This is a genomic window from Sporosarcina sp. FSL W7-1283 (assembly GCF_038003105.1).
Lineage (GTDB): Bacteria > Bacillota > Bacilli > Bacillales_A > Planococcaceae > Sporosarcina > Sporosarcina newyorkensis.
Map to the genome: position 1 here is coordinate 3,264,851 of NZ_JBBOOL010000001.1, position 115,343 is coordinate 3,380,193.

The window sequence follows — 115,343 nt, forward strand, 5'->3', positions numbered from 1 at the left end:
CACTGTAGATTCATGCATCTCGATGCTGTCGGCTATGTCTTTTAACGTCATCGGCTGCAACGCCGCAAAACCTTCCTTAAAAAAAGATTCCTGTTTTTTCAGCATTTCCGTTACAATTCGAATAATCGTATGACGTCGCTGCTCGATACTCGACAATAGCCATTGTGCTTTTTTATGGTATTCGCTTAAATATGAAGAGAGCTCCGATTTTCCTTGCAAAGACGATACGTATTCTCGTTGCAAACCAATCTTCGGCAATCCTCGATCATTTAAATGGAATGACAGCTTTCCTTCTGTCTCTTCTACAACGATATCCGGTATCATAAATTCGGTAGTCACTAGTGAAAGTTCTGGACACGGCCGAGGATTCAATGTTAGGACATAGTCATGCAATTCATTTACCTGCAGTAAGGAAATCCCCATACTCTTCGCGATTTTCTCCCACTTTCGTTCCGCAATCAGCGTTAGATGATCACCAATAAAAGTCTCGACTAATTCGGGATTTGTATCACTTCTCCTAACCTGCAGCAATAGACATTCCTGTAAATTCCTTGCGCCAATACCCGGAGGTCCGATTTGTTGTAAAAGCTCGATTCCCAATTCTATGCGAGAAGGGTCCATAAATTGCATGTCTGTAGACAAGTACCCATTATCATCCAAGTTGTGAATGATAGCCTTTAACAATTGTCTTGTCTCACTATCTGGGAAACTCACATTCACTTGCTTGATCAGTTGATCACGTTTACTCTCTTCTTGCTGCTTTACCCAATCCTGTTGCTCTGCTCCATTTCCAGAACTCTTAGTAGAGATTCTTTCCTGAAAGGATTCATTTCTATCGGATTCTTTTAACTCAATCAGTGGATTTTCTAATTCTTGTTCTCTTATATATTGTTCTAAATCATAAGTGGATAATTGTAATAACTCAATGGCTTGTCGCAATTCTGTCGTCATACGCAAATGCAAATCCTGTTTTTGCTGTAAAACCATTTCCATAACCCATTCCTCCTTAAGATTTATCCACACAATAACTTCAAAGTTGAATGCGCTTTCATTTATCTGACTCTATCATAACATGTCGCTCAAACTTTTCGATAGAGAATTTCTCCTAGATTGTCTTATCTATCGCATCCAATCTACCTTGTATGCTATAGTCTAAATATTCGGTAGTCTTATATTTAGCATATAAACGGTTTGGAGGCTTGGATATGAATCCTTTACTTAAAAAAGCAATTCTTAAACCTTATGAATTTAATCTGTCAGCTAAAGCAGCCTGGAAACAGTATCAAGATCATGGAATACATTCAAATGATTCTATTCGTCACGAAATTTATGAATCCTGGGAGAATTCCAAGAGTCTTGGTGTAAATCCTCTTCAATCAAAAATACAAGAAGTTGTGACCCACCACGATTTAGGCAATCGCTTACAACAAAATGAACAATTATTGTCGTATGCAACCCCAAAAACCACACATATTTTAGAGTTATTAAATGAGTCACAAACTATGTTATCCATTACCGACCGCCAAGGAACTATTTTGTATTCCTGCGGAAACAGACAAACACTAAAGCGAGCTGAGGCGCTTAACATCTCGGATGGCGGTACATGGAGTGAGAAATCAGCCGGTACGAATGCCGTTGGAGTCACTTTGAAAACTAAACAATCCGCTCAAGTACTATTTTCCGAGCACTTCTGTGAAAAGAATCATGATTGGTATTGTGCGGCTACACCAATTATTGCTCCTTTTACAAAAGAGCTATTGGGAATCGTCAACATTGCAGGTTCTAATCCGAATCTCCATCCCCATACATTTAAGCTAATTATCGCAGAGACTCAAAATGTATCAAATTCAATTATGGGACAAGTATATGAAAGTGCAGTACGTGACAATCTATTTTTGAAAAATACGATAGAAGTGGCTGACGAGGCTATTTTGGTGGTGGATAGCGGAAAAAATATTATAGAAAGAAATATAATTGCGATGACCAATCCAATTATTTCTCAGGTTTCACAAATTCAATCCCTTATTGGATTGGAAGAACTTTTAATCCACACCATGAACGGACAGAATATCCTGAATGAAGAAGTGAAGATCAAACATTCAAAACAAATTTTTCGTTGCTCCATCCAGCCGCTTTCATTCCAAGATATATACTTAGGTGCCATTATCACTTTAAGGAAAACTAAATCCTTTTCAAAACATGAGCATAAACCTGCTTTAAAGAAAACTACAAATAAGAAATCTGACCCATTTCTAAATATAACTGGTTCATCTACTAGTTTTTCTTATGTCATAAAACAAGCAAAAAAGGCGGCTGCTATTGATGCGACAATTTTCCTTTCAGGAGAGACTGGTACAGGAAAGGAAGTATTCGCACAATCCATCCATCAAGCAAGCGAAAGAAGAGATCATCCTTTTATCGCAATCAATTGTGGAGCCATTCCAAAAGGATTACTAGAAAGTGAATTATCGGGATACGAAGCTGGTGCGTTCACCGGTGCCAGAGCAAAGGGAAGCCCAGGGAAATTTGAAATGGCACAGGGCGGCACCGTTTTCTTGGACGAAATTGGTGACATGCCCCTTGATCTTCAAGTTCATTTGCTACGCATTCTTGAGGAACGTGAAGTGACAAGGATCGGTAGTGCGAAGCCCATTCCAATTGATGTCCGTATCATCGCCGCCACGCACCGTGACTTATCACAATCTGTCACAGATGGCCTTTTTCGTGAAGACCTATTGTATCGTCTAAAAATTATTCAATTAACGTTACCTCCACTTCGGGAGAGAACATCAGATATCTCTGAATTATCTCATCGTTTCATCAATGAACTAAGCAATCAATTTGGAAAACAACATGTACAAATCACGGCAGAGACAGTACAATGTCTCATTGATTACCACTGGCCTGGCAATATCCGCGAATTAAGAAACGTGATTCAGCAAGCGTTATTTAATCTGGAAGGTGAAATGCTTACTCCTGCGCATCTACCTTTAGAACTAAATTCAAACTTAAAGCAAACTGACAAAGAGCAGTTACTCGAATCCTTACAAGCTGAAAATGGAGTAGTTACCCATGCTGCCAAACGTCTCGGTGTCTCACGCGCAACTATGTACCGACGAATGAAGCAATTTAATATTACCGCACGATAACCCGTCCTCTAATGGATCAACAGCCTCCTGTTGATCTGTTAGAGGTTTTTTGCTACAGTGAGGCACTTTTCTGTCTCACTGAGACACTCTGGATCCCTCCATTTAATCCGAATTTAGTTGATATATTGAATAAAACTCACAGTATCATAGTCTCTTAAAAATTTTCGTTTTTTCGGCATGCTTCTTGCAATATATAATAATGCATCATCAAAAGAGCTAATTTATTATTTCTTTAAAAGTTCATTTTATTTTCATGAAAGCAGGTGATAGAAAGTTATGGAAACATTTGATTTAGCTGTAATTGGGGCAGGTCCCGGCGGCTATGTCGCAGCAATTCGTGCGGCCCAATCGGGAAAAAAAATAGCTCTCATAGAAAAAGGTAAACTTGGCGGCACTTGTCTACACGTTGGCTGTATTCCTTCCAAAACTCTTTTGCAACATAGTGAAATGATACAAGTCATCCACAAGGCAAATGATTGGGGTATCCAGACAGGATCTATGTCGATTGATTTCCCCAAATTAATGGACCGGAAAAATCAAGTGATTGACACGTTAGCACAGGGAATTCAGTACTTAGTAAAAAAAAATCAAATTTCATTATTTCAAGGGATTGCTACAGTCACTACTGATCGAGTCGTTACAGTGAAGGATAAACACTTCAAAGCCCAAGATGTAATTTTAGCGACTGGAAGTAAACCATTTGTCCCGTCAATTCCCGGACTTGATCAAGTGGACTATTTAACAACAGACACTTTTTTCGAACTTCGGAAGTTACCCAGTACACTTGTAATCATTGGCGGTGGTGTCATTGCCATCGAGCTCGCCTTTGCCATGGCACCGCTTGGTACATCTGTCACTGTTATTGAAGTAGCAGACAAGATTTTATTGTCAGAGGACGAGGATGCAAGAAAAATTATCTTACAACGCTTGAATAGATTAGGTGTACTTGTTGTAACAAGCGCGGAGATCAAGAGCGTCACAAAAGACAGTGTAATAGTTAAAGATACAATCTATCCTTATGACCAACTGCTTGTTGCAACAGGTAGAACTCCTAACCTAGAAATAGCTAATCAACTAGATTTACAGCTTGCTGATTCGGATCGCTATATTGCAGTCAACGATCATTATGAGACGAGTACAAAACATATTTACGCGATTGGCGATATTGTAGAGGGTTATCAACTGGCACATGTAGCGAGCGCGGAAGGTTTGACGGCCGTTCAAGCAATCCTAGGAGAAGAAGTTTTACCACTGGACTCCTCTTCCATTCCACGATGTGTCTATACACATCCGGAAATTGCTTCATTCGGTCTTAGTGAACACGAAGCTTCAGAGAGTGGTTATCAAGTACGGACGACCCTCACTCCCCTATCTGGAAATGGAAAAGCACTTGCCATGGACGAGACAGAAGGCTTTGTCAAAATTATTGCCGACACAACATACGGAGAAATTCTTGGAGCAGTGATTGTTGCTCCGAATGCGACAGAGTTAATTCAGGAATTGTCAGCAGTTAAACATGCAGAAGGTACGATGTTTGAGCTGGCCAATTTTGTTCAGGCGCACCCTACTGTCTCAGAAGCAATCGGGGAAAGTGCTAACGCATTTTTCGGTCTAGCTATTCATAAATAGAATGTCATAAAGGAGGAATTTATTATGGATCAGCAAACAGCATTATGGATTTATCAAAAGATGAATGAAATTCGTTTTTTTGAGGAGGAAGTGCATCACATATTCGGAAAAGGTCTAATCCCTGGATTTGTTCACTTATACGCTGGAGAAGAAGCCGTCGCTACTGGCGTGATGGCACTACTGGATGACGAAGATTATATTACGAGTACACACCGCGGACACGGACATGCCATTGCAAAAGGCTGCGATATTAAAGGTATGATGGCTGAAATAATGGGCAAAAAAGATGGCTTGGGCGGCGGAAAAGGCGGTTCCATGCACGTTGCAGATATAGACCGGGGAATGCTCGGCGCCAACGGGATAGTTGGCGGTGGGTTCGGGTTAGCAGCAGGAGCCGCATTAACCATTAAAACGCTTGGGCAAAGTCATGTAGCAGTCTGTTTCTTCGGAGATGGGGCTTCCAATGAAGGGACATTCCACGAGGGGCTTAATTTAGCGTCAATCTTGGACTTACCAGTAATTTTTGTCTGTGAAAATAACCAATTCGGGGAAGGCACTCCTTTCCGTTATGCTTCAGCATCTGAAACCGTAGCGGAACGCGCACCTGCCTATAATATGCCTGGCGTTCGGGTAGACGGAATGGACGTGGAAGCCGTTTACGAGGCTACTGAGAAAGCTATTAAACGAGCTAAGGCCGGAGAAGGCCCTACTTTAATTGAATGTGATACGTACCGACATTTCGGACATTTTGAAGGAGATGAACAAAAATATAAAACCGACCAAGATCCAAACAGGGACCGTGATCCAATTACGGAATTCCGTGAAAAAGCTACCAAGAATAAATGGATGACTTCAGAACAAGCGGACGAAATTGAATCAAACGCGAAGAAGACAGTTGAGGATGCAGTAGCTTTTGCAGAAGCTAGTCCACTTCCAGATGAATCCACACTTTACACGGATATTTTTGCATAAGAAAAGGGGGAACTGACGATGACGGAAAGAAAAGTCACTTTTATGACAGCAATCAATGAAGCAATGGCGCAATCCATGCGTAAAGACGAATCTGTTATTCTAATTGGTACAGATGTAGCAGGCGGGGCAGAAGTTGATCATTTAGTCCAAGATGACGGAAGATATGACGATGCATTTGGTGGGGTGTTCGGTTTATCCAAAGGGCTTGTTACTGAATTTGGGAGAAGACGCGTCATTGACACACCGATTGCAGAACACGGCTACTTCAGCGCAGCTGTCGGCGCAGCAGCAACCGGCTTACGCCCAATCGCAGAATTGATGTTCAATGACTTTGTTGGTTTTGCACTAGATCCTATCTTGAACCAAGGAGCAAAAATGCGCTATATGTTTGGCGGAAAGGCAAAAATCCCACTTACCGTACGCACGGTCCATGGGGCAGGCGCAGGAGCTGCTGCTCAACACTCCCAAACATTGTATGGATTGTTCGGTGCAATTCCCGGTGTAAAAGTGGTCGTTCCTTCCAATCCTTATGACGCAAAAGGGCTCATGCTAGCAGCAATCGAAGACGATAACTTGGTCGTCTTTTCGGAGGACAAAATGCTTTATGGCATCAAAGGAGATGTGCCGGAAGACTATTATACAATTGAAATCGGCAAGGCGAATGTAGTACGTGAAGGAAGTGACCTGACAATTGTGGCGATAGGTAAAATGGTGCAGGTCGCTCAAGAAGTAGCAGAGCGACTGAATCCCGATGGTGTCGAGGTAGAAGTAATCGATTTACGAACGATTGCACCATGGGATCAGGAAACAGTTATTGAGTCTGTGAAAAAAACAGGCCGCCTAATTGTTATAGACGAATCCAACCCGCACAACAATACAGCGACAGACATCGCATCTGTTGTAGCAGATAAGGCATTCGACTATCTAGACGGTCCAATTAAAACAGTTTGTGCACCAAATACACCTGTTCCATTTGCCGCTAATCTGGAAAAAGCATATATACCAGATGCCAATAAGGTATTGCATGTAGCTGATGAAATCATTGAAGACTTAAAGAAATCTCATACAATGTAGGAGGTGAAATAAATGAGCGAAACAATTGTAATGCCGAAACTAGGTATGACTATGACAGAAGGCACCATTACTGAATGGTATAAAGAAATAGGTGACACAGTTGAAAAAGGTGAACCTGTTTTAATGATTAGCTCTGAAAAACTAAATCAAGATGTAGAAGCTCCAAACACCGGTATTCTATTGGAGAAGTTCGGTGACGTGGAAGATGAACTGAAAGTGGGAGACGCCCTTGCGATTATTGGCGAAGAAGGAGAAAAGCCTTCCTCAGCTGATAAAAAGGATACTAACCCTGTCAGTGTAGATGTAATGAATTTCGAAAAACCGCATTCACCATCAGACATACCTGCACAGCAAGGAGTAACAAAACATCAACAGTCAGATCGGATCTTCATTACCCCGTTAGCGAGACGAATGGCTGTCGACAATGATATCGATATCCAATCTGTGACAGGCTCTGGCGGCAAAGGGCGTATAACAAAGCGCGATATCGATAAAGTGTTGGCAAGTAGTGATAGACAGACTGAACCTGCACATGAGCTCGCTGCCAAACAAGCCGCAGCAACCGTTTCAGCACCAACTGCTTCTGTCGGCGAAGGGCTCTCTCCCATGCGAAAAGCGATTGCGAGAAATATGCGTGAAAGTTTGGCACAAACAGCCCAACTCACTTTACATCGCAAAGCAGGTATCGATCAGCTAATTGAATTCCAACAGACATTGCGCAATGAACTGAACGCCAATAATTCCGAAGTGAAATTAAGTTTGACTGTTTTATTAGCTCGAGCTGCTATCTTGGCTTTACAAGAGCTAAAGGCCATGAACTCCACATATTTTGATGGACAGTTAGTAGAATTTGATGAAGTACACTTAGGCATCGCGACTTCCCTAGATAACGGTTTACTAGTGCCTGTCATTAAAAATGCACATCAAAAGACCATTGGATCACTCGCGAACGCGTTAAAAGATGTAACTGAAAGAGCCCGAATCGGTGAAGCGGATCAAGCTCTTCTTTCTGGTTCCACATTCACTATCACCAATTTAGGTGCAAGTGGTATCGAATATTTCACACCAATACTGAATCCAACCGAAACAGGAATTTTGGGAATTGGGGCTCTGCAAGAAGAGTTGATTTTAAGTGAAGACGGAACAGTAAAAGCCATCAAAAAGATTCCACTTAGCATTACGTTTGACCATCAAATCATTGATGGAGCTAAAGCTGCCGAGTTCTTATCCATTTTAGTAAAATATATTGAAACACCTTATTTACTAGTACTGTAATACGCAAAAGTTGCAAGGAAAGGCATTCTTCCTTGCAACTTTGCTCTGTTTAACACACGAAGAAAAGGTAGTTTGTGTATCGGTCGCACTATAATAAAACACCACTAAGTCCACGTTTGCTATTCTACGGCAGCTCCTTAATTTTTCGTTATGTATTATGCATTCTCGTATTTCAAATGGGTCTACCATACCGACACTTAACACGTATTTACGATAAGCTTCATAATATACCATACCGAATTTTATAAAAAGGAGGAGTTTCAGTGCATCGTTTCCCTTACTTCCATTCACCTTATTATCCTGTCTGGCCATTCTCCACTCAAGCACAAGCCGTCAATGACACTAGCGGCTACCCACCTGTCGATACGAAAAAATTTCAATCCTCAGCTCAGGAATTCCATCTACTCATGAAACAGGCAACTTTATTAGTCGGTAAGATCGAACAATCGCCCCAATTCTCACGGGAACTTATGCAGGCCGCACAACAATCCAATCAGAATAAAGTAAACCAGCTGATTGCATCCATTGATGAAACGGCTATCGTTGAAACCCACTACACCCCAGAAGGTATTCAACTGAAATATCGGGACCAAAACGGAACATGCTGTGTGTTGACGATTAAAATTGGTTGGTGAAGTAACTGTTGTTTTTTGGACTGCATGATGTAAGCCATTGCAGTCCATCCCCTACTTATAGAAGTGAAGGTTTTCTAGCGTATCAGGTTTAATACATATCCAAATTAACATGTTATGATTAAACATAGACATTTCTAGAAAGCAGAGGTCCTTCAAAGTTTATGAAAACCATCATGAAACGTGTAATACTATATATAATCGGCTTATTTTTATTATCGTTAGGCGTTAGTTTCTCCATTCAGGCAAATCTCGGCGTTTCCCCTGTGTCTTCGCTGGCTTATGCTTTGTCGCTGACAGCCGGCCTATCCATTGGTATCACTACCATCCTCGCGAACATTTTATTCGTCGCACTCCAGGTAATTTTAAAGAAACGAATTGAATTACGTGAATTGTTCTTACAGCTATTAGTCGCACTTTTATTCGGATTTTTTATGGATGCGACACTACTCCTTGTTCAGCTGTTTCCTAACCCTGAAATTCTTCTGACAAGATTTGCTTTTCTAGTGATCAGTCTATTCATCATTTCAGCAGGTCTAGTAGCCTATTTCACGGCCAAACTTCCGTTGATGCCTTATGATGCTTTGACATATGTAATTAGTGAGCGATTCGATTTAAAATTCAGCAAAGCAAAAATTACGAGTGACTTGCTTAACGTAGGGATCGCAGGTGCAGTTTGTTTAGTCTTTATTCAATCACTCGGCTCAATTGGTATCGGAACAATTCTTGCTGCGTACTATATCGGAAAAATTCTTGGTTTTATGATGCCGCGTTTTAAACAGCCGTTACATAAGTGGATCTATCGAGGTGTAAAAGAGGTAAATCACGAAGACGGGGTCCCAATGAAGCCCATAAAATCAAAATTGTGATGTAGTGAAAGTCAGCCGGTTGCGAACGGCTGACTTTTTTGCAAAGTATTTCTATTTAGATAAATCATTTATTTCTTATAAAGCAGCCTAAACTTTTCGCAAACCACCGGCATTTTATATGTGAACTCTTTATCAAGACTTTCAAATTCTTTGCTAAAGAAAGTTTCATGAACGTCACGCCAGTAGCTTAACGAACGATCACCTTCGCCTTCCAAATAAGCGTGTTCTACCGTTACTTCGTCAAAAGGAACAACTTCCACTTCTGTCGTTTCCACTATCGCTACCGCTTCCCCATCACCATCGAGAATAATATTGTGTAGGCCCACTTGCGGTAACGGCTCGTTTTCTAATTCATAAATTGTGTAATTGGAGGCTGTCGCTGTTTTCTTTCCTTCTATAACCAGATTGGCTAGTTCATCTGCCATTTCTTTTGAATCGCCGAAAGCCCATGCTTCGTAACTTTCAGGTGCATGCGGGTTACCCTTTATATACTCTTCCCACATACGATTGGTCGAATTCTTGCTCTTATATTCTTTCCACGCGGTGATTCCTCCTTCCAATACGACAACGGTATAAGCTCGTTCGGAGAGTATGTTCGCGCACTTCGTAGCGGAATTCCCCGTTGTGCACGTGATGGTCAATTCTTTATTCATCGGTAACATAGGAATGAGTCGATCATTCTCGTCTACCAACTTGAATATCTCTGTTTTTGGCACATTCAAATCCTCTACGCTAGACCCTTCAATATGAAAGTCATTGTATTTGTCTTCAGCTCGTACATCTACAAGCACAATCTCTTCGTTAGAATTCATTTTCATAAATAAATCTTCCGGTGTTATCGTCTTAATAGTCAATTTGCTCTCCTCCTCAGTTATGCCCCTCAGCTGTTTCTCTAGTTATTTATTTCTCAATCTGTCGCTTCCAATGTGACTGCAACAATCTCCGGTCGATTGAAAACCCTTAATGGAATAATACTATTCCCAAGTCCTCTGCTCACCACCATGACCGTATGATCCAATGTATATTTACCAGCTGTATACTTCGGTAAAAACCCTTGATTCGGTGCTACTAGACCGCCAATAAACGGCATTCTGAACTGTCCCCCATGCGCATGACCGGCAAAAACTATATCAAATTCATGCTCTGCGTAGAGCGAAAACATTTCGGGCCTATGCGATAAAAGGATAGTAGTATTTTCTTTTTCAAGCCCTTCGGTCGATCTCAAAATGTCCTCCTCTGATGTATCTCTTTCTGATCGGCTTTCATTTTCGTACGCCGGATCATCAATCCCAACAAGATGTATCTCTTCATTACCTTTAACCAAGGTAACATGTGTGTTTCTCATGACTTGTACTCCTATATCATGTAAAGAACTCTCCAGTGAACTGAACGTTCCCGACCACCATTCATGATTTCCCGAGACAAAATAAACAGGCGCAATTTGAACCAATTCCTCCATCAAAATAAGGCTAGCTTTGTCGCCCTTTTTCTTTGAATCGATCAAATCGCCCGTAAATACAATGATGTCTGGTTCCAAGCCGCTGACTTTACGCACCAAAGCACGCTGTTCTTCCCCAAAACTCTTATTATGCAAATCAGACAACTGCACAATTTTGAATTGATCAAAGCCAGCTGGGATGTTTGTCGAACGAATTGTAGTGCGAGTAATATCGATTGCATTATTTTGAAAATAAATGAAAGATCCCAATGCTGCAAGAGTCACTACTACATATAAAAACTTCTTCGACATCCGGTTCATCACTTCCTATCCGGCAACTCTAACTGTTCTTCACTAAAAATCATCATATAATCTACCGAGATATTACTGACACTATAGCTATCGCCATTTACTGAACTCTCTGGATATGCTTCGTTCCCTGACTGATCCTTTGCAATCCAACTGAAATGTATCTCTTGTGTTGGTGAGAAATTCTCAAAGAACAACTCAGGCTGATGTTTTGCTTTAGTTTTTAAAAAAGAATCCAAAATCTGCACTCCATCTTCAGGCAACGGCATCACGCCATATGAACTGTCCTTGAGAGAGGTGACCCACTCCATTTGCACCCTTGGATAATATGTTTCTTCTTCTACTACTTCTTCTGAGATTCGCTGTCCTCTCTCCCGAATCATATATAATTGGAGAGTACTTAGTTGATCCGCAGGAGATATATTCCATACAAAATGATAAGAAGATGGATCTTGCTGGTCAACCTTCCACACTCTAGGTTCGCCGTTCATATCAATATGTGCCACCTGCCATTTACGGTTCTTCCAAATCCAATAGCTCAGACCGTATTCTTGGCGTTCAGAAATGAAAGGGACCACTGTATGACGTTCATCTGCATGAATTATATCTTGAATCACGTCAACAGCCGCTTCGGGAAACATCTCATGAATTTCATTCATCAATTGCGCATCAGTTGGAAAAGAGACTGGTTCCGATAAATAAAACCAACCAGCTAAGCCAATTACCACACCAAGGAGCACGATACCGGTCAAAATCCACGATTGTTTCTTCATTGGCTCCCTCCCTCATCTATCAGCGATGCATCTGTGCGAAAATATAGCTGCCGATCTGAAGTCGTCACTAAAATTCCTTTACCGTCCTCTTCGACATAGATCATAGAATGCAAACCACTTCCCCATTTTGATCCAGTGCCTGTCAGCTGATAAGGGAAACGTTCATTCCGTTCAGCAGGTTCTGTTTCCAAATAGTATTCCGTATACCACTCATCATTAAAAACCCTATCCTTTTTCATAGTGTCCAGTTGGTCAAAATATTTTTCTGTCTGAAATACCTGATGATCTTTTGCGGCAGGATGAATAGAGATAAGTTCTGGGTTTTCCACCTGAGAAAGATAGGTCGATAACTGGTCTTTCGGATAAAACCATTGTTGGAAAGGAACGGATAGCAGAGCAAATGCTAGGAAAATATAATTTGACCAAAAGCCAAGCCAGACAAACGATCGATAACGCTCCCATCGGTTTTCCTTACTTTTCAAAATGAAATAGAGAAACCATACTCCAAGCGGTAAAATCGCCAATCTTAGCAGCAGATCAAACCAATATACATTAATAGAGAAAGAAAACAGACCTACAATTATGGTGACCAGGACTTTCCATAATTTTAGTTTGACTTTCTGCTTCGTATAGAGTTTGAAAGCAATATACCCCAATGCTATCCAAGATAGTAGAGTGAATATGATAGGAATCAGATTAAAGTCAAATAAAACTTCGATGGCGGACACCCCTTCTCCCTTAACGGAAATCAGAAAACAACATCTAATTTAATTATAGACTGTGTGTCTATTAGTTGCATCTTCTTAACAGAAAAATAAAAAACAAGTGATGAGCACCAATTGGTCTCATCACTTGTTTTATTAGTCGATCTTTAAATCGTTCCTTAAAAATGTCTCGTAAATTCAAACATAGTATAGTAACTTTCAATAATTTATACCCTCTTAAACGATATTACTTCCAAGACACTTGTGAAGGATGACATTCAAACCAACCAAGCCACTCGGATAACGCGCAGCCCGCTTCGAATCCAACTTCCCCGCTTTGCCACTTACTTCCTAAGGAAGTTGAACCTATAGTCTGACTGGTAGATGCTGCCTCCGCAGTATTTATAGAAGGGTTAGCACCAATAGCTAAAACACCCGCCATTAGTAACGCTGCTGCAAATCGACCTGTTTTTTTCAACTCTATCAATCCCTTTCGTAGATCTATATGATTTATTAATGAAGCTTTTAACAAACCACACATAACTATTCCCAGTAAAAAGAATAGTTAAACATTTTAGCTATATAAAATTAACTGCGATGAGTAATGCATTTTTTTCTCTGTTAATTTGGAAGGCGGAAATATTTTTCTACACAAGAAGATGTGTTTATGAGCCGCGATGGCGAAGTTATAAGCGCAAATCGAAGTCGTATGAGCGCGCCACCTCGTTGAGTGACGAAAACCGCAAGCCACTCATCTATGAGCAACTTGCGGTTTTGCATTATAATCCAGGTAAAATCCCGCTTAGTAAATTTAATAAATATACCATGCCAAGTGCGGAAAGACCTGCGATAAATCCACCAATCGACCATGCTTGAATTGTTTGAGGAATCGTCAAACGACCAAATTTATTGACGACCCAGAAACCAGAATCATTCGGCAAGGACAAGCCGATCGCTCCCGCACAAATTGCAAGTCCAAGCAAAATTGGAGAGACGCCGAGTTCTCCGGCCATCGGTCCGAGAATGGATGAAGTCGTGACGAGCGCGACAGTTGCTGATCCGAGCGAAGCACGTAAAATTTGTGAAAAGATGAATGCCAGGATGAGAACCGGAATACTCCAACCTTGCATCGTCTCAATCAAATAATCTCCTATGCCGCTTTGATTAATTACTGCACCGAAAGCGCCACCAGCTCCCGTGACAAGGATGATCATTCCTGCAGAATTGATTGCTTCATCATACAATGTTTTATAGGGCACATGTATATACGGTTTCAGCACGATCAATCCGACAATCACACTGATTAACAATGCAACGTTTTTGTCGCCAATGAAACCTAGAATTTGTGATGCAGTCCCTTCTTCCAACCATAAATCCGTGACTGTATTCAGGAGTATCAGTATAATCGGCAAGCCAAGCATAAAGAACGATAAACCTGTAGAGATTTCTTTACGACCTTCAACTTTATCAGGAACGGCAATATCATCCTCAAGTTCTTCCGGCATGGTCTTAATTCGTTTGCCAATAAATGAACCGTAAAAATAGCCGCCGATCATCGCTGCTGGGATTGCGCAAATGATTCCATAAAGAATAAACAATCCTAAGTCTGCGCCCGTATTTTCCGCCACAACGAGCGGTCCAGGTGTTGGCGCAATCATACTGTGCGAAACGATCAATCCGACACCGAGGGAAGTTACGAATGTCACAATCGAAATTCCTGTACGTCTGGATAAACTTTTCACCAGTCCACTCAAAATGACGAAAGCTGCATCGAAGAAGACAGGAATCGAAACGGCAATTCCTGTTAAAGAAAGCCCGGCTGCTGACCGCTTGATCCCAAACACTCGCAGCACAGCTTCCGCAATTTTTTCAATTGCACCTGATACACCTAAGAACTGGCCAAAAATTACCCCAAGACCGATTAAAATTCCGACTCCAGTTAGCGTGTTACCAAACCCCGTCGTAATGAGGCCCGGAATATCTGCCAACGGAAATCCAAGTACAAGTGCTGTAACAAAGGCTACAACAATCAACGTTACGAACGGCTCAATATTCATTTTTAATATCATAAAGAATAATGCTGCCAATGACAGCAGAAAAATGACAATGAGCATATTACCTTCTACCATGTCATCACCTCAATCCTTATTCACTAATTTCTCTACAACTGTGCGCAGTGTATCGACTTCACCGACGTTGCCAGGGAAGATGACATACGGAATGCTTGGAAAACGACTCTCTTCCCCTGTTTTCCATACAGGAATACCGGGCGCGATTTGTCCAGCCACTTCTGCTTTTTTCACGGCTAGCCCCTTTGTTCCCACATCACTTGACGTAATGCCGCCCTTTGCAATGACAAATGCTGGCTGTGGATTGCAGTGTGCAACAAACTGTGTGACTGCGGAGGAAATCTTCACAGATAAAGCCAACTCCTCTTCCTGCCGCCCTTCACCTAAATCGATTCGACTACGAGATGTATACACACAAACCGTCGTGCCTTCTCCAATTTTCTCATTGATCCTCTCCTGAATCTGTACAATTTCTTTTTCAAATTGTTCTTTATCCACGACGAGGTGACAATCAAATTCGATAAACTCAATCGAATCCAAAGCTTTCAAAGCGTTTAGTTGATCTGTCGTTTTCCGCACATGCGAACCGACTACAATCAAACCGCCCGTTGCTGAATTTTTTTGAATCAAGTCCACTTTGGTCAAATATGGTTTTGAAGAAATATCACCGATGACTTTTGTAAAGGAAGCTGCCGTACGGAATAGAAAATGTTTTCCTTGCTGGATAACACGCATCAACGCTATCGTAAACACTTTTAAATCCTCTTCCGATACCGCATTGACAATCATCTTTTGGAAACTTTCCAGACGATGCAATTTAGACTCAATCGAACCAAAATCAAGTGCGCGCAGCTCGTCAAGTGAAATCGACAATACCGAGTCAGCAGGGAATTGATTCTCTGTTTTCTCCGCAATATATTCCTTCAGATCGCTCTTTGTAAATCCAAACATCCGGTCCTTTGCAAATTCTGTTTCTCCTGCCGGTATATAGTTCCCGTTTTGCTTTACATAATGCACATCATCTATCGTTTCTCTGCCGCCTTCTTTGAAAAACGGTATAACGATTTCCCCATCGACTTTATACGCATCTTGCTTTTCAATCACATTTCTCAAAACTTCGGTTTCAAGAGGGTAGTGCCCACGCAATGTGGAATCACCCCTACTGATGATTATAAAGTCTTGTCCTGTTTCTTTCGCAGCGATGGCTATTCTTTCCGCAATTTGCGTATGAACTCTCGTCGTTTCATCCACAGAGAATGCTCGGGAATTGGTCAAAAGGAATACTAGCTGACGTGATTCCTCAAACATGGAACGGATAGTTTCGGCAGACCAGTCGGTATATACCGGAATGCCATGAACCGTTTGTACACCAGTCGGATCATCATCTAGCACAATAATTTTCTGCTGAAACGTTGGACGTTCTGTTTTCCAAAGAGTTTCCAAATCCAGTCCGTACACAGGAAGGTGTTTAATACGCTGTTGCACTTTATTTACCTCCCTTTGGCACTTCAAAATTCGCTAATTTCTCATAGTATTGAATCAAACCCACATGATCGTCTGCTGCTTTGCCATCTATTTTCAATGCATGGAACATTTCTAAGACATCCGTAGACAGTGGCATTGGTACACCAATATCATGTCCTGCCTGAACAACATTCGTCAGATCTTTCATATTAATGTCGATACGCCCGCCTGCTACGAAGTTCCGCTCCAAGACTAAAGGGATTTTCGCGTCTAAAACAGTACTTCCTGCCAATCCGCCTCGGATGGCTTGGTACATTTTTTCGATATCCACTCCGGATTTCGATGCCAGAACTACTGCCTCAGACATCGCAGCAATCGTGACATTAACCAAAATTTGATTGGCAAGTTTGGTAGTCGATCCACTGCCGTGACCTCCTACATGCGTAACATCTGCTGCCATAGCTTGGAGTACGGGAAGGGCTTCATTTAAAGCTTGCTCTTCGCCACCTATCATGATGGACAGGGTTCCATCAATTGCTTTCGGCTCTCCGCCACTCACTGGTGCGTCCATAAACCGGACATTCACTTTTTTTAATTCCTCTGCACAAAGGATCGAATCTGCCGGCGATACAGAACTCATATCGATTACGATCGATCCAGGCTTAAGATGATTTACAATTCCATTTTCACCGAATAAAACGTTTTGGACGATAAAAGCATTCGGCAGCATTGTGATGACAATATCGCTTCCTTCAGCTGCCATCTCAGGTGAAACCGCTTCCATGGCCCCCGCATTTGCTACAACTTTTCTGGCATCTTCATTCAAATCAAATGCCTTCACTTCAAATCCTGCTTTTATAATATTAAAGACCATAGGACGCCCCATGATACCAAGCCCAATAAAACCAATCTTCATCTTATGTTGCCTCCTCTTTATTTGACAATTAGCGATTTCATTATACAATAAGTTTTCTGACTTGTATACATTATTTAACTCAATGAATACAGTTACCTAATTTGATAGATTCTCTTGTATACTGTTTAGTAACGAACGGAGGAGAAGTACAATGGAAATCACTTCACGTAGCGCGCAACTAATCGCATATGAAACAATCCGGGAAAAGATTATAAATGGAGCTTTTCCTGGCGGGATGAAATTAGTAGAAGTCCAACTGGCTGAAGAAATCGGAGTGAGCCGGACACCCATTCGAGAAGCGATCCGTCGTTTAGAACAGGAAGGTTTAATTAAGCGAAAAAAAGTGATCAAGCCAAGCGAAAAAGACTTGCGTCATATGTTCCAGATGCGTACATTAATTGAAAGTCATGCTGCAAAAATGGCTGCCACGTATATGTCTGAAAAACGCATTGTTCAATTGCGGTCAAGCATCCATTTGGCACAAAGGAGCAATACAGAAGGCACGGTGAAAGCTAATAAAGAATTCCACGATCTAATTGTTCAGGAATGCAGAAATCCGATTATGATTGAAACGGTCGATAAAATGCAATCGATTATTTACCTATTTAGCAAAACTGTAGTAGTGCATGAACGCCCATTATTACTTGAAGAGCATATGAAAATTTGCGATGCAATTGAGCAGCGCAAACCTGAATTAGCGAGCAGTTTAATGGAAGAGCATTTGAAAGCCGATCTGGAGTTTACACTTAACATCGTGGAGTGAATTGCATTTCGTTCAACGTCATTTATAACAAAAAAAGATAGGTATCCTCTACTGAAATTGATTAGAGAACATCCTATCTGATAATAGTGTGGACAGCTGTGCAGCATTTTATACGTCCTCACTAAAAAGCTCAGTCAACATTTATTGTTGACTGAGCTTCGTTATACTTTTACTTGTACAGGATCATGCCAAGGGTAGTTATTCGTCAAAACAGTTGCTAAGTCTTTACTTTGTTGCTTTCTCATTTTACGAATTTCAGCTCTTTGCGGCGCTGTCTCATGCAAGTATTTTTCCTCTTCTGTCTCTGGGATGACTTGTGGAACGGCCAATGGTTTTTTATCCTCATCCAATGCAACGAAGGTTAATAGAGAGGTAGCAGCTATTTTACAATCACCACTTGCCAAGTCTTCTGCGATGACCTTCACAAAAATCTCCATCGATGATTTCCCTGTCCACGTCACATAGGATTCAAAACAAACGGAATCTGAAGGACGAATCGGATGCAGAAAATCCACGGAATCCATGGAAGCCGTTACGCAGTCGGCCCTACTATGCCGAGCTGCTGAAATCGATGCGATTTGATCAATATCACTCATTAAACGACCACCGAACAATGTATTATGATTGTTGACATCATTGGGAAAGATTCTGCTCGTTCGAACGACTCTTGATTCCCGGCACTGCTTTTCACGTTTCATTCCAAATGAAGCCTCCCCTTGAAATACGCCAACCTATTAAATCTAAATTAGAATACATTCATAAACATTTTTATATTTGTGTATCAAATAAATATACCTAATGTTCACAAAATTGTCAAGGTTGATTTGTGAATCTACTTGCATCCACAGTTGTTCGTATCGGAGCTTTATCTTATTTCTGAATTCCCTGTAACAACGGAACGTCTTTTTCTTCTAACAGACCGACTTCAAGTAATCCCTTCAAAATTCCGTCTTCCGAACAAGATGCTGTCACGTGGTCTGCCACTTCTTTAAGCTCTGGAATCGCATTCTCCATCGCAATGCCTGTGCCGACTGTCTCGATCATTTGCATATCATTCAGTCCATCGCCAAATGCGTAGCTGTTCTCGATTGGAATATTCAAATGTTCCAGCATTTTTTGAATCCCGATCGCTTTAGACGCACCATTTGGGAGCATATCCACCGAGCATTCATCCCATCGAACAAAAGAATAATCATTAAATAGTTGCATATACTGCTCAGTTTCTTCAGGCTCGCAATAGATCTGAACTTGGTTGATGTGGGAATGCGAACAAATTTCCTTATCTACTGGAGGGTACGGGATTTTTAATCGAGTCGTACCTGCAGTGATCAGTGGATGTTCAGACGCATTCGTGACAAAATTATCAAATGTAGAGTATGTCAGTCCATGTCCTTTTTCATTGGCAAGCTCCGTCAACTTCTGCATATCTTCGCGCTTCATCGGGTTAGAAAAGATTTCTTTTCCACCAAACACAACATGCTGCCCATTCATCGATACATATGAATCAAATGAAAGCTCATCTAGCAGCCATTCGAACATCAACGGCGCTCTCCCCGTACAAATGACCGTGTGTATCCCTTTATTCTGCAAAGCTTTCAACGCTACCTTTGTTGAGTCTAAAATCGTTTTATCATGACTCATCAAAGTTCCATCTAAATCAAAAAACACAATTTTATTATTCACTTGCACTTGTCTCCTTTCTTATACAGGCCGAACAGTAATTTCATTCACATTGACGTACTCAGGTTGTTTCACTGCATAAACGACTGCTTTGGCAATATCTTCTGCTTCTAATTTTTTTCTATCCGTCATACTAGAGCTTAGACGGGTATCGACCATGCCCGGGGAAATATTCGTCACACGTACTCCTGTCCGTGCAAGTTCTTTTTCAAGCCCTGTTGAAATTGCTCTCACTGCAAATTTCGTAGCACTATATACAGTACTTTTCTTCGTCGCTTCAAAGCCCGAAACGGATGCAATATTGATAATATGGCCACTTGACCGCTCTACCATGCCTGGCAAAACAGAGTCAATTCCATACAGCACACCCTTAATATTGACATCAATCATACGCTCCCATTGCTCTACTTCTCTGTCACGTACGGTAGCAGATAGCATCTGACCAGCATTATTGACATAAATATCTATGGAACCAAATGCTTCGTTCGCACGCTTTGCCAGTTCCTTTACCTCTGATTCATTCGCGATGTCTGTCGGAACGGCCAGTGCCTGACCTTGATTCGTACTATTTATCTCTTTCGCCACAGCTTTCAATTGCTCCTCGCGACGTGCAGCTAATACTACATTCGCTCCTTCTTTTGCCAACTCTTTGGCGATTGCAGCACCAATCCCTCCACTCGCTCCTGTAACGATTGCTGTTTTACCTGCTAATGAATGGATATCTTTTGCCATTTAGACTCTCTCCCTTCGCCATGCTACAATTAGTCTAACAATTTGCTGGTAGATATGCTTTGAAGTTGCTTGCCAACTGATTATAAATTTTAGAATAGGGAGTGAATTTATGCTGAATACACAATTTATGAAAGCGATGCGGTTAAAACGGGACATTGTTCCCTCGTTTAACTCATATCCTTTTGATTTACCAAGTATTCGGACGCTGGATGAACTGGATTTTCATCGGAACGTGACATTTTTTGTCGGAGAGAATGGCATGGGAAAATCAACGTTACTAGAAGCAGCGGCTGTAGCTGCAGGGTTTAACCCTGAAGGCGGATCTTTAAACTTCAACTTTTCCACCTATGATTCACATTCTGTATTAGAGGAATATATAACATTGATTAAAGGCGTAATCCGTCCAACTGATGGTTTTTTTCTGCGTGCCGAAACGTTTTATAACCTCGCAACAACGATTGAAGAATTGGATAACGCACCAGGAAACAGCCCTCGGATTATAGATGGCTACGGAGGCGTATCTTTGCATGAACAATCTCACGGCGAATCTTTTTGGTCTACGTTCATTCATCGCTTCAGAGGAAATGGTATTTACTTATTGGACGAGCCGGAAGCTGCACTTTCACCGTTGCGACAACTTTCCATGCTAAGTCGAATTCATGACTTGGTCGGAGAAGGCTCCCAATTCATCATCGCCACACACTCACCTATCCTGTTATCCTACCCCGATGCAAAAATTGTAGAATTCACTGATGAAGGTGCTCAGGAAACGACTCTTGAAGAAACTAGCCATTATCGAATCATGAAGCAGTTCTTTGATGATAAAGACCGTATGTTGCATCATTTGCTAAAATGACAGTTACCGTATGAAATATGTAAAACAAGCGATTATTTCCGGGGAAATAATCGCTTGTTGTCTTTATTCTTTATCTCGGTCTGCCTTTACTTGCTCTCTTGCCTCTTTCTTTATTTCCTCAACTTGTTTTTCAGCTTCTTTTGCTGCATCATTTGCCACTTCAGATGGTTTTTTATTGTTTTCATCTTGATTACCGGGTTGATCCGCATAACTTTTCGTCATTATCTGCACTCCCATTCCTATTTTGAATTTATTATTCCCCTATCGGCCGGAATCAAACCTTATATCAGTTATGTCCCGACATAATTGTTTCCGATTTTTGGGGATTTGTTCGACAAGCTCTCCTAAAAATCTCACATAAAATGACAGCGAGTTTCGTGCTACAATAAAGGTAGAAAATAAGAAAGGCGGATTAGTCTTGTCTAAAAAAATGTTGACCTATTTGATCATGCTCGCAGTTGGCTTTACATTTCTAATTTTAGCGATCATTCTCGATCTTCCTGAAAAGGTAAAGTGGCTATTTTTAGGTATTGCGGTCGTCTTGAATGTAACAAGTGCGATTGCTGCAATGAAAATTGGCTTAAGAGAAATGAAACCTACTAAATAATGCGCTGGATATAATCTTTTCAATTATAAAGGCGTCCTGTTCATCGCATACGAATGCAACGAACAAGACGCCCCTATTAGTTTCCGCAACTCGGCTCTATTGCTAGATAACAAGCCGTTTCTCTACGTAAGATTTCACAGCATCCGCTGAATACAAATCTCGTTTGGGTAATATGTACGCGCTGACCGTACTCGTGTAAATATAAAAGTAATTCGCATCTTCTATGATGCTCTTAACACCTGCCCACTGGACATTCGTTTCACCTGTAGATGTAGTATCCGTCATTCCTGATTTATTCATCTTCATAAAATGCTTACCGACAAGGCCCTCATTCTTCCCCTCTTTCAACATTTTCCGAACTTGCCTTGTGATGTGAAAGTAAAAATACTTCGGATATACGATCACCCAGGCAATAGCCGTTACCGTAAATGTAGCAAATAGCGGTCCCCGTGCCATATCTGTAAATACGGATAAAAAATAGGCGAAGAGTAGAAAAATCAAAGGCGATATGTAGCGTTGCCACTGCAATGAATTTTTTCCCACTTTAGAATTCTTAACGTGATATAAATTAAAAGCAACGACATCTTCTTCTGTTAACTCATACTGAATCTCCATTTGTTCCTCCTGCCAAGTGTGCTGTACAATTCAACAGCGAACAACTTTTCCCTTCAACATCAATGATAGTCAGTGACGTATTGTCGATCGTTACCGCATATCGGTCATCCTCAAGCAAAGTGACAATCATCCGTTTAATAAAACTTCCGTGACTTACAACGAGAATTCGTTTATCCGGGTTCATATGAATCTGCTCTTCTACAAACTCCATACCTCTAGCAACTACACTATCCGCAGTTTCGAACTGCATATTCAGTTCACGCCAATCGGGACCCCATTTCCGCACACGTTCTTGTTCTGTCGTACCTTCGATTAGACCACTGCTTCTTTCTCGCACACGGTCATCTTCCACCACTTTCACATTCGGCATACGAGCAGCGAGAATCTCTGCTGTATGTTTTGCACGATTCATAGGACTCGTGACAATAACATCCCAGTGTTCTCCTTCAAGTCGAGTCGCCAATTTTTCAGCGGCCTGGACACCTTCATCATTCAACGGAATATTCGAGCTCCCCTGAACACGGCCTTCCTTATTCCAAGCTGTCTGTCCATGACGTACAAATCCAATAATCGTCAATGCAATCTCCCCCAACACATCGTCATACATTCGCCTTAAAAGCAGGCGTTCGCTTGATCCATAGATAATTCAGTACAACACCGAGGAACAATACAAATGCGCCAAAGTAAAAAGGATAATCCACATTAACATCAAATAATGCACCACCAATAATAGGTCCAAATACATTACCGATGCTGGTAAACATCGAATTCATCCCACCGACAAAGCCTTGCTCATTCCCGGCAATTTTTGATAAATACGAGGTTGCAGCCGGACGAATCAAATCAAATCCTACAAAAATGATAATCGTCACAAGCAACACCATAAAATAACCCCTAACGAATGTAGCTAAAAACACGAGCAATGCCGAAAAAACAAGACAGAAGAAAATCAGCCGTTTTTCCCCTATCATCCTGGAAAGCTTATCGAACAGCAATACTTGTGCAAGTGCCCCTACGATACCACTGCCCGTAATAATAATCGCTATATCTGTTGGTGTAAAACCAAATTTATGATCGACAAACAAACTGAAAATCGATTCAAATGAAGCCAGTCCAAATGACAAAATAAAGATAATTACAAACACGATAAAGTACTGGCGCGCAAATATCCGCTTCAATCCTGGCTTGCTTTCATCTTCCGCCACAGCTTCTTGATAACGAGCAGGCTCACGCAGCATGATCAATGAAAATACAGCCGCGAACAATGCAAGACCTCCTGCGAAAAAGAAAGGAACCCGAGTACCGAATCCTGCCAAAAAACCACCTATTCCAGGTCCGATGATAAAACCTGTAGAGATGGCAGCAGACATAAAACCTAACGCCTTTGACCGTGTTTCCATCGTCGTGATATCCGCGATGAAGGCTGTAACTGCCGGCATAATAAACGCGGCACTCACTCCACCTAAAATCCGTGATATGAATAATACCGGCAAAGTTTGTCCGATCCCAAATAAAAATTCAGATGCACTAAAAATGACCAAGCCGATGACAATCATCTTTTTTCTTCCGACTGTATCAACCCATCTTCCTGAAAAAGGCGACACGAGCAACTGTGCCATCGCAAAAATGGCGACCATGTATCCGACCCCTGTACCCGATATATGCAGTTCATTCATCAATGTCGGCATAACAGGTATTACGAGACCAATCCCTAAAAAAGCAATTAGCAAATTGGACAACAACAGTATTAATGTAATGGATTCCTTCTTCATGTTCTCTCACCCGCAATCAGTCTAAGTTGATATTTCTTCATCATAGCAAGCCGTGAGGAAACTTACAAGAAGAAGAGAAGTGCATTCCCAATTATCCCCCAACTCAGTTTGCACACCTTGACTGACGAGAGATTGTAAAAGTACACATTATTATCGAAACAAAAAAAGCGGAGTCCGATTTCAAAGGACACCGCGTATTTTCAAGGCAACTCTAACGATTCTTCCAGCTCACTGCAAGACCCAGTCCAATCGCCGTACATCCCGTAAGGACAGCGATGGGCATTGACCTCATGAAATAAGCGTCGAATGTATAGCTGTCTAAAGATATTACTGCAAATGAAATGAGCAGGATGAGAAAAGCAACTAGCAAAATCCATTGGACAATTTGCTGAAATTCGAATTTCATATTCTTCATCCTTTCATTACGCTTACTCTCTACTCTTCTTCCAATCTTCATTAAGCATACTATAGACAATTATATCATGATAATGATCATAGAGAAATTCAGCATCACGAAGAACTCCTTCTTCAATAAATCCAAGACGTTCGGGGATTGCCCTACTCTTTTCATTTCCCGTACCGCATCTGATTTCCACGCGGTGCAATACGTACTCGTCAAATGCATAGTCCAGCAACGACCTGACGACCTCTGTCATGATGCCGTTCCCTTGATAAGGTTCTGCCAGCCAATAGCCGATACTCGTCTGTTTATTAGCTTGGTTCACCGAATGAAACCCTGCCATCCCAGCCAGATTTCCGTTAAAGAGAATGCCAGCCTGAAAGCCATCCTCCGCAGCAAATTGTTCCAGCCATGCTGAAATAATTGGGCCGTACTGTTCAGGTTCTATCATGGAATCTACCCATGGCAGCCATTGACGTAAGTTCCCTCTGGAATCGTCCACGAGATCATATAGCTCATTCGCATCTCGTTGCCCTAGCAATTTCAATGAAATTTGATCCGTCACTTTAAGCATAAACATATTATATCTCTCCATTCATCTGTATTGAACTCACGGCAGGATTGTGAAGGCTCCTATGTAACTTGTATGGTTCTAATGGTACGTTTGAATAAAAAGAAAGTCAATATGGATTATTTCGAAGAGTCGGACACCAATCCAAAATGCAAGTCACCTGTCGTTTCATGCAAGACACCTATATTGCATTGTTCCGTCTCTAATGAAATGGTACGATTCATCCAAGATGATAACGAAGGGGTGGTAACCATACGGCTAAAAATAAATGAATCACACGAATTTAGAGATGTTGAAATTATGATTAATTGCCCCGAAGTTGATGAGCGTCTTTCCCGCTTGATTCAACAGATTAATCAAATGATGTTCTCGATTCATGGCAAAAAGGATGGCAATACGTACCCAATAATTTCAGATGAACTGCTTTATATCGAGTCAGTAAATGATACGACTTTCCTATACACCGACCGTGAGGCCTTTGAAAGTGACAAAAAATTATATGAGTTCGAGGAACAGCTAGTAAATACCCGTTTCTTAAGAATCAGCAAAAACTTTATCGTGAATACTTCCAAGATTGAAAACGTGAAAGCTCTCATAAATGGACGGTTTGAGGCCTCCTTATCGAACGGTGAAAAAGTGATTGTCAATCGTCATTATGTAAAATCATTTCGAAAACATTTTCTAGGGTGAGGTGAATAACTTGAATCGTACAATTATCTATATTAGTGCTACCTGCTTTGCATTTACTTTTAGCTCTATATTTTATTACCTATTTCGGATGTTCAATATTTTCCCGCCATTAACTGAAAGGATGACCGCCTATCTATTTATAATCTCCACCATGATCACCTTGTTAATTTTCATATCCCATCAATTACCGGTAGAGCAGCCCTGGCTTATTCATTTAATTGAACTAGGCTGCGTCATAGTCGTTCTACTTATAGCAGGTGCTGCATTTAAGGTGTACCCTTTTCACTCGTTCTATATTGTACCGGTTACCGTATGCGGTCTATTAGCATATGCCTTCGTCAACACCATGATTTATATGAATAATAAGGGAGCCGAGCGAGAGATCAATAAAGTGATTTCGAATACGAGGAGTGATGCAAATGCTTAAAATTATAGAAGTTAACGGGTTACAAAAATCTTATGGTTCTGTCCATGCTGTCCAAGATATTAGTTTCTATGTAGAGAAAGGAAGTCTCTTTTCATTTTTAGGAACAAACGGTGCAGGTAAATCCACTACCATTTCAATAATTTTAACACTCTTGCAACATGATACAGGAGATGTGAAAGTAAATGGCTTAACAGTTGGGAAAGATGATGAATCAATACGCAAAGAGATTGGTGTTGTTTTTCAAGACAGTTTATTGGATTCACTTCTGACAGTGCGAGAGAATTTAGACCTTCGAGCTCGATTTTACAGAATGTCAAAATACGAAAGAGGAGCAGCTATTGGAAGAGTAGCGGAGATTGTTGATATAACTGCTATTTTGGAACGCCGGTACGGTAAATTATCTGGCGGACAAAAAAGAAGAGTGGATATTGCCAGAGCCCTTCTCCATCAGCCAAAGATCTTATTGCTCGATGAACCTACTACCGGTCTGGACCCCCAGAATCGAAAACAGATTTGGAATACGATCTTACAACTGCAACGCGATACAGGAATGACAGTTTTTTTAACGACTCATTATATTGAAGAAGCCGCTAATTCTGATTTTGTTGTTGTAATGAAAGAAGGAAGGATTATCGCGAGAGGAACGCCAAATCAACTGAAAACTGACTATTCTGCTGATAGACTGGTTATCACAGCAGCAAACCATTCGCAGTTTCGCAATCAACTACAGGCAGATCAACTGGAATTTCGTGAAGAAAATGCCTCATACATTCTGAACTTGCAAAGAACGACCGATGCAATTCCACTTTTAGCAAAGTACCAAGATGACATTACTTCCTTTGAAGTAATGAAATCAAGTCTAGACGATGTATTCATCCAAATTCATAACGGAAAGGATGGGTCGTCTGATGCTGGCATTTGCTAGACGTAACTTACTAGTTTATTTCCGCGATAAGGCTGCATTGTTTTTTTCACTGCTTGCCGTTTTCATCCTGATTGCTCTGTATGTATTCTTTCTTGGCGATTTAATGGCAGAAGGTTTGCCCGATTTCCCGGCTAAAAGTTGGCTTCTCACATCATGGATTCTGGCCGGAATTTTAGCAGTAACTTCAGTGACCACGACGCTAGGCGCGTTTGGTGTTATGGTGGAGGATCGCTCGACACACACTTACTTAGACTTTTACGCTTCTCCGATCAAACGGTCCTCTCTATTTGCCGGCTATGTCATGAGTTCCATCTTCATTGGTTTCCTTATGTGTTTGGTCGTACTCTTTACAGCAAATGTTGTTCTATTTTTCTCAGGTGGAGAATTATTAGCTTTCACTCAGCTTCTAAAAATCATCGGGGTCAGCCTATTATCCGTATTGGCGAGCGGTTCTATGATTTTACTTCTAGTTTCTTTCTTTACAACATCCAATGCGTTTGCCGCTGCAAGTACGGTAATCGGGACATTACTTGGATTTCTGGCTGGAATTTATATACCTATTGGAAATTTGCCTGCTTACTTGCAAACCATCATAAAATTTTTTCCTACTTCCCATTCAGCGGCCTTATTTCGTCAATTGCTAATGGACCGGCCGATTCAGGAAGCCTTCTCAAACGCACCGATCGCAGTCATAGAAGACTTTCAATTGAATATGGGCGTTTTTTTCGAAATAAATGGAAGTTCTAGTTCACTCTTATTCAGTGTACTTTATTTACTGGGAACGGCATTCGTATTCTCCTTTCTATTCCTGACCGTCATGAGGTGGAAAAGAACCTAGCCCTTTTACTATCGTTATAATCATCTTCATAAATTCTTCATAAAAACCTTTACCTTTTCTTCAGGTTGATCATGCATAATTGAAGTCAGTTACTTTACTGAATAGGACGGGGTACATGTGAAAAAATTACTGTTGGTCTTCATTTTAATAGGTGGAATTTATTTCACCTTTTCGAAATGGGACGACCATCAACTAGTGCAGGAAAATTGGAGTGTGTCCGCTAAAGCAATGATTTTGCTGGACGCAGAGACAGATAAGGTCTTATATAAGAATAATAGTTCCGAACCTTTACCTATTGCCAGCATGACGAAGCTTATGACGCAATACATTGTCTTAAATTCAATAAAAAGTGGTGCACTGTCTTGGGATACTGTATATCAACCGAGCGCATCTGTACTGAATATGAATGCATTAACGAGTGCATCTAAAATCGGTATGACGGCTGATCAGACCTATACTGTCCGTGAGCTATTCACAGCGATGAGTGTCATTTCCGCGAACGATGCCGCCATCGCATTAGCCGAGCTGGTGGGCGGAACAGAAGATCAATTTGTATCTATTATGAATAAGCAAGCTAACGCCTTGAAACTAAAAAACACGTCTTTTTATAATTCATCTGGACTAGACGGCAGCTATTTAGGCCGCAGTGAAGACGAAACCAATTTAGCGTCTGCTTATGATGTGGCATTGCTAGCGCAAAAATTGATTAAGAAACATCCGGAAATATTAGAGTTTACCAAGATGCAAAGCTTTACCTCAAAACAAAATGTAAAAATGTGGAACACGAACTTACTGCTGTTTGGTATGCCACTTCAAATGGCAGGAATAGATGGTTTGAAGACGGGTTATACCGACGCTGCTGGTTCTTGTTTTGCAGGCACTGGTGTGTTTAATGGAAAGCGTGTCATTTCCGTAGTGATAGGTGTGGAGGATGTAGATGGTGACAGCTCAGAACCCCGGTTCACCTTGACTCGTGAGCTGATTGAACGTTTTACAAACTAACTAATTCAAAAATAAAGCAGACCTTTCAACTCAGGTCTGCTTTATCTTTATTCATCTCGAATATCCAACCCCATCATCGCTGCAAACTGTACGGCTTGCCGGACAGAAACGATGCATCCTTCCAAGTCTTTCATCGACACGGTCATACTTTCGAATTCTGAGCTTCTCAGTTCCACTCCTTTTAAAGAGGTTTCATCAAAACTTGCACTGTCAAGATTACACATTGAAAACTTCGTTTGCTTCAGTTTGCAGTCGAAAAAATCCGCGTCTTTAAGTTGGCACTGTTCAAAAAGCACGCGTTCCCACTTCGCATGGACGAACGCAGAGAGATTACCGATACATTGCTCGAATGAAACGTCAGTAAAGCGAGCATCCGCAAAGTTTACGCCAAGCATCTTGCAATTGTGGAAACTGGCACGGTGGATACTGACCCCTCTTAAATCCGCATTGGAAAAGTCACAGTTCTCAAATCGTACATCGGTAATGAATAAATCCGGTAAGGACGCATGTTGAAAACTTGAGTTTTTAACGAGCATATTTGTTAATTGAGCTCGTTCCACCATCTCTCCATCAAACCTCGAATCAAGTACGACGCAATTTTGAAGGTAAGGATCCTCTTCTAGCCATACATCTTGAAACGTTGCCGGAGTTAATTGTTCCGACACTTTCGGTTGGTTAAGTTTCATTTGAATTCCACCTCTCCTTGAGAGCCCTAAGAAGCATTGCCCTCTATGAAATGGTACCATAAAAAAAAGGAGTGAAGTATATGAAGATCAATGACCAAGCACGCGAGGAATTATGGACGCAAGTCGGCCATTTAACAGATGAAGACATTAATCGAAAACCTTCAGATAACGAGTGGTCCATAAAACAAGTGCTTGAACATCTTTATCTTATGGAAAGCGGCGTCATCAAAACTATACAAGCACAGCTTACCTCAGGCGAGCAAAAGGACGTAGCCGACAAACCGATTGAGCTGACAGTCAATCGATCGACGAAAGTACAAGCTCCAGAATTTGCAACTCCTACAGAAGAATCCGCAACACTGGAAGAATTAAAAGCCAAACTCAACGCAACTCACTCGACCTTACGGGAATTTGCTGAGAGTACATCTGATGCGCAATTAGAGGAAAAATCCTACCCTCACCCTGTATTCGGTGAGATGAATCTAAAACAATGGATTCCGTTCATCGGCTATCACGAATTGCGTCATATTGATCAAATTAAAGAAGTAAAACAAAAATTAGGGTTATAAATAAAACGGAGCGGCAGATCAAATACCATCTGCCGCTCCGTTTTTCATTGGAGGGGATTGGGATTGGGTTTCGTTCGGTCTAACGATGGTTTGGTGCGGGCCGACGCGGCTTTGGTTCGCTTCGACATGACTTTGGTGCGCTCATGCGTATCCTACACCTCACTTAATAAAAAAAGTCCTCTAGCGATGTTTCGCCAGAGGACTTGCTAATCATTATTCACATTCGTGCAGCTTGCATTTCCTTAAATTCCTTCTCCGAACACAACACAAAATGTTCAGGAGCAATTTCGCGGAATTCTACCTTTTCATCCGGGCCATACTGATGATCTTTCGGATTATAAGGATGGCGTACACGAGAACGCTCATAGATTGGGTCAGGAAGAGGAATCGCAGACAGTAATGATTTCGTATAAGCGTGCATCGGATTGCGATACAACTCATCTGCTGGCGCCATTTCCACTAACTTACCGAAATACATGACGCCAATTCGATCTGAAATGTATTTAACCATCGACAAATCATGGGCAATAAACAAATACGTCAAGCCTTTTTCTTCCTGAAGTTCCTTCAGCAAGTTGACTACTTGCGCTTGAATGGACACATCTAGAGCAGAGATGGGCTCATCGGCAATGATGAATTCCGGATCCACTGCCAGTGCACGTGCAATCCCGATCCGTTGCCGTTGCCCCCCCGAGAATTCATGGGGATAGCGTTCGGCGTGTTCCCGATTCAATCCGACCGTTTCCAGAAGTTCGATAACTCGTTCTTTACGTTCTTTTTTTGATTTCACTAAACCGTGTATATCCAAACCTTCTGCAATGATATCCAATACTTTCATCCGTGGATTCAATGATGCGTATGGATCTTGGAAAATCATCTGCATTTTTCGGTTTAATGTTTGGTTTTCAGACTGACTTTTTGGCGCATGAACATCCAGGCCATCATAAAGCACTTGACCTGCAGTTGCATCGTACAACCGTATCATCGTACGGCCTGTTGTCGATTTACCACAGCCTGACTCTCCTACCAGCCCGAAAGTTTCCCCGCGTTTGATAGAGAAACTAATATCATCGATCGCCCGGACTTCGGATGACTTGCCCACATTGAAATATTGCTTTAAATTTTTCACTTCAATTAAATGCTCCGCCATTATGCGTTCCCCCCTGTCTGTTCGACATAGTATCGGCTACCCGGGAAAGTTTTCATCCGCTCGATAATGACAGCTGGCGGTTCCACTTCAGGTGCTTGCGGATGTAAAAGCCATGTTGCCGCGTAATGCGTGTCACTCACTTTAAAAAATGGCGGCTGGCGTTCCATGTCAATCTTCATTGCATACTCGCTACGCAACGCGAAAGCATCCCCTTTTGGAGGATTTAATAAATCTGGAGGGGTACCTGGAATGGCATAAAGCTTTTGATCCGCCAAATCCATGGATGGCATTGAACTGAGCAATCCCCATGTGTATGGATGCTGTGGATTATAGAATATTTCATCTACGGTTCCGATCTCCACAATCTTTCCTCCGTACATGACTGCCACCCGATCTGCCACGTTCGCCACAACACCTAAATCATGGGTAATGAAAATGATGGATGTATCGATTTTCTTCTGGATTTCTTTCATCAGTTCTAGAATTTGTGCTTGAATCGTAACATCCAGAGCTGTCGTTGGTTCATCGGCAATTAATATCTTCGGGTTACAGGCGAGCGCAATCGCAATGACGATACGCTGACGCTGCCCTCCTGAAAATTGGTGTGGATACATTTTATAGCGACTTTCAGCATTCGGAATCCCAACAAGGTTCAATAAATTAATGGTTTGCTCCAATGCTTTAGATTTACTCAATTTCTGGTGCTTCAATATAGGCTCCATGATTTGCTTTCCGATCGTCATCGTTGGATTCAACGATGTCATCGGGTCTTGGAAAATCATCGAGATATCTTTCCCGCGAATCTTTTGCATCGTTTTTTCTGAAACCTTGGTCAAATCTTTTCCTTCAAACAAGATTTCCCCATTTTTATATTCAGCACTCGACTGAGGTAGCAAACGCATAATAGACTTTGTCGTGACAGATTTTCCCGATCCCGACTCGCCCACTATCGCAAGCGTCTCCCCTTTAATCAAATCAAAATTCACGCCCCGGATTGCTTTCACTTCACCTGCAAATGTATGGAAGGAAAGCTCGAGGTCTTTCACTTGTAGAATCTTAGTCAACTTGCTCTCCTCCTCTTAATCTTTCATCTTCGGATCTAGTGCATCACGCAATCCGTCACCAATCAAGTTAAAGGCAATCATTAAAATACTGATGACAAGTGCTGGGAATAATAACATATACGGTTGGTGTTCCATCACTTTATAGCCATCATTGATCAACGTACCTAATGAAGCATCTGGCGCCTGAAGACCGATCCCAATGAAACTTAGGAAAGCTTCAAAGAAAATTGCATTCGGAATCGTGAACATTGTATTGATGATGATGATCCCTAGCATATTCGGTAACAGGTGCTTCGTAATAATCTTACCGTCTTTTGAACCTAGTGTTCGTGATGCGAGTACGAATTCCTGTGATTTATATTTCAAGGTTTGAGCTCGTACAATACGAGACATCCCAATCCATCCGGTTATGGAAATCGCGATAATAATCGCCATAATCCCCGGATCCATAATCATAATCATTAAAATGACAACGACTAGAGTAGGTATACCAATCAATATCTCGACAATCCGCTGCATAATATCATCCGTCCGACCGCCGTAGTATCCGGAGATCCCACCATATGCTACACCAATCACCATATCAATGGCTGCTGCAACAAATGCGATGAACAAGGATACTTGAGTACCTAACCAGAGACGTGTAAACAAATCACGGCCAAGTCCATCGGTGCCAAACCAATAATATTCATCGACTTTCTTCATCTCATACAAATCAACCTTTTTTCCAGCTAAATTCCCGACGCCATCGAAAATACCCATTTTTTCAATACCAGGTATCTTAGGAGGTAAATTGGCGTGCCGCAAGTTTTGCGCATCCCCGGCATGTCCATTCAAATGCGGGCCAATCAGCGCCAAAATGAGGAACAGTAAAAGCACTACTACACTGACGACCGCCGCTTTATTTTTCCGAAGACGCAGCCAGGCATCTTGCCAAAAGCTTAAACTCGGTTTTTCTATACGTTCTGCTTGATCACTATCGATTGTAATCCGTTCAAATTCTTCTTGAGGCAGTTGTTCGTGTTCGAATTCATTGCGCATTATCCCTTACCTCCAGACAAGCGGATACGAGGGTCAATGACACCATATAAAATATCCACGATAAAAATGATAAAGATGAGGAATGCTGAGAATAGCAAAGTCGTACCCATGATTGTGGCATGGTCATTTACCATGATGGAGGATACAAATTGTTCTCCGATTCCCGGAATTGCAAAAATTTGTTCTACGACAAGCGAACCGGTAACCAATCCTGCAGCCAATGGTCCAAGAACCGTAATCAAAGGGATCAGCGCATTACGGAATGCATGCTTAAATGCAATCTCGAAACCATTTGCTCCTTTTGCTTTGGCCAATGTAATATAGTCCGAACTTAACACTTCAATCATCTCAGTCCGAATGAAACGCGCGGATAGGGCAAGAGGCCCCATAGCGAGTGCAAGCGATGGCAGGACACTTGATTTCCAACCGTCATTCCACAGACCGACCGGTAATAGATGCCATTGAGAAGCAATCCAATACTGCAACAAAGACGCGAAAACAAATGATGGAATGGAGATACCGAGTATCGCAAAAAAGGTGCTTCCGTAATCCCAAAATGTATTTTGCTTCAATGCAGCAAGCATACCTAACAGGATTCCGACGAGAGTCCCAAAGACCATCGCTTGCGCTCCCAAGATTAATGAAGGTTTGATTCGTGATGCCAATAAATCATTGACACTTTTTCCTTTAAACGCAAAAGAAGTTCCCAAATCACCTTTCGCTAGATTTTTCATATAAATTGCGTATTGTACAGGCTTCGGCTTATCGATCCCATATTTTTTTTCAACTATTGCTCTTTGTGTTTCGTTCAACTTACTATACGAAGCAATCGGGGAACCTGGTAATGATTGCATCAGGAAAAAAGAGACTGTCGCAATCAAAAACAGGGTAATGAACATATATACAATGCGCTTTCCAATATATTTAACCACTTTACGTTACACCTCCAGGGTTTGATACAATATAGGCAACAAAATATTCGGTGTATTCGCAATAAAAAGTGCCTTAGAAATTTTGAAATTATTTGACCTTACTAAAAAGAGAGTATATGGTATAAAAATTCTCCCATATACTCTCCCCTATGAAATTAACACAACTTATTTCTTGCCTGAAACATAAGCCCATTTATAGCTATAATCCGCTCCAAATGGATGTCTTACTACACCTTTATAGTATGGCTTTTGTAAAATAACCAAACTCCGTTGGTAAATTGGAGCAATGGCTGCGTCATCTTCAAGTAAGATTTTCTCAGCTTTTGCGAACGCTTCATAACGTTCAGCCGGCTTCACTGCCAATTCGCCTTTTGTATCCTCAATCAACTTATCGTATTCAGGGTTCGAATAAGACATTAAGTTGTTTGGTCCGTCAGTTACAAAAAGATCTAGGAACGAAATCGGGTCTTGGAAATCAGGGCCCCATCCAGATACTTGGATGTCGTAATCTTGGTTCGTATCCAAATCTAGACGTACAGAGAAAGGAACTTCTTTCAATGAAATCGAAAGACCTTCTAGGTTACCTTCCAATTGAGACTTGAAGTACTCATCCATTTTCTTAGAAAGCTCAGTGTCTCCACCTAGGATTTCTAATTTAAGAGAATCCACGCCTAGCTCTTCCAATCCTTTTTTCCAGTGTTCTTGTGCTTCTTCCACATTATATACCAAGTGGTCTCCGCTCAAATCACGGAAATCTTTTTCATTTTCATCAAATGCAAAATCAGTAGGTACTAAGAAGTTTGCAGGTGTTGAACCATCAGCTATAACTATATCCGCCATGTCATTTTTTTCAAAAGCTTTCGCAATGGCTTTACGGATATTTTCGTTCGCAAGTGGCGTTTTTTCTCCACCACGTTCTTGGTTAAACTTGAAGTAGAAAACAGAAGTTTCAGGTTCGATTACCGCTTCTTTATCATCACGGTATTGCATAGCCAAATCACCGGTAACTCTAGCCCAATCCAACTTGTTATCTTGATAAAGCTTAACTGCAGTAGCAGAATCTTTTACAACGTTTACATGAATTTCATCAAGCTTTACGTTTTCTGCATCCCAATAGTGTTCGTTTTTCTTGTACGTCCAGCTATCGCCCGTTCCATCCCAATCAGTTAAAATGAATGGACCGTTATATAGGAGACCGTCTGAATTTGTTGCATAAGCATCGCCTTTAGACGTTACGAATTCTTCTTTTTGTGGATAAAAAGTTCCAAAAGACATAAGGGATAAGAAATAAGGTACCGGACGTTCAAGTGTTACTTCAAACGTCTTTTCGTCTATAGCTTTTACCCCCAGCTCAGACACTTCCATCTTTTCTTCAGAGATTTCTGTCGCATTTTTGATTACGCCAGACATCATGAATGGTCCGTAAGGTGAACCAGTCGCAGGATCGATCGCACGCTGCCATGCAAATACGAAGTCTTCTGCTGTAACAGGAGTGTCATCTGACCATTTCGCATCGCGAAGCTTGAATGTGTAAGTTAATCCATCTTCACTTACCTCCGCCTCTTCAGCAGCCATTGCCGGTTCCGCAATGTTTTCTTGGTTCAAACGGTATAGACCTTCATTGACGTTGTTCAACACATTGAAGCCTACTTGGTCTTCAACGATCGCAGAATCAACAGAAGGAATCGCATTTCGTTCCTCCAAGTATAATACTTGTTCAGCATCCGGCTCTCCGTCTTCTTCTGCTGGATTTTCAGTTGCCTGATCATCCTCCTTGTCCTTATCTGCCGCAGGCTTGTCTTCTTCTTTCGAACCGCCGCATGCAGCTAGGAACATACTGAGCACTAACGTCAGCGCCATAAGTAAAAGCCACTTTTTACTCTTCAAATCATTGACCTCCCCTTTGAAATAGTTTGAAGAACTAGCTTATTCATTATACAAGAAAAATTTATAGATGTAAACGCTATCAACTAAATTTTCTTAATTTTAATAGTACTGCATGTTGTCTGTACACTTCCAGTCCTGCTTCTAGTATGATAGATGGTAGTCATTAATTCTATTATGAAAAGAAGGATTTATATGAAATCAAATATTATTATTTTTTCTATTTCTCAAGTTGTAATACTCATTTTTATATGGCTCATTTATGGTCAGTGGTCTTTACTAGGCTATATTAATGTTTCATTTTTTGTAAGTGGATTATTGTTGTTAATAGGTGGGATAGTTTTTATTATCCGTACAGGATCCTTTGACTTTTTCATGAAAAGCATGCAGAAGGTTCTAGCACGAAAAGGACAGCGAGAGGCGCTTGAATCGATGCGTGTTCCATCCGAAGCCATGTCAGTTCGTTCTGCTTGGTTTTTCATGGCAGGACTTCCCTCTTTTGTATTAATGCTTCTAGCCTTGGTACTTTACTATTTATAAACCGACAAAAAAGCGTCTCCATACTATATGGAGACACTTCTTTTTTATTATTTACGTTCTTCTATGTCTAATTTGCTGCCATCATTAAATTTGATTTCTACATCAAACTTTTGATAGTCCGATTTCAGCCCAAATGCTTTCAATACTTGATTGATTGTTTCTTCATTCGTACTATCTTTTGTCAACTGTAGTTGCTCGACTTTAGGATAAAGATCATCAAACGCTTCTTGCCCCTTTAAATAGACTTGATTAACCTCATCTTCTACTTTCGCTTTGATGGGTTCGTTTCTATCCTGCTCAATTTCCGCTTCATATTCAATATCGTTACCATAAGAAATTTCTACTTCTATCTCTCTGAAAGAAAGCTTGTCCATATCAGCTTTCATATCGTCAGTTGTTCCGCTCGCTGTTTCATCTTTTGTTCCGTTTGTAGTCGTATCTGTTGTTCCCGTACCATCAGTATTCGTGTCTGCAGGTTGTTCAGTCGGAGTTGTTGTAGCTCCTTCATCGACGACCGGCTCATTTGTATCATTTCCGCATGCTGCAAGACCGATGGCCATAATAGATACAGTTGTGATCAGTAAACGTTTCATTAAGTATTCCTCCTCATTATATCCTTTCACTTAGTCATTCCCCATTCTCTACGTTCTAATCATTTACTTTTCTTGCGTTGGGTTATGAAAAGGGAATGATGGAGTCCCGTGCGAATGAAAACTATGTGGGTTTCCACTATTTTCATAAATTCAGTAACAAAATTTATTTTTTATTACCTATCTTTCTCTAAAACTCACCTTCTTTTTCGTATTAAAACATTAATTTATAGACATTTATACTCACATTAATTATAAAACGCATAATACACTTGATTTTTTCATTATGTAATTGTTAATATTAAAAAGTGTCAATTCATCTAATGAACGGGTTAACCATTCCATATGTATGTGAATGAGTATTCGCCAGAAATACTGGCAGAAGGGGTTGACTACTACTAGAAGGAGCTGATGTGTATGACAACGGAACAAAAAACGTTGCGTAATGATTTGGTAGAAGATGAAGCGGTCCGCGATTATTCATTGGATCGTGTGCCTCTGGAAGATCGTACAAAAAGTTGGCTGAGCATAACGAACATAACGTTCGGAATTGCAACTGCCATTTTTTATTTTCAAATGGGAAGTGTCATGGCTTTGCAATTCGGTGCACCAAATGCCATTGTTTCTGCCATCTATGCCATCATCGTGGCGGGACTTCTCGGTACGGTCATTGCCTATTTGTCGGCCAAGTCCGGCATGAATGTTAATTTATTATCACGCGGTGGCGGATTTGGCTATATCGGTTCGTCTCTGACTTCTTTAATTTACGCCTCCAACTTCATTATGTACTGTGCATTCGAAGGATTAATCCTCGTCTCGGCCGTACATCATTTCATGCCTGACTTTCCAAAATGGATCTTAATCGTCGTGTTTGGAACCATTATTATCCCCCTAAATTGGTTTGGAATAGAACAGCTCGATAAACTTCAAAAATGGTCAATGCCTATTTTCCTCGTGTTCTTGATCACCGCGATTGTCGTTTCATTTATGACACCCGCCTTGTATACTGGTTCAGTTTTCTCTTATATGCCTGAAGGTGTGCAGTTCGGTGGGACAGCACTTTTATTTTGCATCGGAATGCATAATGGAATTATGGGACTGACCGCATTGCTTGCTTCCGATTATGCTCGCTTTTTACGCCCAGAGGATCGAAAGTTCGGTTCTATCGCGATAGGCTTTATCCCACAGATTTTCTGTTATGGCGTGATGGGTGGACTTGGTATTTGGTTTGGTGTTCGCTTCTTAGAGAAAGATCCAGGTGTCTATATTGTTCTATTGCTCGGGATCGGCGGTGCATTGTTCACGATGCTGACGCAATTGCGAATCAACGTCACAAATATTTACAGTAGTTCCCTCTCCCTATCCAACTTCTTTGAGAACATTTTCCGTTTCACCCCAGGCCGACGGTTTTGGGTTGTCGTCTCTGCAATTTCAGCCATTTTATTAATGCTTGGCGGAATTGTGAATCACTTAGATACCGTAATGACATTTCAAGGCGTTTTCTTGTTCTCTTGGGCTGCTATTTTGGTAACAGACGCGCTCATTGTTAAAAAGTTATTAAAAATCGGTCCGACCTACTACGTAGCACGTCAAGAGTTTTTGTATAAGTGGAATCCTGTTGGCGTAGTTTCATTGATAGCCGCCAGCGCATTCGGCACGATTGCCGCATCTGGCTACATGGGCATCTTCCTACAATCTACAGCTGCTTTCTTCGCTGCCTTGCTGGCTGCCTTGCTGACTGTTATCATAGCGGTCTATACAAAAGGCAAGTATTATTTGGAACACGAACCGAATGATATTACGCCAGATGATAAACTAGCTTAACTTCCCCAACTCCTCTATAAAACAGAATTTTAGAGTGAGAGCTGCGGCTAATCGCTCCAAGCTTTACGATGGGCAATTTATTCATTCGCTTAAATTAGGATGATACAGAAATAGGATTTTGGCGCAGTCGTGTACATTGCATTACACCTCCTTATTGTAAGGAACATACCTTATAGTAAGGAGGTGCAGAAGTATGTCGAAATACGAAGGTAATGTGGGGCTTTTCCTAGCCGGGATTTTAGCTGCGTATGCTGTGTTGGGCTTGATTTTAATTGTGCCTGGCTTACTAACAGCTATTTCAAGTAACTTGTTGCTGACCATCGCGGTAGTCATCGTAGTAATCGTCGTTGTATTGTTTGCTTTGGCGATTATCCTGAAGGGACTTTCGCGCTTGTTTTTTCATTTGAAGTTTTGATGTGAAGGCCGTCTGAGAAGTCATTTCATCTGACTTTTCGGGCGGCTTTTGTTTAATCGGGAGATCCTGCTTTTTCTCTCATATATAAGACAACAAAGGAGTCTTCTAAATACGACTCCATTTCACTCTTCAACCTTTTGCCTCCCCAATTTATCAGTTCCTTATTTTCCGTTTGTTTGATGCTGCTATATTCCAAAAATGATAGAAGATGTTTTCGTCTTTCAGTTCTATTCTCGATGCCGTATGTAGAAAAGAACTGATCGATGCAGCGGTACAATTCATTGGTAACTCTGTATGTTTTATGACAATAATGAACGAATGCAAAGTTCGGTAATTGAACTACCTCTTCAGTCGACAACTTCATCCACTCCTTTCACTTCTGTATGATTGGTTGTTTGTTTGAGTAACAGAACGACAACTGCCATTAAATAGGCTATGAATAGCCAACCTTTTGAAAAGGATCCGCTTATATCTACAATATAGCCAAAAAGTGGAGGTATGATTAACACACCCCAAGAGCTGATTGTGATAGTGACTCCTGTAGCAATACCCGAATTTTCCTTCTGCACCAACTCTACTATAATTGTCATCCAGACTCCGTTATAACCTGAAATGGAAAAACCGAAGATGAAGACTGTGCACAAGACAACTATAAGTGGAGTTGCAGGTAATAACACAGCACATACCAGTGCACACATCCCTGTCAGAACCGTTACAATGAACATAATGATCATCCGGTTCCCCGCAAAGTACTTATCACTGATTGTTCCCCAAGCCACCCTGCCAACAGAGCCGCCTATTTCAGCCAATACGAGTAATAGGCCTGCCAGAATAAGTGTCATCTCAAGCTTTTCAAAAGCAAACAAAATAATGTACGTAGTGAGGCATAGCTGTGCGCCTTGTAAACCCATCGCACTAATACTCAATAAAAGAACTTGTTTATTTTGCAGTATTTTTCGCAAGTCTTCTTGAAATTTACCTTTAGTTAAAAGCGCATCTTTTTTTGCCATAGAATCAGCTGGATCTTGATATCGGTAGGATACCAACACTCCTACAGCTAACAGCACAAGGCAACTGATAAACAAGGCAGGACGCCAGCCAAGCTCTTTGGCCAATGGCAGTAAAAACATTGCAGCTAACGCGGAGCCCGCTGTAATCCCCATTTGTTTTATTCCCATTGCCGTCCCTCTGCTGCGCTGGGGAAACCAATATAAGATTCCCCTATTTGTCGTTGGATGCATCGCGGCATACGCCCCGCCCCCGATCACCACAACTATCAACAACAAGTAGAATTGTGTAGTGAAGGATATGAGGATAAAGCTAACCCCCAGCAAGGCTATTGTACCGAATAACTGCTTTTTTGATCCTAAACGATCCACTAACAGACCAGAAGGAATAGCAGCCAAAGATTGACCGAGAAAAAGAGCAGCTGGAAGCAAACCAATTTGTGTATTAGATAAAGATAAATCTTCACCGATTAAGATTGTCAAAGGTGCTAAACTTCTACCTACAAAAGACACCATGATTTGAGCCAGTAATAGCCAAATCAGCATCTTCCAAGCTATTTGCAATGTATGTTCTTTAGATTTCACATTCACTGTGCGCATCATCTCTTTTATCATCTATAATGAAAAAGAGAGGGCTGGTAATCAGCACACTCTCTTTTTATTGATCACTTACAATACATTGAAACACTGCCTAAGCCATCGAATTGTGCGACAACGGAGTCACCCGATTCAAATGCAATCGCTTCTGACATCGCCCCGCTAAGAATGATATCTCCCTTTTTCAATCCTTTGCCTCGTTTGCTTAACTCTTTTACCGACCAAGCAATCGCTTCTGCTGGATGCCCTAACACCGCAGCACTCGATCCGGTTTGCATTACTTTTCCATTTTTAGACATAACCATTCCGATCGTCCCTAAATTGATAGAGTCTGGAGAAATCCACTTACTGCCTACAACAAACTTTATGGATGAACAGTTATCTGCTATAACATCGACCAAGGTGAATTTAAAGTCTTTATATCGGCTATCGATTACTTCCAAAGCGGGCGCTACGTATTTTGTAGCTTTAATTACCTCTTCCGCCGTAACATCTTCACCCTCCAAGTCCGCTCCCAATAAAAAGGCAATTTCAGGTTCCACTTTTGGATGAATCAAATCTGAATAGTTGATAGGCTCCCATTCTGTTGACAGCATATCGGCGTGTAAGTAACCGTAGATTGCTTCGTCAACCCCCATCATGACTTGCTTGGCTTTACTAGTTAGACCTAGTTTCACGCCTACATTTTTCGTCTTATTTTCCCGCAATCGACGTTCCAATAAACGATCTTGCAATTCGTATGCTTCTTCAATTGTCAGCTCCGAATATTTGTCGGTTACTTTGACAACCTCTCGTGCATCACGTTCTGCTGTATATAAATAATCAACAATTTCTTTTTCACGATCTGTAAGTACTGTCATGTTTATACCCTCACTTTCTCCTTCTTCGCCAATTCAGCGGCCACGTCCAGAATCATATCCTCTTGCCCGCCTACCACTTTCATTTTACCGAGTTCCATTAAGATATCGCGTGGGTCTAAACCAAATCTTGCAGCCGCCCGTTCCGAGTGCAATAGGAAGCTCGAGTAAACGCCAGCATAGCCAAGAGCAAGACTCCCTTTTTTTATTTCTTGCGTGCCAGGGATTAACGGGCCTACAATATCTTCCGCAAGATCCATCATTTTATAAAGATCAATTCCGACATCCATACCCATGCGATCCATTACTGCCAACAATACTTCCGTTTGTGTATTGCCAGCTCCTGCTCCTAAACAACGCACCGCTCCATCTATACGGGTAGCACCTTCTTCGATTGCAGCAAGCGTATTCGCAACAGCTAAAGATAAATTATTGTGCGCATGGAATCCGACTTCAATATCCAATGAACCGCGCAGTGCCTTGATACGCTCGCTTACCTGATGAGGTAAAAGTGCGCCCGCTGAATCGGTTACATAAACGGCTTGTGCGCCGTAACTCTCCATAAGTTTCGCTTGTTCGACCAATTTATCCACAGGCACAGAATGCGCCATCATCAGAAAACCTAACGCTTCCATTCCAAGTTCACGCGCTTGGCTAATATGTTGTGCAGAAACGTCTGCCTCTGTTGAGTGAGTTGCCACTCGTACGAGTTTCGCGCCTAGTTTATGCGCTTGCTTTAGTTCGCTCATAGTACCAATACCTGGAATCAGGAGTACCGCTACCTTTGAATTCGTACATTCATCTACGGCTGCTTCGATCAATTCCATTTCATTGACCAATGACTTTCCATATTGGACAGTGGAACCGCCTAGTCCATCTCCGTGACTGACTTCTATATAATGCATGCCTGCATCATCTAACGCACGGGTAACATTTCGTACTTGTTCTACCGTAAATTGATGCGCTACCGTATGACTTCCGTCTCGTAAACATACTTCTGTAATTTGAATTGGCTTCTTCGTCATGTACGTTGCTCCTTCCGACTCATTAGATGAGAGATTTTTTCTCTAGCATCGACCGTGCAAAATCCTCCGCAACCCGCGTCGCAGCTGCCGTCATAATATCAAGATTCCCGGCATACTCAGGGAAATAGTCGCCAGCCCCTTCCACTTCCACAAAGACCGTGACAACGTTCCCTTCAAACAATGGTGCTTGCTTTAACCGGTACCCAGGTACATACTCCTTGACAGTCTCTACCATATTTTCGATGGATTCCTGTATAGCCTTTTCATCCATATTCTTCACTTCACAATAAATCGTATCACGCATTAAGATTGGAGGATCAGCAGGGTTTAAAATGATAAGTGCTTTTCCTTGATCCGCACCGCCTACTTCTTCAATTCCACGACGAGTTGTAATCGTAAATTCATCGATATTTGCTCGTGTACCCGGACCTGCACTTAAACTTGAAATAGTCGCAACGATTTCTCCATATGTAACGTCCGCCACTTTATTGATTGCATGTACGATCGGAATCGTCGCCTGTCCGCCACAAGTAATCATATTGACATTATCCAACTCTCGTGATTTCTCATCAGAGCTTACAGCCGGGGAGAAAAACGGTCCTATGGCAGCTGGAGTTAAATCAATTGCAAGCTTCCCTAACTTTTTTAAAACTTCGGCATGATGAATATGCGCTTTTGCAGAGGTAGCATCAAACACAATATCCGCAAGTTCAGGATGATCGATGATCGCTTGAATACCAGTAGAGAAAGCTTGGTAGCCTCTCTCTTTTGCCCGTTTTAGTCCATCAGACTCCGGTTCGATCCCAATTACAGCTGTTAACTCAATGACATCACTGCGTTCTAGTTTATACATTAAATCTGTTCCGATATTTCCAGAACCGATGATGGCTGCTTTAATTTTCTCCATTGTCATGCTCCCTTCTTCTCATCTATCCTTTATTCAAAGTGCACGGTGACAGAGCCAACCGGACCAAAATCTGCCTTAATCGTATCTCCCACTTCTACAACGACAGCCCCAGATAGCGCCCCCGGTAAGATCAATTCGTCTTTTTTCAACGTGATGCCAAAATCATGCAGCTTATTCGCCAACCAAGCAACAGCGTGTGCCGGATGACCAAGTGCGGCAGCTCCTGCTCCGGTCGCGATTAACTCATCGTTTTTGTAAAGCACCATACTATTTGTTCTCAAATCCAATGTTTCCAACGTAGTCTGTTTGTCTCCTACTACAACTTTTGCACTTGATCCATTGTCAGCTACTGTATCAATCAATTTAATATTCCAGTCTGCAACACGGCTATCGATGACCTCAATAGTAGGGACCACATATTTCGTTGCCATCATGACGTCTAAATAGGTCACATTGGGACCTACCAGATCTTCTGACAACACAAAACCAATTTCGGCTTCGACTTTCGGTGCCACCATCGTACTTACTTTTATAGAAGTTTCATTTTTTAATTCCATATCATCATATAAATGGCCATAGTCCGGCTCATCAACATTTAACATTTTTTGCATTGCTACACTTGTGAGACCAACTTTTTTTCCAATAATCTTCTTTCCCTCGGCCAATTTCTGTTTAACCATTTCGAGTTGTATATGGTAAGCATCTTCTACTGTCAGTGAACTATCTCTTTCCGTTAAAGGTGCAATCCCTTTACATTTTTTCTCTGCTTCCAATAGTTCTGATGCATAACTTTCAATTTTAGTAGACACGGTACTCCATCCTCCTGCGTTAAAACAACAAAAGGCGGGCGCAATGCCACCTTTCGCTGTTCGTTTATTTTTTTATCGTAATAGTCTTCGCTTCGGTATAGAAATCAAAACTGTGACGGCCGCCTTCTCTTCCTATCCCGCTCGCTTTTGCCCCTCCGAATGGAGTGCGTAAGTCACGGACGTACCAGCAGTTTACCCACAGTAGACCGGAGTGTACTTGAGATGTCACGCGCTGACCGCGTCGTAGATCGTTCGTCCAGACAACTCCCGCCAGACCATAGATAGAGTCGTTTGCGATTTCTATTGCTTCTTCTTCCGTTTTGAAAGGAATGATCACAGGCACTGGTCCGAATATTTCCTCCTGTGCCACACGCATTTTATTATGCACATCATACAGGACAGTCGGCTCATAAAAGTTTCCTTCTGGCAGGCTCTCTACCATCTTACCGCCATAAGCAAGTTTAGCTCCTTCATCAAGACCAATTTGCACATAGTCCGCCACTTCTTTTAAATGACTTTTTGACACCAGAGCGCCCATGTCTGTGGATTCATCTGTTGGATCGCCAACCTTAATGTTTTTTACTGCGGCAACAAACTTTTCAAGAAACTTCTCATAAATGCCTTCCTGTACGAGAATTCGAGAACCTGCCAAACAAATTTCTCCTTGATTACGGAAGATCGCTTCAATAGATCCTTCTACCGCTTCGTCTAAATCAGCATCTTCGAATACGATATTTGCTGACTTTCCACCTAACTCCAATGAAACCGGTGTTAGGTTTTCTGCTGCATTTCGCATAACAGTCTTTCCGGTTTCCGATTCACCTACAAACGAGATACGCTGGACATAGGGATGCTTCGCCATCACCGTTCCGACTGTACTTCCAGGACCTGTTATAATATTCAAAACGCCTGGAGGCAAGCCCGCTTCATTTGCAATTTCACCAAGCAAAACTGCACTTAAAGGTGTGTCGGAAGCCGGTTTAATAACGACAGTATTTCCTGCCGCCAATGCAGCTGATGCTTTCCATGTCATTTGCATGAACGGAAGATTCCAAGGAATGATCAAGCTAGTAACACCCGCCGGAGCGTATTGTACGTAGGACATGTGGTTAGCCATGTCATAATGTTCGTGTACCATATACTTCGCCATCTCAGCAAAGAAGCGGAAGTTTGATGCAGCACGCGGGATATCAAATTCGCGGCTTTCGCGAATTGGTTTTCCGACGTCCAACGTCTCTACATAAGCAAGTTGTTCGACTTTTTCCAGAATCAAATCAGCCATCCGGCACAATATTTCGGAACGTTTTTCAACCGGCATATTGCTCCAAACGCCGCTTGCGAACGCTTTATGCGCAGCTTCAATCGCACGGTTGGCGTCTTCCTCTCCGCCTTTCGCCACCGTAGCAAGCTTTTGGTTGGTTGCAGGGTTGATTGTATCGAAAGTTTCTCCTGAAATTGCGTCTACATACTGTCCATCAATAAATAGCTTTGCATCTTGGACAGTCGTATTGTCTGCTACTAATTCGTTAGCCATGATCTTCCTCCTACTCTTCGATCTCGATGATCATCTCAATTTCTATTGCTGTATTGTTAGGGAGCTGTGACATTCCAACTGCCGACCGCCCATGCTTACCCTTTTCACCAAATACTTTTCCAATTAAATCGGAAGCACCGTTCATCACTTTAGGCTGATCTGTAAAATCTTCTGTACTATTGACCATGCCCAGAACTTTTACAAATTGCTTTACCTTACTTAGTTCTCCAATTTCTTCTTTGACTACACTTATCAAATTCAGCATAGATTGCTGAGCTGCCAGGTAACCTTCTTCGACAGTCAAATCTCTTCCCAGTTTACCGTGGTACTGATCTACTCCTTGCCCAGCAGTGAACAATAGATTTCCCGTGCGAACGCACCGGACATAATCTCCAAGTGAGGGACGTAATGGAGGTAACTCCAACCCTAACTCTTTTAGTTTTTCTTCAGGTGTCATTTTTTCATCTCTTCCTTTACTGATATGTTTAAGAACTCCAATGCGTTTCTCCCTAGAATCGCTTCTCTTTGTTCATCAGTTAAATTAACCGTTTCGTCGACAACTTTCCCTGGAGGAATTTCGCGTAATAAGAATGGATAATCTGAACCCATTACAATTTTTTCATAACCGAAACGATCAATTAAATAATTAAGATTTAAAGGATCGTAGTTCAAAGAATCGAAATAGAAGTTCTTTGCATAGTAACTAGGCAGTTCAGTTGTTTGTCTCAAATGAGGCCAAACTTTCCACCCCTGATCCAGACGTGGCAAGATATATGGGAAAGAGCCTCCTCCGTGTGCAAAACACACTTTCAATCGAGGGAACTTTTCCATTACGCCTCCATTAATCAAGCTGGCAGCAGCTAAGGCTGTTTCACTTGGCATGCCGACTGTGTACATAAAATTATGTCGTGGCATTCTTTCTTTACCGAGCGTTTCCCACGGATGAACAAACAACGGAACTTCCCACTTCTCTGCCATTTCAAAGAACTTTGTAAAATCTGGATCATCCAAATTCTTCCCATTGATATTCGTACCGATTTCTATGCCTTTTAAACCAAGGTCTTTGACGCATCTTTCCATTTCACGGATTGAAACTTCAACGTCTTGTAAAGGAACCGTGCCCAGCCCGATAAAACGATCTGGATACTTCTTTACAGTTTCAGCAATAAAATCATTTTGTATTTTAGACATTTCTTCTGCTTGTTGCCCATCTGCCCAATAAGAAAACGTTACAGGAATAGGAGAGAGTACTTGAATATCTACACCTTCCGCATCCATATCCTCAATGCGCTTTTCAGGACTCCAAACTTGATCCGTCACTTCTCGAAACACCTTGCCTTCGACCATAATATTCGCGCCGCAAGAGCAAGTTTTTTCTAAAGTAGGCCAACGACCTCCGCCGAATTTCTCAACGAAATTAGGGATATCTTCAGGAATGATATGTGTATGAAAGTCTACTCTCATTTCCACAAACCTACTTCTTCAGACATTACGTGACCGCAATTATCACATGTACGAAGCTCTTCGCTACTATTAAACTCCTCGATTGCACCTTTAACCTGTGTTTCAATATTTGTCAGCTGAACCGTCTTTTTATGCATTTGCTGATCACAGTTTTCACAGAACCAAACGAAATCTTCGAGTTCTCCCTCGTCTCGTTTACGCTCGATCACTAGTCCATACGTATCCGCTACGCGATGAGGAGAGTGTGGCATCATAGCTGGGAGCATAAATACTTCCCCTTCTTTTACTTCCACTACTTCGCGCTTTCCTTCGAAATTAATAACCTCTACATAGCAACTACCTTTAATTTGGTAGAAGAATTCTTCAGAAGGGTCCACATGGAAATCACGTCGTCTGTTCGGTCCGCCTAAAACCATACAAATAAACTCTGAATCTTCCCATAATACTTTGTTGTTGACAGGTGGCTTTAACTCATTTTTATTATCTTCGATCCACTGTAACAGATTAAACGCCTTAAGTTTTTTAATTGTAGAATTTGTCATTCGAAACCCTCCATTATTTTAATTTGTTATTTTTCGCAAAACGGATGAACATGTTTTGTACTTCACTAGTGCAGAATCACGGCAAATACAACACCCTCTCTTACTCTAGTAACTGTATCTTTACTATAATGAAACCGCATACATCATTCCACACAATTATTTCACCATGTGGAATAGTAAGAATCTTTTCAATAAATTTTCTTGTTTTTTTACGCTCTACTATACTTTTTTCCGAGTTGACCATTTGAGAGAGATTCTCTAGACTTACGACCTGGCACAAGTATTTCATCTAAATCAGCAGGTACTATAACTTCTCCCGCAAAGTGCTTTGTTGCCAGCAAATGAGTGATGTCAGTAAGTGTACCTGGAAGAAAATGTGTAAGTATTAATTGCTTCGCTTCAGCTTGGCTCGCCATCTTGGCTGCTTGTTCAGGATCACAATGTTCTTTCTGTAATTCTTTCCAGATTCTTTTTCTTTCCTCGCTAATATTTTCTGAGTATATTTTGTTCGGTGCCAAGCAACAATCGACCACCATGGTATCGGCATTCAAAGATAATTTAACCAACTCATCAACTGGAGCCGTATCACCAGAAAAGACAACGGATTGCTCACCTGTGTCGAAACGGTAAGCATATGTCAAAATACTATGAATCATTTCAGCAGTTCTCAACTTGACTTGTTTGGGCAAATCAATTTCTATCTCGCCAGAGCTCTCAATTTCAATTATATTTGTATCTAACAACCCTTCAGAAGGTCTGCCAAGAGATAATTTATACGCGATATCCTCTTCATACATTTTTAAGATCTGTTGATGAAACTGTTTAGTGCCTTTGGGACCTATTAGAGTCAGCTTTTTTCTACTACTGAACCATCTTCCTAACAAGAATTGTCCATACCCTAAAATATGATCAGCATGAAGATGCGTTAAAAAAACATAATCTATTGAAGCTAGGTCTATATTCGCTTTACTGAGTTGATAGGAAGCCTTTTCACCGCAGTCTATTAAAATAGGCTGATCATCAATCCATAAAATTTGTGCCGGACCTGATCTTTCTACGTCAGGCCACGGACTTCCAGTACCAAGCATTGTAACTTTTAATTTGGTCATCATTGTTCCTCCCTTTAAAGTTCTATTTTTCTAATCACTCATACTGTATATCGTTTTCTTCAAAGTACTTAACCGCGCCTGGATGGAAAGGAATCACAACCCCCTTTGAAACATTTTCTGGTGAAATATCAAATGAGCTGTGAACCTTTTTTATTTTCTCTCCATTTTCCATAATGAATTTTGTTAAGTTATAAACCATTTCATCGTCTACATCTTCATGTGTTAACAGCATTGTTTCAAATGCACCAATTGTAATATCTTCTTTTTGATCTTTATACGTGTTTGCCTTAACTTCCATAGATGAATAGTATGGATGGTTTTCCGTAAAAGAATCCAATTCACTTTCATCAAAAGGAATTACTTTTACATCCGTTAACTGGGCTACTTCCGTTATCAATGGTGCGGGAATAAATCCAGTTAAAATACCAACATCAATACTCCCATTTTGAAGACCTTCACTAATTTCGGCGTTTCCGAGCGGAATTACTTTTACATCCTCTTCGAACGACATGTCATACTCATCTTCCAATAGAGTTTGCATAAAGTTGTATGGCGAACTTCCTTTAGGAGCGACACCAACTTTTTTACCTTTCAAGTCAGCAATAGATTTCACTTTAGAATTTTCGGGAACTACGATATGAATAGCCGCATAACTAAACCATGTAACCGCTCTTAACTCTTGGTGTTCACCTGTGATAATAGGATCTTTACCTTCATAAATATTAGTTGCAATGTCTGACGCCGGTACCCCAAAGGCTGCTTTCCCCTTATCTTTGCGAGCGATTAAATTCTTCAATATTTCAGCTGATCCATTAACAGATTCAGTTGAAAGTACTACGTCTGGCATCTCTTTAGAGCTATTGAATAACTGACTTATTCCTGCTCCTATTACATAGTTAGTTCCTCCTGAGCCTGGTGTATAGAGAGGAACCACTCCAGCTGTTTTGCCTTCAGCGTCCTTCTTGTCACTTGTTTCGGTCGATCCGCAGGCAGCCAATACCAAAAGTATCGATAGTAATACCACAATAGACATTAAATTCTTTTTCATGTCATTCCTCCTGTTTTCCTTTACTTTTTTCTTACACTTATCCACTATTATTGCTTATAGAGACTTGTCTAATAAAATAGCTTTATTGGTCTTATTTGCAAATTTCCCCTCATATAAAAGCACAAGCACTATTACTACGAGCCCAATTACGGAAGATAGAACATCTACCCTGATAAGCATAATTGATCCAGCAAACAAAATTACTCTACTAAAGAAATTTAATTTGGCTGTAAAATAACCTTCAAGTGAAACTGCAATAGCATATACACCCATTAAAGCTGTGACCGTCGCGAAAATAATAGATCCTGTAGAACCGATTAAGATCAATTCGGGTCCGAAAATAAACATATATGGAACAATGAACGCTACTAATGCGAGCCTACATGCAACCAAAGATACTTTCATCGGACTAGTTTTGGATAGACCCGCGGCCGCATAAGCTGCCAACGCAACTGGTGGTGTAATCGCCGATAGAGTTCCATAATAGAAGATGAATAAATGTGCGGCGATAGGAGGAACACCTAAGTCCACCATGGCAGGCGCTGCAAGAATTGCCAATACCAAATAGGAGGCTACGGGCGGTAATCCCATGCCCATAATAATTGAGGCAAACATTGTTAAAATACAAAGCAATAATAAACTCCCACCTGACAACTCCAAGAGAACGCTGGAAAAACGAAGACCCATTCCAGTCATATCAATAACGCCTATGACAATCCCAGCAGCACTACAAGCTGCTACTACCATTAAAGATAGTTTCACACCTTCTTGCAGAGCGGAGTATATTTGTCCCATTGACATCCTAGTTTCCTTCCTAAACAAACAAGCAATAGGAACTGAGATAATGGCCCAGAAGGCAGCATTATTTGCTGTCATTTGGAAAACCATCAATAGAACAACAAGTATTACTAATGGGAGCATCAAATGCCCTTTTTTAATCATCAATTCTTTCAAATTTACTTTATTCTCAACTTCTGTGGCTTGTAATCCTTCTTTAGCTGCTCTAAGGTCAACCATAATAAAGATAGCTACGAAGTAGATGATTGCCGGAATTAAGGCTGCAAAAGCAACTTGGGCATAACTGATTTGTAAAAAATCTGCCATTAAAAACGCAACAGCGCCCATAATTGGAGGTAAAATCATCCCACCAGTTGAAGCTACAGACTCAACTGCCGCTGCATAGGTAGGTTTATACCCTCCCCTTTTCATTAATGGTATGGTTAGTACACCGGTTGTAACTACGTTAGCTACTTGGCTACCACTTATGGACCCAAATAAAGCACTGGCTACCACTGACACTTTAGCTGCGCCACCTCGGTATCTACCAACTAATCCCATCGCTAAATCTAAGAACATATTCCCTGCTCCAGACTTTTCTAACATTGCACCGAAAATAACGAATAAGACGATATAGCTTGCTGAAACACCTAGTGGTATACCAAATACTCCTTGGTTTGACAAACCGATTTGAGTAACTATCTGTTCAAATGAATATCCAGAATGCTGTATCATCAAAGGGAGTCTATCACCGATAAATGCATATACCAAAAATATAATTGCAATAATCGGTAAAGCCACACCTAGCATTCTTCTCGCAACTTCGAGCGTTAATAGAATTACTAGAACTCCTATAACAATTGTTGTTAATGTAGGGGAGCTCATTTCCAATGGGAGATCTAAATATCGTAGTGTTAGATATCCACCTGCCACTAAGGAAAGAATAGCTAGAATACTATTAATCAATAACCCAAAACCATTCCGTTCTTTTTCAATTGAATCTTTACTTTTGAAGAACGGGTGTAATAGGAATACTAGTGCAAATGCTAAAGCCAAATGAATAGCACGTTGCTGTGTCGCAGGAAATAATTGAACCCCGCCGGAGTATAAGTGAAAAAGCGCCATTGAAATAGCAAGCGTAGCAACTATACCTGTAAGCCATTTCCTCATCTTTTCAAATCCTTTCTTTAATGGAAGTAAAAATGCCTAGCGACAATCAATATAAAACTTATTGAACCAAAATAAAAGCGCTTTCATTTCTCAATAGTCTGAATTATATATCTTAAATCCATTTTAGTCAAATGTTTTTTAAATTATCTTTATTTCATTGTTTTATAAGTTAATTATGTGTAAAATGAAAGATAATTCAAACTTAAAATACAGACTTAAAACTTTTATGGTAGTAATGGAAACTAAAAAGTATTCACTATAGGAGGTTATTTAGCGTGATAAAAGAACTTTATGAAAAGAATTCAATAAAAGATAAGCGACTTAAAGACCTGCTCTCACTAATTTACGAATATGGACCAATTTCAAAAAACGATCTAATTGCTAAAACAAAATTGACAACTACTACTTGTACAAGGCTATTGGATGATCTACTAATGGAGGGAGTAATAACTGAGAGCGGCTTTGGCGAATCAAGCGGAGGAAGAAAACCATTCTTATACGAAATTAATGCAGATTATTACTTTTTAATCGGCATTGATATATCTAGGTCTTATACCAAAGTTTTATTAATGGATCTGAAATTAAATGTAAAGAGTGAAGCTAGATTAAAAATGGATAAATCAAGTACCCCACATGCAACAATTAAATTTATTGAGCAAACTATTATTCGGATGCTAGTGGAAAGCAAAATTAATAAGGACAAAATCTTAGGTATTGGCATTGGCTCTATCGGACCCTTAGATAGTAAACGTGGCATTATCTTAAATCCCTACCAGTTCCCTTCAGATGGATGGAGGGATATACCGATAAAGGATACTCTTGAAGAAAAGTTAGATATAGAAGTAACAATTGACTATGGAGTGAATACTGCATTATTAGCGGAATACAACAACCATTACAAGGATATATACAGCAATGTAGTGTATATGCTAAAAGGAGTTGGTAGTCGAACAGGTATGATAATCGATGGTCAGTTAAAACCAGGTACGGATAAGCTCGGTATACATGGTCAGGGGCATATGATAGTGGATATACATGGTCGGAAATGCTATTGCGGAAGCTATGGTTGCGTTCAAGCTTATTCGTCAATGCGAGCAATTACAAACGACGTAATAAACGCTCTAAAGCAAGGAAAAGAATCTATATTGACAGAATCAGTTACGGACATAGAGAGCATTAGTTTTGATGATATATGTAAAGCTGTTAACAATAATGACCCAGTATCCAGTGAAATAGTAAAAAATGCGGCATATTACACAGGTATCGGCATTTCAAACCTCATCAATGTTTTACATCCAGATTTGATTATTGTTAATGGAGCCACATATAATATGAAAATTTTCTATGACACTGTAGTAAAGATAGCTACCGAACGAAGCAATATTATCTTTCCCGATCATGTACTATCTTTTAGCCGGGGTCAGCTAGGAGAAAACGCTACAGCTATCGGAGCTGGGAGACTTCTAGTTACAAAATATTTAAGTAGTTTATAAAAAGGATATTGTCGGACAGTTATTTTGTGACTGTCCGACCTATTTTTCTACACTTTATACCATTTCGGTTTAAAGAAAAGGATTTATATACTAAAACTGTAAAGGAGCAAATAAATATGAATATAACAAAGAAATTACTTTGGGAGATTTTTATTACATTTCTCAAAATAGGACCTGTTACGTTTGGTGGAGGCTATGCCATGATACCATTAATTGAACGCGAAGTTGTATATCGAAAAAAATGGTTAGAAACAAGTGATGTAGGAGATATATTTGCAATTGCCGAATCGATTCCTGGCGCAATTGCTATCAACTCCGCCACGTTTATTGGGTATCGTGTAGCACGAATACCCGGCGCAATTTGCGCAATGATTGGAGTATTACTACCAACATTTTTTATTGTTATAATTCTCAGCATCTCATATTTATATCTGCAAAACAATCCATTGATGGCAGCTGCATTCGAAGGTATTCGTCCAGCCATTGTCGCCTTAATTTCATTTGCAGCTTATAAAATAGGACAGATGGCAATTATAGATAAAACTACATTAATTACTACTATACTTGCTATTCTAATACTTTTAATCTATTCAATTCATCCAGCTGTTGTAATTATATCTGGGGCATTACTCGGTGTTGTTTTAGTGAAGACCAAAGTAAAACTAGGCTATGAAATGGGGCTATGATTAATTAGTACAACTACTCAATAGAAAAGGCTGGTGTAATTCTAATGATTTTTTTAGACTTATTTAGAACGTTTTTCATGGTTGGGCTTATCTCTTTCGGAGGGGGATATGCGATGATTCCTGTGATTGAAATGGAAGTCACTTCGCACAATTGGATGACTACTCAGGAGTTTACAGATATTATCGCAATCGCAGGGATGTCCCCCGGACCTATTGCAACGAATAGCGCTGTTTTTGTCGGTTATCATACTGCCGGGCTAAGCGGGGCAATAGTATCTACAGCAGGAATGGTCTTACCTTCATTGATAATAATTTTATTGGTTTCAATATTTTTCACAAAGGCTAATAAGCACCCAATTGTACAATCCGCATTTTACGGATTACGTCCGATAATTGTTGGGTTAATAATATTTGCTGCAATTAAATTTGCTATTTCGAATCAATTAATAGGATCTTTTTCACTTCACTCTCTAACGCTATTAGCCATATTTATTGTCTCCTTTATTTCATTAATAAAATTTCGTGTTCATCCAGCAATAGTGATTATCACAGCTGGTATATTCGGAATGTTCATTTATCGTTGAGATTTCTTATTTCAGACATTATAAAAGAGATGTAAACTAAAAAGGTGTTGATCACCTAATTAGAATTTCATCTCTTTCATGATTTGTCATTTTCCCTCGACGTAAATTCGTAAACCAGTCTATAAAATCTCGACAGATTCACCTACTAATTGGTATGTCTGCATCACCTTTTATGCTTTGTAAAACTCTGCCGGTATAGAACCAAATACTCTTCGGTGATACAGCATCGGATCTTTTGAGCTATCGACTTTCAGGTCTACTACTTCGCCAATCAAGACGGTATGATCGCCAGCCTCAATCGCTTTGAACGTTTTACACTCAAACACGCCGAAAGCACCTTCGATAATAGGTAGCCCATTTTCTGATTGATGCCAATTACATGTACTGAAACGATCTTCGTGTCTGCTTGCAAATGTTTTACAAAGTTCAGATTGTTCGCCAGCCAATACATGTACTGCAAACTTTCCACCTTCCGTGAACTCTTTCAACGAAGAAACTCTATGATCAATGGACCAAAGTAACATAAGTGGATCAAGGGAAACAGATGCAAATGAGTTAACTGTCAAACCGACAGGTACTCCATCTCCTGTAGTAGTGGTAACAACTGTTACCCCTGTTGGGTAATTCCCCATAATATCTTTAAAGACTTGCTGTTTTTCTTCTTTATTCATCATGATCTCTCCCTAAAAATTATTCTTTTTATATCAATCCATAAAAATTATAGCATAAGCACACTTCTACTTCATTGTATCTAACTACTAGATTTACTTTTCTAAGTATTCATATTACCATAATAATAAACGAAAAAGCATTATCAAAGTAAAACCTCTTACCTGATAATGCTTTTCTCACTTATATCCTCATTAATTGGCAACTGTATCCTTTGCCATTTCCAAAGAATCTCTCAATGCTTTGTCTACCATTTCATAGGATGGGTTATTACGCTTATGCGTATTATAGAACATACCCAATTTGCGAACCGGATCGCCAGAATAGTAGCGCTCATATTGAACAAGACGTTGACCGAATGCTTCGCCACATAGATCCCAAGCTAACTTAAAGAGTCGTACACGTTGCTCAGCTGATACTCCTGAGCGTCCACCGTAGTATTTCTCCATATCTTCTGCTGTTTCCGGATTAGCAAAATCAGCTCCTGTTGGAGACATTAGCAATCCGCCCGCACCGATGGTCTGCAGTATTTCCATAGCACGTGGGTAGAGTGTCGGTAGAATACCTCGAATCGTTTCTAATGGCACAATAGCAGGAACGGCCTCACCATGCGGGGTCATAACATACTCATACTCCGCCACCCGCACTAATGCACGGATTGTTTCTGCCCCTTGAATCAGCTCGGATAATTGGTTTTGTACATTCAAGAATCCGTCGACTCCTACTGCATCAGCAACTGAACAAGCAACCTCTGTTGCAAATGAAATCTTTGTTAAGCCGCGCACAGCTGACTGATGAGAAGGCTGCAAGTTGATGCCTGTTTTAGGATACAGTAAGTTACCAGCTTCTACGTTTTGGTTGATGAATACACGTTCCCATGGTACAAGCACATCATGGAACACTAGCACTGCATCCATCTCTTCGAACCGGCTGGCTAGTGGATGATCCCATGTAGAACGCTCACCGTTTTGAGTTTCTTCCCGGCAATACATACGAAGCCCTGGGGTATCAATAGGGAGTGCAAACGAAATCGCATACTTTTCATCCCCAGGTTTGAAACTTGGGTACGAATAAATGATTACCTCGTCAGTGACAGGTGCAAGAGTAGCCAGCATCTTGGACCCGCGAACGATTAAACCTTCCTCCGTTTCACGTACGACTCCTAAATGGGTAAATTCATCTTCTTGTTCATTTGAAGCCTTGCTGCGGTCATTCTGCGGATTGATAATTGCATGTGTCAAGAACAAATCGTTATCACGGATATATTTATAATAGTTCACAATGTTATCACCCCAACGATCTCCATACTGTCTAAAGAACCAATCATTCGTTGCCATCCCTGTTACTACAGTTGCCAAGAAGTCTGGAGTTCGCCCCATCAAACCAAATGTGGCTTCTGCCCATACTTCAAAAACTCGTCTACGGGCTTGTAAATCTTCTCCATTTCTAGGAATGATAAATGCATTGTTTACTCTCTCACCTGTTTCTTCACAAACATGCGTAATATCATTTTGGTACTTTGGGTCGTGTTGCATATCATAAAGTCTGGCCATTTCTTTGATAGGTTGCTTGAAGACTGGTTCATCAGCCAGGTTTGTAATACGTCGACCTCCCAAGTATACTTCTGGTTGCCGTGACTTTACCGCTTTCATATAATCTGCGCCTGTTCTAATACCCATTTTGTATTCCTCCTATATGGTGATAGTATGATAATGACTAATTCATTGATGCATGAAGACCGCAAGAGTAATGATTGTAAGCCCTTTCATTCCGACTTATTAAAGAAGCCTACTACGAATCCCAAGGGATCTTTCCTCACCCCAGAAGCTTTCACTTCACTTAACGTACTTGTAATATACCGAATACAACTCCTTGTCACAATATTCATATTTCACGGTATGAAATAGCGAGAATATTTAATAAAAAAAATTAAAAAAACGTTTAGAGAGTTCTCTAAACGTTTTATTCTTTATACAAACTAGGTATCCATAACGCAGCATCTTCCCAATAAGTCAAAATGAGCAACACAAGGATCGCCATAGCCAAGAACGGCATAATCGATTTAATAAGATCTTCAAATTTCACCTTGGCGATGGACGACACGATGAAAAGTCCTGTGCCTACTGGCGGAGTAAGAAGACCGATTGTTAAGTTAATACATACGATGACTCCGAAATGCACGGGATCAATCTGGTATGTAGCAAGTAGCGGAAGCATGACAGGTATTAAAATAATCAACGCCGCAATTCCATCTAATACAGTACCAATCAATAACAAAAAGATATTAACTAAAAGCAAAAAGATTAATGGGTTTTCTGACAAACCAAGCATTGAATTAGCTACCAATTGAGGAATTTGTTCATATGCAATTATAAAACCAAATAAATTAGCTGTCACGATTAATAATGAGATCGTTGCTGTATTTACAACCGTATTCACCAAAATTTCCGGCATATCTTTCAACTTTAGCTCCCGATAAGCCAGCCCAATAACAAATGCGATTACGCATGCGATGGCAGCTGATTCAGTAGGCGTAAATACACCGCCGAGTATCCCAAAAATTATTGTAAAAGGAATTAACATTGCGGGTAGCACTCGCAAAAGCGACTTCACAATCATTTGAAAAGTTGCTTTTTCACTTTTAGGAAATTGCTGTTTTTGATTCATGATCCCAATTACGATAATGAAACCAACCCCGAGCAATATACCTGGAATCACTCCAGCCATAAACAAATCGGCAATTGACGCACCTGTTAATGTTCCATAAATGATAAACAACATACTAGGTGGAATAACCGGCGCCACTATAGAAGAGGCTAATGTGATTGCTGCAGAGAAATCACGTCGATATCCTTCCTTTTCCATTTCAGGAACCATAACTTTACTCATCATCGCAGCCTGTGCATTGGCAGACCCTAGTATAGAAGCTAAAAACATATTTGCAATAACCGTGACATACGCCAATCCACCACGATAATGACCGATCAACACTCTGGCAAAAGACACGAGGCGTGTCGTGATTCCTCCGCCATTCATTAATTCTCCTGCCAACATAAATAGCGGGATGGCTAACAGACCAAAATTATCGATGCCCGAAAACATTTTCTGTGGGGCTGAACTCATCAGCGTAGTTAAATTTGTAAGAAGTAAATAACTAATAGAAGTAATTGCTAGCACTAGAGATATCGGAATGCCGATCACTAGAAATAATAAAAATAGAGCAATAACAATGATCATCATGTCGTTTGCCCCCCTTGTTCCTTTGTCTTAAACAAATTTACAAGATGGGTTAATAAATGAATGAATGCAAAACTTAGGCCTACTGGAACCGATGCATATGGAATCCACATAGGAATTCGCATGGAAGATGAGGTTTGATGAGTAACGGAGAATAGCCATTGATAACTTAAATATAGTAAAATCCCAATAAAAACGAGAATAATTATATAAGAAACCATCTCTAAATATCTTTTTCCCTTCTCCGAAAACCGATCGACCAAAAAGGTAACAGAAGCTTGGGACCTATATTTAAGTCCCAAACTCCCTCCAAGAAATGTGACCCATGCCATGATGAAGATACTTGCCTCACTTGCCCAAAATATAGGGGCGTTTAGAAAGTAGCGAAATAATACAGCGACTGCAATAATAAGTGTCATTGCAGCAATTAAGATCATCGCCATAAACTTTTCAAGCGTTTCTACCCAGCTGCTCAGCTTGTTCATACTGCGCATTCCTCCTATTTACGGAACGTTTCGATAAATTCTTTAATCAATGGATCCTTTGCTTTGTATTGTTCATCATACTCTTCTTTGAATGGGTCGAACAAAGACTCGTCCATTTCATATAATTCCATTCCTCTGTCTTTTAAAGTATTCATATACTCTTCTTCTAAAGAAGAACGCTTCATCGTTCCAAATTCAGAAGCCGCAGCCATTGCTTCTTCAATAATTTTTTGATCTTCTTCCGGCATCGCATCAAATACCTTTCCGCTCGCAATCATTACAGAAGGCCATACCATATGGTTCGTCAATGCGCCAAACCCGGTTACTTCATTAAAATTAGATGTAACTGCTGCATCCAAATCCATTTCCATTCCATCAATGACACCTGTTTGTGCAGCTTGGTATACATCTGGCAATGAGATAGACTCTGGATTAGCGTCTAATAGACGATACCAATCTTGTAACGCGGGACTTGGTGTGACACGTAAAGTAAGGCCTTTAATATCTGCAGGTGTTTCAACTTTCTCTCTGAACATCATCGTACGGTTTCCGGAGAAGAAATAATCTTTTGCGCGTAAGCCTTGATCATCAAGTGTTGCTAAAATCTTCTTTGCAATATCAGAATCCTTTGCCTCGTAAGCTGCTTCGTAGGAATCAAATAAATAAGGTGCAAACCAACCACTGAAAGCATCTGATCTAGATGTTAAAAAAGCAGTCGTAATAAATCCGAAATCCAATGAACCCGTTTCAAGCTGTTGTACCATATCCGGCTCTCCACCGAGTTGTCCACCTGGATATAACTCCATTTTCATTCGACCATCTGAACGTTCTTCTAGTTCCTCGGCAAACTTTTGAGCCGTCTCATTCCAAATATGATCGGGTGGTGCAATATGAGCGAGTTTAAAGTTGTATGTCTGCCCAGCTTCTCCTTCCTTACCCGGGTTATCTGCTTTCGCCTCATCACTGTCTTTACCACATGCACTTAGAAACAACGCTGCAACAATTGTCATAATAAAAAAATACATACCTCTTTTTCTTGTCATGTATTAACTCCCCTTTTCTCTTTCCTGATTATTAATCAGACTATTCGGTAAATTTACTCGAAAACTATAACCTTTTCTGTGTGGCTAGAATAGATAAATTGTTCTGGTGTTCATCACCCCTTTAAAGGATTCTATGGTAATAATTAAACTTCAATATAACCTAGTTCTTTAGATATAGAATCGGCCGTCTTAATTACACTCTGTCTAATCATGTGTTGGTTGCTTCCTTGCATGTAAGAAACCGGCCCAGCTAGATTAACTGCAGCAATCGTTTTACCTGAATATGATAAAATAGGCGCCGCAATAGCGTACGTCCCTGTTGAATTTTCATTATTACTAATTGAATAGCCCACGTCTTTTACTTTCTTCAAATCCTCTTTCAGCTTTTCGATATTTGTAATCGTATTTGGAGCTTGTTGAGAAAGCCCTCGTTCAATGGTTTCTTTCAAGTAGTCATTGTTATAGGCCAACAACACTTTTCCTGTACTCGTAGCATAAGCAGGCTTTCGAGACCCAATGTATGTGTGGATAGGCGAAGCTTCTTGAGATGATATTTTCAAGACAAATACAACTTCCCCTTTGTCAAACATTCCGATATGAGCAGTGCCTATGAATCTGCTTATCAAGTCTTTTACAAGCGGAATAGCCTTATCATAAATGTCTTGTTGAAACATGACGTTGTTATTCCACTCCAGCAATTTCCACCCCAAACGATATCGTCTATCCTTGTCCCTCATCAATACACCTTCATTGCACAGTGTGCTGATTAAATGATGTGTCGTACTAGGGCTCATGCCAAGTTTACCGGCTATCTCGGCATTTCCTAAAACCGGTTCCTCACTAGAAAAACAACTGATAATATAACAAGCCTTTTTGACAGATTCTATCACGTTATGTTCTCCTCTCTTACTAGATTTATAGCTGTTTGACAATATACGGTTGTAAACGCTTTCATATAAAGTGAAAAGAAATTGTAATTATCCCCATATCCGCTGAGAGTCTGCTAAGTAACATACACTTTTTTGCTTATCCTTAGGAGTGAACTTCGTTTATGTAGTAATCTAAATTATACGAATCTTAAAGCAAGTTAACAAGTTATAATTTTCATAATATGAAATTTGTTTAACAAATTTACAAATTGCCAGAATATCAGTTCACAAAAAAGCTTTTTTAAACATAAGAATTTTAATAATTAATCTCCCGCAAAATAACACTCGATGTTCATTCGTAACATCGAGTGTTATTTTACTTATTGATATATCTATACAAAGAAAACAACCAGTCTAACAGCCCTTCTATTAATCTGCTTTTTCATCCAATTCAGTCTTAACAATAACTCGCTTCCCGATTGTTCGTTTCCAGATAAAATAACAAATTGTAATGAAAAGTAACCATGGAAAACCTAATAAAAGGGTCGCTTTAAAGTCAGGCGAGAACCACGTTGACAATACAACACTAGCTAATAATCCAGCCCCAAATATAGTCAGGTATGGATAACCTATCATTCTAACTGGTAATTTCCTTCCTTTTTTTTCATTCCAATTTTTCCGGAAAAATAAGTGTGTAATAAAAATCATAAACCATGCAAACATAGCTCCAAAGCTTGATAATGAAATCATTGTAACGAATGCCGTGTCAGGTTTTACTATGGTAAAAAATGTAGCAAATACAATTCCAATAACAGAAACAAATAAAGCTATAGATGGTACCGACTTTTTATTTAGCTTTCCTAGTATTTTGGGAGCGTACCCACCGCGTGATAAGGAGAACATCATTCGTGTTGATATATATAATTGGCTATTCATAGCAGAAAGTGCGGCAATCAACACAACAAAATTCATAATGGCGGCAGCACCCGGTATGTTAACAATCTCCATTACCTTTACAAAAGGACTTTTATCTGCACCGGCCATATTCCACGGCACGATCATTAGCATTAAAGACAATGTAATTAAATAAAAAACGATCAAACGAACAACAGCCGATCGTAAAGCGATTGGAACTGCTTTTTCAGGGTCTTTTGCTTCTCCAGCACTTACTGCGATCATTTCAATACTTAAATAGCTAAATAGTGATATGAATACAGCAATCCACATACCATAAAGACCATTCGGAAAAAAGCCACCCTCTGCCACGTAGTTATGGATTCCAATAGATGAGGTTTGATCTGCTCCAACTATGACGTAGACAGCTAATATAATAAATCCAGTTATCGCAACAACCTTAATTAAGGAAAACCAATATTCCACAATTCCAAACAACTTTACGGTTGTTGCATTTACATACATCAATATTGCAGCAAACAATACGATCCAGACGATGGCAGGAACTGTGGGAAACCAATATTTCATATACACAGCTACAGCGGTAACTTCTGTCCCAATCGCACACACCAGGCTAAACCAATAAGAATAACGGACCGTGAACCCCGCCCAAGGATTAATATACTTTTCCGCATAGGCTCCAAATGAACCTGTCACAGGATGGGCCACTGTCATTTCCGAAAGACATCCCATCAGCAGTAAAGCAATCAACGCACCAATTGCATAACTCACAATAACACTTGGTCCGGCTAAGCCAATAGCCAACCCGCTACCGAGAAACAAACCTGTCCCAATCGCTCCGCCTATTGCGATCATTGTAAGCTGTCCAGTTGTCAGACTGCGATTTAACCCTTTCTCTCTTTCAATAATATCTTGAAAATCTGTTCCCTTCTTCCCCATCGCTTTTCCCCCTTATTTTTTAAGACACTACATTACGTTCTTTACCATACTGTTCATATCGTTTTTCAAGAACAATCCTTTTGAGTGTTTGCACCGTGTCGAAAACTTCTTCATAGGAGGTGTAAAAAGCAATTGGTGCTAGTCGGATAATATTCGGGGGGCGATTATCAGGGATGACTCCCTCTTCAACGAGAGCCTTACAAATCCGAATAGCCTCATCGTGCTCTAGACAAACATGCCCGCCACGTCGTCCATCCTCCATTGGATTTCCAATATAATAGCCCAGTCCTTCCAACTCTTGTTCGACTAATTCCATCATAAAGCGAGTTATCTGAAGAGACTTCTCACGTACTTTTTCAATATTTGCTTCGGCAAAGAGTTCCAAGGAAGCAATAATTGGAGCTAAACTGAGGATGTGAGATGTTCCAACCTGGAAAGCTCCAGCTGATTCTTCTACTTCCAATGTGTGGCTCATGTCAAATTGCTTATCTTTTTTTGAGCTATACCAACCTGTTAACCCTGGCTCAATACCAAAATGTTTCTTATTTACATACAAACCTGCTACAGAGCCTGGTCCGCCGTTCAAATATTTATAATTACACCAGACAGCAAAATCCACTCCCCAATCACTAAATTGGTGAGGTACTGCGCCAATTGAATGACATGCATCGAATCCAATCTTAATACCTCGTTTATGGGCTTCCTTCGTCAATCGTTCAATATCCAATAATTGTCCGCTTCGATATAGTACTGTCGGCAAGAAAATCAAAGCTACCTCATCAGTCATTTTTGAAATTATGTCATCCTCTTCTATCATCCTTCCATCCCGACTCTTTACACGAATCAAGTGTTCATCGGGATTGTAGCCCTGTAGTTTAATCTGACTTTGGAGCGCATAAATATCTGATGGGAATGTAAGTTCATCTGCCAAAATTTTTGTTTTTTTGCCGTTTGGTTTATAGAAAGTAGAAACTAACTGATGTATATTACTCGTTGTCGAACCACATATCATAACTTCCTTGCTTTCCGCTCCAATGAGAGGGGCACACATTTCACTCAATTTTTCTGGTAAGTAGAACCAAGGGTAATTTCCTTTTGTCCAGCCTTGGATAGCTAATACCTTCCATGATTCCATTAGTTCATTTACTTTGGTCTCCGCTCGTTTTGACATTAGTCCAAGCGAGTTACCATCCATATAAATTTGTTCTTGCTGTAAAAAGAATTCAACTCGGTATTGCTGAAATTCATCTTGTTTGTCGAATTCTCTAGCTTTTTCTTTCGAAATCACTTCTGTTTTACTCATTTTACACGCCTCCAATTATCTGAATTTACTTAATACTATTGTTTAGTTGACACAGTGTCAATATCTTTTTGTGTGAATTTCAGTAGGTGAAATTAAAACACACTTCATTGTAGGAAAGCGTACTGTACGTTACAATGAGTACAATTAAACACGAAAGGAGAAAGGCTGATGACACGAGAAGAAATCACAGATGGGCGAAATTTGAGGTCCATTGCAACAAAAAAGCGTTTGCTTGAAGCATCTAAAGAACTTTTCTATGAGAATGGCTTTGAAAAAACGACTATCACACAAATTATCAAGAGGGCCGGCACAGGATACGGCACCGCTTACGTTTACTTTAAAGGAAAAGATGAAATTTTAACTAGTCTGATTGAAGACGTGATGCAAGAGTTCCTTGACATGGCAAATACTCCGTTCGCTCCTGCCACCAAACAGGAAGCGAAAACTTTGATTCATAAGCAAGTCCTTCTATTTTTAAATATGGCAAATGAAAATCACCAAATTATGAAAGTTTTCTCGGAAGCAATCGGTCTGTCTTCGACTGTGGACTCGAAGTGGAATGAAATACGCGAAACGAATATTCATTATATTACGAGGGATATTACATACTCCCAATCACAAGGTTTAGCTCGTACAGATTTGCAAGCTAACTTGGTTGCTCGCTTTTGGTTTTTCGCCAATGAAAACTATCAGTGGGAAGTAGTACATAAAAAGAACACGGCTTCTATTGAAGAAATCGCGAAAACCTTAACTGATATGTATGTGGATGGATTATATATCATGTAAAAAAGCGAACCGCCACAATTAGGCAAGTTCGCTTTTCTATCATACGGCTTCAGATTGATCGTCAACCTTCTCCTTATAATTCTCGCTTCTGTTTAATTTCTTTCATTGTCAAACCACCTGCCCCCCATTTCGTATCCGCCACCTCTGTCACAATAACCCGTACTTGTTCTGGTCTCACTTCAAGATTGTCTACAGCTGCTCCCGTAATATCTTCAATTAACCCTTTAATTTGTTCATCGCTTCTTCCTTCCAAAACTTGCACTTGAATAATTGGCATATTACACCTCGTTTTTGTATTTTTACATACCATGCTATACCACCTACACGTCTATTTCAATTTTAAAAATAAGTTTTCAATAAATTCTTCAGCCTATACTAAATCCCTTTTGAGTACTAATTTGTCAGTCTTCAAATATAGGAACATTTTGATATCCATGAACTTTTCAACTCGCTCTTAGCCGCGTCACACGTAACTTTTTTATACCTAAAGACCACTTACTCTTCATCTCCTTTATTATTCCCTCGACTTGTTTCAAGAAGCCAATTCCATAATCGGATTGAACTAATTTTCAACGTTGCATGTTTACAAAAATAAAAATCGGTTATCCATTAGATAGGTAAGCGAATCAACCAAACTAGAGGAGGAAATTAATTATGAATTTAAATAAAAACTTTATTAAAGTTGGAGCAGCCGCTTTATTATCGGTCGGAATCTTAAGTGCCTGCGGTGATGACGAACCTGACGTTAACGACAATGATGTAAACGTAGATGAGCCTGTCGTCGTTCCAGAAGACGGGGACGGAAACGTTGATGAACCTGTCGTCGTGCCGGAAGATACCCCAGACACTGATGTTGATATGGAACCGGATGCTGACATCGATACGGATGTGGATGTGAAAGACGAAGAAGATGGGGACGACAAAGCAACGAATTAATTGAAACGTCCTGTGCATTTTTCACAACAATAAAAATTACTATCCTGAAATCACTAGGTCCCGCCTAGTGATTTCAGTAATTTTTAATTTGTACATACATTACTACCAGTACATCAAGAGCTTTAAATAATTCGAAGTATAATAAATAGTTTTATCTCGAAATTAGTAAGCATTCTTTATGCAAATGTGTATAATTTCTAGCACATCACCACAAGATGACAAATAGTGGGTTGGAAAAATTGTGAAGTCCACATATAAGAGGAGGAGAGAAATGTGACAGAACCACAACAACCTGAGACTACTCAAAAAGGAATTAGTCGCCGAAATTTCATGAAGAATACCGGATTCTTAGCAGGTGGTCTAGTCGGCGGTTCATTATTCGGAGGGTTATTGACCAACCAGTTACAAAAACCCGAAACTGGAACCAAGAACGCGACCCACATTGTAACGGAAGCTCGGACATTTTTTAGTCGCGGTGAAGACTTTGATATCTTATCCGCAGCAACGGAACGAATCTTTCCTAAAGATGATTTAGGCCCCGGCGCAATTGAACTTGGCATTCCTTATTTTATTGATCGACAACTGACGAGCGAGTGGGGAACAAATGCAAAAGAATACATGCATGGTCCTTTCCCTCAAACAGCAGCTGTAGAGAACTATGAAAATAAAGATCGGGACCAAAACAAACAAGGTCCGAATGCGGATACACAAGTTCCGGCTCCTACACCAAGATATCAAACGAAGATGACTAGGGCAGAAATTTTTACAGAAGGTATCCGTGCCATCGAGCAGACTTCTCAAGAAAAATTCAAAACGAAATTCAAAGATTTAGAACCTGATCAACAAGATGAAATACTTCAACTTTTCGACGAAGGTAAAGCGAAAATGAATGGCGTTAATTCCAATACATTCTTTAACCTCTTACTTCAAACAACAATAGAAGGCGCATATGCAGACCCGGTCTATGGCGGTAATCGCAATATGGACGGTTGGCGGATGAAGGAGTACCCTGGCCCCCGCATGAGCTATACTGCCGACATTGATAAAGACGAATTCATTGTGATGAAGCCTGAAAGCTTACGTAGTTACCAAGGAAACGAAGACGAACACGGACACTGATAATTGGAGGGAAGCATATGGCGAAAAAATTAGAAAAAGTAGATGTTGTAGTCGTCGGCAGTGGTTGGGCTGGCGGTATCGTATCTGCTGAACTGGCGAAAGCCGGATATAAAGTGGTTACATTAGAACGCGGTAAAAAAGTAGATCGCGCAGACTATATTGGAGTGAAAGATGAACTACGCTATACAAACCGCTATGAAATGATGCAAAATTTAGCTCCTGAAACCATTACATCGCGCGTTACAATGGAAGATACAGCACTTCCCGTCCGCACGCGAAAAGAAATGATGGCGGGTACAGACTTAGGGGGCGGAAGTGTCCACTGGGCAGGGGCTACCTATCGTTGGAGAGCATACGACTTTGAAATTCGTTCTAAGACAATTGAACGGTATGGTAAGGATAAAATTCCTGAAGGTATGACCATTCAGGATTGGGGCATTACCTATGATGAAATGGAACCTTATTATGACCGCTGGGAAAAGACAGCCGGTATTTCCGGAGAACCAGATCCGCTCGGCGACAAACGCTCAAGCGACTATCCCAATCCTCCAATGAAAGAATCACCTGCTGTACGATTGTTTAAGGAAACTACAAAAAAAATGGGTTATCACCCTTACCAAGTCGCATCCGCAAACTTGTCTCAGGCGTATACGAATCCTGACGGAGAAACATTGAATGCTTGTATGTTCTGTTCCTTCTGTACACAATATGGTTGTGACTTCTCAGCCAAGTCAGATCCTTTAGCCACTGTTATTCCAACCGCCATCAAAAACAATTGTGAATTCAGAACAAATTCGCTTGTACGCCGCGTGCTACATAGTGGTGGGAAAGCTACAGGAGTTATGTATACGGATACACTCACTGGTGAAGAATTTGAGCAACCAGCTGATGTCGTGGTGCTTGGAGCATTCTCCTTTACAAACAATCGACTGCTGATGCTATCGAAAATCGGTCAACAATATGACCCGAAGACGCGCAAAGGAACTATTGGACGGAATTTTAACGGTCAAATGAATATAACATTCCAAGGTGCAAGGGGATTTTTTAAGGAAAAGAAATTCAACCTCTACATGGGAGCAGGTGCTTTAGGCGGCACGATGAGTGACTTCGCAGGGGACAATTTTGATCATACCAATTTAGATTTCATTAATGGCGGTGGAATCGAATTCCGTCAATACGGACACGGAGCGATCGCAACCAATAATGTCCCAGATGATACGCCAAGCTGGGGCCCAGAGTTCAAGAAAAATTCCGTTTTCTATACAAATCGCTACATGAGAGTCTGGTACACACCAGCAATTATGTCTTGGTGGCATAATTATCTTGACTTAGATCCGACGTATAAAGACGAATTTGGCGATCCATTATTGCGTGTCACGAACCGATACACAGATCAAGATCGCAATATTGCGAAGTTTGGTGTTGAAAAATGTACGGAAATCGTAAAAGAAATGGGCGCAGACATCGTCAACCCAGATTCTATACCCGATGAATTCGACCATATCTACGACGGAGGCCACTACGCGGGCGGCGTTATTATGGGAGCTGATCCAGCAACTTCCGCGGTAAATAACTACTTACAAATGTGGGAAATGGAAAACCTGTTTGTCGTTGGTGGCTCAGCATTTCCTCAATTCGCAGGACATCACCCGACTGCTACGATTGGAGCGCTTGGATATCGTGCGGCTGAAGGTGTAGAGAAATATTTGAAGAATGGTGGTCAGCTTGTTGAAGCGAAACAAGCTAGCATGAATGCTTGATAATTAAACGGCTGGAGTTTTTTACTCTAGCTGTTTTTTTGATGTTTAGTTTCAGATTTTATAATTCACAGGATAAAGTTAACAAACTATATCCCTTGATTTCCTTCTAAATACGCTTTATACTGAGAGTACCAATAAAACTATATTTGTTTTTAAAGTTTTCAAACTTACAGATAAAGACAGGAGGAGGATAAATGAGAGCTCGGATTATGAAAGGATTTCTAGAGGAAGTTCATGAGAAAAGCATGAAGTTTACGATGGATGACCTGGCGAAACGACTCGGGATTAGCAAGCGCACATTGTATGAACACTTTTCTTCTAAAACCGATATTTTGGATGCTATCATTGATTCTACTTTAAACGAATTTGATGAAAAGACTGAGATGATTATACAAGATCCAGAATTATCACTTTTAGAAAAGATTAAGAAAGTGATCACTGTGATTCCGAAATATAATGACTTTTACAACTGGCAAATTCTTGATCAGATGAGGAAGTCACACCCCACGCAATGGGAACGCGTCAACGCTGCACTGAATGAGTGGGATGATTTGCGCAAATTGATTGAACAAGGCATTCGGGAAGGACTCATTGTGGAACAAAATGTTTCATTACTGATGAAATTGATTATTGACGCTACAAACTCTACAATGGATCGACAATTTTTCTATGAAAACAGCATAACGGTCACAGAAGCATTGGACTCAATAGTAGATATTCTGCTATTCGGCTTCATTACAAAAAATCCTAAGTGAGATTGTACACACACGGATTTTTCACGTCAAAATAAACTAATAAAACAAAAATAGTTTTAACATTTTACAACAACTTTGAAAGCGAGATGGAATTATGAGCCTCCACATACGTGAGGTAACTACTGAAAATTGGGAGGATATCGCCTATTTATCAGTAAATGACGACCAAAAGAAATTTATTGAGAGCAATGCTTTTTCCTTAGCTCAATCCAATTTTGAACCTGAATGGAAATCAGTTGGACTATATGATGAAGAAGAATTAATCGGTTATGCGATGCACGGCCGGGACAAAACGACAAATGATGTATGGCTGGATCGTTTCATGATCGATCACAACCATCAAGGTAAGGGGTATGCCAGTCGATTTCTCAAACATCTGCTGATAGAAATGCAGAAAAAATATGATTGTGAAATGATCTATTTGAGTATCTATCCGGACAATACGAAAGCACAGCGGTTATATGAAAAATTCGGTTTTGTATTAAACGGAAAGATAGACAACCTTGGTGAATTTCCCTGTTTCATAATGGAACTTGACTTAAAAAGGAGTCCTTTAAAATGAGTTCACCTTCACCTAAACTGAATCAATTGGATACCGAGTCAGTTGGACGTATCTTTCTACGTTATTTAATTCCATCTACAATCGGAATGTTGTTGATGGCAATTAATATCGTCGCGGATGGTATCATGGTCGGTAATCGATTAGGAGCGGAAGCGTTAGCGGGAGTCGGCATTGCGGCTCCCGTTTATACGATCTTCTTCGCGATTTCACTTTGGATAGGTATCGGTGCAGCAACGAAATATTCCATGGCAATGGGAGCAAAAAAAATTGATGAGGCCCGCACAATCTTCACGCACGCCATTTTATCTATTTTCGTATTTACATTGCTGATTGGACTGGCGGCCTTTATTTTCCGTAATCCACTTGCCTATGTACTGGGTGCCAATTCTACTACATTTCCTTATGTATCGGATTATTTATTTGTCATTTTGTTATTCGGCTTTATTTTTACAGTAGAAAATACGTTTAGCATATTCGTTCGAAATGACGGTGCACCAAATCTTTCTATGGCGGGTTTAATTGTAACGTCTGTCGTCAACATTGTGCTAAATTACATTTTTCTCTTTATTTTTGACTTTGGTGTATCCGGCGCTGCTTTCGCTACGATTATTGCTTCATTCTTAGGAATGCTCGTACTGTCCAGCCACTTTTTTAAGAAAACGAATAATTTAAAGCTCATTCGTTTTTCATTTAATAGAAAATTATTCGCAGCCATTATAGTCATTGGTTTTCCAAGCTTCTTATCCGAATTAGGGATCTCTGTTTTTACGATTTCGCATAATATCGCATTTGAACGAACAGCTGGCACAGATGGCGTCGCCGCTTTTTCCATTCTAAATTATGTTCACAGTGTCATGTTGATGCTGTTCCTCGGAATGGGTGGCGCCATCCAGCCGCTCATCAGTTATTATCACGGAGCTGGCAATCTTGAACGACAAAAGGAAACGATGAAAAAAGCAACGATGACTGTTGTATTAGCAGGAGCTGTCTTTTTCCTTATCGGACAATTTGCTGCGGGTCCTATCGTCTCCATCTTTGGTGATTTTCCACAAAGCGTAAAAGAGTTAGCAAGTACGGGGATTAATCTATTTTTTATTGCTTATTTATTCACAGGGACGAACTTCGTTATGATGACATATTACCAATCTGTTGGCAATGTTCGGATGGCGACATGGATAACAGCTTCTAGGGAAATTATCGTAATGCTGATTTTCTTGTTGATTTTACCAAGAATTTTCGGTTTAAATGGCATTTGGTTAGCTATTCCAGCATCTGAATTCCTTGTATTTATCGGGGTATTCCTATACCAGAAAAAGTCGACGAAATTGCTCTAAATTGAAAACAAGCTATCGAGGAAAATCCTTTTTTGGATTCGCTACGATAGCTTGTTGTTTTGCTGAAATTGCACGTTTTTATAAAGCATCTTTAATAATACGTTTATAATTCAACACGGAGAGGATACCAAAGATCGAATACAATCCTGTGTAGATCAGCATGACAATAACTGTCGGTGTTGCCAGCTCTGTCCCAAAGAAGAACCAACCAGATTTCACAGCAAAATAGCTATGACACAAGCCTACAATAAGCGGAATGCCGAAATTGAAAAGTTGTTTTCTTTGTATCCCTTTGATTAAATCTGCTTGCGTAAAGCCCAACTTCCGAAGAATCGTATAGTTAGCCTTTTCATCTTCACTTTCGTCCATTTGTTTAAAGTAAAGAATGCAACCAGATGTAACGAGAAACGCCAGCCCTAGAAAGCCAACAATGAACATAATTAACCCCATGTTTTGTTTCTGGCTAATGCTAGCCTCATATCTCGATTCATAACCAGCCCATATATTCAATTCCAACTCATTGAAAATCGAATCTGCCTTCTCGATTTCTTTTTTGTCCACAATGTTTATTCCGACATACTCAGGAAACTCAGATTTCAATGCCGGATCCTGTTCAGCCTTCATTTTTTCAAATATTTTTTGGTTTACTACAGCGACCGGAAAAGCGTAGGAAAGTCTAGAAGATAATATCGATACATCTTTAAACCCTTTGAATGTTAGATCATACACGGTCTCCGCATTTGAAAACCCGACTTGCCCACTTTCTTGGAAGTTCAGCAATTTCTTCGTAAAATCCTGTTGATTGACGAAAAATACCTCTGCTTCTTCAACATGTAATTCAGGTACCGCCTGATCGCTTATGACAATCATATCCGTGTTGCTGGCTTGAAAGCCAATCTCTGAATCTTCCGGCATGGATAAAATGTCGGATAAATCCGTGTTAACCCTTACTAAATCGATATAGGTCTCAGTATAGTCAATTTCCTCTTCTGCAAGTGCATTTGTAAATTGCTCTGCATGCTTTGCATTCGGAATGGAAAAATCATGCGGAATGTTTTCTTTTGCCGATTTCTCGGCTGAATAATACGAAATATAACTTAAAGACAGCAATGAAATCGCAAGTGCAGATAATGTCGTAATGACAGTCAGCAAAAAGGAATTGGATTTCATTCTGAACATAATGGAGGAAAGTGACAAGACATCCTTCACATTCAAATAGCCGCCTTTTTGTTTGCGAATTAAATTAAAAATAAAACTGACGGATCCCTTATAAAATAGATAGGTTCCTAAAATAACTGAAGCTAGGATGGTAATCATAACCATATACAATTGACTACCTAAAAACGTACTGCTGAACATTTTGGATGATAAATAATACCCAAATAAAATGAGTGCGATCCCAAAAATTCCGATAATTGCTTGGAATGGCGTCATCTTTTGTACGCGTTGCTGTGTAACAGATGCAACCCGAAACAACGATAGTATACTCTGTCTTCTTATAAAAATATAATTCATGATCAAAATTAATACATAGATCACTGAAAATATAACCAATGTTTGGAATAATGCTTCTTGCGAAAAGTGTAATGTCGCGACATCTTCCACACCCGTTACTTTAAAAAGAATGATCATTAACAAACGAGACATTGAGAATCCGAGCAATACACCGAGTATAAGCGATCCTACATATAGGAATAAGTTTTCCACACTAAGAATACGGAAGATCATACCCTTCGTCATCCCAACCAATTGGAATAATCCGATCTCTTTACTGCGTCTTTTGATAAACAAATTGTTCGCGTATAACAGAAAAACCGAAACGATACCAACCAATAAAACAGAGCCCGCTTTAATGGCTGCCGCCCCTTTAATCGTTCCTTTTGTTTCATTTAACGCAGGATCGTATTGTAACGTTACAAATGCAAAGTATAAACCAACACTAAAAACGAGCGCAAAGATGTACAAGTAATAATGCTTTAAATTTTTCTTTGTATTACGGTAAATGAGTTGGTTAAGCTTCATGTTTAACCCCACCTAAAACGCCTTGGGTTTTAATAATATCATTAAAAAAGTCACTTCTATTTTGCTCGCCCTTATTTAGTTGGGTATAGACCTGCCCATCCTTTATAAAAATCACTCGTTCACTAAAGCTCGCAGCAACAGGATCATGTGTCACCATAACGATGGATGTGTTTCGTTTTGCATTTAAGTCACTCAACTTGTTCAGCAGATCGGAAGCCGCTTTTGAATCCAGCGCGCCCGTTGGTTCATCCGCAAAGATAATACTTGGATCATGAATAAATGCACGGGCTGCAGAAGTTCGTTGTTTCTGACCTCCCGAAATTTCATTTGGATATTTATTTTCGATTTCTAAAATACCTAGATCCTGAGCGACTGCACGAAATTTATCGTTCGCCAATTTTTTCGAGACCTTTTTAATGGATAACGGAAGAAGAATATTTTCTTTAACGGTTAGTGTATCCAGTAAGTTATAGTCTTGAAAAATGAAACCTAAATGATGTTTTCGAAATTCTGCAAGTTGCTTCTCTTTCATTTGATTGAAGTTTTGGCCTTCAATTGTAATTGTCCCTTGGCTGACCCGGTCAATAGATGATAGTACGTTGAGTAACGTGGTTTTGCCTGAGCCGGATGCCCCCATAATACTGACGAATTCACCTTTATGCACTTGTAAGTCTAACGCCCGCAATACTTCTTGCTTATTAAATTTATTGCCATATGTTTTATGGATTTTTGTTGCTTCGAGAATCACCATATTCCTCACTCCTTCTATACTTTATATTCTAATCATTCCATCCATCTTTCTCCTGTGTTTGACATGACAATCATAAAAAGCATGTGACATTCTCGTCACATGCTTAAACGCACGAATTCATTTTCTTGTGGAAACGTTAACGTAATCACAGTGCCTTCTCCTATTTTGGATTGGACTTGAAGATCAAGATGTAGTGACTCTGCCACTAACTTTGTTAAATACAATCCCATCCCCGTCGCGGCGTGATCGTGATGGTTCAGCGTGCTAGTAAAACCTTTATCGAATATCCGAGGAAGATCTCTTGCATCAATGCCGCGTCCAAAATCTTGTATAGAGAGTTTCTTGTTGCCGTTTTCAACGAAGCTGTGGATTCGGATATCAGAAGCCTCGCTGTACTTCACAGCGTTTGTTAAAAGCTGTCGGACGATAAAACCAAGCCATTTAGCATCCGTAAGAACTTCTTTTATTTCTAAGTTCACATCAAAACCGATACCCTTCTGCACACACCATAATTTTAATGACTTTATCTCCTGAAAGATCAATATTTGTAAATCCGTCTTCTCTATATATAAATCATTTTGAATGAAGGGAATGCGTTTTTGATGTAATTGCTGATCAAGCAACAAATGGACTCTAAGCCACTCATACATTATTTGAGAACGGAGTGGTTGATCCGTTATACGATCAATCATTAACTGCATCGTCGTTAATGGTGTCTTCACTTCGTGGATCCAGTTGAGTATCTCATCCTTCTCTTGCTCCACGCTAACTCGCAATTCATTCAGCTGACTTTTATATGTGGTATTTTGCTCGGAAATCATTTCAGAAACGATCTCTTCAAAAGGACTGTTGGCGTGAGGCACTGTCGTCAAATCGAATGATTGGTTATGACGTTTTAATTCATGATAAAACCGAGTTTCTTTATAGTAGCGCACGATGAGAAATATGAAGAAGAACAAACAAGATAAAAATACAATGTATCCCACAGATTGAAAAGGGATACTCACATCTAAGAAGCCCATCAATAAAACCAGGAGCTGAAAAAACAAAAAGAACAGAATCCAGCTGACCCTTTCTTTTATGAAATATCGTATCATATCGATGATTCTTCCTTTGCCATATAACCTTGACCAACTTTTGTTTCAATTACTTCACCCAAACCGATTTCAGCAAGCCTTTTTCGCAATCGGTTAATATTGACCGTTAACGTATTATCACTTACAAATCGTTCATCATCCCATAAACTCGTGATTAATTCGTCGCGCGTTACAATTTCATTCTTTCGTTCAACAAGTAATTTCAAAATAAAGAGTTCATTTTTCGTGAGTTCGATTAATCCGGTTTCATTTGAGACAGTCCCTTTAATAAAATCAATCGTCGCGCCGCACCAAGTCTTTAATTCAAGCGGTTGCTCGGTATTATAATTATAAACACGGCGCAAAGTAGCTTGGATTTTCGCAATCAGGACATCAAAATGAAAAGGCTTTTGCACAAAATCATCCGCACCAAGCTGCATGGACATCACCATATCCGTCGGGTGGTCTCTTGACGATAAAAATATAATAGGCACATTTGAATGCGAGCGGATCATTCGGCACCAATGAAAACCATCAAACTTTGGCAGCTGGATATCGATGATAACTAAATCCGGTTTAATTTCCGTAAATTCCTGGAGAACATTTGAAAAGTTGGTCACACCTGCCACCTTATAAGACCATTGTGTTAGGCGTTCTTTTACTTCTTGAAATAATGTTTGATCATCTTCGATCAGCATAATCGTGAACACGGAACCCACCTCATTTTTCATCATACAGATATTCAATTTCAATTAAGATCCTATTTTATCCTATATGGAGATATAATCAAAATTTCCTGGCAAGTCGGTGTCCCCTAAAGGAGATTTTCAAACAAAATAACCCATCCTTGAGATATCTCCTCAAATTGGATGGGTTATTTTCACTTCTTTTGGTAAGTTTATAGCGTGATCAATCTACTAGTTTTTCCCTTCAATTATATCAAAAATCAGTTTGGCATGATCTGTATTATCTAAGAGGCCTGCAAAGTTTTCGCTTGATGGACCGTATGCATAGACTGGAACGTCTTCCCCAGTATGACCGCCAGTCGTCCAGCCAGTATAGGAGCGCTTGTCGATAACCTTTTTAATCGCGATCTCGATGTCCTCGCTGTTCTTTTCTGCGTTTTCAACGGACTTGACTTCGTCATCTGTTAATGGAAACAATTCTTGATCAATATACAGCTTGAGACTTTCCTCTACTTTTCCACTTTTCAAGATTTGATCCGCAATGAAGGCAGGCGTTCGTTTGACTGAAGCTACAGTGTCAACCAGCCAGTTAGATGCTCCGTCTGCTCCAATAGAAAAACCACCTGTTGAATGGTCGGCAGTGGCAACGACCAGAGTATGCTTATCCTCTTTAGCAAAATCAATTGCTGCTTTAAATGCCTTTTCGAAGTCTTCCATTTCACTCATTGCTCCTACGACATCATTTGCATGACCCGCCCAGTCAATCTGACTTCCTTCGACCATCATGAAAAATCCATTCTCGTTTTTACTTAATCGATCAATCGCCGCTTGTGTCATTTCTTCCAAAGACGGTGTAGTTTCTCTGCGGTCAATCATTTTATCAAGCCCGCCATCCGCAAATAAACCAAGAACTTGCTCGTTATCATCCGCTCGTAATTCTGATGTATTCGTAACATAACTATAGCCGTCCTTTTGAAAAGACTTTGTCAAATCAATATCCGAACGAACAAAGTTTGTTTTACCGCCACCTAGAAGTACATCTACTGTGTGCTCACCGTTGATCATTTCATTATAATAGTCATCTGCAATCGCATCCATGTTTTTACGACTCTCATTATGCGCACCGAATGCAGCAGGTGTCGCATGGGCAAGTTCCGAAGTGGCTACTAGTCCAGTAGACTTTCCAGCTTCTTTTGCTGCTTCAAGAACTGTTTTCACTCTTTTCTTATCTTTATCGACAGCAATTGCATTATTATATGTTTTAATCCCTGCCGACATAGCTGTCGCAGCAGCGGCAGAATCGGTAATAGTTTGCTTCGGATCGTCTGGATAAGTCATTTGCTGACCTACTAGGTATTTGTCAAATTCCGTTCGCTCCACATACGGCGTACTAGGATCATCCTTAAAGTAGCGATATGCAGACGTATAAGAGGTACCCATTCCGTCACCAATCAAGAAGATCACATTTTTGATTTCCGGATCTTTTTCGGCTATTTCTACGGCTTGAACGCTAGGATTAGAAATTTCTCCAACCATTCCTCCAATCAAGATACTAGAAACAACAGCAATCGGTAGAGCTCTCTTCAAAAACTTTTTTCTCACCATTACACGACCTCCTATTTTTGTACTTCCAAGGACAAGTATAATGAGAGATTGTTAAGGTCGTTTAAACAACATGTTAAGATATGTAAAGGTTTGAGAACCTGGCTCCCCAATATTCTGGGACGCTGTACCCTACTATCATCCGTGCAACTTAGAATACAAAGTGATAATCTTTAACTGAGGAGGGTTGCATATGGAGGAATTTATTATCTATCCGAAGCGTTCTAGAATGCTAATGTTAAGTTTCTTATCTATTGTATTTGTATTACTCGGCACTATTTTCACACTTCTTTTCATATATGGCGAAGCTCCAATTTGGATAGGAATCGTCGGTGTCATAACATTGCTGTTCTTTGGCTGGTGTGGCATATTTTATTTAAAAGAACTCCTAAACAGAAGACCAGCGTTAATTATTTCGGTTGAAGGTATTATTGATCGCTCTAGTTACTTAGCTGCCGGATTGGTGAAGTGGGAGGACATAAAAGAATTCAACCTATACACTTTTTCCGGACAAACATTTCTCGGCATTGTTACATACGATCCTAAGTTGATCATTAATCGAACGAGCGGGGCAAAAAGATTGTTGAATGGGGCTAACAGAGGCTTAGTCGATGCCCAAGTGAATATTCCTGTAAAAAACCTTGCCTGTTCAATAGAAACAATCTTTGAAGAAATTGAGCACCGATGGGTTATGGATTCTTCAGTGACGCTGCCGAGTGAATGATTGTAGACTACATAACAGCGGGGACATAAAAAGCGCGTACCGCCTTTCATGTCCCCGCTATTTTCATACTCCTGAAACTCTAATTCCAAACGAATTAATTACGTAGATAAAACAATCCTCCATTGACTATCTCAATTGTAATACGAGGTTTAAATCGTTCTTCCATCGCCTGTTTTTCAATCTCATAACATTCTGGTTTAACATCTTGTCCTTCATAAAAATAATCCAATACCGCTTGATCCTTTTGCCATCTCTTCTTCGATTCCACTGCCCAGTTTCGATCTTCTTCTCCAACAATCCTATCGATTACAGCATCTAACCGATCCAAAGCTCGGACAGGAGTAATGATATACGGTAAGTTAAAAACATTTTCAGGCGGCTCCATTGCCAAGTTCAAATTGTTCAGTTTCCCCTGGAATTCCTGGAAAACAGCTCCTGTCATCAAGTTGATGCCTAACGAATGAAGAGCCTCTTTCGTTTGTTGACTTCTAAATGAAATTTTATAATTTACACTCAACCATGGCGTCAAAACTGCTTGTTCGCCTTGTCTTGTTTGGAGCTGCTCATACATCTTCACATATGAACCCATATCCTTCGTTACTTGAAATAATTGATGAAGGCGAGGTGAACCTAAATGCACCACTTCACCTTTAACTCCTTCATTTAGCTGTTGAATATTCGTGATAAGCGTAATTTGTGCCGGATTAGGCGTCTCATTAACACTTTCTATATATCTCCAATAAAATGGACGGTTCATAATCTTTTTATCCATCTCCACCGTTAACTGGACAGTCATATAGTGTTCATTTCCATTGACAATCGGGCAATTATTTTCATTGAAGAATTGTCTTAGATATCCGTGGATTTGTTGCGGATACATGTACATCCTCCTCTGATTTCTTAGTGGTCTTTAAAATATCGTCGAGCTGCCCAACGACCTTTTCAAAAACCTCTATTTTCCCTTGAAGCACTCCCAATATATGATCCTCGATCGTATCTTGAATCGCTAAATTATATATGTGCACATCATGCTCTTGTCCCAGACGATGAACACGTCCGATCCTTTGCTCTAACTTCATCGGATTCCAAGGTAAGTCATAATTAATGACATGATGGCAAAACTGAAGGTTAATTCCTTCTGCTCCCGACTCAGTCGCAATTAACACTTGGGCATTTTGCTTGAATAGGTGCTTAATCCACTCTCGGCTGTTTTTGCTTAATTTACCATTAAATAAGACACTCGAAATGCCTTTCGAATGAAAATACTCACACAAGTACATTTGGGTAGCCCGATATTCAGTGAAAAGGATGACCTTGTCATTCGCCTTTATAATAAGATCCACTGCTTTTTCCGCTTTCGAATGAACCGATAGATTCCCCAGTTGCTGAATTACTTCATTCACATATGCTATTTCGTCCGTACTTCTGCAATCCGCGCTGAGTTTCTTCAAAGTACCAAGAGTAGCTTCCTGACTGCTACACATTTCCCTCTGCAGAGTAATGGTTGAAAAAGCACCAGAAAATACGGAAGACACATCTTTTAACCCCGAAATAAGTTCGTAGGCTTCTCGTTCTTTGTCTGTAAACTCAACCGGGATTACTTGAACTTGACGATTTGTCCATTCAATCCCTGTATCCTGCCGTCTATTTCTAACCATTACTTGGTTAACCAATTCATTCAAGAAACTATCCTGCTCCACATCTCGTTTATTTGCGGAAAACGTAGATTTAAAGGTCTCGTAGGATCCCAGATGCCCTTGCTTCAATAAAGTGATGAGGTAGAACAATTCAAAAACATCATTTTGAATAGGCGTTGCCGTCAATAGCAAACAAAACTTCTTCTTTAGATTCTGCACAAACGTATAACTGATTGTTTTATGATTCTTTAATTTATGTGCCTCATCCACAATGATTAAATCATAATCCTGCGCATAAATTTTCTCTTTATGAGGACTTCGTTTAGCAGTATCCATGCTCATAACTACAACATCCAGATAATCTAAATCAAAATTCTTTCTATAAAGCATCGCTGGGATATGAAATTTCAGCTGCAGCTCCTCTACCCATTGATTGGCAAGCGATGCCGGAACCAAGATAAGTGCTTTTTTCACAAGACCGCGAATGAGGTACTCTTTTAAGATTAATCCCGCTTCGATTGTTTTCCCTAGTCCTACCTCGTCAGCTAAAATTGCTTTCCCATTCATTTCCTCAATGACTCGTTCTGCCACTTCCAATTGATGAGCAAGCGGTGTTACATTCGGTAAGTATTTAAGTGACTGCAGCCCTTTAAAATCGGTAATTAAATTGTTTTTGGAAATATCATAACTCATCTTATACAATGTCCAACTATCCCATTGCTCACGGTTTTCCAGTCGTTCAATGAAGGCTTCTTGCCAAGCAGATGATCTTTCAATCAGCATTTTGTTCACCCCAAACTAAATTTTCATTTTTGTTAGGGTGTCCAAAAAAGAAATTCTTATGAAAACAAGTGACAAAAGCCAAATTGCTTTTGTCACTTGTTTTATTTTAAGGATTGATTGGACAGCATCACTCAAACAGCTTAGTGTAAATCTCTTCCTAAATCGACCATTGCATGAGCAAGACGAATTGTTGAGACTGCTAATTCTGCGTATGATACTTCCTGTTTTGGATTGAATAAATTTTTCTCCGTTTTCAATAATCCCATTGAGTTGGCGACCGCCACATACCCTTTTTTGTCAGTTTCAATTTTTTCAGTATCGTCAAAGCTTAGTTTATACATACTACTATCCTTAGCCGCTTGCTCAAGTCCAAGAACCCGTACGTACCAAACTGCCAGTTCTTCTCTCGTTATCGATGAGTCCACATCAAACTTCTTATCCGGTTTAATAATCCCCGCTTCGACTGCATGTTCAACTACAGAATACAATGGGTGCTTAACGCCTATATTATCGAATGTTTGAGTAGGTTCCTCTTGACCAAAGAAATAGTCTCCATGATGGAAGTAGGTAAGCGAATTCACAAGTACCTTCAATGCTTCTCCTTTTGAAACAGACGCATCTGCATTAAACTTTTCCACATCTTTTACATCCAGCACTTTCGAATTCAGTAGATAATTCAGCTCTGCTTCTGCCCAAGGATGCGAAATTGCAATTGATTGATCCGCATCAAATAGGTTATTCCATTTTCCTGTATTGGCATCCAGATAACTATACATATCTCCTTTAAATACAGGCACATAGATTAGATCATACTGGTTCCCTTTTTCATTTTGTGTTGGATTCATGTACATAAGCTTTAGGCTAAGTGCATCCTTCAACAGCGTTTTCGCCTGTTCGTCGCTAATCACTTTATCGCTTGACGGCCAATTCTCTATCTCCTGATAATCGATATTGAGACTATTGAGAGAACCATCTGCTCCGACACCAATGCTAATTTGATCACCGATTACGACTATTCCATTGACAAGTCTCGGGAATGAAAATTGATAGGTTCCCGTTCGTTCATCAAAGGAAGGGTCCTCAACCGGCATCCCATAGTTATGCAAATAAGAAGGAGCCCATTTTTTTGCGTATGCAATCGCTTTTTTCAACGCCTCTTGTTCGGTAAGTGAGTTCTCCGTTGTTGCATTCTTCTCCATTTCTCTAAGCAACTCTTCTTCAAAATTATAGTATTGAACGACTTCCCCTGTCTGTTTATTAATTTCTAAATTTGATCCGTGTCCTCCATTCGCATAATGGTACATATACTCAACACTGATGACGTCTTGACCATTATAATTCTGTGTCTCTTGAATAGATTCGATCGTTAATTTTACTTTGTCTGAAGTGACAGCAAGAAGTTGTTCGGCAATCTTCTTAGCTTCTGCTACCGTCACCCCTTCTTGTCGTGGAGAAAGCGGCTTCGCCGTCAGCTTTTCAATTTTCTTCTTCGCTGGGAAATTTGCTGTATATCCGTTTTGAGTCAGCCAATCCCCTGAAAGCGCATGTACCCCTTGCAGCCTGTTCGTCGGTTGATAAACGAGCTGCACATTGCGGTCACCCGTTTCGTAGTTATAATTAATTTGGTAGTTCAAATCCACAGACAAATGATCTTTTACTTTCTTTAACATCTCTTCATTAGCTTTAACTTTACTGACATCCGCAAAAGTGGAAGACCCCTGATTCTGTTGAGTTTTGTAGAAACCGCCGATTTCTCCATTTCCTAGAACGTATACTTCAATCATCTGATCCGCAATAGGTACTTGGTTTTTAGTTCGCGTGAAAGTAAACGAATAACGGATTGGTTCCGTCAATAACTGATTCGAAAAATAATTAGATGTGTCCGATTCTAATTGATAGTCTTTTCCATCAAGAAATTTCTTCATAAATCCTTCTGCAACTTTGCCGGCCTCTTCCTTTGTAACCTTTGCCGGGAACAGTGCATCTGCGATATTGGCAGGCTGATACGAGAAGTACTCTACTTCCAACTCTTCTCCAATAAATCCTACGTATCCATACAACCGCTTGCCGTTCAAAACTTTCGTGAATTGGAGATCATAGCGTATGGTTTCATCATCCGGAAAAATATGTGCGCTGCTCATTTGAAAATCACTAGCTGTCAGAAATTCAAATTGATTTGGGAATAGCTGCCGAAATTTCTGGATCAAATCCTCTTTCTTATAAGCAGTTTCTACGGAAGCTAATTGGATTCGCACCTTTTCTGGTTGTCCATACACAGTGGATGATGCATCGGCAATCGGTGTAAACATGCCAATAGATAAAACTGAGGAAGCCACTAGCGCGCTAACTTTTTTACTATTAATCAATATAATCCCCCTAGGAAAAAATGTTTTTTTCCAATTAAACAATTAGTTACACAAGATGAAATCTACATTTTTATGTAATTGGACAATACTTAAAGATGTTTATGTTTATCAGGGGGAGAACATTCCTTAAATTTCAAAAGCAGCAAAGCTTCCTTCTTCATCAAAGTTTGTCACATGTAACACTTTGTCTGAAAAGTATTCTGTTACATCTGTATGATTTCCAATCACGAGTGAAAGAACATTAAATTTCTTTTCTCTTTTCTTTTGATTAAATTCATTAAGAAAAGCTTCGCTGAGTTCATCTTCTCCATCGGTGATGAAAATTACATCCGCTTGTTTGAAACGGCTTTTGTTGATTACTTTCAACGTCTCATTCAACGGCAACTTGAAGTCTGTACCACCGCCCAGATAGGTACGCACCAGACGAATCAATTCAGGCGCTGTTATTTTTCCTTTTTCATATGTAAAGCTTTGTATGCTCGTGGAAAATAACACTACACAAAGATCTCTGCGTTGCTTTTTTGCGATGGCTAGTAGCGCTAATACGAAGCCTTTTGATTGGTTGTCCAGTAGCTTCATGCTACCGGACTGGTCCAAACAAATTACAATCGGACCTTTTCCCAACTGCTCACGCTTTTTCTGTTCGTATTGCATGATCTCTCCTTCTGCATAGCGACGTAGAAACTCATTCCTTACCGCAGGATGCGTATACAAGGCAAGTTCCATCGGAAGCAACCTTTCCAATTCATTCCCCAGCGTTACGTCCCTTCTTTCCATCGCAGCCGTATAATTCAGCTTTTGTTTATTCTGGGCAATCTGTTTGAATCGGCCTGCCCATTCTGCAATCTGCTGCATTTTGGGATCCGTCGCAATTTTCTCTGCCAAAGACAACTGATTACGTAATGGAATATTCTTTAAGTCTGCAGCACCTTTGCCCGCACTTAAGCCTCCCATTAAAGATATCAAACTCTCTTTTATCCGTATTGTTTCTTCCTTTGCTTCGTCTAATGCCTGTAAGAACCGGTCGCCATTCGTTTCAAATGTCAGCTGTAATTTCTCATCTAACTCAAGTGCAGCTCTTTCAAGTTCCTGTAAGGGCCCATTCTCTACCTCCTCTATTTCTTCTGATTGTTTACCCGGTAATTGTTCCCGTATTGCATTCAACAGCATCCCAAGCTCCTCGTCCTGCTGTTGTGAATCGTCCAACCACTCATTTATTTTTTCACCGAACTTCACGGTACAAATTGCAGCTGATAAGTCATCTAATCGTGTAAAGCGACGAAAGTTTTCGAACTGTTCATCGGACATGACCCTCTTTATTAGTGTTTGATTGGACTTCAATACCGCGTCAATCTCTCCAATAAGGATTCGGGGCTTCATCTTATACAAAGAAGCCCAAACATCGCTCAATAAAGGCTCCATCGTCGGCAGAATCCCTTCCGCTCTCACCTTTTGAAGTTCATCAGACATCTCAAATAGTTCCTTGAACCGTCGTTTGTCAAAAGCATCTGTATTCAGTACGGAACGTTGATCTTTAATTACTTTGCTTCTTTGCAAGAACTTCATCCTCCTTACATCCTGAAAAAGATACCACTCGACTTAACATTCTTATCCTTTTTCCGACCAGTATGATAAAAATATGCCGGATCCAGTGTGTTATTTTGGATCTCCTGGTACATTGATTTTACTTTATCGAGTACTTCGTCAATTTCCGACTTCCTGCTTTGGTTAGCTTCTTTAAGTTGATTTAGAGTAGACAGTAAATTATTCATTTTTTGAGTCGCTTCCATTCCTACTTCTGTTGAATGATCCCGAAATGTAGCATCTAGCACTTCTTCAGCCTCATTTTGTATGGAATCGAGCATTCGGACCACAGCGTCCTGTGCATGTCTGCGAACAATAATCGAGACGGTTTCTTTTTGATCGAGCGTTTCCCAGAGAGCGTGTTCAAGTATTAACACATCGTCAACCTGCACCGTTCTTCTTTGATTGATCAACGCTTTTGCTTGCAAAATGCATAATGATTGCTTGAATCTTCGGTCGGAAGGCTGAATTCCCTCGTCTTGCAGCTCTCTCCTGAGTTTCGCTAAGATCCCGTATATTTCATCAGGAATTACAACACGATCCGTCAATTCTTGAAGCTGCACTAAATCTTCCAACGTCATTGCCGGCATTTCTTTATTCTGTCCTGCATCTTTCATCATCGAGAGAAAATTCAATTCATCAGTAATGAAATTGATCTCGAAACGCAGAAGGAAACGGTCGAATAATGCTTCAAGACCTTCGCCGTCTTCTGGGTATTCATTGGAAGCACCGATGACGGACATCAAAGGAACTTCGGTAGGTGCGCTGTCATTATAGAAAAGCCGCTCATTAATCAAGGTCAGCAAACTATTTAAGATTGCAGAATTAGCCTTAAAGATTTCATCCAAAAACACCAAATGAGCTTCAGGCATTTTAGTCGCTGTATTCCGTTTATATATGCCTTTTTCGAGGTCTTTTAATGATAATGGGCCGAAGACTTCTTCCGGCGTGCTGAATCTAGTCAGTAACCATTGAAAGTATTTTGATCCTTCCACGATTTTCGCAAGTTCAGCAGACAAAGCAGATTTAGCTGTTCCCGCAGGTCCGATCAGAAGCACATGTTGCCTCGCGAGAAGTGCCACAAGAATTCCTTCCACTTCACTTTCGCGTTCATAAAACTTTGCATTCAATGACTGTCTGATTTCTTCCAACTTTAGTATATTTGTGTTCATCATTTTTATAACTCCTCGATTTGTTTGGTATGCAATTCGTCCTGTTGAATCGTTCTATATAACAGTTTGGTGGAAACTTCACCGATTTAACCTCATAGCTGCAATATATTTAGCGTCTATCATTTATCTGGTTAAACTTGATGCAATGTACGATATCTCCCACTTCTATTACACTTATCAAATTCAAATGAAACTATAAGAGATGTTAGTCGTATACTAAATAATTAAACTATTACTTAGAAAGGATTGTGTTGTATGAGATCATCCAACCCGAGTTTAGGGAAAGACACGTTTCGTGGACTAGAGGTTGATAGCGGTTCTACCATGACCATTCAAGGAACTGTGAATAAGACATTCATTCTGTTCTTGCTATTGAGCGCAACTGCATTCTTCACATGGACGCAATACTTTGCAGGCAAGGATATCCAAAGCCTGCTTTGGATCGGTCTATTGGGCGGTTTTGTAGTTGCTCTCATTACAATTTTCGTTAAAAAAGCAGCTCCTTATACCGCTCCCTTGTATGCATTGTTGGAAGGGCTTGTTATTGGCGGGATTTCTGCTATGTTCGAAACACAATTTGAAGGAATAACAACCCAGGCTATCTTGCTAACACTCGGTACTTTGCTTTCCCTCCTGTTTGCTTATCGCTCAGGATGGATCAAAGTGACTGAAAACTTCAAGCTAGGGGTATTTGCTGCAACGGGCGCCATCTTCTTCGTTTACATTGCCGACCTCATTCTTCGCTTTTTCGGGATGGGCGTCCCTTTCATACATGAAACGGGCCCTATCGGTATTATAATTTCTGTCGTCATTGTCATCGTTGCTGCATTGAACTTAGTTCTGGATTTTGATTTCATTGAAGAAGGTGTCAAACAACAGGCACCGAAGTATATGGAATGGTATGGCGCATTTGGATTGATGGTAACGTTGGTATGGCTGTATCTTGAAATATTGCGGTTGCTTTCCAAAATTCGAAGTAAATAAGTATATGTTAAACTTCAAAAGTTGAGCTCTTAACTATAACTAGTCAAAGAGCTCATCTTAATTAATCGTTGATTGTCGTGTACTCGACAAAATCCGGCATTCCTTCCGTTTTTACATATAAGTAAGCAACTCGAGGCAAGTATTCTCCATCTACACCTACATTTACATTTACGATTCATTTAAGGGAATTAATTCTTCTTGCATTAGTTGGGATGATTATAAATAATCATGATCAGGGCAGACTAAAGTGAAATAACTATATTTCAGTTAGGAGCAAATCATGTGGAAACTTCAGCTAAACAACAAGGGCAAAGCTATAAGGAACAACAAATGAAACAACAGCAACAGCAATTAAAGGAAAACCAATCGCAAATGGAACAGCAATTTGACGTCAAAAAGAAAATGGCTTTACAAGCTATGCAGCAAGCTGTCCAAACTCTTCAGCAAATGAGCACAATGGATATTGCCTCTTTACAACAATCCCAACAACAGCTCCAACAAGCGGTTCAGCAACTGAACTATATGCAAGGAATCGCCATTACGCAATCCACTTCAGCCGAACAACAACAATTAGAACAAGTACAGCAACAAATCGAACAAGCAGCGCAAACACTCCAACTGATCCAATCTCTAAACAACGGAAACAACAGCTTCCAAAAAGGATGAAAAGAACGCCTACGACTTTCCAAGCGGAAAATCGGGGGCGTTTATTGATTCGTTATGTTAGTTGACTGTAATAAAGAGTTCACTGCATTCTTGATTTCGTCATATCCAGTGCATCTGCAAATATTAGACTGCAGCCACTCCTCCACTAGCTCATCCGTAGCGTTCGGATGATTGGTCACTAATGCATGGCAATTAACGATAAAGCCCGGCGTGCAAAAACCACATTGAATCGCCCAATGATCGACAAAAGCCTTTTGAACAGGTGAATCTAATAATCCTTCATTTGTTGTGATTGGCTGATTTACAACCTCAACTGCCAGAGAAAGACAAGAGTGTGTTGGTTCTCCATTGATAAGAACTGTGCAAGCGCCGCAATCTCCATTCTCGCAAGCACGTTTTGCCCCTGTTAACCCAAGCTCTTCCCTTAACGTATACAAGAGCGTATCGGCAGATCGAGCAACCGCCTCTAGTGTTTCCCCATTCACATGCAAATGAATCAACTCTTTTTGAGGTTTTGGCTCTATGTTCATTCCGCCACCTCCATTTCTTCCATTACGTCCTGTAAAACGTTTTTCAATACAAAAGCGCGATATCCTTTGGTTGCTTGAATGTCGTCCACGATAGCTGAAGGTAAGCGTTCAATCAATTTCTCAATTCGCTTATGGATCGAGAGAGATGAATCATTTACTATTTTCTCCAACTCGGAGGAGCGAAATGGGTGGTCACAGATCCCGCTGAAGGCTAGCCGGATTTTCTTGTCCTTTACAATGGCTGCTACAGTGACAACGGGATACCCTACCTTGGATATTTTCGTTTTTTTAATGCTTGTATATGGCAAATCGATATAGGATGTGTCGATGATGATTTGCAGAAGGACTTCTCCCGGATTAAGTTTCATTTTTTTATCGAAGAGAGAAGATAGCAAAGCTATTTTCTCATCGTTCCCTTTCGTAATTTTCACTTTCGCGTCTACCAATAAAAGAGGCAGGACACTTTCCCTATACATCAATTTGCTGTTCATGTTGCCGCCGATCGTAATCTTATTTCTGGATGTATGATCTGCGATTTGTTTTAACGTATCGCCTAGCAATGGGAATAATTTCGAATCCGTAATTTGATTTAGTGACACAGCAGCTCCGATTAACAACTTGTCTTCGTGAACCTCCAACACATTGCATTCAGCAATACCTTTTATATCAATTACTGAATCTGCCTGTATCTGATTCACACGTGACAATGTGATAATTTCCGTTCCGCCTGAATAGAACAATGTACTGTCCCCTTGATCCTGCCTGTCGCGAAACGTCTTACTTAATTCTGCAACGGACGCGGGCTTAAAATACTTAAAATCAGAAGCGATCATTGATTTTCCACCTCCACGGACTGCCAAATGGATTCCGGTGTAAGCGGCAATTGGTTAAGTGCCACATCCACCGCGGCAGATAGACTATTGGCTAAGCATGCAGGCGCACCGATGACCCCATATTCACCTATTCCTCTTGCTCCAAATGGGCCATCCGCTGCGGGAGTTTCGACAAATTCAACGAGATATTCCGCCGGCTGTTCGCCATAACGCAATACGGGATAATTCCGTAGTCCTATATTTTGAACTACACCCTCTTTATCGAAAATGAATTTCTCACCCGTCGCATAACTTAACCCCATATACATGCCGCCCCGCATTTGCTGTGTCGCTGTCATCGGATTGATTATCGTGCCGCCGTCCAGAATCGTGAGCCCTTTTAATATGGTATATGTGAAATCTCTTGTATCCAATTCAATTTCCACTGCCTGCACACCTACAGACCACCACGGACCTGGCTTTCCAAAGCCCGTTCGCTGATCCATTGGCGTTAAATGCCGTTGTATATGTTTCCCTACCCCGACAATTTGCCCTTCAATGGAATGACCGCTTGGATAGGTATACCCCAATGAGATATCTTTTATTTCAACGCCAAAAGTTGGATCTGGTTTAAGATATACACGTCCATTCCCCACGTCCAAGTCTTCAGGGGAGCATTGCAGCACGATTGCCGCTGTTTTCTTCAATTGCGCAATCGCATTGTCGGCCGCAGACATGACCGCACGCCCTGCCAAAAAGGTTGAGCTACTGGCAACTGTTCGCCATTGATGCGGTTCGTATTGTGTATTTGTTTCCATTGTGACATGGATTTTCTTCATTTCCATCCCTAGCTTTTCCGCAAGAATTTGGGCAAGAACCGTTTTCGTTCCTTGTCCTAGCTCAATCGCTGCACAACTTAAATTCACGCTTCCGTCTGCTTCAAATGTTAAAATAGCCCCAGCTTGTGCATTAGTAGCAGTAGTTGAAGTTTTCCAAAAAGTACTGATTCCTTTCGCGCGTACCTTGTTTTTTCCACTTTCAATTTTTTGACCTTCGTCCCAATTGATTAATTCCTTCGCACGATTTATACATCTCTCTAAATCTCCAATGTTATTGGCTGTCAATTGCGTTTGGGTTGGTGTCGAATGCCCTGGTTTTATGCCGTTAAGAAGTCGAAATTGAACAGGATCAATATTTAACTTTTTAGCCAATTGATCCATCGTTCGTTCCACAGCAAATGTCAGTTCAGGATGTCCATATCCCCTAAATGAAGTAGCAAAAGGATGATTCGTGTACATGCAATACGAATCGCACCATACATTTGGAATATGATACGGTCCCGTACAATCTAACGCTGCTGCTCTCGTAATTCCTGCTGCCTGATCCGAATAAGCACCTGAATCGAGTAAATACGTATACTTCCCTGCAATTAATCTTCCCTCTTTCGTTGCACCAAGTTGGATTGTAGCATCAAAACCAATTCGGCAAGGAGCAGTCGTCATATCCTCTTCCCGATCCAATTCCATCTTTACTAATTTTCCGCCTACAGCTTTCGAAGCTAAATATGCGAGAGGCTCTAGCTGTACTGTTCCCTTGCCCCCAAACGCTCCGCCGATCATTGGAATATGAACTAAAATATTTCCTACTTCGATATTAAAAAATTGATTCAGTACTTTTTTTATTGTAAAGGGTGATTGGCTACAGGAATGAACGATAACCTTTCCTGTCGGATTAATTTCGACTCTTGTACTTCTTGTCTCCAGTGCAACATGATCCGAGAGATTAAAGGAGTAGTTGGCTGTAATCGTTTCTTCGCACTCAGCCCATGCCCTTTCGAAATTCCCCTTACGTATTTTAATATGACTTCCGATATTCGTTCCAGCTTTAGGGTACACATTATCGATAATTTTTGTATATTGTCCCGCATCCTCATGTACAAGTGGTGCGTCTTTTTGAAACGCTTGTTGTACGGAGTTCACAATAGGTAACGGTTCGTATTCAACTTTTACTTTCATAGTTGCCCATTTTGCCTGGTGTTCTTGATCCGCAACGACTATTGCGACGGGTTCACCATAATAACGGACTTTTTCAAAGGCCAATGGCGGTCTGTCCGCCAAAATCGGGCCGATATGAAAGGGAAACATTTCGCCCGTAACAATAGCGCGTACTCCTGGACATTTCCAGGCTTCCGTAGTATCGATGGACAATATTTTCGCATGCGTTTGTGTGCTTTTCACGAGTTTCGCATGCATCAAACCGGGCACTGTATAGTCCCCTACAAATCTCACTTTTCCAGTTGATTTTTCTACCGCATCAATGCGTTGTTCAGGTTTTCCGACCGATGAAAATATCTTATTCGCCATTCACAAAGCCCTCCCGCGTGCTTAATATGCAACGACTTCACCTATCGCAACATCCATATCCTTTCCATAATTACAACGAAATATAATAGGGTTGCGAATTAAATATGAATAAAATGCAGGCAGATCGTCAATAGTAGATTGAAAGAAATGAGGTGGCGTTTTGCAATCAATCCAACAATTGATGGAAATGGTTTTGCAGGAATCTCAAGCTATTGTACTTTCTATGATCGTTAACGTGGAGGGATCATCATACCGAAAAGAAGGTACATGGATGCTGCTTCTGGAAGATGGACGTCGAGTGGGTGTCATTAGCGGCGGATGTCTGGAAAATGATTTACATAAGCGTGCAACTGAATTATTCCGAACGGGTAAGTCGAAAATCTTACACTATGATTTAAGTGACGAAGATGACCTGGGATGGGGTCGAGGAGTTGGCTGTAATGGGGTGGTCACCGTATTCATACGTGATATCAATGCTGATTTTCGGAATTTCCTTCGTTTTATGCATCAGCGATTACAAGCGAAGGAACCAATGTATTTCATCCAATCCATGACAGATTTTAATCTTTACGAATGCATGGGACGAACTGGAGATCACTTTAGCAAAGGACAGATGGTTATGCCATTGGATTTGGAGCCTTTACTTCCTTTTGAGAAAAAAGCTGGACAAATCAAGCGAGGAGAAGAACTTTTTTATTTCCAACTTATCTGGCCACAGCCTGCCCTTTATATAGTGGGAGCGGGTATTGATGCGCGTCCTCTTGCAAGACTAGCCGAACATGCCGGATATGCCGTCCATCTCTTTGATTGGCGAAGCGGAATTTGCAATGATGCACACTTTCCAACCGCATCCTCCATACAAATTGGTAACGTAAGCGAATTAATTTCGAATGTGCAATTTAGTCCGCTTGATTCCGTCGTTGTCATGACGCATGATTTCCAATTGGATGTGGAGGTCGTTCAGTGTTTGCTGGAATATAAATTATTGTATTTTGGAATTTTAGGTTCAAAAAAACGAACGGAACGACTGGTCCAAGGAGAAATACCGGGCACGATTCATTCGCCTGTAGGTCTTTCAATTGGCGCAGATGGTCCAGAAGAGATCGCGGTCAGTATTGTGGCGGAATTGATCGCAGTGAGACAGGGGAAATTATTATGAAAATATCAGGTATTTACCTAGCCGCTGGAAACAGCAGCCGAATGGGAGAGCATAAATTGGCTTTGCCTATAGGAACAATGACACTTGGAAGTCTCGCTCTTGAAACGGCTTTGAAATCGCCTCTGGACGAGGTCTATGTCATTACAAATGAAACGGATGAAGGTAATTGGATTTCACCTAAAATGAGAGCAACCACAAAATGCATTATCGTCAAATGCACTACTTCCCATGATGGTCAATCCGAATCGTTACGCTGTGGTATTCAATGCGCACTGGAGAATCAAGCAGATGCTGTCCTAGTCATGTTAGCGGACCAACCATTTATCACAGTGCAAATGATCACTGCAATGATCGACTGTTTCAAAAGGAACCCAACATGCAAATTTGTTGCCACTTCTTTTGAACAAACCACTATGCCACCTGTTCTCTTCACGTCTGCCATGTATCCTGAACTAATGAAATTACGTGGAGATCAAGGTGCGCGCGCCATCTTAAAAGGTGATTTACTGCAACAAGGAAAGTTATTGCCATGCACGGATCGAAGACTCGTATTCGATGTGGATACGCAGGATGATTATGAAAAGTCAAAAAAGATGTAGGTTCCTGTCGAGATATCCCTCTGCAGGCACCTACACCTACGTATTTCTCCACTCTAACCTCCCACAATCACTGAATTTCCTTTATTTCGCAATGTAGATAAAATACTCAAAGCCGCAAGATAACTCGTTTTCGGATTGTTTGGCATCGGTTCATTTTCGATCGTCAATTTCATTTTCCCGAAATCTCCTGTAGCTTCAATTGTATGTGTATTTCGTTCGACTACCGGATCAGCAATGACCCGCACTTTCGTTTGATCAGCTCCAAGACCGGCAATGGAAAGCAGCAAGGCGACATTGACATTTTTGGGGAACTTTTCGATTGCGTTCTGAGCAACTCCATCGAATAAGCATGCTTCTTCATTCATCGATCCTAATCCTAATGAAGCAGGTGATTTCCTTGTCGTGATGCTGACTTCTTTCAATCCACCTACAGCATTGGCTGACTGCAACAAATCCAATCCTCCGATTGCACCTGAGGGAAGATATATGTGCCGGTCCATCGAACGAGCCAGTTCTTTCATCTCCTTCAGAAAATCGACTTCTTTCAGCGCTCCTATACTGCTCAGGATTAAATCCTTCTCGCTTTCCAAAATATCCTTCATGCGTTGAATGGCAACCTCGATCGTCGCCGCTTCTACTACAATGTCGATCGGAGAGCTTAGAAACTCCTGAAAGTCTGTATAAAATTTTGCTTTATATTGCGTTTCCATACTCGACCCTACTTCTTGGTTCCGACCAAAGATTGATGTTATCTCACCATCTAGCTGTCCAGCCGCATTTATCGCTTCCAATAAATAGTGCGCGATGTTGCCTGTTCCTATTACTCCAATTTTCATTTCATAACACCTCTTCCTCCATTATACAGCACGTTTAGAGTCACTTCTAAGAAAGGCACTGAAAACCAATTCTATCCGTGAGGTAACCTGTATGATATATATCTAAACTATTAGTCGATTTTTAAAACTATTCGCAAGCAAGCTTCGTTAAAGTAATAGAGAGGTGGTGATGGGGATGAATTCGGCTGAATTCGAAAAGGTGATAGATGAATATGGAGAACATCTACTAAAAATAGCTTATTTTTATTTGCGAGACCGAGAAACGGGAAAAGATATCGTGCAGGAAGTTTTTATATCTTTTTACAGTGCGGCAGATTACGAGGAACAAGGAAAGTTGCGTGCCTACTTAACGAAAATGACGGTCAATCGCTGTAAGGATTATTTACGAAGCTGGTCATTTCGTCATCTTCAATTCCGTAATAGCTGGATTGAAACCATACATACTGAGCGCGATCCGTTAATTTTACAGGAGGAGAAATCCGAAATTGCTATTGCAATATTGAAGCTCCCTGTGAAGTATCGCGAAATCATCATTTTTTATTATTATGAAGAATACAACATGAGAGAGGTTGCTCAATTCCTCAATCTATCGGAAAACACGGTGAAAACGAGAATGATTAAAGCACGTAAATTACTTAAAGTTGATTTGTCATTAGATTATTGGGAGGTGCTTTCCATTGAATGAAGTGAAAAGAAGTTTAGACGCTTTCACCGGAAATATTTCGAGGGACAAAGAAGAACTTAAACAAAAAGTGCTCTCTGGCGGACGTCAGCCTAAAAGAAAAAATCCTTTTCCGTTAGTTGCTACTGTTATTGTTATGACCGCTGTGCTTTTCTTTACATTCAATATGTTCCAGGGAGAGTATTTGAATAAGGATGGCAATGGATATGAAGTGAATGAGGAGCTCTATGATCTTCTTCTGAAAAGCGAACAATACGAAATTGAAGATCCAGATGAACTGCGCACTGTCGTCATGCAAAGATTAGTAGAATCAGATTCCTTAATCGAATATGCAAAGTCGCTTGGCTACGAAGCAGATGAGCAAGCAATGGAGGAAGAATTAGCGAAAGAGCAACAAACCTTTTTCAAAGGTTTCAAGGAAGAGGAATTGAATTCAATCGAACAAACACAACTCGAAAAATTCGGCTACACCTATGAACAATATTTTCAAACGATTCATAAGTATACTATTCAATTCACTGAGGCCGTGGAATGGCTAGATCATAATCCTCCCACAGAACACACAACGCAGCGTGAAGTGTTAGAAGCCTTTCTGGAAACACATGCGGACGTGATCACTGAATTTATGGAGAAGAAACAAATTCCCCTTGCCGATCCTTCTTCTGTGTACGTAGAGTTTGAGGGATTAGTCGCAGCTATCGAAAACCGTCGAGTATTGGTTGTCCAAGGAGTGGAGAAAGATCAAATCGAAGGAATGTCGGCTGAAGAAATTCAAGATGCAGCGTATGATTCCGCTTGGTTTGAGTTTGATGAAACAATTGAGCAACTTGCACTATATAGGCAGATTAACGTAACATTTGATCCATTGTCGTATCCAGTCTCTCAAGCAGAACAAGAAAAAGTGTTTGAAGATGTGAGTGGGTGGGAATAAGTGAACAACTTACAAAAGCGTTAACTCCGCTAATGAGGAGTTAACGCTTTTTATATGAAATATCCTATTTTTTCTCAATCCGTATCCTAGTTAGACAGACTGACAGTATCCGATTTGCTACGGTCATTACCTAAAAGATCCAATAAGACTTTAGGAATCGAAAACTGTTGATCGTTAATAGTAAGCTGTGTTGCACTTTCTTCTTCATCCTTCACATTCATTGCTGCCATTTCAAGATGAAGACGCTCCATCTTATGATCTAGTGCAATTGCAGATTCGGCAGCTTCCTTTAATTCTCTTAGCAGATGAGGTGGAACTAATTTGTTGTGTTTATAATATATTTTATGTTCCAAACTTGCCCAGAAATCCATGGCGATTGTACGGATTTGGATTTCCACAGCAACATGTTCTTCTCGATCTGACATAAAGACTGGTATTTCTACTAAAATATGCAGACTGCGATAACCATTTGATTTCGGGTTTTTAATATAATCCTTGATCTCTAAGACTTTAAGATCTCTTTGGCGCTGTAACATATCACTTATCTGATAAATGTCTGAAATGAAAGAGCAGGTAATTCGTAAGCCCGCTATATCCTTCACATTTCTTTTTATGTTTGAAAAAGTAATGTCGTGTCCTTTTCTTTGAAGTTTATTCAGTATACTTTCAGGTGACTTTACTCGCGACTTCGTATTTTCAATTGGATTGTAATCGTGTAAAATACGAAATTCTTCTTTCAATATATCTATTTTTGTTTCTAATTCATTCAGTGCAAATTTATACATCAACATAAATCTTGATAATTCATTTCTCATACTTTTCAATTGTTCTACCTGATATTGATCCATCCTATTATCGCTCCAGTTCCAAGCACCAGCCTCTCGGGTCGTTTCGACTCTGCCAAAAAGGCAAAGAACGCCTTTGTGGTAGAGCCTCCAACGCCTGTCGAGGCTAGACGGTGCTTTCCATTTTTGGTTAGACAGCTGGTTTATCAGAAAACTGACTGTTGTAGAGATCCGCATAAAATCCTTGTTGATCCAATAATTTTTCATGCGTTCCCTGCTCAATAACTTTTCCTTGGTCCATCACTAAAATTAAATCTGCGCCTTGTATTGTAGACAGGCGGTGTGCGATGACGAAGCTGGTTCTGCCTTCCATTAACCGGTTCATTGCTTGCTGAATTAGCAACTCCGTTCGGGTATCGACACTCGACGTTGCTTCATCCAGAATCATAATTGTTGGATTAGCGAGAACAGCGCGTGCAATTGTAATCAGCTGTTTCTGTCCTTGTGAAACATTCGATGCATCTTCATTTAAGACGGTATCATAGCCTTCTGGAAGCGTCCGAATGAATTGATCCGCACGTGTGACTTGTGCCGCTTCGTAGATTTGTTCATCAGTCGCATGTTTATTCCCATAGGCGATATTGTCTTTGATCGTGCCATTAAACAGCCACGTGTCTTGCAATACCATTCCAAAAGTCGTCCGCAAATCTTCGCGTGACATCTTTCGCGTATCCATACCATCAATTTTGATTGTCCCGCTATTTAGCTCGTAGAAGCGCATGAGCAAGTTAATGATCGTCGTCTTCCCTGCACCTGTTGGCCCGACAATGGCGACGGTCTGACCGGGAGCCACATGAACATTCATATCTTTAATCAATAATTCGTCTGCGTAACCGAAGTCTACATGCTCAAAGTCCACTTCACCTTTTGCATATTGCAAACGCACTGTGGTCACTTCGCTAATTTCCTCTTCCTCATCTAGCAACTCAAATACCCGCTCTGCTGCTGCGATCGTGGATTGAATAATATTCGCGATGTTCGCCGTTTGCGTAATTGGCTGTGTAAATTGCTTCATATACGTAATGAACGCTTGAATATCACCAATTGAAATCGCACGCTGCGTAACTAATATCCCACCGATTACACAAATCAGTACATAGCTTAAGTTCCCGATCAGCGTCATCGCCGGCATGATAATACCTGAAATAAATTGGGCACGCCGTCCTGCGTCGTATAGCTGTTCATTAACATCTTCAAATTCAGCAATAGCCTTTTTCTCGTGACCAAATACTTTAACAACTTGATGACCTGTGTACATTTCTTCAATATGGCCGTTCAAATTTCCTAGCGTCCTTTGCTGATCCGCGAAGTGCTTTTGAGAACGTTTCAAAAATGGACGAATTACAAAGATGGATAACGGTAGTGTCACGAGCGCAATAATCGTCAGCATCGGACTGATCCATAACATCATCGCAAGAATACCGACAATCGTCACGACCGCTGTGATAAACTGCGTAATTGTTTGCTGCAAAGTACTGCCGATTGTATCGATATCATTCGTCATACGGCTTAATGTATCACCAAAAGGATGCCCATCGTAATACTTAAGCGGAAGTTTCTCAAGCTTATTATTGACATCTTCACGTAAATCGAAGACCGTCTTTTGAGATACACTGGCCATAATGAACTGTTGAATGTAGCTGAATACGCTGCTCGTAACGTACAAGCCTGCTAGCAATAATAGCAATTTGCCAATTGCTCCGAAATCGATAGACGCATCAGGAATTCCATTAAACTTTCCATACGCACCTTCAAATAGCTCAGTTATGGCATTCCCCATCACCTTCGGACCCAGAACCATAAAAACCGTACTCAAAACTGCTGCAAAAAACACGGTGATTAACTTGCCGCGATGAGGTTTCAAATAGCCTAATAGTCTACGAAAAGTTCCTTTAAAATCTTTTGGCTTCTGACCCGCCATCATCATATTTCCGCCGCCAGGACCACCGCCCGGTCCGCCGTGAGATGGTCGCTGTTTATGTTCGCTCATGCGATATCCTCCTCTGTCAGCTGAGATTCGACGATTTCTTGGTACACTTCATTTGTTTGAAGTAGTTCTTCATGCGTCCCAATCCCTGCAACTTTTCCATGATCGAGGACGATGATTCGATCCGCATCCATCACTGAACTTACGCGCTGTGCAACGATTACGACAGTTGCATCTTTCGTTTCTTCTTTTAATGCCGCACGTAAATTGGCATCGGTCTTGTAGTCGAGTGCTGAAAAGCTATCATCAAATACATATATATCTGGTTTGCGAACGAGCGCACGTGCAATCGCAAGACGCTGCTTTTGTCCACCAGATAAATTCGAACCGCCTTGTGAAATAACGGATTCATATCCATCTTTCAATTGCTCAATGAAACTGGTTGCTTGTGCAATCTCAGCCGCATGTTCAATTTCACTTTGTGTTGCATCTTCTTTACCAAAACGGATATTTTCTGCAATCGTCCCTGAAAAGAGCAAAGCTTTTTGAGGGACAAAGCCAATTTTCGAACGGATTTCTTCCTGTGAGGAATCTTTAATTTCCACACCGTTAACTCGGATCGTTCCACTCGCCACTTCATAGAATCGCGGAATTAAATTAACCAATGTTGTTTTTCCGGCTCCCGTACCGCCGATAATTGCAGTCACTTCTCCAGCTTTTGATTTAAAACTAATATTCGATAATGCTTGCTCTTCAGCGCCTGGATAGCTAAATGATACTTGATCAAACTGAAGTGTCGCGCGTTCCCTGTCCGCCTTTTCTGTCCCTTCATCCAAAAATGTCGGTTCCATTTCAAGCACTTCATTAATCCGGTTCGCGGAAACTGCAGCACGTGGAATCATGATAAACATCATTGAAGCCATGACAAGCGACGACATAATCAGCATTACATATTGAATATATGCCATTAAATCTCCTATCTGCATGGCCCCATTATCAATTCGGATTCCACCGAACCAAATGATTCCTACAACAGTCAAATTCATTACGAGCATCATAACCGGCATCATAAACGCCATCACTTTGTTTACTTTAATCGAAACGTCTCGTAAATCCTCATTTGCTCCGCGCAATCGAACTTGCTCATCTTTTTCACGGTTAAACGCGCGAACGACCCGCACACCCGTTAGATTCTCACGTAATACTAGATTCAAACGATCGATTCTTTTTTGAACAGCTTTGAAGAGCGGAATCCCTTTGTGCAATATAAATAAAATTAACCCGACTAACAACGGCATGGTCGCTACGATGACAAGCGATAATTTCATGTCCTTGGATAACGCCATGATCAAACCGCCAACAAACATAATCGGTGCGGTTAACACCATACGAAGAATCATAATGACCACTTGCTGCACTTGTGTAATGTCATTGGTCGTCCTCGTGATAAGGGAGGCCGTGCCTAATTTATCAAAGTCTTGCTGTGAAAAATTCTCAACATGAGTAAATACTTTGCGACGAATGTCCCTGCCCAGTCCCATCGCAGTTTTTGATGAGTAAAAGCTGACGGCAATGGATGCTATAGCACTAAGTGCAGAGACTACGAGCATCAGTCCGCCGATCTTCCATATGTAGGGGATGTCTCCTACCACAACACCTTTATCGATAATATCCGCCATCAGCGTCGGCAAATACAATTCGGACATTGCCTGAATGAAAACAAGTCCAAAGATTGCAGCGACCATCCATTTATAGACGGATAAATTTTTCAGGATTTTAATCATTCTATGGATTCCTCAATTCTTTAGAGATTTAGAAGCACAGCGATTTTAGAAGAAGCTGACCATGAGTAATCACTTACATGTGACAACGTGTCACTCGTTACTACTAATTTATAATAAATGACGCAAGACAGCATGTCAACGAATAGATGACATGCTGTCACTTTTCATATTGACACGTCCCACGCCGCGATTTATCATAGATTTATGACGTATTATCGCTTACCAATTTGAGTGGGAGGCCAATCATGCCAAAGCAAACTTTTTTTAATTTACCTGCTGAAAAACAAGATAACTTACTGAATGCAGCGAAGAAAGAATTTTCCAGAGTTCCATTACATGAAGCAGTCATTTCCAATATTATTAAAAGCGCAAAAATACCGAGGGGAAGTTTTTATCAATATTTCGAGGATTTAGAGGACTTATTTTTCTATATTTTAGAGGAATATGTAAAGCGAAATAATGAGAGGTTTACCTTGCAACTAAAACTGAACAATGGGGACTTGCTAGATACTTTTATTAGTGTCTTTCAATCGATGCTACATGATTTCCAAAGTGAAGAGCACCGTATCTTCTTTAAAAACGCGTTTTTAAATATGAATCATAAAGTGGGAAAGGCATTTACAAACCATACCGACTTGGAAAACTTTATGGCTCGGCGATCAGAGCTTTTGGAATTAGTTGACACCAAAAAAATGGCTATCGAGAATGAACGAGAATTACTTCACCTGATGAATATAATCAAAGCTGTGACATTCCAAAATATAGTTCAAAGCTTTGCTATGCAACTAACTCCTGATGAAGCGTTAAAAAGATACACACTAGAAATTAATATGTTGAAAAGAGGTCTATACCAAAACGATTAATCTATTTCTTTACACTGCACAATGAAAAAAGGTACATGCAAAATCATTTTGCAAGTACCTAACGTATAATACTAATTTTCATTTCACTACCGTAACAGGACAGTCCACATGCTTCAATACTTTGTGACTGACACTTCCAAGCACCATCTCTTGGAACGCATTCAAACCACGGCTGCCGATGACGAGTTTGTCTATTTTCTCCGCGTTCACATACTTGATGATTTCCAGGCTCGGATTCCCTTTCAGCATCGTGCTTCTTGCATTTACTCCTGCCTCTCGTGCATACTCTAAAATCGGTTGCACTTTTTGCTCACGTTTTAGCGATAGGCTTTCCGGACTCTGCGACAGCAGCCGCTCATCTTTTGCCTTACTATAATCCTGTACATAGATAATCTCTAAATTTGCTCCAGGCAAGTATTGAGCAAGCATAACCGCATGTTTTGCGGCACGCAGAGCATTTTCAGAACCATCGACCGCTACAGCTATCTTCATATAAATTCCCCCTCAGAGTAATTTTTTATATAAAATTTCACTGGAAGCATTCAATCCTCGAATAGTAACATCCGTACCTTTCGCCTCCAGCTTCTGCTTCACCTTGAATATTGCCCCGACTGCAGATTCATCCCAAAGCTGGCTATCTCCAAAATCGATGATGATTTCCTTTTCTGCCGTATCATCAAATGATTGAATGAATTTTGTAGTGGAGGCAAAAAACAATGGCCCTTTAATCCGGTATACCCCTGCATTTTTCGTCACTGTCACACGAGATATTTTAGCGACAAAGAACAGTGCGCTTAAAATCACACCAATCACCACGCCAATCGCTAAATTATGTGTATATAAAATAATCGCAACGGTAATCAGCATTACAATTGATTCCGATTTCGGTGCTTGTCTCAAAAACTTGAATGATCCCCAATTAAACGTTGCCATACTTACCATAATCATGACTCCGGCAAGAACAGGCATTGGAATTTTGACAACCACATCTCCCAAAACAATAATTAAAAAAATCAGGAACACGCCTGCAGTCAATGTGGATAAACGTCCCCTGCCTCCTGATTTAATATTGATGACCGACTGACCAATCAACGCACAGCCTGCCATGCCGCCAAAAAAACCAGTGATGAAGTTGGCGATCCCTTGTCCGCGCGCTTCTCTATTTTTATTACTCGGTGTAGCCGTCATATCGTCCAACACCTGAGATGTCAGTAATGATTCCAGTAAACCGACAACCGATAAAGCCAAGGAATACGGCAGAATGATTTTCAGCGTTTCGAGGTTCAGCGGGATATCCGGCAGAAAAAACATAGGCAATGAACTTGGCATTGTTCCCAAATCCCCGATCGTCTGCAATTTCACTCCACTTAAAAGGGCTACTGTCGTCATAACGACAATCGCAATCAACGGTGCAGGAATTGCCGTGAAAAACCGCGGAACTGCATACACTAAAATTAAAGTAACCACTGCGAATATATAGGTCATCATGCTCGACCCAAGCAAATAGGGCATTTGCGTAATAAAAATCATAATTCCCAAGGCATTGACGAATCCGAGCATGACGGAGTTTGGAATGAAGCGCATTAAATTCGCAACACCCAGACTCCCTAAGATTAATTGAATAATCCCTGTTAAAATAGTGGCTGCAAGTACATATTGTAAGCCGTGATTCGCCATCAAACTGACAAGAACCAAAGCCATCGCACCAGTCGCAGCTGAAATTAGACCGGGACGGCCGCCAACAAATGATGTGATGACCGCAATGGTGAAGGAAGCATAGAGCGCGACACGCGGATCGACACCGACGATAAACGCAAAAGCCAGAGCTTCCGGAATAAGTGCCAGTCCTACAACAATGCCTGCCAAAAGATCAGCACGGACATTCCCAAGCCATTGCTGTTTAAAAGTATGCATATTGTTCTCCTCTCATGATGTTCCAACTAATTTAACTTCATAATTGAATGGTATTAGCTTATCATCTACAATTCCATAAATAAATAGTACACTGCAAGCTATCTAATTGCATGCATACTTCTTCATTATATCGTTACTTGGGTGATCTCACCCTCACCTTTACCATTACTTTGCTCAGCCTTTTATTAACTATATTTTTAGTCTTTCCTACCACTCTATAGATAACAACAGAAATAAATGGTATAATTGAATTACTTACTTATTACTTTTAGTTCTATTTAAACATAAATAGTTCTTCAGTTTTATAGGTAAAAGAAACTCTATGAAATAAGAAGGGAATAAGGATAATAATGGGCACATTCAAAAGCATACGGGGAAAAATGTTGTTTGGATTTTCTACTGTAGTCATTTTAATTGTTTTATTAGGTGTTTATATCGTTTACACATTAAATCATTCTAATAACTTAACGAAAGCGGTTTTAGATAAAGAACTGCCACTTTTAATTATAGATGAACAGCTATCTCTGGATATGGCGAATCAACTCGCAGCGTCTCGTGGTTTCATTCTGACAGGTGACGACAGTTTTAAAGAGCTGTTTAATAGCTACACCGAAAAAAGTGAAAATCGTCAATCATCTTTAAAAAAACTAGGGGGAACCCAAGAAAGTATTAACCTATTCGAAAGAACGGTTGAATGGCGTAATTTTGTTACTGAACAAGTATTCGCTGAATATGAAAGAGGAAATGAAGAGGAAGCTCTTCGTAATGTTATGTCGATGACTGATGAAGCTCGTAGTTTAATGTCGTCTTATGAAGAAGCAGCTAAAAACCGAGAAAATTTTATTATTGATTTAGAGAAAAATATGCTAGCAAGCGGGAAAACGACATTACTTATTGTCACTGGAGTAATTATTCTAGTCATTCTTTTAAGCATAGCCACGGCTATAATTACAGCTAACTCGATTTCAAGACCACTCCGAATCGTCATGAATCGAATGAAACTCATTACGAGCGGAGATTTAAGTAGCGAGCCTATGGAAACACATCTTAAAGATGAAATCGGCCAATTAATCGCATCGACGAATGAAATGAGTGCCAGCACTCGTCATTTATTAGATGAAATCAATAATGTGGCCGAAACTGTGTCTACACAAAGTGAAGAATTGACTCAATCAGCAAATGAAGTAAAAGCAGGCACGGCCCAAATTGCCATAACGATGGAAGACTTAGCAAACGGCACAGAGTCTCAAGCCGATAACGCCACGATTTTATCATCCTCCATGGAAACTTTCGTAGCAAAAGTGATGGAAGCCAATGAAAATGGTATGCATGTACAAAAATCTTCCACTTCGGTTCTTGAGATGACGAACCAAGGAAGTGAATTGATGAATTCTTCCTCCAAGCAAATGGCTGTGATTGATCAAATCGTTCACGATGCCGTTGTTAAAGTAGAAGGATTGGATCAGCACACGCAAGAAATCTCTGAACTAGTTTCTGTCATTCAAGACATTGCGGGCCAGACGAATTTATTGGCATTGAATGCCGCAATTGAGGCTGCGCGAGCTGGCGAGCATGGGAAAGGCTTCGCAGTCGTAGCGGATGAAGTGAGAAAACTTGCAGAGCAATCTTCTTCATCTGTCACAAACATTACAGATATCGTCAACCGCATTCAAAATGAATCCAGAACAGTAACAGATTCACTGCAGCACGGGTATAAAGAAGTCGAAGAAGGAACAAGCCAAATTAAACAAACGGGTGAAACATTCGATAAAATCAGTACAGCTGTTACAGAAATGGCGAATCGAATTCACAGTATAGCTGAAGACTTAAACGACATTTCAGCAAATGGCCAGGAAATGCGCAGTTCTATAGAAGAAATTGCAGCAATCACCGAGCAATCTGCAGCCGGGGTAGAAGAAACGTCTGCCTCATCCGAACAAGCAAGCAGCGCCATGGAGGAAGTCGCTAATAACTCCAATGATTTAGCAAAGCTAGCAGAGGAATTGAATCTACTGATGCAGCGATTCAAACTCTAAAATCACATATCTTTCAAACACACCAATAAAAGCGTCTTCTCTAATTACAGAGTAGACGCTTTTTGAATAACAATAACACAGCTACAAATTCGCACTTTTTAACATGTAGTCTATCGCGCCTCAGGTTGCCAGATAAATTAGACTGTTGTATACTATGACTGCTTACATAATTGTCCGTACGGGTGCTTGAGTGAATCAGGCTGAGATAGCAGATAAAACCACTGCTGACCGTTAATCTGATCTGGGTAATGCCAGCGTAGAGAGCGTTCGAAGGGAATATCCGGGACCTGCATGTCCCCTCCTCGGCTGTCTGCTCTTTCAGACGGCTTTTTTGTATAGGCAAAAAAAGAAGGAGTGGGATCTATTGAAAAGATTGAAATTCACAGATTTATTGATCACGATTATGATCGGGGTCGTTTTCGGAATCCTTATGAAGTTCTGGGATGATCTGTATACCGTTGTAAAGCCGATCCTGCCAGTTGCACGTCAGCTAATTTATGGAATGTGGTTCATGGTCGGTCCATTTGCTTATCTGCTCATCCGTAAACCCGGTACAGCGCTGATCGCAAGTATTGCAGGGGCTAGTTTATCCGCATTTGCCGGGCATGGCATTGAAGTATTAATCTATGGTTTTGTACAGGGACTTGCAGCAGAATTGCTGTTTGCAGCGTTCCGTTATAAACGCTTCTCAATGGCAGTTGCTGGATTAGCAGGCGTCGCTTCATGCCTCGGCAGCTTTACGCTCGATTTGTTCTATGGTTATGCAGCACTTGAAACGTGGGCACTTATTGTAAAATACGGACTACGTGCGATCAGTGCATTCATCTTCACTGGGATTTTCGCCGTGCTGATCGTCCGGGCACTAGAAGCAACCGGTGTTACGTCTCTAATTCGTCCAGTTGATAAAAAAGAATACACTATGCTGGATCGGTAAATTTTGATGAATTATTCGAATAGATATGCCATCAATCTAACCAATCTGCGTTTGAAATTTCCTGGAGAGGATTCCTTGATCTTCAAGGATCTCTCCTTTTCGGTTCAGCCAGGTGAAAAAGTACTCATGCTCGGACCAAGCGGCTGTGGAAAATCGACATTGCTGCAAGTACTCAGTGGAATCGTTCCGAACTCCATTGAGTTGCCAATGAAAGCCGATGAAATCAATTTGCCCGACTCATGGGGCTTCGTCTTTCAAGATCCCGATACGCAGTTCTGTATGTCATATGTCGATGAAGAGCTCGCATTTGTACTGGAAAACCTGAACATACCGCGCAGCGATATGGCACCTTTGATAGAAGAGGCGCTAAAACGCGTCGATCTACATTTGGAAAACTTACACACACCGATCCTTGAACTATCTCAAGGGATGAAACAACGGCTTGCACTTGCTTCCGTACTTCTGCTAAAGCCCGATGTTCTGTTTCTCGACGAACCTTCCGCATTACTTGATCCCGAAGGCACCGAACAAATCTGGTCATCTATTAAACAAGCAACTGCTGATAAGACCGTAATTATTGTTGAGCATAAAATTGACTTGATTGCAGACTGGGTAGACCGTGTTGTCTTGTTTAATGACCATGGAATTATTCTAGCGGACGACTCTCCTTTCACCATTTTCAAGCACTATCAAGAAGAATTGAAACGCTACGGTATTTGGTATCCAAGTGTGTGGGATGAGTATAAGGAATCTGAGTCTTTTAAATCGATGATGCATGAACGTGAACAAGTTTCCTCATTTGAAAAGATCCTTCTCAACGACTTTCATGGTTTTCGTGGCACTGCCCCGAAAATCTTTGCAAAGAAAGCAGTGGCTAAAACAGGTGACTGGATTGCGATCACGGGTGAAAATGGTTCAGGAAAAAGTACGCTGCTTCTTACTCTTATGCAATTATTACGCACTGAAGGCATCTATAAAGTGAATGGTGAACGCGTTATTCAGAAGAAAAGGAAAAAGCAGTTGCCTAAAGGACTCTCGCTCGTCTTTCAAAATCCAGAACTGCAATTTGTGACGAATTCGATAGCTGAAGAATTAACGGTCTCTCTGCATAAAATGAGCAAACCTCAAGCAGTGAACTATGCGGCAGATTTAATGCAACTCTTTAATTTACCGAATTCAGGCACACGGCATCCTTATCAGCTTTCCACGGGCCAAAAGCGTCGTTTAAGTGTGGCCACTGCCTTGACTCCGCAAACGGATATTTTGCTTTTGGATGAACCTACTTTTGGTCAAGATGCACGCAATACATTCGCGATTTTAGAGAAGCTTGAACAGCTACGCGTTCAAGGAATTACGATTCTCATGGTGACCCATGACATGGAGATCGTGAAAAACTTTGCGACTTCAGTATGGACAGTGGCAGACGGCGTATTGTATACAAACAATGAAATGGTTGGAGGTGTATTTGAATGCTTGCATGGTTCACACCTAGACGAGAAACATGGCTATTCAAAGTAAACCCTGCACTCAAATTCATCATCTTCTTTGCTTTTCTGCTCATCACCTTATTTAATCAGAACTTGTCGTTTGCAGTTTGGCAAGCAGTGCTGTACGGCATTCTGTTTTACGGATTCAGCGGTTATTCAATGAAAAAACTTGCTTTGCTGTCCATTCCCTTAGCCATTTCTTTCTTTTCTTCTGCTCTCACCATCGTGCTCTTCGGTAAAGGCGAGTCCGTGCTTTGGCAATGGGGGCTCATCAAGATTTCCGAGGAAAGTATTCAACATGCACTATTACTCGGCAGTAAATCGCTGTCATTCGGCTTTGTCGGATTTACTTTTTTGCTGACTATACAACCTATTCTATTTTTCTATGCGATGATGCAGCAATTTCGCCTACCTTCCAAGTATGCCTATAGCTTCATCGCTTCCTTTCGCTTGATTCCTGCCGTAACGGAAGAACTTCAAATACGCAGAAATGCTCTTAAGGTACGGAATATCCAGTTTTCTCGGGGACTTAAAGGTATGTATGAACGTCTGCAAATGTATACAGTTCCCTTATTTGCAGAGAGTATTCGCCGCGCTCAGCGTATTGCCGTTGCGATGGAAGCTAAACAGTATCAAATGGGTGCTGCCAGAACATATTATTATCCGACTCGCTATAGTTTAATGGATGGCATATTTCTTACCGTAATGGCAATTGGACTTGGCTTTGCTTTAATGTTAGCGTTCTGGCGGTAATTTAGATAAAGTTGAAATAATCAGAACTTAACACACCTCAGATGAATACTCATTCATTTTATGGTACTCTTGTTTTAAAGCTTCAAGAAAGAGGTTGGGCAAGTGTTCATAAAAAAGAGTGCAGGTGAAGGGGAAGTAAGCGGTGTACGATTTATCAATGGGATGGTCTCGTTAAAAGGCGTTAAGCTAAATGTCCATTGTTTTGAAACAGATGGGGTGCTGATTGACACAGGTTCACAGTCGGTGCTGAATAAATTCAAACCTTTCTTTGCAAAAGCGGACGTCGACTATGCCGTCGTTACTCATTCACACGAAGATCATACAGGCGGGGCAAGATTTCTGCAGACTGACCATGGTCTGCCGATTTATATGAATAAAATGACCATCGGAGAATGTGCGGATAGAGCGAAATATCCAATGTATCGAAAATTTTTTTGGGGTAAAAGACGTCCTTTTGAGGCAGAGCCGATCGGCGAAACTTTCACATCACGTAACGCGAATTGGAAAGTTATCCCCACCCCCGGCCACGCTTCAGATCATCTAGCATTCTTAAATGAAGAAACAGGCCAACTATTTTCAGGAGATTTATACGTCCATCCGAAAACGAAAGTCGTATTGCGCGATGAAAGCATCCCAATCATCATCCGATCCATTGAAAAAACGCTGTCTTATAATTTTGGAGAGATGTTCTGTTGTCATGCAGGCTATGTAAAAGATGGGCGAAAAGCATTGACAGAAAAACTTGAATATCTTGAGAAACTTCGTGAACGCACACTAGCCTTACATAAGCAAGGCTATGGGGAGAAAGAAATCCACACACAATTATTTCCTAAAAATTATCCGATTACCAAATTTTCATCGGGTGAATGGGATTCAATACACATAATTCATTCTATTTTAGCTGATCAAAAGTAGCAGCTTGCAGGTATAAATAGTTGCAATGGTGGCCACTAAGGCTGTCGGGTTGACGACAGTCTTTTTCTTTTTTAAAAAAAGCAGACGCTACTCCCACACACTGTATATTCCACTCCGTACCAAGCGTCAAAATGACCAAAGAGCTTTTCTTTGACAAAAAGAAGGACCGCCCAAAAAGTCAGCTGAAAATGACTTCTTAAGCAGCCCTGTTTATCAGGTAAACAGATAACATGTTTCTACACATTACAACCTTTTACTTTTTCATGGGAATATGAACTTCGCGCTCTTCCGCAACTTCAATCGCTCTTGAGTATCCTGCATCCGCATGTCGTATCACGCCCATGCCTGGATCGGAAACGAGCACACGTTCAATTTTCTCAGCTGCTTCTTTTGTTCCATCCGCCACTAATACTTGACCGGCATGGATGGAGTACCCCATTCCCACGCCACCGCCGTGATGAAGGCTTACCCAGCTTGCTCCACCACTTGTATTCACAAGCGCATTCAAAATCGGCCAGTCCGCCACTGCATCACTGCCATCTTTCATCGATTCTGTTTCACGATTCGGAGAAGCTACCGATCCGCTGTCTAAGTGATCTCGGCCAAATACAATCGGAGCGCTTATCTCACCACTTGCGACCATTTCATTGACTTTTAATGCGAATTTATGACGTTCGCCGTAGCCTAGCCAACAAATTCTTGACGGAAGACCTTGCCATTCGACCATTTTCTGCGCCATATCAATCCAATTGGTCAGGACTTTATTTTCACTGAACATTTTTTTGGCCAATTTGTCTGTCTTATAAATATCTTCTGGATCACCTGAAAGCGCCACCCAGCGGAACGGCCCATTTCCTTCACAGAACAACGGACGTAAGTATGCCGGAACAAAACCAGGGAAGTCAAACGCATTTTCTACTCCTTGTTCCTTTGCGTAGTGACGAATATTATTTCCGTAATCAAATGTCTCGGCTCCCGCTTTTTGTAAAGCCAGCATCGCTCTTACATGCTTCGCAATCGTTTCAAGAGAAAGCTTTTCATATTTTTCGGGATCTTCGTCTCTTAATGTCAGTGCTTCTTCATACGTCATTCCATTCGGTATATAGCCATTCCTAGGATCATGGGCACTCGTTTGATCCGTCACAATGTCAGGTACAATTCCGCGATCATGAATCTCTTGGTAGACATCCGCACAGTTTCCTACTAGCCCAATTGAAGCCGCTTCACCTTTCTCAGTGAGCTCCTTCACTTTTTTCAATGCTTCATCCAAATCTTCATAGATATAATCACAGTAACGTTCGTTAATTTTTCTTTCAATACGCTTCTTGTCGACTTCTACTACTAAAATAACCGCTTTTGCCATTTTACCTGCAAGCGGCTGCGCCCCGCTCATTCCACCCATACCACCGGTCAGTATAAACTTTCCTGTCAAATCCGGGCTGCCGAATACTTTCTTTCCGGCTTCGACGAAACTTAAGTATGTCCCTTGGAGAATCCCTTGAGCACCAATATAAATCCAGCTGCCTGCTGTCATTTGCCCATACATCATGAGACCTTCTTTATCTAACTTATTGAAGTTTTTCCAGTTTGCATTAGCAGGAACTAGATTGGAATTTGCAATCAGCACTCTTGGAGAGTTCTCATATGTTCGAAATTTGCCAACCGGTTTACCCGATTGAATTAATAACGTTTCATCATTCTCCAATTCTTTTAATTCATTAATGATTGCATGATAACTTTCCCAGTTTCGTGCAGCCTTTCCGATACCACCATAAACGACAAGTTCAGCAGGGTTTTCCGCCACTTCGGGATCCAGATTATTCATCAGCATCCGCATGGCAGCTTCCTGTGTCCAACCTTTACATGTCAATTCATTGCCACGCGGCGCACGGATATTTTCGACCTTCAAACTACTCAAGAAAAACACTCCCTTTATTATACTAAGTAACTGGAAATAACCATTTTTTGAACTTGTGATGTCCCTTCAAATATTTCTAATATCCGCTGATCCCGATATAGTCTCTCTACCTTGTATTCTTTCATGTAACCATAGCCCCCATGAATTTGCACTGCTTTGTTGACAACACGGTTGGATGCTTCTGAGGTAATTAACTTTGCAATTGAAGCCTCTTTGGACAAACGGTAATTTTCCTTATCCTTTAAACTTGCCGAGAAATATGTGTACAAGCGGCTCACCGCAACATCTGCTTCCATTTCCGCCAACATCCACTGTAAACCTTGGAAATTCGAAATCGGTTTTCCAAATGCCTCACGTTCTTTCGAATAGTTGACTGCCTCGTCTAACGCAGCTTGAGAAAGTCCTACTGCCATCGCCGCAATTCCAATTCGCCCGCGGTCGACGACTGTCATGGCAATTTTGAAGCCTTCTCCTTCTTCTCCCACACGATTTTCTTTCGGAATAACACAGTTTTCGAAAATCACTTCATCGGTCTTCGCGCCGCGGATCCCCATTTTATCATCACCAGCACCAAAGGATAGACCAGGCGTTCCTTTCTCAACGATGAATGCGCTGATTCCTTTTGTACCTTTTGAAGTATCCGTTTTCGCATACACTACCAGCGTATCTGCATACGCTCCGTTTGTGATAAAGATTTTCGAGCCGTTAATAACGTAATTGTCCCCATCCAGACGAGCATTTGTTTTCATGGAACCTACATCCGTCCCACCGTTTGGTTCAGTCAGACAAAAAGCGAATAGCTTTTCACCTTGACAACCGGGGACTAGATACTTTTCTCTCTGCTCTTTGTTGGCAGCAAGGTAGAGTCCGTCAATCCCTAAGTAATGCGCCGTTAAAATAGAACCTGTCGCGGCACAGCCGTACGTAATTTCTTCTACAGCGATCGCTTCCGCAATAGCATCCGCACCTACTCCTCCGTCTTCTTCCGGATAAGCAATCCCGAGAAGACCCAGTTCTGCCATTTTGGGAATATGTTCTTCTGGAAAGCGGTTTTCTTGATCGATTTCTTCTGCTTTCGGGGAAATAACTTCTCTAGTAAAATCTCGTACCATATCTCGAATACTTTTCTGTTCATCTGTCAAATTGAAATCCATCTACAATCACTCACTTTTCATCAGATTTTTGATCATATCGTTATGCTCGCCTAAAGCTGGACTCGGTGAAGTCACTTTTACAGGTGTTGCCGACAACTTCACAGGGTTTCCAGGAATTCTCGTTTTTCCTGCTACAGGGTGTTCAACCTCCAGTAGCATCTCTCGTTCTTTAATATGGTCACTCTCACTAATTTCAGCAATGTTTAAAATGGTGGAGCAAGGGACACCTGCTTCACTGATCAATTCTACTGCTTCGTCTGCTGTATAGTTGGAAAGCCATTCTTCAATGAACACTTTTAATTCGGCTTCATTTTCACCGCGTAAAATATCTGTCTTGAACCGCTCATCGTCCAGTAGATGTTCTGTATTCATCACTTTACACAGTTTGACGAATAACGGATCATTCGCTGTCGCAATAACAATGCTGCCTTCCTTACTTTCATATACATCAAACGGTGCACTAATCGGGTGACGGCTTCCGATACGCTCAGGAACTACTCCCTCAGATGTATAGCGCATGACGTTATGCTCGAGCAAAGAGAAAATCGTGTCCACCATAGCAACATCAATTGCTTGACCAATACCTGTTCTTTCCCGGTGGAATAGTGCGACCATCACACCATATGCTGCATATAATGCTGCACTCATATCACCTATGGAAGCCCCCGACCGAGTTGGCGGATTGTCAGGATGGCCTGTAATGCTCGCAATCCCGCCCATTGCCTGTGCAACAAGGTCATACGCTGGACGTTTTGTTAGCGGACCATATTGACCGAATCCTGAAATGGAGCAATAGACCAAACCCTTATTCACTTCTTTAAGAGATTCATAATCAAGTCCCAAGCTTTTCATAACGCCTGGACGGAAGTTTTCTACAATGACGTCTGCTTCCTTAATTAATCTCGTTAAACTTTCACGATCGGAAGGATCTTTTAAATTCATCTCAATACTTTTCTTTCCTCGGTTCAAAAACATAAAATAACCACTTTCCCCATTTTGGAAAGGACCGAAATGACGTGTATCATCGCCCGATTCCGGACGTTCGATTTTTATAACTTCTGCTCCCATATCGGCTAGCAGCATTGTACAATAAGGTCCTGCCAAGACCCTTGAAAAATCTAATACCTTAATGCCTTCCAATGGTTGTTTCATTTAAATCACCCTCACTTCCAGTGCGAATATAAAACGCTTACATTTCCTTATTTCTACTTTAACAAAAGGTGTATTTATTAACAGTAGAAATTTATACGATATAGTACACTTTCTTATTGTAATATTCTATACTAAATGAAAAGTCTAATATTTTAAACAGAAATAGGTTGAGTAACAAGGCATAGCCATTCGAGAGGGTCTCCTGACACCTCGAATGGCTATGCCTCAATATTTAGTTGAATGTAAGCTATTTCTATACGCACTTGGCGTCATCCCAACATGATTTTTGAACACCCTGCTGAAATACTGGGAAGAACTATAGCCGATCGTCTCCGCAATTTCATATACCGTCATATTAAAATCTTCCAATAAATGTTTTGCTTTTTTCATCCTGCGATCAGTTACATAATAGCTAAACGAACTTCCGGTTGTTTGTTTGAAAATAGCACTCACATAGTTCGGACTCAAATTGACCTGTGCAGCCACAGTCTCAAGTCCGATTTCTTCTTGGAAATGCTCTTCAATATATTGTAGTATTTCTTGAACAGACTTTAATGACTGTTCATTATGTCCTTCGTTCACTTGCAGGTTATATTCATTGATGATGTTCCTGACCCATTTATCGATTTCAGCCAATGTTTCTAAGTTATGCAGTTCCTTTGCGTGCTTGATCTGTAAAGGCATCATATTTTTCGGACTGGCCCCATTTTGTATAGCAGATTTAGACAACGAGAATAAAAGATCTAGCACTTGCAGTCGGAATTCTTCGGGTTTGATATGGACGTGTTTAACGATTGAGTCATAAATCTCTGCCCACCTGTGAAGAACAGCTTCTATATCTCCTAATGAAAACTTCTCCGTTATCGATTGGATGCGCACTTTAAAATCATAGTATTCCGTTGTCTCGAAAATGTCCAAGTCATCAATATGGATAATAGAGTTCTCTGTTGAAAAAAGTCGATATGTTTGTGCTTGCTCACCTTCTCGAAAAGAGAGATGTAAATTACGCGCATCTTCATAATAATTTCCAATTCCAATCGTTACAGTGTATTCCGTTTTCTGGTTAATTTCTGCACGGATTTTTTCCGCATATTCTACTGAAAGGGCTTTATAGTTTTTTTCTTCTATTTGCACAGGTAGAGCAAGTAATATGGCATATTTCTCTTGTGTAACCAACACCTTTAAGGATTCGTATTGTAAATTACATTCGCGGATTGCCTGAAGAACCTCTTCCCGCAAGGCATTCTTCCACATCTCCCCTTTATTCTCAACAAGCCTTGAGAAATTGTCGATACTTAAAAAGAGTACGGTATTCGGGATCAGTGGGAGTTCGGCTAATTGACTCCGCTCCCAAATCTCTTTCGCATTTTTTATATTTCCATGCAATAGATCGTATGCCAAGCTCTCTCGAACCGAACGTAATATGTAAGCTTCTTCCCTCTTTTGCTTTCTTAATTCTCTTTTCAATACCGTCGTAGTATTTTGCAAAACAACCTCACCTCTTGCTCATTTTTATTCTATCCAATGAG

Annotated in this window: 112 protein-coding genes and 1 riboswitch (2 of these 113 running past the window's edge); of the genes, 41 read left to right on the plus strand and 71 right to left on the minus strand. The window is 40.7% G+C overall.

What is annotated here, in order from left to right; all coding sequences use genetic code 11:
- A protein-coding gene (rpoN, locus tag MKY93_RS17155; RefSeq protein WP_245799543.1) for an RNA polymerase factor sigma-54 crosses the window boundary here: on the minus strand, positions 1 to 993 show its 5' portion. The gene continues 294 nt to the left of window position 1, outside the view; 993 of the gene's 1,287 nt are visible here — the first part of the coding sequence; its start codon is at positions 991 to 993; the stop codon falls past the left edge of the window.
- 212 nt (positions 994 to 1,205) lie between these two features.
- Here rpoN and MKY93_RS17160 point away from each other — a divergent pair, with 212 nt between their 5' ends.
- The 7 genes from MKY93_RS17160 to MKY93_RS17190 all read left to right on the plus strand — a co-directional run bounded on the left by MKY93_RS17160 (position 1,206) and on the right by MKY93_RS17190 (position 9,600).
- Positions 1,206 to 3,149: a sigma-54-dependent Fis family transcriptional regulator gene (locus MKY93_RS17160; protein ID WP_221837562.1), complete on the plus strand. Its 1,944-nt coding sequence runs from the start codon at positions 1,206 to 1,208 to the stop codon at positions 3,147 to 3,149.
- 276 nt (positions 3,150 to 3,425) lie between these two features.
- A complete protein-coding gene (gene lpdA / locus MKY93_RS17165) occupies positions 3,426 to 4,778 on the plus strand; it encodes a dihydrolipoyl dehydrogenase (protein ID WP_340760482.1) in 1,353 nt (450 codons plus the stop codon).
- Positions 4,779 to 4,802: 24 nt separating this feature from the next.
- Positions 4,803 to 5,750, plus strand: coding sequence for a thiamine pyrophosphate-dependent dehydrogenase E1 component subunit alpha (locus MKY93_RS17170; RefSeq protein WP_009498685.1), 948 nt, complete (start codon positions 4,803 to 4,805; stop codon positions 5,748 to 5,750).
- An 18-nt stretch (positions 5,751 to 5,768) separates the two neighbouring features.
- On the plus strand, positions 5,769 to 6,824 hold the full coding sequence (locus tag MKY93_RS17175; RefSeq protein WP_078818567.1) for an alpha-ketoacid dehydrogenase subunit beta: 1,056 nt from the start codon (positions 5,769 to 5,771) through the stop codon (positions 6,822 to 6,824).
- A 12-nt stretch (positions 6,825 to 6,836) separates the two neighbouring features.
- Complete coding sequence (locus MKY93_RS17180; protein WP_078818568.1) at positions 6,837 to 8,099, plus strand: dihydrolipoamide acetyltransferase family protein; 1,263 nt, start codon at positions 6,837 to 6,839, stop codon at positions 8,097 to 8,099.
- A 263-nt stretch (positions 8,100 to 8,362) separates the two neighbouring features.
- Entirely contained in the window at positions 8,363 to 8,734 is a 372-nt protein-coding gene (locus MKY93_RS17185) for a hypothetical protein (protein WP_009498689.1), read from the plus strand.
- Positions 8,735 to 8,907: 173 nt separating this feature from the next.
- Entirely contained in the window at positions 8,908 to 9,600 is a 693-nt protein-coding gene (locus tag MKY93_RS17190; protein WP_078818627.1) for a YczE/YyaS/YitT family protein, read from the plus strand.
- Positions 9,601 to 9,668: 68 nt separating this feature from the next.
- Here the strand turns inward: MKY93_RS17190 and MKY93_RS17195 are convergent, their stop codons facing one another.
- From MKY93_RS17195 to garR, 8 genes are all read right to left on the minus strand, one after another.
- Positions 9,669 to 10,454 carry an ASCH domain-containing protein gene (locus tag MKY93_RS17195; protein ID WP_340760489.1) on the minus strand — a complete coding sequence of 262 codons (786 nt, stop codon included), beginning with the start codon at positions 10,452 to 10,454 and terminating at the stop codon, positions 9,669 to 9,671.
- Between the two features lie 53 nt (positions 10,455 to 10,507).
- A complete protein-coding gene (locus MKY93_RS17200) occupies positions 10,508 to 11,359 on the minus strand; it encodes a metallophosphoesterase (protein WP_078818570.1) in 852 nt (283 codons plus the stop codon).
- Entirely contained in the window at positions 11,359 to 12,120 is a 762-nt protein-coding gene (locus MKY93_RS17205) for a hypothetical protein (protein ID WP_078818571.1), read from the minus strand. Before MKY93_RS17205 ends, MKY93_RS17200 begins: the two co-directional genes overlap by 1 nt.
- Positions 12,117 to 12,848 (minus strand): hypothetical protein, encoded by a 732-nt coding sequence (locus MKY93_RS17210; protein WP_340760491.1) that lies wholly within the window; start codon positions 12,846 to 12,848, stop codon positions 12,117 to 12,119. The genes MKY93_RS17205 and MKY93_RS17210 overlap by 4 nt, the downstream gene beginning before the upstream one ends.
- 223 nt (positions 12,849 to 13,071) lie before the next feature.
- A complete protein-coding gene (locus MKY93_RS17215; RefSeq protein WP_139366033.1) occupies positions 13,072 to 13,302 on the minus strand; it encodes a hypothetical protein in 231 nt (76 codons plus the stop codon).
- A gap of 301 nt (positions 13,303 to 13,603) precedes the next feature.
- Positions 13,604 to 14,953, minus strand: a complete 1,350-nt coding sequence (locus tag MKY93_RS17220; RefSeq protein WP_009498697.1) for a GntP family permease — start codon at positions 14,951 to 14,953, stop codon at positions 13,604 to 13,606.
- Positions 14,954 to 14,962: 9 nt separating this feature from the next.
- A complete protein-coding gene (locus MKY93_RS17225) occupies positions 14,963 to 16,378 on the minus strand; it encodes a four-carbon acid sugar kinase family protein (protein WP_252990003.1) in 1,416 nt (471 codons plus the stop codon).
- 1 nt (position 16,379) lies between these two features.
- Positions 16,380 to 17,273 carry a 2-hydroxy-3-oxopropionate reductase gene (garR, locus tag MKY93_RS17230; protein ID WP_078818575.1) on the minus strand — a complete coding sequence of 298 codons (894 nt, stop codon included), beginning with the start codon at positions 17,271 to 17,273 and terminating at the stop codon, positions 16,380 to 16,382.
- 151 nt (positions 17,274 to 17,424) lie between these two features.
- Here garR and MKY93_RS17235 point away from each other — a divergent pair, with 151 nt between their 5' ends.
- Positions 17,425 to 18,036 (plus strand): GntR family transcriptional regulator, encoded by a 612-nt coding sequence (locus MKY93_RS17235; RefSeq protein ID WP_078818576.1) that lies wholly within the window; start codon positions 17,425 to 17,427, stop codon positions 18,034 to 18,036.
- A 161-nt stretch (positions 18,037 to 18,197) separates the two neighbouring features.
- On the opposite strand, the gene MKY93_RS17240 is transcribed toward MKY93_RS17235, so the two are convergent.
- The 3 genes from MKY93_RS17240 to MKY93_RS17250 all read right to left on the minus strand — a co-directional run bounded on the left by MKY93_RS17240 (position 18,198) and on the right by MKY93_RS17250 (position 20,436).
- Complete coding sequence (locus MKY93_RS17240) at positions 18,198 to 18,734, minus strand: acyl-CoA thioesterase (RefSeq protein ID WP_009498701.1); 537 nt, start codon at positions 18,732 to 18,734, stop codon at positions 18,198 to 18,200.
- Between the two features lie 172 nt (positions 18,735 to 18,906).
- Positions 18,907 to 19,719 carry a Cof-type HAD-IIB family hydrolase gene (locus MKY93_RS17245; RefSeq protein ID WP_078818577.1) on the minus strand — a complete coding sequence of 271 codons (813 nt, stop codon included), beginning with the start codon at positions 19,717 to 19,719 and terminating at the stop codon, positions 18,907 to 18,909.
- Between the two features lie 18 nt (positions 19,720 to 19,737).
- A complete protein-coding gene (locus MKY93_RS17250; protein WP_139366035.1) occupies positions 19,738 to 20,436 on the minus strand; it encodes an SDR family oxidoreductase in 699 nt (232 codons plus the stop codon).
- A 121-nt stretch (positions 20,437 to 20,557) separates the two neighbouring features.
- Here MKY93_RS17250 and MKY93_RS17255 point away from each other — a divergent pair, with 121 nt between their 5' ends.
- The gene (locus MKY93_RS17255) at positions 20,558 to 21,304 is read left to right on the plus strand and encodes an AAA family ATPase (protein WP_009498704.1); all 747 of its coding nucleotides are present in this window, start codon (positions 20,558 to 20,560) and stop codon (positions 21,302 to 21,304) included.
- Between the two features lie 63 nt (positions 21,305 to 21,367).
- Here MKY93_RS17255 and MKY93_RS17260 read toward each other — a convergent pair whose 3' ends face one another.
- Positions 21,368 to 21,526, minus strand: a complete 159-nt coding sequence (locus MKY93_RS17260) for a hypothetical protein (protein WP_171805946.1) — start codon at positions 21,524 to 21,526, stop codon at positions 21,368 to 21,370.
- Between the two features lie 196 nt (positions 21,527 to 21,722).
- Here MKY93_RS17260 and MKY93_RS17265 point away from each other — a divergent pair, with 196 nt between their 5' ends.
- Entirely contained in the window at positions 21,723 to 21,911 is a 189-nt protein-coding gene (locus MKY93_RS17265) for a hypothetical protein (protein WP_078818578.1), read from the plus strand.
- Between the two features lie 102 nt (positions 21,912 to 22,013).
- Here MKY93_RS17265 and MKY93_RS17270 read toward each other — a convergent pair whose 3' ends face one another.
- From MKY93_RS17270 to MKY93_RS17290, 5 genes are all read right to left on the minus strand, one after another.
- Positions 22,014 to 22,526 carry a YcxB family protein gene (locus MKY93_RS17270; protein ID WP_009498707.1) on the minus strand — a complete coding sequence of 171 codons (513 nt, stop codon included), beginning with the start codon at positions 22,524 to 22,526 and terminating at the stop codon, positions 22,014 to 22,016.
- Positions 22,510 to 23,133: a histidine phosphatase family protein gene (locus MKY93_RS17275; RefSeq protein WP_340760506.1), complete on the minus strand. Its 624-nt coding sequence runs from the start codon at positions 23,131 to 23,133 to the stop codon at positions 22,510 to 22,512. Before MKY93_RS17275 ends, MKY93_RS17270 begins: the two co-directional genes overlap by 17 nt.
- Positions 23,126 to 24,298, minus strand: a complete 1,173-nt coding sequence (locus tag MKY93_RS17280; protein ID WP_078818579.1) for an MFS transporter — start codon at positions 24,296 to 24,298, stop codon at positions 23,126 to 23,128. Before MKY93_RS17280 ends, MKY93_RS17275 begins: the two co-directional genes overlap by 8 nt.
- A 211-nt stretch (positions 24,299 to 24,509) precedes the next feature.
- Positions 24,510 to 24,713: a hypothetical protein gene (locus MKY93_RS17285; RefSeq protein ID WP_340760510.1), complete on the minus strand. Its 204-nt coding sequence runs from the start codon at positions 24,711 to 24,713 to the stop codon at positions 24,510 to 24,512.
- Positions 24,714 to 24,726: 13 nt separating this feature from the next.
- Positions 24,727 to 25,278, minus strand: coding sequence for a GNAT family N-acetyltransferase (locus MKY93_RS17290; protein WP_078818580.1), 552 nt, complete (start codon positions 25,276 to 25,278; stop codon positions 24,727 to 24,729).
- Positions 25,279 to 25,383: 105 nt separating this feature from the next.
- Here MKY93_RS17290 and MKY93_RS17295 point away from each other — a divergent pair, with 105 nt between their 5' ends.
- The 4 genes from MKY93_RS17295 (at position 25,384) to MKY93_RS17310 (ending at position 29,151) form a co-directional block, all read left to right on the plus strand.
- On the plus strand, positions 25,384 to 25,959 hold the full coding sequence (locus MKY93_RS17295) for a LytTR family DNA-binding domain-containing protein (protein ID WP_340760513.1): 576 nt from the start codon (positions 25,384 to 25,386) through the stop codon (positions 25,957 to 25,959).
- A gap of 413 nt (positions 25,960 to 26,372) precedes the next feature.
- Entirely contained in the window at positions 26,373 to 27,311 is a 939-nt protein-coding gene (locus MKY93_RS17300; RefSeq protein ID WP_217698597.1) for an ABC transporter ATP-binding protein, read from the plus strand.
- The gene (locus MKY93_RS17305; protein ID WP_078818584.1) at positions 27,295 to 28,149 is read left to right on the plus strand and encodes an ABC transporter permease; all 855 of its coding nucleotides are present in this window, start codon (positions 27,295 to 27,297) and stop codon (positions 28,147 to 28,149) included. The genes MKY93_RS17300 and MKY93_RS17305 overlap by 17 nt, the downstream gene beginning before the upstream one ends.
- Positions 28,150 to 28,266: 117 nt before the next feature.
- Complete coding sequence (locus MKY93_RS17310; RefSeq protein ID WP_009498716.1) at positions 28,267 to 29,151, plus strand: D-alanyl-D-alanine carboxypeptidase family protein; 885 nt, start codon at positions 28,267 to 28,269, stop codon at positions 29,149 to 29,151.
- A gap of 47 nt (positions 29,152 to 29,198) precedes the next feature.
- Here the strand turns inward: MKY93_RS17310 and MKY93_RS17315 are convergent, their stop codons facing one another.
- Complete coding sequence (locus tag MKY93_RS17315; protein ID WP_340760518.1) at positions 29,199 to 29,837, minus strand: pentapeptide repeat-containing protein; 639 nt, start codon at positions 29,835 to 29,837, stop codon at positions 29,199 to 29,201.
- An 80-nt stretch (positions 29,838 to 29,917) separates the two neighbouring features.
- On the opposite strand from MKY93_RS17315, the gene MKY93_RS17320 reads away from it, so the two are divergent.
- Positions 29,918 to 30,406, plus strand: coding sequence for a DinB family protein (locus MKY93_RS17320; protein ID WP_340760520.1), 489 nt, complete (start codon positions 29,918 to 29,920; stop codon positions 30,404 to 30,406).
- A gap of 217 nt (positions 30,407 to 30,623) precedes the next feature.
- Here the strand turns inward: MKY93_RS17320 and MKY93_RS17325 are convergent, their stop codons facing one another.
- The 5 genes from MKY93_RS17325 to MKY93_RS17345 all read right to left on the minus strand — a co-directional run bounded on the left by MKY93_RS17325 (position 30,624) and on the right by MKY93_RS17345 (position 36,480).
- Entirely contained in the window at positions 30,624 to 31,556 is a 933-nt protein-coding gene (locus tag MKY93_RS17325; RefSeq protein WP_340760522.1) for an ABC transporter ATP-binding protein, read from the minus strand.
- On the minus strand, positions 31,556 to 32,620 hold the full coding sequence (locus MKY93_RS17330) for an ABC transporter ATP-binding protein (RefSeq protein ID WP_009498720.1): 1,065 nt from the start codon (positions 32,618 to 32,620) through the stop codon (positions 31,556 to 31,558). Before MKY93_RS17330 ends, MKY93_RS17325 begins: the two co-directional genes overlap by 1 nt.
- 15 nt (positions 32,621 to 32,635) lie before the next feature.
- Positions 32,636 to 33,661 carry an oligopeptide ABC transporter permease gene (gene opp3C, locus MKY93_RS17335; RefSeq protein WP_009498721.1) on the minus strand — a complete coding sequence of 342 codons (1,026 nt, stop codon included), beginning with the start codon at positions 33,659 to 33,661 and terminating at the stop codon, positions 32,636 to 32,638.
- Complete coding sequence (gene opp3b / locus MKY93_RS17340) at positions 33,661 to 34,593, minus strand: oligopeptide ABC transporter permease (protein ID WP_009498722.1); 933 nt, start codon at positions 34,591 to 34,593, stop codon at positions 33,661 to 33,663. Before opp3b ends, opp3C begins: the two co-directional genes overlap by 1 nt.
- Before the next feature lie 165 nt (positions 34,594 to 34,758).
- Positions 34,759 to 36,480, minus strand: a complete 1,722-nt coding sequence (locus MKY93_RS17345; RefSeq protein ID WP_340760529.1) for a peptide ABC transporter substrate-binding protein — start codon at positions 36,478 to 36,480, stop codon at positions 34,759 to 34,761.
- Positions 36,481 to 36,672: 192 nt separating this feature from the next.
- Here MKY93_RS17345 and MKY93_RS17350 point away from each other — a divergent pair, with 192 nt between their 5' ends.
- Positions 36,673 to 37,017, plus strand: a complete 345-nt coding sequence (locus MKY93_RS17350) for a DUF3899 domain-containing protein (protein WP_176132609.1) — start codon at positions 36,673 to 36,675, stop codon at positions 37,015 to 37,017.
- 47 nt (positions 37,018 to 37,064) lie between these two features.
- Here MKY93_RS17350 and MKY93_RS17355 read toward each other — a convergent pair whose 3' ends face one another.
- Positions 37,065 to 37,610: a YusW family protein gene (locus MKY93_RS17355; RefSeq protein WP_078818589.1), complete on the minus strand. Its 546-nt coding sequence runs from the start codon at positions 37,608 to 37,610 to the stop codon at positions 37,065 to 37,067.
- A gap of 414 nt (positions 37,611 to 38,024) precedes the next feature.
- Between MKY93_RS17355 and MKY93_RS17360 the strand changes: the two genes are divergently transcribed.
- Together MKY93_RS17360 and MKY93_RS17365 are read left to right on the plus strand one after the other, a co-directional pair.
- Positions 38,025 to 39,431: a purine-cytosine permease family protein gene (locus tag MKY93_RS17360; RefSeq protein WP_340760533.1), complete on the plus strand. Its 1,407-nt coding sequence runs from the start codon at positions 38,025 to 38,027 to the stop codon at positions 39,429 to 39,431.
- Positions 39,432 to 39,624: 193 nt separating this feature from the next.
- Positions 39,625 to 39,846 (plus strand): hypothetical protein, encoded by a 222-nt coding sequence (locus MKY93_RS17365; protein WP_009498727.1) that lies wholly within the window; start codon positions 39,625 to 39,627, stop codon positions 39,844 to 39,846.
- A gap of 52 nt (positions 39,847 to 39,898) precedes the next feature.
- On the opposite strand, the gene MKY93_RS17370 is transcribed toward MKY93_RS17365, so the two are convergent.
- The 13 genes from MKY93_RS17370 to MKY93_RS17430 all read right to left on the minus strand — a co-directional run bounded on the left by MKY93_RS17370 (position 39,899) and on the right by MKY93_RS17430 (position 52,692).
- The gene (locus MKY93_RS17370) at positions 39,899 to 40,204 is read right to left on the minus strand and encodes a hypothetical protein (RefSeq protein WP_040759862.1); all 306 of its coding nucleotides are present in this window, start codon (positions 40,202 to 40,204) and stop codon (positions 39,899 to 39,901) included.
- A complete protein-coding gene (locus MKY93_RS17375) occupies positions 40,194 to 41,453 on the minus strand; it encodes an MFS transporter (RefSeq protein WP_340760945.1) in 1,260 nt (419 codons plus the stop codon). The genes MKY93_RS17370 and MKY93_RS17375 overlap by 11 nt, the downstream gene beginning before the upstream one ends.
- 65 nt (positions 41,454 to 41,518) lie before the next feature.
- A complete protein-coding gene (locus MKY93_RS17380; protein ID WP_340760536.1) occupies positions 41,519 to 42,310 on the minus strand; it encodes a 2-keto-4-pentenoate hydratase in 792 nt (263 codons plus the stop codon).
- A 2-nt stretch (positions 42,311 to 42,312) separates the two neighbouring features.
- On the minus strand, positions 42,313 to 43,332 hold the full coding sequence (dmpG, locus tag MKY93_RS17385; RefSeq protein ID WP_009498731.1) for a 4-hydroxy-2-oxovalerate aldolase: 1,020 nt from the start codon (positions 43,330 to 43,332) through the stop codon (positions 42,313 to 42,315).
- Between the two features lie 22 nt (positions 43,333 to 43,354).
- On the minus strand, positions 43,355 to 44,239 hold the full coding sequence (locus tag MKY93_RS17390) for an acetaldehyde dehydrogenase (acetylating) (RefSeq protein ID WP_078818592.1): 885 nt from the start codon (positions 44,237 to 44,239) through the stop codon (positions 43,355 to 43,357).
- Between the two features lie 29 nt (positions 44,240 to 44,268).
- Complete coding sequence (locus tag MKY93_RS17395) at positions 44,269 to 45,048, minus strand: 2-keto-4-pentenoate hydratase (protein ID WP_078818593.1); 780 nt, start codon at positions 45,046 to 45,048, stop codon at positions 44,269 to 44,271.
- A 64-nt stretch (positions 45,049 to 45,112) separates the two neighbouring features.
- Positions 45,113 to 46,582: an aldehyde dehydrogenase gene (locus MKY93_RS17400; RefSeq protein ID WP_340760540.1), complete on the minus strand. Its 1,470-nt coding sequence runs from the start codon at positions 46,580 to 46,582 to the stop codon at positions 45,113 to 45,115.
- A 10-nt stretch (positions 46,583 to 46,592) separates the two neighbouring features.
- A complete protein-coding gene (locus tag MKY93_RS17405; protein WP_009498735.1) occupies positions 46,593 to 47,039 on the minus strand; it encodes a RidA family protein in 447 nt (148 codons plus the stop codon).
- Positions 47,036 to 48,046 (minus strand): amidohydrolase family protein, encoded by a 1,011-nt coding sequence (locus MKY93_RS17410; RefSeq protein ID WP_009498736.1) that lies wholly within the window; start codon positions 48,044 to 48,046, stop codon positions 47,036 to 47,038. Before MKY93_RS17410 ends, MKY93_RS17405 begins: the two co-directional genes overlap by 4 nt.
- Positions 48,043 to 48,588, minus strand: coding sequence for a 3-hydroxyanthranilate 3,4-dioxygenase (locus tag MKY93_RS17415; RefSeq protein ID WP_340760541.1), 546 nt, complete (start codon positions 48,586 to 48,588; stop codon positions 48,043 to 48,045). Before MKY93_RS17415 ends, MKY93_RS17410 begins: the two co-directional genes overlap by 4 nt.
- 209 nt (positions 48,589 to 48,797) lie before the next feature.
- Positions 48,798 to 49,697 carry an MBL fold metallo-hydrolase gene (locus MKY93_RS17420; protein WP_340760542.1) on the minus strand — a complete coding sequence of 300 codons (900 nt, stop codon included), beginning with the start codon at positions 49,695 to 49,697 and terminating at the stop codon, positions 48,798 to 48,800.
- A 34-nt stretch (positions 49,698 to 49,731) separates the two neighbouring features.
- Positions 49,732 to 50,745 carry a TAXI family TRAP transporter solute-binding subunit gene (locus MKY93_RS17425; RefSeq protein ID WP_340760543.1) on the minus strand — a complete coding sequence of 338 codons (1,014 nt, stop codon included), beginning with the start codon at positions 50,743 to 50,745 and terminating at the stop codon, positions 49,732 to 49,734.
- 54 nt (positions 50,746 to 50,799) lie between these two features.
- The gene (locus MKY93_RS17430) at positions 50,800 to 52,692 is read right to left on the minus strand and encodes a TRAP transporter permease (protein ID WP_340760544.1); all 1,893 of its coding nucleotides are present in this window, start codon (positions 52,690 to 52,692) and stop codon (positions 50,800 to 50,802) included.
- Positions 52,693 to 52,967: 275 nt separating this feature from the next.
- On the opposite strand from MKY93_RS17430, the gene MKY93_RS17435 reads away from it, so the two are divergent.
- The 3 genes from MKY93_RS17435 (at position 52,968) to MKY93_RS17445 (ending at position 55,455) form a co-directional block, all read left to right on the plus strand.
- Positions 52,968 to 54,185, plus strand: coding sequence for an ROK family protein (locus MKY93_RS17435; protein WP_340760545.1), 1,218 nt, complete (start codon positions 52,968 to 52,970; stop codon positions 54,183 to 54,185).
- Between the two features lie 116 nt (positions 54,186 to 54,301).
- A complete protein-coding gene (locus tag MKY93_RS17440; RefSeq protein ID WP_340760546.1) occupies positions 54,302 to 54,871 on the plus strand; it encodes a chromate transporter in 570 nt (189 codons plus the stop codon).
- 44 nt (positions 54,872 to 54,915) lie between these two features.
- Positions 54,916 to 55,455 carry a chromate transporter gene (locus MKY93_RS17445; RefSeq protein ID WP_340760547.1) on the plus strand — a complete coding sequence of 180 codons (540 nt, stop codon included), beginning with the start codon at positions 54,916 to 54,918 and terminating at the stop codon, positions 55,453 to 55,455.
- 170 nt (positions 55,456 to 55,625) lie between these two features.
- Here MKY93_RS17445 and MKY93_RS17450 read toward each other — a convergent pair whose 3' ends face one another.
- From MKY93_RS17450 to kynU, 8 genes are all read right to left on the minus strand, one after another.
- Entirely contained in the window at positions 55,626 to 56,129 is a 504-nt protein-coding gene (locus tag MKY93_RS17450; RefSeq protein ID WP_342536356.1) for a flavin reductase family protein, read from the minus strand.
- A 189-nt stretch (positions 56,130 to 56,318) separates the two neighbouring features.
- Positions 56,319 to 57,803, minus strand: coding sequence for a 4-hydroxyphenylacetate 3-hydroxylase family protein (locus tag MKY93_RS17455; RefSeq protein WP_078818594.1), 1,485 nt, complete (start codon positions 57,801 to 57,803; stop codon positions 56,319 to 56,321).
- A 283-nt stretch (positions 57,804 to 58,086) separates the two neighbouring features.
- The gene (locus tag MKY93_RS17460; protein ID WP_340760549.1) at positions 58,087 to 59,364 is read right to left on the minus strand and encodes a TRAP transporter large permease; all 1,278 of its coding nucleotides are present in this window, start codon (positions 59,362 to 59,364) and stop codon (positions 58,087 to 58,089) included.
- The gene (locus MKY93_RS17465; RefSeq protein WP_340760550.1) at positions 59,361 to 59,846 is read right to left on the minus strand and encodes a TRAP transporter small permease; all 486 of its coding nucleotides are present in this window, start codon (positions 59,844 to 59,846) and stop codon (positions 59,361 to 59,363) included. The genes MKY93_RS17460 and MKY93_RS17465 overlap by 4 nt, the downstream gene beginning before the upstream one ends.
- 14 nt (positions 59,847 to 59,860) lie before the next feature.
- Positions 59,861 to 60,889: a TRAP transporter substrate-binding protein gene (locus tag MKY93_RS17470; protein WP_078818597.1), complete on the minus strand. Its 1,029-nt coding sequence runs from the start codon at positions 60,887 to 60,889 to the stop codon at positions 59,861 to 59,863.
- A gap of 143 nt (positions 60,890 to 61,032) precedes the next feature.
- Positions 61,033 to 61,779 (minus strand): IclR family transcriptional regulator, encoded by a 747-nt coding sequence (locus MKY93_RS17475; RefSeq protein ID WP_340760551.1) that lies wholly within the window; start codon positions 61,777 to 61,779, stop codon positions 61,033 to 61,035.
- 408 nt (positions 61,780 to 62,187) lie between these two features.
- A complete protein-coding gene (locus MKY93_RS17480) occupies positions 62,188 to 63,612 on the minus strand; it encodes an amino acid permease (RefSeq protein ID WP_340760552.1) in 1,425 nt (474 codons plus the stop codon).
- 19 nt (positions 63,613 to 63,631) lie between these two features.
- The gene (gene kynU / locus MKY93_RS17485; protein WP_340760553.1) at positions 63,632 to 64,915 is read right to left on the minus strand and encodes a kynureninase; all 1,284 of its coding nucleotides are present in this window, start codon (positions 64,913 to 64,915) and stop codon (positions 63,632 to 63,634) included.
- 168 nt (positions 64,916 to 65,083) lie between these two features.
- Between kynU and MKY93_RS17490 the strand changes: the two genes are divergently transcribed.
- A complete protein-coding gene (locus tag MKY93_RS17490) occupies positions 65,084 to 65,701 on the plus strand; it encodes a TetR/AcrR family transcriptional regulator (protein WP_009498749.1) in 618 nt (205 codons plus the stop codon).
- 73 nt (positions 65,702 to 65,774) lie between these two features.
- Here the strand turns inward: MKY93_RS17490 and MKY93_RS17495 are convergent, their stop codons facing one another.
- Positions 65,775 to 66,011, minus strand: a complete 237-nt coding sequence (locus MKY93_RS17495; protein ID WP_425441360.1) for a 2-hydroxymuconate tautomerase family protein — start codon at positions 66,009 to 66,011, stop codon at positions 65,775 to 65,777.
- A 344-nt stretch (positions 66,012 to 66,355) separates the two neighbouring features.
- Between MKY93_RS17495 and MKY93_RS17500 the strand changes: the two genes are divergently transcribed.
- From MKY93_RS17500 to MKY93_RS17525, 6 genes are all read left to right on the plus strand, one after another.
- On the plus strand, positions 66,356 to 66,637 hold the full coding sequence (locus tag MKY93_RS17500; RefSeq protein WP_340760554.1) for a hypothetical protein: 282 nt from the start codon (positions 66,356 to 66,358) through the stop codon (positions 66,635 to 66,637).
- Positions 66,638 to 66,910: 273 nt separating this feature from the next.
- Complete coding sequence (locus MKY93_RS17505; protein ID WP_340760555.1) at positions 66,911 to 67,756, plus strand: gluconate 2-dehydrogenase subunit 3 family protein; 846 nt, start codon at positions 66,911 to 66,913, stop codon at positions 67,754 to 67,756.
- Positions 67,757 to 67,773: 17 nt separating this feature from the next.
- Positions 67,774 to 69,516: a GMC family oxidoreductase gene (locus tag MKY93_RS17510; RefSeq protein ID WP_009498753.1), complete on the plus strand. Its 1,743-nt coding sequence runs from the start codon at positions 67,774 to 67,776 to the stop codon at positions 69,514 to 69,516.
- 194 nt (positions 69,517 to 69,710) lie between these two features.
- A complete protein-coding gene (locus MKY93_RS17515; RefSeq protein ID WP_221838177.1) occupies positions 69,711 to 70,271 on the plus strand; it encodes a TetR/AcrR family transcriptional regulator in 561 nt (186 codons plus the stop codon).
- Between the two features lie 94 nt (positions 70,272 to 70,365).
- Positions 70,366 to 70,833 (plus strand): GNAT family N-acetyltransferase, encoded by a 468-nt coding sequence (locus MKY93_RS17520; protein ID WP_340760556.1) that lies wholly within the window; start codon positions 70,366 to 70,368, stop codon positions 70,831 to 70,833.
- The gene (locus tag MKY93_RS17525; protein WP_340760557.1) at positions 70,830 to 72,167 is read left to right on the plus strand and encodes an MATE family efflux transporter; all 1,338 of its coding nucleotides are present in this window, start codon (positions 70,830 to 70,832) and stop codon (positions 72,165 to 72,167) included. Before MKY93_RS17520 ends, MKY93_RS17525 begins: the two co-directional genes overlap by 4 nt.
- A gap of 78 nt (positions 72,168 to 72,245) precedes the next feature.
- On the opposite strand, the gene MKY93_RS17530 is transcribed toward MKY93_RS17525, so the two are convergent.
- From MKY93_RS17530 to MKY93_RS17550, 5 genes are all read right to left on the minus strand, one after another.
- Positions 72,246 to 74,189 carry an ABC transporter permease gene (locus MKY93_RS17530; protein ID WP_340760558.1) on the minus strand — a complete coding sequence of 648 codons (1,944 nt, stop codon included), beginning with the start codon at positions 74,187 to 74,189 and terminating at the stop codon, positions 72,246 to 72,248.
- The gene (locus MKY93_RS17535) at positions 74,179 to 74,940 is read right to left on the minus strand and encodes an ABC transporter ATP-binding protein (protein ID WP_009498759.1); all 762 of its coding nucleotides are present in this window, start codon (positions 74,938 to 74,940) and stop codon (positions 74,179 to 74,181) included. The genes MKY93_RS17530 and MKY93_RS17535 overlap by 11 nt, the downstream gene beginning before the upstream one ends.
- 95 nt (positions 74,941 to 75,035) lie before the next feature.
- Positions 75,036 to 76,037, minus strand: coding sequence for a sensor histidine kinase (locus tag MKY93_RS17540; protein WP_009498761.1), 1,002 nt, complete (start codon positions 76,035 to 76,037; stop codon positions 75,036 to 75,038).
- Entirely contained in the window at positions 76,034 to 76,726 is a 693-nt protein-coding gene (locus tag MKY93_RS17545) for a response regulator (protein WP_221838169.1), read from the minus strand. Before MKY93_RS17545 ends, MKY93_RS17540 begins: the two co-directional genes overlap by 4 nt.
- A gap of 207 nt (positions 76,727 to 76,933) precedes the next feature.
- Positions 76,934 to 78,307 (minus strand): alkaline phosphatase, encoded by a 1,374-nt coding sequence (locus MKY93_RS17550; RefSeq protein WP_281250683.1) that lies wholly within the window; start codon positions 78,305 to 78,307, stop codon positions 76,934 to 76,936.
- Positions 78,308 to 78,497: 190 nt separating this feature from the next.
- On the opposite strand from MKY93_RS17550, the gene MKY93_RS17555 reads away from it, so the two are divergent.
- Positions 78,498 to 79,028 carry an STM3941 family protein gene (locus MKY93_RS17555; protein ID WP_009498766.1) on the plus strand — a complete coding sequence of 177 codons (531 nt, stop codon included), beginning with the start codon at positions 78,498 to 78,500 and terminating at the stop codon, positions 79,026 to 79,028.
- Positions 79,029 to 79,122: 94 nt separating this feature from the next.
- Here the strand turns inward: MKY93_RS17555 and MKY93_RS17560 are convergent, their stop codons facing one another.
- The 5 genes from MKY93_RS17560 to MKY93_RS17580 form a co-directional block, all read right to left on the minus strand.
- Positions 79,123 to 79,908, minus strand: coding sequence for a YqhG family protein (locus tag MKY93_RS17560; RefSeq protein WP_009498767.1), 786 nt, complete (start codon positions 79,906 to 79,908; stop codon positions 79,123 to 79,125).
- On the minus strand, positions 79,862 to 81,448 hold the full coding sequence (locus MKY93_RS17565) for a DEAD/DEAH box helicase (protein ID WP_009498768.1): 1,587 nt from the start codon (positions 81,446 to 81,448) through the stop codon (positions 79,862 to 79,864). Before MKY93_RS17565 ends, MKY93_RS17560 begins: the two co-directional genes overlap by 47 nt.
- Before the next feature lie 140 nt (positions 81,449 to 81,588).
- Positions 81,589 to 83,814, minus strand: coding sequence for a YcdB/YcdC domain-containing protein (locus MKY93_RS17570; protein ID WP_078818775.1), 2,226 nt, complete (start codon positions 83,812 to 83,814; stop codon positions 81,589 to 81,591).
- A gap of 126 nt (positions 83,815 to 83,940) precedes the next feature.
- Complete coding sequence (locus MKY93_RS17575; protein ID WP_078818776.1) at positions 83,941 to 85,380, minus strand: VWA domain-containing protein; 1,440 nt, start codon at positions 85,378 to 85,380, stop codon at positions 83,941 to 83,943.
- A gap of 5 nt (positions 85,381 to 85,385) precedes the next feature.
- Complete coding sequence (locus MKY93_RS17580; RefSeq protein ID WP_078818777.1) at positions 85,386 to 86,573, minus strand: AAA family ATPase; 1,188 nt, start codon at positions 86,571 to 86,573, stop codon at positions 85,386 to 85,388.
- A gap of 252 nt (positions 86,574 to 86,825) precedes the next feature.
- Here MKY93_RS17580 and MKY93_RS17585 point away from each other — a divergent pair, with 252 nt between their 5' ends.
- Together MKY93_RS17585 and MKY93_RS17590 are read left to right on the plus strand one after the other, a co-directional pair.
- On the plus strand, positions 86,826 to 87,554 hold the full coding sequence (locus MKY93_RS17585) for a Bax inhibitor-1/YccA family protein (RefSeq protein ID WP_009498773.1): 729 nt from the start codon (positions 86,826 to 86,828) through the stop codon (positions 87,552 to 87,554).
- A gap of 282 nt (positions 87,555 to 87,836) precedes the next feature.
- A complete protein-coding gene (locus MKY93_RS17590; protein WP_340760559.1) occupies positions 87,837 to 88,220 on the plus strand; it encodes a hypothetical protein in 384 nt (127 codons plus the stop codon).
- A 41-nt stretch (positions 88,221 to 88,261) separates the two neighbouring features.
- Here MKY93_RS17590 and MKY93_RS17595 read toward each other — a convergent pair whose 3' ends face one another.
- From MKY93_RS17595 to MKY93_RS17605, 3 genes are read right to left on the minus strand one after another with little or no spacing between them, the layout of a single operon-like run.
- Positions 88,262 to 88,750: a (2Fe-2S)-binding protein gene (locus MKY93_RS17595; protein WP_340760560.1), complete on the minus strand. Its 489-nt coding sequence runs from the start codon at positions 88,748 to 88,750 to the stop codon at positions 88,262 to 88,264.
- Positions 88,747 to 89,583 (minus strand): FAD binding domain-containing protein, encoded by an 837-nt coding sequence (locus tag MKY93_RS17600; RefSeq protein WP_340760561.1) that lies wholly within the window; start codon positions 89,581 to 89,583, stop codon positions 88,747 to 88,749. The genes MKY93_RS17595 and MKY93_RS17600 overlap by 4 nt, the downstream gene beginning before the upstream one ends.
- Complete coding sequence (locus MKY93_RS17605) at positions 89,580 to 91,925, minus strand: xanthine dehydrogenase family protein molybdopterin-binding subunit (RefSeq protein WP_340760562.1); 2,346 nt, start codon at positions 91,923 to 91,925, stop codon at positions 89,580 to 89,582. The genes MKY93_RS17600 and MKY93_RS17605 overlap by 4 nt, the downstream gene beginning before the upstream one ends.
- Before the next feature lie 160 nt (positions 91,926 to 92,085).
- On the opposite strand from MKY93_RS17605, the gene MKY93_RS17610 reads away from it, so the two are divergent.
- Entirely contained in the window at positions 92,086 to 93,084 is a 999-nt protein-coding gene (locus MKY93_RS17610) for an XdhC family protein (RefSeq protein ID WP_340760563.1), read from the plus strand.
- On the plus strand, positions 93,081 to 93,683 hold the full coding sequence (locus tag MKY93_RS17615; protein WP_340760564.1) for a nucleotidyltransferase family protein: 603 nt from the start codon (positions 93,081 to 93,083) through the stop codon (positions 93,681 to 93,683). The genes MKY93_RS17610 and MKY93_RS17615 overlap by 4 nt, the downstream gene beginning before the upstream one ends.
- Before the next feature lie 53 nt (positions 93,684 to 93,736).
- On the opposite strand, the gene nadX is transcribed toward MKY93_RS17615, so the two are convergent.
- Complete coding sequence (nadX, locus tag MKY93_RS17620; RefSeq protein ID WP_340760565.1) at positions 93,737 to 94,519, minus strand: aspartate dehydrogenase; 783 nt, start codon at positions 94,517 to 94,519, stop codon at positions 93,737 to 93,739.
- 175 nt (positions 94,520 to 94,694) lie between these two features.
- Between nadX and MKY93_RS17625 the strand changes: the two genes are divergently transcribed.
- Together MKY93_RS17625 and MKY93_RS17630 are read left to right on the plus strand one after the other, a co-directional pair.
- Entirely contained in the window at positions 94,695 to 95,204 is a 510-nt protein-coding gene (locus MKY93_RS17625) for a sigma-70 family RNA polymerase sigma factor (RefSeq protein ID WP_340760566.1), read from the plus strand.
- Position 95,205: 1 nt separating this feature from the next.
- Positions 95,206 to 96,132 (plus strand): DUF3221 domain-containing protein, encoded by a 927-nt coding sequence (locus MKY93_RS17630; RefSeq protein ID WP_340760946.1) that lies wholly within the window; start codon positions 95,206 to 95,208, stop codon positions 96,130 to 96,132.
- A gap of 86 nt (positions 96,133 to 96,218) precedes the next feature.
- On the opposite strand, the gene MKY93_RS17635 is transcribed toward MKY93_RS17630, so the two are convergent.
- From MKY93_RS17635 to MKY93_RS17645, 3 genes are all read right to left on the minus strand, one after another.
- Positions 96,219 to 96,980 carry a GTP pyrophosphokinase gene (locus tag MKY93_RS17635; protein WP_340760567.1) on the minus strand — a complete coding sequence of 254 codons (762 nt, stop codon included), beginning with the start codon at positions 96,978 to 96,980 and terminating at the stop codon, positions 96,219 to 96,221.
- 127 nt (positions 96,981 to 97,107) lie between these two features.
- Entirely contained in the window at positions 97,108 to 98,967 is a 1,860-nt protein-coding gene (locus MKY93_RS17640) for an ABC transporter ATP-binding protein (RefSeq protein ID WP_340760568.1), read from the minus strand.
- Positions 98,964 to 100,688 carry an ABC transporter ATP-binding protein gene (locus MKY93_RS17645; RefSeq protein WP_340760569.1) on the minus strand — a complete coding sequence of 575 codons (1,725 nt, stop codon included), beginning with the start codon at positions 100,686 to 100,688 and terminating at the stop codon, positions 98,964 to 98,966. Before MKY93_RS17645 ends, MKY93_RS17640 begins: the two co-directional genes overlap by 4 nt.
- A 245-nt stretch (positions 100,689 to 100,933) precedes the next feature.
- On the opposite strand from MKY93_RS17645, the gene MKY93_RS17650 reads away from it, so the two are divergent.
- Complete coding sequence (locus MKY93_RS17650; RefSeq protein WP_078818780.1) at positions 100,934 to 101,551, plus strand: TetR/AcrR family transcriptional regulator; 618 nt, start codon at positions 100,934 to 100,936, stop codon at positions 101,549 to 101,551.
- 78 nt (positions 101,552 to 101,629) lie between these two features.
- On the opposite strand, the gene MKY93_RS17655 is transcribed toward MKY93_RS17650, so the two are convergent.
- Together MKY93_RS17655 and MKY93_RS17660 are read right to left on the minus strand one after the other, a co-directional pair.
- Positions 101,630 to 102,043, minus strand: a complete 414-nt coding sequence (locus tag MKY93_RS17655) for a universal stress protein (RefSeq protein ID WP_009498781.1) — start codon at positions 102,041 to 102,043, stop codon at positions 101,630 to 101,632.
- Between the two features lie 12 nt (positions 102,044 to 102,055).
- Positions 102,056 to 103,465 (minus strand): SulP family inorganic anion transporter, encoded by a 1,410-nt coding sequence (locus tag MKY93_RS17660; protein ID WP_340760570.1) that lies wholly within the window; start codon positions 103,463 to 103,465, stop codon positions 102,056 to 102,058.
- Positions 103,466 to 103,815: 350 nt separating this feature from the next.
- Here MKY93_RS17660 and MKY93_RS17665 point away from each other — a divergent pair, with 350 nt between their 5' ends.
- The 5 genes from MKY93_RS17665 to MKY93_RS17685 all read left to right on the plus strand — a co-directional run bounded on the left by MKY93_RS17665 (position 103,816) and on the right by MKY93_RS17685 (position 109,590).
- On the plus strand, positions 103,816 to 105,501 hold the full coding sequence (locus MKY93_RS17665; RefSeq protein WP_340760571.1) for a methyl-accepting chemotaxis protein: 1,686 nt from the start codon (positions 103,816 to 103,818) through the stop codon (positions 105,499 to 105,501).
- A 168-nt stretch (positions 105,502 to 105,669) separates the two neighbouring features.
- Positions 105,670 to 105,781, plus strand: a riboswitch (TPP riboswitch).
- Between the two features lie 84 nt (positions 105,782 to 105,865).
- Entirely contained in the window at positions 105,866 to 106,435 is a 570-nt protein-coding gene (locus MKY93_RS17670) for an ECF transporter S component (protein ID WP_040759870.1), read from the plus strand.
- 6 nt (positions 106,436 to 106,441) lie between these two features.
- Positions 106,442 to 107,953: an ABC transporter ATP-binding protein gene (locus MKY93_RS17675; RefSeq protein WP_340760572.1), complete on the plus strand. Its 1,512-nt coding sequence runs from the start codon at positions 106,442 to 106,444 to the stop codon at positions 107,951 to 107,953.
- Positions 107,905 to 108,675 carry an energy-coupling factor transporter transmembrane component T family protein gene (locus MKY93_RS17680; protein WP_009498786.1) on the plus strand — a complete coding sequence of 257 codons (771 nt, stop codon included), beginning with the start codon at positions 107,905 to 107,907 and terminating at the stop codon, positions 108,673 to 108,675. Before MKY93_RS17675 ends, MKY93_RS17680 begins: the two co-directional genes overlap by 49 nt.
- A 102-nt stretch (positions 108,676 to 108,777) precedes the next feature.
- On the plus strand, positions 108,778 to 109,590 hold the full coding sequence (locus tag MKY93_RS17685; RefSeq protein WP_340760573.1) for an MBL fold metallo-hydrolase: 813 nt from the start codon (positions 108,778 to 108,780) through the stop codon (positions 109,588 to 109,590).
- 253 nt (positions 109,591 to 109,843) lie between these two features.
- On the opposite strand, the gene hutU (MKY93_RS17690) is transcribed toward MKY93_RS17685, so the two are convergent.
- The 5 genes from hutU (MKY93_RS17690) to hutU (MKY93_RS17710) form a co-directional block, all read right to left on the minus strand.
- On the minus strand, positions 109,844 to 111,508 hold the full coding sequence (gene hutU, locus MKY93_RS17690; protein WP_340760574.1) for a urocanate hydratase: 1,665 nt from the start codon (positions 111,506 to 111,508) through the stop codon (positions 109,844 to 109,846).
- A gap of 17 nt (positions 111,509 to 111,525) precedes the next feature.
- Complete coding sequence (locus tag MKY93_RS17695) at positions 111,526 to 112,662, minus strand: acyl-CoA dehydrogenase family protein (RefSeq protein ID WP_009498789.1); 1,137 nt, start codon at positions 112,660 to 112,662, stop codon at positions 111,526 to 111,528.
- Between the two features lie 6 nt (positions 112,663 to 112,668).
- Positions 112,669 to 113,814: a CaiB/BaiF CoA transferase family protein gene (locus MKY93_RS17700; protein WP_340760575.1), complete on the minus strand. Its 1,146-nt coding sequence runs from the start codon at positions 113,812 to 113,814 to the stop codon at positions 112,669 to 112,671.
- 225 nt (positions 113,815 to 114,039) lie between these two features.
- Entirely contained in the window at positions 114,040 to 115,302 is a 1,263-nt protein-coding gene (locus MKY93_RS17705; RefSeq protein ID WP_340760576.1) for a helix-turn-helix domain-containing protein, read from the minus strand.
- Between the two features lie 7 nt (positions 115,303 to 115,309).
- Positions 115,310 to 115,343, minus strand: the 3' end of a protein-coding gene (hutU, locus tag MKY93_RS17710) for a urocanate hydratase (RefSeq protein WP_340760577.1). The gene runs 1,607 nt beyond the window's last position; 34 of the gene's 1,641 nt are visible here — the last part of the coding sequence; the start codon falls outside the window, past its right edge — the gene reads right to left on this strand; its stop codon occupies positions 115,310 to 115,312.

Coding starts and splice junctions, on each gene's coding strand:
- MKY93_RS17160 (WP_221837562.1), top strand. CDS start 1,206: ATGAATCCTTTACTTAAAAAAGCAATTCTTAAACCTTATGAATTTAAT.
- lpdA (WP_340760482.1), top strand. CDS start 3,426: ATGGAAACATTTGATTTAGCTGTAATTGGGGCAGGTCCCGGCGGCTAT.
- MKY93_RS17170 (WP_009498685.1), top strand. CDS start 4,803: ATGGATCAGCAAACAGCATTATGGATTTATCAAAAGATGAATGAAATT.
- MKY93_RS17175 (WP_078818567.1), top strand. CDS start 5,769: ATGACGGAAAGAAAAGTCACTTTTATGACAGCAATCAATGAAGCAATG.
- MKY93_RS17180 (WP_078818568.1), top strand. CDS start 6,837: ATGAGCGAAACAATTGTAATGCCGAAACTAGGTATGACTATGACAGAA.
- MKY93_RS17190 (WP_078818627.1), top strand. CDS start 8,908: ATGAAACGTGTAATACTATATATAATCGGCTTATTTTTATTATCGTTA.
- MKY93_RS17200 (WP_078818570.1), bottom strand. CDS start 11,359: ATGAACCGGATGTCGAAGAAGTTTTTATATGTAGTAGTGACTCTTGCA.
- MKY93_RS17205 (WP_078818571.1), bottom strand. CDS start 12,120: ATGAAGAAACAATCGTGGATTTTGACCGGTATCGTGCTCCTTGGTGTG.
- MKY93_RS17220 (WP_009498697.1), bottom strand. CDS start 14,953: ATGGTAGAAGGTAATATGCTCATTGTCATTTTTCTGCTGTCATTGGCA.
- garR (WP_078818575.1), bottom strand. CDS start 17,273: ATGAAGATTGGTTTTATTGGGCTTGGTATCATGGGGCGTCCTATGGTC.
- MKY93_RS17235 (WP_078818576.1), top strand. CDS start 17,425: ATGGAAATCACTTCACGTAGCGCGCAACTAATCGCATATGAAACAATC.
- MKY93_RS17240 (WP_009498701.1), bottom strand. CDS start 18,734: ATGAAACGTGAAAAGCAGTGCCGGGAATCAAGAGTCGTTCGAACGAGC.
- MKY93_RS17255 (WP_009498704.1), top strand. CDS start 20,558: ATGCTGAATACACAATTTATGAAAGCGATGCGGTTAAAACGGGACATT.
- MKY93_RS17260 (WP_171805946.1), bottom strand. CDS start 21,526: ATGACGAAAAGTTATGCGGATCAACCCGGTAATCAAGATGAAAACAAT.
- MKY93_RS17270 (WP_009498707.1), bottom strand. CDS start 22,526: ATGGAGATTCAGTATGAGTTAACAGAAGAAGATGTCGTTGCTTTTAAT.
- MKY93_RS17275 (WP_340760506.1), bottom strand. CDS start 23,133: ATGTATGACGATGTGTTGGGGGAGATTGCATTGACGATTATTGGATTT.
- MKY93_RS17280 (WP_078818579.1), bottom strand. CDS start 24,298: ATGAAGAAGGAATCCATTACATTAATACTGTTGTTGTCCAATTTGCTA.
- MKY93_RS17285 (WP_340760510.1), bottom strand. CDS start 24,713: ATGAAGAATATGAAATTCGAATTTCAGCAAATTGTCCAATGGATTTTG.
- MKY93_RS17290 (WP_078818580.1), bottom strand. CDS start 25,278: ATGTTTATGCTTAAAGTGACGGATCAAATTTCATTGAAATTGCTAGGG.
- MKY93_RS17295 (WP_340760513.1), top strand. CDS start 25,384: ATGGATTATTTCGAAGAGTCGGACACCAATCCAAAATGCAAGTCACCT.
- MKY93_RS17300 (WP_217698597.1), top strand. CDS start 26,373: ATGCAAATGCTTAAAATTATAGAAGTTAACGGGTTACAAAAATCTTAT.
- MKY93_RS17305 (WP_078818584.1), top strand. CDS start 27,295: ATGCTGGCATTTGCTAGACGTAACTTACTAGTTTATTTCCGCGATAAG.
- MKY93_RS17315 (WP_340760518.1), bottom strand. CDS start 29,837: ATGAAACTTAACCAACCGAAAGTGTCGGAACAATTAACTCCGGCAACG.
- MKY93_RS17320 (WP_340760520.1), top strand. CDS start 29,918: ATGAAGATCAATGACCAAGCACGCGAGGAATTATGGACGCAAGTCGGC.
- MKY93_RS17325 (WP_340760522.1), bottom strand. CDS start 31,556: ATGGCGGAGCATTTAATTGAAGTGAAAAATTTAAAGCAATATTTCAAT.
- opp3C (WP_009498721.1), bottom strand. CDS start 33,661: ATGCGCAATGAATTCGAACACGAACAACTGCCTCAAGAAGAATTTGAA.
- MKY93_RS17350 (WP_176132609.1), top strand. CDS start 36,673: ATGAAATCAAATATTATTATTTTTTCTATTTCTCAAGTTGTAATACTC.
- MKY93_RS17355 (WP_078818589.1), bottom strand. CDS start 37,610: ATGAAACGTTTACTGATCACAACTGTATCTATTATGGCCATCGGTCTT.
- MKY93_RS17360 (WP_340760533.1), top strand. CDS start 38,025: ATGACAACGGAACAAAAAACGTTGCGTAATGATTTGGTAGAAGATGAA.
- MKY93_RS17365 (WP_009498727.1), top strand. CDS start 39,625: ATGTCGAAATACGAAGGTAATGTGGGGCTTTTCCTAGCCGGGATTTTA.
- MKY93_RS17375 (WP_340760945.1), bottom strand. CDS start 41,453: ATGCGCACAGTGAATGTGAAATCTAAAGAACATACATTGCAAATAGCT.
- MKY93_RS17380 (WP_340760536.1), bottom strand. CDS start 42,310: ATGACAGTACTTACAGATCGTGAAAAAGAAATTGTTGATTATTTATAT.
- dmpG (WP_009498731.1), bottom strand. CDS start 43,332: ATGACGAAGAAGCCAATTCAAATTACAGAAGTATGTTTACGAGACGGA.
- MKY93_RS17390 (WP_078818592.1), bottom strand. CDS start 44,239: ATGGAGAAAATTAAAGCAGCCATCATCGGTTCTGGAAATATCGGAACA.
- MKY93_RS17400 (WP_340760540.1), bottom strand. CDS start 46,582: ATGGCTAACGAATTAGTAGCAGACAATACGACTGTCCAAGATGCAAAG.
- MKY93_RS17405 (WP_009498735.1), bottom strand. CDS start 47,039: ATGACACCTGAAGAAAAACTAAAAGAGTTAGGGTTGGAGTTACCTCCA.
- MKY93_RS17410 (WP_009498736.1), bottom strand. CDS start 48,046: ATGAGAGTAGACTTTCATACACATATCATTCCTGAAGATATCCCTAAT.
- MKY93_RS17415 (WP_340760541.1), bottom strand. CDS start 48,588: ATGACAAATTCTACAATTAAAAAACTTAAGGCGTTTAATCTGTTACAG.
- MKY93_RS17420 (WP_340760542.1), bottom strand. CDS start 49,697: ATGACCAAATTAAAAGTTACAATGCTTGGTACTGGAAGTCCGTGGCCT.
- MKY93_RS17425 (WP_340760543.1), bottom strand. CDS start 50,745: ATGAAAAAGAATTTAATGTCTATTGTGGTATTACTATCGATACTTTTG.
- MKY93_RS17430 (WP_340760544.1), bottom strand. CDS start 52,692: ATGAGGAAATGGCTTACAGGTATAGTTGCTACGCTTGCTATTTCAATG.
- MKY93_RS17440 (WP_340760546.1), top strand. CDS start 54,302: ATGAATATAACAAAGAAATTACTTTGGGAGATTTTTATTACATTTCTC.
- MKY93_RS17445 (WP_340760547.1), top strand. CDS start 54,916: ATGATTTTTTTAGACTTATTTAGAACGTTTTTCATGGTTGGGCTTATC.
- MKY93_RS17450 (WP_342536356.1), bottom strand. CDS start 56,129: ATGATGAATAAAGAAGAAAAACAGCAAGTCTTTAAAGATATTATGGGG.
- MKY93_RS17455 (WP_078818594.1), bottom strand. CDS start 57,803: ATGGGTATTAGAACAGGCGCAGATTATATGAAAGCGGTAAAGTCACGG.
- MKY93_RS17460 (WP_340760549.1), bottom strand. CDS start 59,364: ATGATGATCATTGTTATTGCTCTATTTTTATTATTTCTAGTGATCGGC.
- MKY93_RS17465 (WP_340760550.1), bottom strand. CDS start 59,846: ATGAACAAGCTGAGCAGCTGGGTAGAAACGCTTGAAAAGTTTATGGCG.
- MKY93_RS17470 (WP_078818597.1), bottom strand. CDS start 60,889: ATGACAAGAAAAAGAGGTATGTATTTTTTTATTATGACAATTGTTGCA.
- MKY93_RS17480 (WP_340760552.1), bottom strand. CDS start 63,612: ATGGGGAAGAAGGGAACAGATTTTCAAGATATTATTGAAAGAGAGAAA.
- kynU (WP_340760553.1), bottom strand. CDS start 64,915: ATGAGTAAAACAGAAGTGATTTCGAAAGAAAAAGCTAGAGAATTCGAC.
- MKY93_RS17490 (WP_009498749.1), top strand. CDS start 65,084: ATGACACGAGAAGAAATCACAGATGGGCGAAATTTGAGGTCCATTGCA.
- MKY93_RS17495 (WP_425441360.1), bottom strand. CDS start 66,011: ATGGTATGTAAAAATACAAAAACGAGGTGTAATATGCCAATTATTCAA.
- MKY93_RS17500 (WP_340760554.1), top strand. CDS start 66,356: ATGAATTTAAATAAAAACTTTATTAAAGTTGGAGCAGCCGCTTTATTA.
- MKY93_RS17510 (WP_009498753.1), top strand. CDS start 67,774: ATGGCGAAAAAATTAGAAAAAGTAGATGTTGTAGTCGTCGGCAGTGGT.
- MKY93_RS17515 (WP_221838177.1), top strand. CDS start 69,711: ATGAGAGCTCGGATTATGAAAGGATTTCTAGAGGAAGTTCATGAGAAA.
- MKY93_RS17520 (WP_340760556.1), top strand. CDS start 70,366: ATGAGCCTCCACATACGTGAGGTAACTACTGAAAATTGGGAGGATATC.
- MKY93_RS17525 (WP_340760557.1), top strand. CDS start 70,830: ATGAGTTCACCTTCACCTAAACTGAATCAATTGGATACCGAGTCAGTT.
- MKY93_RS17530 (WP_340760558.1), bottom strand. CDS start 74,189: ATGAAGCTTAACCAACTCATTTACCGTAATACAAAGAAAAATTTAAAG.
- MKY93_RS17535 (WP_009498759.1), bottom strand. CDS start 74,940: ATGGTGATTCTCGAAGCAACAAAAATCCATAAAACATATGGCAATAAA.
- MKY93_RS17540 (WP_009498761.1), bottom strand. CDS start 76,037: ATGATACGATATTTCATAAAAGAAAGGGTCAGCTGGATTCTGTTCTTT.
- MKY93_RS17550 (WP_281250683.1), bottom strand. CDS start 78,307: ATGGTGAGAAAAAAGTTTTTGAAGAGAGCTCTACCGATTGCTGTTGTT.
- MKY93_RS17555 (WP_009498766.1), top strand. CDS start 78,498: ATGGAGGAATTTATTATCTATCCGAAGCGTTCTAGAATGCTAATGTTA.
- MKY93_RS17560 (WP_009498767.1), bottom strand. CDS start 79,908: ATGTATCCGCAACAAATCCACGGATATCTAAGACAATTCTTCAATGAA.
- MKY93_RS17565 (WP_009498768.1), bottom strand. CDS start 81,448: ATGCTGATTGAAAGATCATCTGCTTGGCAAGAAGCCTTCATTGAACGA.
- MKY93_RS17575 (WP_078818776.1), bottom strand. CDS start 85,380: ATGAAGTTCTTGCAAAGAAGCAAAGTAATTAAAGATCAACGTTCCGTA.
- MKY93_RS17580 (WP_078818777.1), bottom strand. CDS start 86,573: ATGATGAACACAAATATACTAAAGTTGGAAGAAATCAGACAGTCATTG.
- MKY93_RS17585 (WP_009498773.1), top strand. CDS start 86,826: ATGAGATCATCCAACCCGAGTTTAGGGAAAGACACGTTTCGTGGACTA.
- MKY93_RS17595 (WP_340760560.1), bottom strand. CDS start 88,750: ATGAACATAGAGCCAAAACCTCAAAAAGAGTTGATTCATTTGCATGTG.
- MKY93_RS17600 (WP_340760561.1), bottom strand. CDS start 89,583: ATGATCGCTTCTGATTTTAAGTATTTTAAGCCCGCGTCCGTTGCAGAA.
- MKY93_RS17605 (WP_340760562.1), bottom strand. CDS start 91,925: ATGGCGAATAAGATATTTTCATCGGTCGGAAAACCTGAACAACGCATT.
- MKY93_RS17615 (WP_340760564.1), top strand. CDS start 93,081: ATGAAAATATCAGGTATTTACCTAGCCGCTGGAAACAGCAGCCGAATG.
- nadX (WP_340760565.1), bottom strand. CDS start 94,519: ATGAAAATTGGAGTAATAGGAACAGGCAACATCGCGCACTATTTATTG.
- MKY93_RS17625 (WP_340760566.1), top strand. CDS start 94,695: ATGAATTCGGCTGAATTCGAAAAGGTGATAGATGAATATGGAGAACAT.
- MKY93_RS17635 (WP_340760567.1), bottom strand. CDS start 96,980: ATGGATCAATATCAGGTAGAACAATTGAAAAGTATGAGAAATGAATTA.
- MKY93_RS17640 (WP_340760568.1), bottom strand. CDS start 98,967: ATGAGCGAACATAAACAGCGACCATCTCACGGCGGACCGGGCGGTGGT.
- MKY93_RS17645 (WP_340760569.1), bottom strand. CDS start 100,688: ATGATTAAAATCCTGAAAAATTTATCCGTCTATAAATGGATGGTCGCT.
- MKY93_RS17650 (WP_078818780.1), top strand. CDS start 100,934: ATGCCAAAGCAAACTTTTTTTAATTTACCTGCTGAAAAACAAGATAAC.
- MKY93_RS17655 (WP_009498781.1), bottom strand. CDS start 102,043: ATGAAGATAGCTGTAGCGGTCGATGGTTCTGAAAATGCTCTGCGTGCC.
- MKY93_RS17660 (WP_340760570.1), bottom strand. CDS start 103,465: ATGCATACTTTTAAACAGCAATGGCTTGGGAATGTCCGTGCTGATCTT.
- MKY93_RS17665 (WP_340760571.1), top strand. CDS start 103,816: ATGGGCACATTCAAAAGCATACGGGGAAAAATGTTGTTTGGATTTTCT.
- MKY93_RS17675 (WP_340760572.1), top strand. CDS start 106,442: ATGAATTATTCGAATAGATATGCCATCAATCTAACCAATCTGCGTTTG.
- MKY93_RS17680 (WP_009498786.1), top strand. CDS start 107,905: ATGCTTGCATGGTTCACACCTAGACGAGAAACATGGCTATTCAAAGTA.
- MKY93_RS17695 (WP_009498789.1), bottom strand. CDS start 112,662: ATGGATTTCAATTTGACAGATGAACAGAAAAGTATTCGAGATATGGTA.
- MKY93_RS17700 (WP_340760575.1), bottom strand. CDS start 113,814: ATGAAACAACCATTGGAAGGCATTAAGGTATTAGATTTTTCAAGGGTC.